We start from the raw sequence: 99,353 nt of genomic DNA, 5'->3' as shown, positions 1-99,353 counted from the left end.
AACAAATATAAGTATTTTCACTCATCCTTAACGAATTATCAGTTTATCAGCAGACCCTATTTATTGTTTAGAGGGCAATTGGAATAAGAATCCACGAAGCAATCAAAGTGTAAAATCGATGCTTGAATAACTTCGTACTTTTTCGGGGATTAAATATATCTACTATAAATGTAATACCGAAGAAGAATTCTTTTATCGCATACAACAATTTACAAAGGGAACTTATAAAAACTATACTGTACTTTATTTAGCGTTTCACGGTCGTACTAATCGCATTGAAGTAGAACACCGACTAATAACACTAAAGGAAATAGCAACGGCTGTAGGGGGCAAATTAGCCCGTAAAATCGTACTCCACTCTTTGTATTCATTGTATATTTTGCAAATTAATATTTTTAGTTTAGCTAAGAACTTCTATGTTAATTGATTACGCGTTATCTTTTCTCCATTGGGCAGGTGTTGTTCCGTAAAATGCTTTGAAACATCTGCTAAAGTATTTTGTAGAAGAAAAGCCCAGTTCGATTCCTATCTCGGAAATATTTAAATGAAGATAATTTTGGAGTAGGTGGATAGATTCCCGCATTTTTATATTTAGGGCAAATTCATTAGGGGATAAGTTTGTTATTTCTTTCATTTTAGTATATAACTTATTTCGTCCCATTCCTAATTCAGATGCCAGCACATTCATATCAAATCCCGGATTGTCAAAGTTCTTCTTTATTATCTCCGTTACTTTATTAATGAACTTTTCTTCCTGTTCGGATTGTACATCGAATATTATTGCAGATCCCTCGTTTTTTACCATATTCCTGTATAGTAACTGCCTGTTTTTGACAATGCTGTTGCAGCGTGCTTTTAGTATTTCTATGTTAAAGGGCTTTGCTACATAATCATCGGCACCGAACATATAGCCTTCAATCGTCTGATCGGTGGAATCCTGGGACGTAAGCATTACTACCGGAATATGTGACAGGTTTATATTATTTTTAATTCTGTAGCACATTTCTTTACCTGACATTACAGGCATCATTACATCACTGAGTATGATATCCGGAATAATCTCCGTTCCTATTTCCAATCCTATTTTTCCATTCAGGGCTGTGTACACTTTATATTTATCTGAAAAGGCATCCCGGAGCAATTCCAGAAGTTCTTCGTTATCTTCCACAATAAGAATAGAGTATGGAGAATTTTCATTACCACCGGAATTAACGTCAAGATCAGTTTCTACATTTTCTTCCGATACTTTGTTCCTGTTTTCATATTGTTCTGACTTATAAGGGAGTATCATGCTAGAGAGGGAATCTGCCTTTAATTCCGTTTCGTTGAAATGAGAATAGCCTTTTAATAATTTTATTTCAAAAATACTGCCTTCGTTTATAGTACTAACCACACTTATTTCACCACGGTGGCTTTCCACTATCTCTTTTGTCAGGGCAAGGCCGATACCGGTGCCGAGGCTAAATCCGGAAGTTCTGTATTCCACCTGATAGAATCGTTCGAAGATATTTGATAGTACATCGGACGGTATCCCGATTCCATTATCTTCGATCAGGATATGTATGTATTCATCGTCACGGATCCGGATAGTGATGCTCCCTGAGTCAGATGTGTATTTAAAGGCATTTGATAGTAGGTTATAAATGGCCTTTTTGAATTGAGCCCTGTCAATATAAGCAGTAATATTTCTATCCTCTGAAAAATCATAAATATAGGTAATATGATGTTTACCGGCGTATTCGGTAAAAGACTCATAGATGCCTTTAATATATTCGACCAAATCAACTTTTTCAATCTTCAATCTGTAAAATCCTTGTTCCTGTTTTCTGAAATCCAGCAATTCGGATATAAGATCTCGCATATGGGTTGCATTATTAAGCACTTTGGAGATTTTTTGTTTTAATTTGTGTTCCGGGTTTTTAGATAGCATGGATTCAGTCTGTGCTATTATCAGGGTTAATGGAGTTCTGAGTTCATGAGAGATATTAGTGAAAAATTTTAGTTTCATCTGGTTTAATTTCTCATTTTGCTCTTTTTCTTTTCTTTCAATTTTTAAAGCCGAATTTATCTGGGAACGCCACACAAAGAAACGTATGATTCCTGTAATAATTGATATAAGCAAAATCAGATATATTGCATAAGCGAACGTGGTTTTATAAAAAGGGGGACTAATCCTGACAGTAAGCGATTTAGATTTAATTTCCCCTATATCCTTCGAAGGATTGATTTCTCTCAGCAGGAGTTTATATTCACCAGGACTGATATTTGTATATACAATTGTATTGGACGAGGCTTGATTCCAATTTTCGTCAAAATTTTCAAGCTTATATTCATAATTCAATACAGCATCTTGTGAGTAATTTGAAGTTGCAAATTCAATAGATAAATTATTCTGATTGTATCTGAGGTCTATTTCATCGCAGAGGAAGAGGGCTTTATTTAGAATTTTTGAGTCGTCTCCTGGCGATATATGCTTATTATTGATGAATAATTTGTCAAAATACAAAGAATAATTCACAGGCGAAAAATGTATGAGTTGAGATTCTTGTACAGACGCCAAACCGTTAGTCCCTCCAATAAATACTTCTTTATCCCGGGTTATGTATGAACTGCTGCCTTCGAAGAATCCGGTAATGGGAAAATTACGCCGGGAACGATACAGGGTATTGCCGTTTTTGGGGTTGAATATTGTTAAAGCATTGTTGTGCAACAAGAGGAGATAACCTTCGCTTGTCTCGGAAATATGATAACAGAAATTACTGAACTGTTTCTCATTCTCTTGTGTATAATTTTCGAAGTCATCCGTCCGGGGGCAATAACGAAATAATCCGGAACCTATAGTGCCGAAAAATAATTCTCCGCTTTTCGTTTCCAGTATTGAGGTTACTTCGAATTTACCGATAGAACGGGGTTCGTTTTTATTATACGAGTATTGCTTTACTTCCTTTGTATTCAGGTCTATACATTTAAGGTCCGGGGTTGATAACCATAACCTGTCCTTGCTATCTATGAAAAATGTATAAATGAAATTGCTGTTTATCAGATTATTTAGTTCAGTATCATCACTGAACGGTTTTATTTCGTCTTCGCCAATATTTATTCTGAATAAACCTCCTCTTATCTGCACTATAATGGAATTTTTATATCTGCTTATGTCCTTGATGGAATTACCGGATAAGGCATTATTGGTTATGATTGATTGATTCAATAATTTATGGCTTTTCGTTTTGAGATCAAAAACGCATAAGCCGAGGTTATGGATGCCTATGAAAAGTCTATCCCCTGTTTCATCATAATAAATACTTTTAAGATTATATCTTATTGCCGAATCAGGATCATATCCGTCATAGAGGTATCGTGTAAACTTCCGCGTTGCCAGATTAAGGCAGTTAAGGCCGCCGCCTTCGGTACATATCCATAGATTACCGGATCGGTCTTCCGCCATTTTCCCCACAAAGGGGAAACTCAGGTTATTTTTTCCGACCGAACTGGCGTTGTAGAAGTTAAAAAGGTCAAATTTAGGATTGAAATAATTAGCCCCGCCAAAGTAGGTCCCGATCCAGAGAGTTCCCTGCTCATCTTCGTAAATCGAAAATATCGACGAATGGCTCAAACTGTGGGGTTGGGTATCGTCATGGATATAATTTGTCCAGTTCTTACTATTCTTGTTGAAACTGTTTAATCCGAAAAATGTGCCTATCCATACAGTACCCAGATTATCCTCAAAGATGGTCCGTACCTGGTCGTTCGACAGAGAGTTTTTTCCGGCAATATGGAAATAGTGATGTTTTAGATTTCCTTCTCCGTCAAATATATATACGCCTTTGTCTTTAGTCCCGGCCCATACCCAGCCATCTTTGTCTATATATATGGAATTTACATAAATATTTTCTAACAGATTATCCCTTTTTGAATTAGGGCTACCCGCTTTTAATACAGTCAGCCCGCTCCGGCCTCCCACCCAGATATCATTTTCACGGGATACGCATAATGCATATACTCTTCCAATATTCTCTCTCACAGTCGCATATAGTGATATCTTGTCAGTTTCTTCAGAATATGTATATACCTGATCATCGGTAATAAACCATAATTTACCGTTTTTATAGAATATTTCGTTTACATTTTCTTTCAATCGCCGGAACTTTTCTCCAACAATATCGTATTTTATGAGATCATAATTAGCCTTTATGTAAATGGCCCCTTTTTTATTCCCGGTTATTGATAAAATATTATTGTGAGTAAGCTCGGGAAATTCTGCAGAAGACCTGAATATCTGTATTGCATTGCCATTATATCTGCATATACCTTCTACAGTGCCGAACCACATTGCTCCTGTCTCATCCTGATAGATGGACATGACGTTTATTTGTGGCAGTCCTTGAGTACTTCCCAGATGATTGAAGTATATATTATCTGATAATCCTGGTAATGTGATTAAGAATAAGTTTATGTAGATAATTATGGCTTTCATTATTATATATTAAGGTTTATCGAGTTCGGTTTTTATAAAAAATAATAATGCCAATCAGTAGTATTAAAAGGTAACAAAAGTAACACATGTTTCAGTTAACAGTAAACAATCAGTAATAAACAGAAATACAGATTTTTGGCTCTGCCAGTCTTGACTCACCGGCGCTTCATCTATTTTTAATTGACTAACGTCGAATGCTGCCCCGCTTCGCTTAAAAACTACTACTTGTTAAAAAGTAACAAAGGTAACAGAAAATCAGTAAACAGTTATCAGTTAACAATCCTTTCTTGCAAACCGCATTTCTCCCGGTGTATCTGCGTGTCTTTCCTGCGAGCTTCAGAGTCCTCGTTTTTTTATTTCTGCTTCTCATATTCTTTCGTTGATTATCTGTATAATGTTAAAAAGTAACAAAGGTAACAGATATATCAGTTATCAGTTAACAGTAAACAGTTAGCAGTAAACAGTATTTCACGCAGAGACGCTAAGGCGCAAAAGGTAACAAAGGTAACAGTTTTTTAGCCTTTGTGCCCTTTGTGATTCCCATCGTGTACTTAGTGGTTAAAACTCTTTACCACAAGGGACACAAAGGTTTACACAAAGAACACTATATAAAAGGTAACAAAGGTAACACATATATCAGTAAACAGTAAACAGTCAACAGTTATCAATTAACAACTTGTATGTCGTATCTTGTTTACTCGTATCTTGTTTACTTGTAACTCGTAACTGCCCGAAGGGCGAAGTAACTCGTAACTGCTTTAATCAATACGTCAAAGAACTATCATCCAAATGCTTTCGGCTCTGTCTATATAGATAAAGTTATATATATAAGATAACACTTGATTTTTTCCCACGACTCACATTAACTATCCATTAATAATAAATATATGTCAGTCTATCTTAAAATAGCCCAATAGAGGCTGGCAAAGGTGTTTTTACTTTATTGCTTTTATTCCGTTATAACTCAAACAGCTTCTTAAATTAATTACCGTTTACCCCACTTTTTTTGTGCGGTACAAAATTATCCCATAATCGGTACAAAAAGTACCCTTTTTGAAATTCAAGTGCAATATTTTTGTCGGGTTAATCCTAATATCTAAACGATTTGTAATTCACTCTTAATATTAATTTATGATGTTCTGCTCAAAAAAAGTAATACTTTTCCAGTCTGTTTTTCGTCTGAAAATATGGAACTTAACTCCGTTTTGTCAGAGAGGAAAAGAAAGCATACAATATCCATACCCCTCAGGATTTTTTTCCATATTCATAATATAAATCCCAATCTTAAAAATGAGACGATATGTTAATTAAAACTTAAAGCCGGGCCAGTCCAATTTTAATAAAGAAGGTCCTTTGAGATTGAATCTTGAAAACCGATTGTTAACTTAAAATGAATTCTCTGATGAAAATTACTAAAAAATGCAAAAGAAATAGAAAGCTGCTGAAAAGCTTTCTGTTAACGGCTCTTTACCTGTTTCCATTGATAGCAATGGCACAAACTCGTATTGTTGGAGGCGTAGTCACGGATCAGGGCAACGAGCCTCTGATCGGAGTGAGTGTTGTTATAAAAGGTACGACTACAGGAACACTCACAGATACTGATGGAAAATATACTATTAATGTACCGGATAAGGAATCCGTCCTTGTGCTTTCATATATCGGATATGTCATACAGGAACAGAAAGTGGGAGAACGCACTGCAATAGATGTTGTCCTGCAAGAAAACAACAAACTGTTGGATGAAGTCGTCGTTGTCGGTTATGGCGTACAAAAGAAAATAAACCTGACAGGAGCGGTTTCTGCAGTAGATTCAAGGAAGCTGGAAAACCGTGCCACAACCAACCTTTCGAGTTCGCTTTCCGGTCTGGCTTCCGGTGTCACAGTGAAGCAGTCGAGCGGTAAGCCGGGCAGCGACGAGGCGGACATCCGCATCCGTGGTATCGGTACGTTTAACAAAGATTACCTGTCACCGCTTATTATCGTGGATGGCTCGGAGGCAAGCATCAGCTCGGTCAACCCGGATGATGTGGAAAGTATCTCATTCCTCAAAGATGCGGCTTCGGCAAGTATCTACGGCTCGAGAGGCGCCAATGGCGTCGTTCTCATCACCACCAAAAGAGGCAAAAAGGGCGAAGCGCCGCGCATCACTTACTCAGGTATTATCACCCGGGAGAAGATGAGCGGCCAGAAGTTTAATTTTGGTAGTAGTTTTGCCGATTACATGGAGCTCTATAACCTCAAGGAACGCCTTACGATGACCAGTGTGGACAATCTGACGAACGGCACGGGTGTATCCTTCCCGCAAGAGCTGATAAATGAATGGAGGGCTGCCGAAGCCAATCCCAACGGCATCTACACTGATCCGGAGACAGGCAATCAAGCCCCTAACTGGTTGGCATACCCTACTACCAACTGGGTAGACTATCTTTTTCAGTCTGCTACCACACAGAAGCACAACATCTCTGTGGCCGGCGGTGGCGATAAGAGCAATTATCTGCTTTCGTTCAACTATCTCGACAACCCCGGAACACTCGAAAATACAGGACTGAAGCGCTATCAGGGGCGTATTAACCTTGAAACCAGGATTACCGACTTCCTGCGTGTGGGCACACAGACTTACGCTACTTTCCAAAAGCGCGATCCGGGCAACACCAACCTTACTTATCTTTTCCAGACCTATCCGAGCATTATGCCGAAATACAACGGACAGTATGGCGGCAGCGATTATGCTCCGGAAACGAACAACCTCCTGAAGGAAGTGGCCGGAACGGGCGGATACTACGATCAGACGAGGCTCAATACCACCTGGTTTGCCGGCGTTGACTTCGGCAAGGGCCTGACGGGTGAAGTACGCTTCAATTACCAGACCCTGTTTGATGAACAGGCTACCTATGGCAGGCACATCGACCTTATCTCATTCCGTTCGGGTAAGGTGCTGCAGGCAGGCAGTACAGTGGAACAGGCGACTACCACCCGTGCTACCACCCGCTATCAGAACAATACCACTACTGCGACGCTGAACTATATGAAGAGTTTCGGTAGTCACGACATTACCGCGCTACTCGGCTTCGAGCGTTATCAGTGGAATAAGAAAGGCTTCACGGCTACGCGTACAGGACTGCTGGATTTTGACCTGCCCGACTTCAACGCGGCCACTGATAAAATAAAATCCCCGACCGTAGGCAGCTCGGATGACTGGAAGAATCTGGCCGAACAGGACTACGGAGTAGTATCGTATTTCGGGCGTATCAACTATGCCTATAAGAATCGTTATCTGATGGAGGCGAATTTCCGTCGCGATGGCAGTTCACGCTTTGGCCCCGACTACCGTTGGGGAACATTCCCTTCTTTTTCGCTTGGCTGGCGCCCGCTGGAAGAAGATTTCATGGAGTCTGCACGCAACATCTTCAGTAACCTGAAGCTCCGCGGCTCGTGGGGAAGGTTGGGTAATACTACTTCGGGCTACTACGAGTGGCAGGCCACTTACAGTGCGCAGAACTATGCTTTTGGTGACGCAATCTATAAAGGTCTGGCGAAGAGCAAGCTTGCCAATCCCCTGCTGCACTGGGAAGCCGTGACCTCTACAGATATCGGCCTCGACCTTGGCTTCCTGGACAATCGACTGACAGCCGAAGCCGACTACTACGTGCGCAAAACGAAAGGTATCCTTGCCAGTCCCAGCATGTACCTGACAATGGGTACAGTGAGCGCCCCCACTACCAACACATCCGATATGGCGAACAAGGGGTTTGAAATCACCTTGGGCTGGAAAGACAAAATCAAGGACTTCAGCTACGCTGTCAGCGCTAACTTCTCTTATAACCGGAACGAAGTGACCAAGTACAAGGGCGTTTATAAAGAAGGCTGGGAAACGGATGCTAACGGCAACAAAGTATGGGTGACCAATCGCGGGGAAACTGCCAGTATTGACGGCAATAATATCGTGACGGAAGGGCATCCCTACAACGAATACTATATCTACTCCACCCACAAAGGTAACGGAGACTACTTCCTTGCCGATGGAAAACCAGATCCTAACGGTGGTCCCCGTGATGGTATGATACGGACAAAGGCCGACCTGGACTGGGTACGCGCCATGATTGATAATGGCTATAGCTTCAACGGACAGACTGTAGGACAGGGCAAAGGCTTGTGGTACGGCGAACGTATCTATGCCGACCTGAACGGTGACGGCAAGTATGGCACTGCCGACGACCGTTACTTCTCCGGCAAGAACAGTGTGCCTAAGTACAGCTTTGGATTTAACCTATCTGCCGAATGGAAAGGCTTCGACCTGAGTATGACATGGGCAGGTAACGCCGGCTTCAGTTATGTCATCTACAGCCGGGGCTTCAATATAGCAGCCGGACAGAAAGGCGATGTGATGCCAATGGACGCATACACGAACTTCTACCGTTACGACCCTCTGGCTGCTCTGACAGATGCAAATTATGACCCGGCTCAGGACCCCAAAGCCAATGTAAATGCTATCTACCCGCGACTGGGGGCCGTTGCACACCTGAGTAACGAAACCGAGGTGTACAATGCCAGCTACATCAAACTGAAGACCCTCCAGATCGGCTACACTATACCCAAGAAGTGGGCGCAGAAAGTGTACGTCAACAATTTACGCGTTTTCTTCTCCGGTGAGAATCTGTTGACAATTACCGACTTCCCCGGCGTAGACCCCGAATACGGCGGCAGCGGATACCAGACCTATCCCATCCCGCGCATGCTTTCGGCTGGTATAAACATAACATTTTAAACTAAAAGGAAGACTATGAACATGAAAAAAATAACCTATCTGACAGTAGCTGCCACCCTCGCTTTTGCAATAGCAGCCTGCACCGATGTACTCGACACTGTTCCTTCAAACGCCGTGGCGAGCGGAACCATGTGGACTAACGAAGCTCTTACCGACCAGGGAGTGGCGGGTGTGTATGCGCCCATGCGTAACTGGGGATTCTATTCCAACAATGCAGGTGACTACAGCGCATCCGACTGTGTCCCTTTCGAGATACTGGGCGTGTCGGGTGAAATTCGCTTCGAAGTGAAATACCTCACAGGGGTGGCCGACGCCAACTACGGATTGTTCAGCACTATGTGGAAGAAGTTATATGAAGGCGTACACCGTGCTAACGACGCCATTGCCAATCTGCCGACTGCCGGTGGCATCACAGCAGAAAAGCGCGGACGCCTGACAGCCGAAGCCAAGTTCATGCGGGCTTACTATTATATGCGCCTGAATGAGTTGTACGGACGGAACGGTCTGGGCGTGCCCGTCTACACCGAACCTGTGGCTGCCGAAGAATGCAACAGGGGACAGAGTCCCGAAAACGAAGTGTGGGCTCTTGTGGAACAAGACCTCACCGATGCCATCAACGAACCTAACTTTCCCGGCAAGTATCTCGAAAAGGGACGTTCCAGTAAGGGCGCGGCATACGCTTTCCGCGGAAGGGCGCGGCTACTCCAACAGAAGTATGCCGAAGCGGCCGATGACTTCTCGAAGGTAAAAGCATGTGGCTTCGGACTGTTCCAGGGAGGCTATAAGCAGCTCTTTACGCAGGCTAACGAGGGTTGTGAAGAGATGATCTTCTCTCTTACCAATATCGAAGAGAACGGCTTCGGTTCCATTATCCAGAAATACGCCGGCACACGTTCGGCAGGTGGTAAGGCAGGCGGTAACGGCTGGGCCGACTACATGGTGAATCCCGCCGTGGTGGATCTATATGAGAAAACTAACGGTTCACCGTTCGACTGGGATGAAGCCATCCCGGGCTACAGTGCCATGACCCCTTCAGAGCGGGAAGTCTACTTCGTGCGCGACACGAAGAGTGATGACCCTAGCTGGGTGGCGACAAATACCATCTTTAAGAATAACTCTGCCAAGCCAGCCTACCTGCCCGAAGGTAATGAAGCACGCATCAAGTTGGTATATGCCGACCGTGACCCGCGTCTGGGATTCAACGTCATTACGCCTTACAGCGAGTTCTTCGGGCTGGACGCGAACGGAGGCAATGTGGCGGTGAACACCGTCTACCGCTATCCTGTGAAAGGCGGAAACCAGCACCTCAGCCAGACCGGTGTTAATGACCTTTCGCTGAACGATGCGAACGCCACAGGATTCATGTACTACCACCGCAAGTTTATCATTGAGGGGGCCAACCTTGAGAGCCGCGACTATAATCCTATAGACGAACCTATCATGCGCTATGCACAGGTGCTGCTGATGTGGGCTGAGGCTATAGTACAGCAGAATGGGAGTCTCACGGATGCAGCCTCTAAAGTCAATGAAGTGCGTGGCCGTTCGTCGGTGAATATGCCCGGCTATACTTTTACTTCAAAAGAAGACGCCATGGAGAAAATCCGGAACGAGGTACGACGCGAGTTCGTGGGCGAAGGCGTGGACTTTTATGAAGAATTGCGATGGGGTACTCTGAAGAAAGTGAAATACGAAGGTAAGGCTGGCGGCTTCTCTATCTACGATGGAGGTGCGCACAACATTCTCGGCGGACGCTCCAACCGGCCCGCAGCAACCAATCTGTGGAGTACGTACAATGACTACAGCATCTGGCCTGTACCCCGCACCGAAATAGAGAAAAATCCGAATTTAACCCCGACTCCGGGATGGCAATACTAATGTAAATGACAATAAGGGTTGCCTCATCTTTTTGGGGTAACCCTTATTATGATGGAATACAATTATTTCTTTTGTAGCGAAATATGTATAAAATAAATAACCAAGACTGTTGTATTCAGATAATTATTTGTTAACTTGTGTACATCATATAGGATTAGAAATAAACCGTCTTTTAAATAATGAATAAATAATATAAATGTATCATCTATGATTAAGAAAAACTATTTATTTCTGTTATATCTGTCCCTGTTTTTTTCATTAGCCTTACAATCCCAGGAGCACAGCTTTGGAATCAAAGGCGGGGATTTTGTGTACGACGGGAAACCGGTGAGAATTATATCCGGTGAAATGCATTATGCCCGCATTCCTCATCAATATTGGCGTCACCGTATGCAAATGCTGAAAGCAATGGGGCTTAATGCCGTGGCTACATATGTATTCTGGAATGCGCATGAACCGGAACCTGGAAAATGGGATTTCGCCGGGGATAAGGACCTTGCCGGATATATAAAGACAGCCGGCGAAGAAGGCCTGATGGTGATACTTCGCCCCGGACCGTATGTATGTGCCGAGTGGGAATTCGGAGGGTATCCATGGTGGCTCCAGAATGTCGAAGGTCTGGAACTAAGAAGGGATAATGAACAGTTTCTGAAATATACCCGGCTGTATATGGATCGCTTATATAAGGAAGTCGGAAACCTCCAGATCACAAAGGGGGGGCCGATTGTTATGGTTCAGGCCGAAAATGAATTCGGCTCTTATGTATCTCAACGGAAAGATATTCCCTTGGAAGAGCACAGGGCTTACAATGCTAAGATCGTTCAGCAACTGAAAGATGCCGGCTTTGACGTACCTATGTTCACATCCGACGGCAGTTGGCTTTTCGAAGGAGGCGCTACACCCGGAGCTTTACCTACGGCTAATGGCGAGAGCAACATTGAGAATCTGAAAAAGGTGGTGAACGAGTATAATGGGGGGAAAGGCCCCTATATGGTTGCCGAGTTTTATCCGGGATGGCTTGCTCACTGGGTGGAACCGCATCCGCAAGTGAGCGCTGCAAGTATTGCCCGTCAGACGGAAAAATATCTGCAGAATGAGGTATCCATCAATTACTATATGGTGCATGGCGGAACGAACTTCGGATTTACCAGTGGAGCGAACTATGATAAAAAGCATGATATACAGCCGGATCTGACCAGCTATGACTATGATGCTCCTGTCAGCGAAGCCGGATGGGTCACACCTAAATTCGACTCGGTACGCAATGTTATCCGGAAATATGTGACGTATGAACTTCCTCCTGCCCCGGCCGCAATACCATTGATCGAGATACCTTCTATCAAACTGACTAAGGTTGCCGATATGATGGAAGTGATCGGAGCCCGGAAACCCGTACAAAGCGATAAGCCGATGACTTTTGAACAATTGAAGCAGGGATACGGCTATATTCTGTATTCCCGTCATTTCAATCAGCCGATAAGCGGCAAGCTTGAGATAGAAGGCCTTCGCGATTATGCGCTGGTATACGTGAACGGGGAAAAGGTAGGCGAGTTGAACAGGTATTTTAAGAACTATTCGATGGATATTGATATTCCTTTTAATTCCAATCTGGAAATATTTGTAGAGAATATGGGCCGTATCAATTACGGGTCGGAGATCATACACAATACGAAAGGGATTATCAGTCCCGTTATAATCAACGGGAATATTATAGAAGGTGAATGGGAGATGTACCAGGTGCCGATGAATGAAGCTCCGGCTGTGGATAAAATGGATAGATCACATGTATATGAGTTGGGTGCCGCCGGAAAAATAAAGGGCCGGCCGGCTCTTTATACTGGTACCTTCAATCTGGATGAAACGGGCGATACCTTTATCGACATGGAAGACTGGGGCAAAGGCATTATTTTTATCAACGGTATAAATATCGGTCGCTACTGGAAAGTCGGACCTCAGCAAACACTTTACATTCCAGGCGTATGGCTCAGGAAAGGACAGAATGAAATAGCTATCTTCGAGCAGCAGAACGATAAGGTACATTCGGAAGTGAAAACGGTAAAAGTGCCGGTGCTGACAAAACTGAATGTAAATTAGTATAACCGTAAAAATATTCCTACGTGGTATTCCCCTTTGTTGCGCAGACATTTTTCTAAACGGTCAAGTCTTTAAATAGAGTTATTCCGGTATGATGAGTACGGAAAGTTTCTTCAGTGACAGTGAGGATAGGGACGTTATAACCGTAAGTCTTGATTATAACTGAAATATCAGTAATTACGATAAGATTATCAAATAATGAGAACTAATATACAAAGATTCATACTCCTGATCTTATGTTTAAGTTTGGGTGTAAATACATTTCCTCAGAAGAACAATAACAATGAGCAGAAGCAGGTAAGCGACAGGGCTTACTGGGTAGATTTGCTTTATAAGATGTCAGAACCTGTCCTTAGCAATATGAGTAAAGGGGAACTGAAAAAGAACATGATAGTGGAATATAGCCCTAGCTGGGACGGACGGAACAAAAACGTAGCTTACATGGAAGCATTCGGCCGTTTAATTGCCGGTGTTGCCCCCTGGCTTAATCTCCCGGATGATAACACTCCTGAAGGCAGGCAACGAAAACAAATGCGGGAATGGGCCTTGCTGAGTTATGCAAACGCTGTCGATCCGGAAAATCCCGATTACCTGCTATGGAGCGGTTCAAATCAGATACTTGTAGATGCTGCTTACATAGCCAATAGCTTTATCCGTGCTCCAAAGGCTTTATGGAATCCGCTGGATCAGATAACCAAGGACCGGTATATCAAAGAATTTAAGAGCCTTCGTAAAATCAGACCGGCGTACAACAACTGGTTATTATTCAGAGCCATGATAGAAGCTTTTCTGGCATCGGTTGATGAAGAATATGACGGTTATGTACTCGATGTTGCTATTCGCAAAATAAATGAATGGTATCTTGGAGACGGATGGTACGCCGACGGGCCGGAATATTCCCTCGATTATTACAACGGATACGTAATGCATCCTATGTATGTTGAAATCATAGAAGTAATGGAAAGCAAGAAAATATACAGTCCGGTGAAATTCGATCTGGCCCTCAGACGTATGCAACGGTATAACCAGTTAGTAGAACGCCTGATCTCACCGGAAGCATCCTTTCCGGCCGTAGGGCGCTCTATGACATACCGTATGGGTGCTTTTCAGGCATTATCCCTTTCTGCCTGGAAATACGGCCTGCCTGAAACGATGACTAACGGACAGGTAAGGAATGCACTTACATGTGTTATGAAAAGGATGTTTTCCGTAGGAGGCAATTTTAACAAAGAGGGTTATCTGCAACTCGGTTTTGTCGGGCATCAACCTGATCTGGCCGATTATTACACCAATGCAGGCAGCCTGTATATAACATCCCTGGTATTCCTGCCGTTAGGTCTACCTGCCGGCCATGCATTCTGGACTTCACCTGCCGAAGAATGGACCTCACAAAAAGCATGGAGTGGAAAACCGTTTCTAAAAGATTATCATGAATCTATAAAACAATAGGAAGTATGAAAAGAGTATTGACTATTTGTTTACTTCTGATATGTCTATCCGCCAATGCATATAAAGACCGGGATTTGTTGCAGAAAGCAGCCGGTCAGGAAAAACTGGGAAGTATGCTTGTTACAGATCAAAAATGGGTACGTTATCCGAACTATTCGGATCGGGATAACTGGGATCAGTTTTTTGGTGAAAACAAAACTTATCTGATAGAACAAGGGGAAAAATATCTTAACTATGAATGGAAAGTAGTTAAGGCGACCGATTACCTCGAATATACCAGAAGCGGTGACCGGAGCATTATGGAAAGAATATACAATGGTAACCTGAATGCTGTTTCATCCCTTTTTATAGCTGAAATGGCCGAAGGCAAAGGCAGGTTCATGGATCAATTGACAAATGGAATCTTTCAAGCATGTGAAATGACATCATGGTCTATTTCCGCACACCTGGCTCTACAACGTGTACGAGGTTCATTTCCAAATCTTAATGACCATGTCATAGATCTGGTGTCAGGCGATGTAGGGGCAACGTTTTCCTGGATATATTACTTCTTGAATAAGGAATTTGATAAAATAAATCCGCTCATCTCGGAACGTTTGCACTACGAAATCGAAAACCGTATTCTGACCCCGTATCTGAACGAAACCCGTTTCTGGTGGATGGCGACAAATGCTACATCAGAAAGCGCTTTTGTAAACAACTGGAACCCATGGTGTAACGCCAATGTTATACAATGTTTTCTTTTGGTAGAAAAAGACAAGGACCGTTTGCTGAAAGGAGTTTACAAATCAATGGTATCCGTCGACAAATTCATCAACTATAACCACGATGACGGCGCCTGTGAAGAAGGCCCTTCATACTGGGGGCACGCTGCCGGGAAAATGTATGATTATCTGCAAATACTGTATGATGCGACTAATGGAGGAATATCTATATTCTCAGACCCTATGATAAGGAATATGGGCGAATATATTGCACGCTCATATATAGGTAACGGCTGGGTCGTAAATTTTGCCGACGCTTCGGCTAAAAGCAGCTTGGACTACCGCCTGATTTACCGATACGGCAACATGGTGAAAAGTACGGAAATGGAACAATTCGCTTCTTATCTGAAAAAAGAAAAACCTGAAAAAATATCCACATCCCGTGACACATACAGGCTTTTGGCTGATCTGTCATCCGATAAGGAAATAGATAAATTCAGTCCTGTCCATATTGCCACTCCTTTTACATGGTATCCGGATACAGAATTCTGCTATATGAGCGAAGGGAAACTGTTCTTTGCGGCAAAGGGTGGATATAATGATGAAAGCCATAACCACAACGATACCGGGACATTTTCTTTATATGCCGGTAACGAACCTGTTTTCATAGATGTAGGAGTGGGGACATATACAAGGCAAACATTCAGCAGCGAGCGTTATACGATATGGACCATGCAGAGCGACTATCACAATATACCGCGAATCAACGGCTTTTCTCAAAACTTTGGTAAAAAATATAAGGCTAAAGATTTGAAAGCCGATAAAAATAACAAAACTTTCGTTCTGGACGTTTCGCAATCGTATCCTGCCGAAGCCGGAATAAACAAATGGATACGAAGCTATAAATTATCGAAAAACAGCCTTGTAATAGAAGATAATTATGATATAATGAATGCTCGGACAGCAAACCAATTGAATTTCATGACCTCCGGAAAAGTAGATGCTTCGCAGCCGGGCATTGTAAAAATTACAATAAAAAACAAAACATATCAGCTGATATATGATAAAAATATCTTTGATCCGGTATCAGAAAATATAAAACTAGATGATATCAGGCTATCCGGAGTATGGGGAGATGAAATAGTCAGAATATCATTAAATGCAAAAAAAATAAATAACAGGGGGATCTATAAAATTTTTATTAAAGCTTAAAAAATGAATTTGAGAAATTTTAAACTGCTTTTTCTTACGTTTGCCATGATATCGCTGGTTGCAGCATGTCAGAATAAGCAAAGAGAAAAAGAGGACTTTATAAAAGGTAATGTGAAATTTGCCACAGCCCAGACGGATATAATGTTGCAGGTTGTGGGAGAACCTACAGGTAATAATTATCCCCGGACAATGAAAAGGAACGGGGAACTGGCTGTCACAAGTATGTATGACTGGACTCCCGGATTTTTTCCGGGATCATTATGGTATTTGTACGAACTTACAGGTGAAACAAAATGGAGAGACATGGCAGAAAAATGGACCACATCGCTGGAGCCGCTAAAAACATTTACAGGACACCACGATCTGGGCTTTATGATGTATTGCAGCTATGGCAATGCCGAAAGGCTGGACCCAAAACCGGAGTATAAGGAAATCCTGATAGAAAGTGCGAATTCCCTTTCTTCGCGTTTCAGCGAGAAGACACAGACAATCAAGTCATGGAATTACCGCAAAAACTGGAATGATACAACAGAATGGTTTTATCCTGTAATCATAGACAATATGATGAACCTGGAAATGCTTTTTTATGCATCAAAGGTAAGTGGTGATAAAAAATATTATGACATTGCTGTAAAACATTCCGAATCGACATTGAAAAACCATTTCAGGAAGGATTTCAGCACATACCATGTTGTTGATTATGATACAATAACCGGAAATGTACTGGATCAGGCAACCTGTCAGGGATTTAGTGACAACTCCACATGGTCGCGCGGACAAGCTTGGGCTATATACGGCTTCACCATGGTCTATCGTGAAACAAAAGATCCAAAATTCCTCGATGCAGCTATTAAAGCGACTGAAATGTACCTGAAGAATCTGCCCGAAGACATGGTTCCTTTATGGGATTTCAATGCAGGTGAAGCCGGATATGCGGCAGAAGGGAAATCATATGCCGTAGAATTCCCGGGGAAAGAACTGAGAGATGCTTCCGCAGCTGCCATAGTATGTTCTGCATTATTCGAACTGAGCGGGTATGCTAATAAACCAGAGTATCTGGATTACGCTATAAAAATGCTCTATAGTCTGGCATCTCCGGCATATAGGGCTCCATTAGGTGAAAATGCCGGTTTTCTATTGATGCATAGTGTGGGAAGTATACCTCACAAATCTGAAATAGACAAGCCACTGGTTTATGCTGACTATTATTTTCTGGAAGCGTTGATCAGATACAGGAATATGAATAGTCAAAATAATACTCTCTACCAAGACTAATTTATAAGTATTTGATTATGAGGATAAATTTTATATATTCCGGATTGGCTTTCAGTCTAGCGGTGTTTCTGTTTACGGGGCTTCTTCATGCACAACAGATAGTTACTCCACGGGGTATAGACTGGGCTACATTCCTGCAACAGCATGATTTGGTTTGGACCGGAATAGTTCCGGATTATTATTCGGGAGCCATAATGGGAAACGGACTTCTGGGAAATAATATCTATAAAGAAGGAGAAGCCTATAAATTTCATATAGGAAGGGTCGATGTTACCGAAGGTAGGATGCCGGCAGATAAATCACAATACAGGAACCTGTATCACGGAGCAAGGCTTCCTATCGGATATTTCCTGATGAAGCCTGTTGGTGCGCCGCTTTCCGAAAATATGAGACTCAACCTGTGGGATGCAACTACAACGGGAAATATAATAACAGATAAAGGAAAAATCTCTTTTAAGAGTTATGTGCATGCAACCAGAGATATTATCGTATTGGAAACAGACACAGAAGGGGAAGAAAATGGTTTCCAATGGGACTGGAATGCCTTAAAAGCCATAAGTCCGCGCTATACGTTCGGAAATAAAGATTATCCACAGGAATATATAGACAATCCGAATCCTGATGTAAAAATATATACGGATGGAGAGTACAAGCTGTCTGTACAAAATTTACTGGGCGGGAAAAGTTACATTGTGGCATGGCACGAAATAAAAGAGGGAAATTCCCGTCGTATCTTTATAACCATCTCGCAGGAGCAAACAGAAAAACAGGCTATTGACAAAGCTAAAAAAACAATAAGGGATGCTATCAAGGAAAGTCCAGTAGCCTTGGAAAGCAGCCATAAACAATGGTGGCACGCATATTATCCATCTAGTTTTGTTTCTTTCGGGAACTCTAAAATGGAAAGCTTTTATTGGATACAACAATACAAGTTAGGTTGTATAACCCGCCCCGATAAATATATTATAGACCTTCAGGGGCCATGGGCAATGGAGAAAACACCATGGCCTGCAATTTGGATGAACCTTAATGTTCAATTAACTTATTCTCCCTTATTCACTGCCAATCGTGCAGAAATGTCCGAACCTTTGTGGAAATCGTTAAATGACAATTTGCAAAATCTGGCAGAGAACACATCTGTTAACGAGTGGCAAGAAGATGCTATAGTAATGGGGCGTAGTACCAGTTATCATTTGCTCTCTCCCCTGAAGGCGGATATGGAGGATAAAATGCTCTATGAGACAGGTAATCTGACCTGGATATTATACTACTATTATGAATATTGCGTGTATTTACAGGATGAGAACGAATTATTGGAAAAATTTTATCCTTTGTTGAAGAAAAGCATAGCATATTATACGCATATAAAAGAAAAAAGAGAAGATGGAAAATATCATCTACCGGAAACTGCATCTCCCGAGTACAAGTCTGCCAGAGATTGCAACTATGATTTGTCCCTGCTCCGGTGGGGCTTGAATACCTTACTGAAGATAAATACAACATATAAATTGGGCGATGTAAAAGTTCCTGAATGGAAGGATTTTATAGATAATCTGGTCGATTATCCGGTCGATCCGGAGAAAGGATATATGATAGGTGAAAATGTTAATCTGACCGGTTCTCACAGGCATTATTCTCATCTACTGATGGTTTATCCGCTTCATATGGTTAATTGGGAACAACCGGAAAACAGGGAGCTTATTTCTAAAAGTATATCTCACTGGCAAAGTATGCCTGACTATCTGCAAGGATATTCGTTTACGGGTTCATCATCCATGTATTCAATGATGGGCGACGGACAAAAGGCTGTAGCCCAGTTGCAGAAATTAATAGATAAGTATATCCGTCCTAATACTTTATACAGGGAGACTGGTCCGGTTATAGAGACTCCATTGGCAGGAGCCGCTTCCCTGCAAGAGCTGTTCTTGCAATCATGGGGTGGAAAAATAAGGGTTTTCCCGGCGGTTCCGGAGAATTGGGCGCAGGCTTCTTTTATCAATTTCAGGGCTGAAGGTGCATTTTTGGTAAGTGCTTCCCGTTATAAAGGGAAAACCGTATTTATACAGATAGAAAGTGAAAAAGGTGGAGAATGCCGGGTACAGACATACATGAATACGGATAATCTGAGAGTACAGCAGGCTAAAGGGGCAAAAACAGACTTTTCTGTCATCGACAAGGCTAAAGGGCTGATCAGTATAAGTACCCGGAAGGGAGATATTATACAGTTGACGGACGAAACTTTGGATACTATAATCCCAAAACCAGTAAAACATCCAAAGGAGGAATGTAACCCTTACGGTTATAAACGATAATTTTGAGTGATTTTTCTTTATATTGAAAGATTATTTTACTGATACAACAAAACTATGCATAAATAATAAAATAGAACTAAGACGGCTGATTGTCAATAATATTGATAATCAGTCATCTCAATTCTATTTATATAATAAAAAAGTAGTGTGTATCTAATTTAAAATGGTTATATACTTTTAGTTCTCTAAACCGGGATTAGCTTGAATAGCCTCTTTAGGTATCTGAATCGTATAACGGGGATCATCTTGCTGTAAGGTATATGTTTGCCCATTTATTTCTTTGATAATCTGAGGGCGTGTTGTACGGCGAAGGTCATACCAGCGGTGTCCTTCGAAAGCCAATTCACGGGCTCTTTCAGTTAATATTTCTTCAATCAACTCCGATTTAGACATTGCATTTACGGCTGTTTCCTTCACGCTATAGCCTGCCGGATTATACCGCTTTTTCATAAGTTCCAGCAAACGTTTACGGGCTTGCGACAGATCATCTTTGTTGGCTGCCGCTTCGGCAGATGTGAGATAAAACTCCCCTGTCCTGAATGTTTGCCGGTATTGCGTGTATCCTGTCTTTTTACTTGAGTAATAGCCATTATAATTCGGGCCTTCAAAATAGAACCCAAAACGCAGGTCATTGGCATCATACATATCAATGAATGTTTGAGTCAGGAAAGCTGACCTCGTAACCTGCTGACTAGGAGTCAATTCCATTGCTGTAATAACTTCTCCACATGTGTACAAAGTAGGGACAACGGCATCGGCCGCATTTAAGTCTTCCAGATATGCCTGATTTGCAATAACCTCTTCAGCTTTGTTATACGCACTTTCCCAATTACCCATATAGAGAGCTATTCTGGCATCGAAAGCAGAGACCGAAGTTGTATTGAACCGGTATAGATATTTATTCTCATCCCACGTTTTCACATTGATAAGCCAGCGGGCCACAGTCATATCATCCAGTATAGATTTGTAGACTTCTTCAACAGTGTTTCTTGTCAGTACAGCCTCTAGATCATTATTTAATTTTAGGGGAACGGCTTTTGTTGTCAGAGCTCCGGGTTTAGTATATGGCTGACCATAGAAGTTGACAAGTATGAAATGGCAATAAGCACGCATCATATAAGCTTCTCCCGCTAGCTGATTTACCTCTTCCTGTGAACCATTTTTTATTGTTTTGTCATTATATGCATTTATTATTTCATTAGCTATAAATATTGTATAGTAATAATAAAGCCACCCGGTTCTGAATGACGCATCACTCGACGGCCGGTCGATCCATATCTGTATATCACCATAGTTAGCCATATCATACTCGTCAGCCTCATTGACCAGCATCTCATCTGCACGGAATCCGGCAGCTCCCCTGTCGCTGGGAAAACCGTTGTATGCACCGGTAAGTAGAGCGCGGTACTCGTCCAATGTCTCCGGAATGACACTACCGGTAGGTTTTATATCGAGGTAATCACCGCAGGATGATAATGTCAATATGCCGCTAAAGAGTAGTAATTGTATTATATATTTCATAACAGTCATTGATTTGGGTTATTAAAAATTGAAGTTCAAACTAAAAACAAATGATCGCGGAATAGGTGTTGCAAATTTATTCCCCATAGTTTCAGGATCTAAATAATTCTTGTAACTGGAACCCCATACCAGCAGGTTGCGGGTTTCCAAGGCAACTGTCGCGTTATTTATTGTCAGTTTCCGGGTTAATGCCTGTGGTATATTATATGCTAACCTGACATTCTGCAGACGGAAATAGTTTTGTTTCTTAACCCATATATCCAGATTGTAATAGATATCATTCCGTGAGTTATACCAGTCATACTCAAGACTGCGCGTAACACCATCCCAGATAGCCGGGAATTTTCCGTCAGGATTTTCGGGAGTCCATCTATCCAGTATGGAAGTATCGGTATTTTGTCCTATATGGGTAGAACTGTTGCTGTAAGGCGGCCTGATTTGGACATGCGCCCCCAGATAATATGCTATATTGCATGACAACTCCCAGTTCTTATATGAGAATGTGTTCAGTATTCCACCTGTATATGGAGCATCTTTAGTTCCCATATATGAGTAAAATCCGCGTTCCTGAAGCGGTGTTACATCCGAGGAGGCCAGGCCTATTCCCCAAACATCCTGTAACTTATATAGTTCTTCTAAAGAGACCCTATTCCCCTGTTTGTCTACAAACAATGGAAGGCCATCTTCATCCAGCCCGTCTGTTTTCAGGGCGAATATTGCCCCTGCAGGATACCCTTCCCTACTTGGAAGGACATTTTGGTCGCCCACCTTTTCTTTCAGGACTTTGTTTTTATTATATGCGAAGTTAAGGTTTGTATACCATGAGAAATCTTTGGTTGTAATATTCTCAGTCCTTAGAGCAATCTCAATACCTTTATTAGTCATACTTGCCCAGTTAATGCTTGTAGAATAGAATCCTGTTTCGAGCGGCAGCATCTGGAACCCTATAAGGTCTGTACCTTTGCGGTAATAATAATCGACACTAAGATTTACTCTTTGTTTCAATACAGAAAGATCTACACCGAGATTAACTGATGTTGTTTTCTCCCAACGCAACTTGTCATTCGGCGCACTGGCTATACTTATAATTTGCTCCGATCCGTCAGGTAATAGGCTTCTAACCTCATATTTACCCAATAAATATGGCGATGTTTTTTTATCAATATTACCCTGAATACCATAAGAAGCTCTGATAGCCAGGTTATCCAGCCAGTTTTTCTGGTCTTTCATAAATGGTTCTTCCATTATTCTCCACGACCCGCTTACGGAATAAAGAGGTAAATAGCGGTATTTTGGGTCTACCCCAAAAAGATCCGAACCATCGAAACGAATACTACCTCCCAGTATATAACGTTGTAATAAAGAGTAAGATGCAGTGGCAAAGAAAGAGGCATAGGCATTGACCTGCCTGATTCTTTGATACTGTCTGTATCTGGATAATTGTGCACTGGATGCATCCGGAAAAACAATTGGTTGAGTCGTTTCTGCTGAAGGGCTATATCCGAATCCGGCGCTATACAAAGTAGTATACCATGTTTTCCTGATTTCGCTACCGCCCATCACTTCTAATTCGTGTATGCCGTTGTAAGTATCCCTGTATTCGGCCATACCTTTCCATGCAACTTGTGAGTTATCGTTTTCATTATTTCTGATAACACCTCCATCAGGCAGAAAAGATTTACCTCCTTTGAAGCTATCCTGACGAAGTTCCCGCATTGTGAAAGATTCTTCTTCCGCTATCTGTTTTACCGATGTCTTGTCTGACTGTATGCCAAGTTGGGATGTCAGTTTCAACCGGTCACTCAATAGCCGGAATTCCAAATCCCAGATAATGTTTGACGAGGTAATATCTGTCTTATTGCTCGTGTTTTCATATTCTTCGAATATATTAAACTTAAGACCTCTGTCGCTATCCTGTACGTTGTAATCATATGAGTAATTTCCATTAGCATCATAAGGCTGTTGGTAAGGATTTGCTTTACGGGAATACGACAACGGATTTGCATTGCCGTATGTATCAGATAAATATGAACTGTTAGTCCGGCGATTGAGATGGATTGTTAAGCCCGTTTTTACATGATTATTAAATTTATAATTCGTTTTACTCATTAAGCTGAAACGATCGGACGAAACTTTTTCCACATTACCATTCTGGGAAGAATAGCTGAACGAGTTGTAATACTGCATATTGTCACTTCCTCCCGATACACTTATATTATATTCCTGGTCGAATGTATCCCTGAAAAGAATATCGTTCCAGTCAGTATTGATCGTCCTCAGGCTATTGATTTCCTGTTGTACCTGCGAAGGAAGAGCATTCCAGCCATTATTAAGGTAATTGTTTACCAGATTATTATTTTGTAATATTTGGTGGACACCTCCCATTTTTTGCAGATACATATTATCATATCTTAGTAAGTCCAGTTCAAGCCCTACTTTTTGATCGGCATTCATCAGATTCAGGCGGTCGATATTTCTTTTAGGAGAATAGGTTAATTTAGTAGATACATTTACTCTGGGTTTTCCTATCTTCCCTTTTTTTGTGGTAATAACGATTACGCCGTTTGCAGCACGGGTTCCATAAATGGCAGTGGCTGCCACATCTTTAAGTATTGTTATGCTTTCTATATCGGACGGGCTTAGTCCTGCAATAGATGATTGGCGGATATTATCAAGGTCGTTGTCATTCTCCAGTGCCGGTATATCGGTACCTTCGAGAGGCATACCATCGAGAACCCATAAAGGGTCTTGTGTACCGTTTAACGATGCAGTACCACGGATACGTAATTTTACAGGGGCTGTGGGCGAACCCGAAGTCAGCACGGAAGACAATCCGGCCACTTGTCCGGCCAGTGCCTGATCTATACTGTTTACAGTACCGACACTTTCGTCCGAAATAGACACGGTGGTAATAGCAGCCGTCAGCTTTCTGCGTTCTATGGTCTGATAACCGGTAACTACTACAGCATCCAGCGCGTTTCCAGACTCTTTCATTGTAATAGTAACAACCGCTTTACCGCGAATATCCACTTGCTGCGTTTCGAAACCTATAAAAGCGCAGGTTAAATGTGTAATACCTTTGGGGACAGATAAAGTAAATTCACCTTCAGCATCGGCAATAGTTCCCATGTTATAGTTCGTAATCATTCCTTCTACACCGGTTTTCTCTCCGATTGTGCTTTTATCGATATATACCGATGCGCCCGGAAGCGGGGTTCCATCTTCGGCAAATACCTTACCTTTGATAAGGATGGTGTTTTGGGCCGAAAGGGTGATGGTGGAAATAATAAGAAGCAATAGAGTTAATAATCTCATTATTTTACAGTTTTTAGTTTTTACAACAATTAATTTACTTAACGTAAAGACTTGTCGATGCGTAGCAACATGTCTTCATAGTGATAGCGGGTAGCTTCGTCTGTACTGGTTAACCTTGACTTCATCAAACGTTCGATCCGGAGTAATGTCCCTCTTTTTATTGAAACTGATTCTGAAACCCGTTTTAGTCCGGAATAAACCTTGGTAGAGTTGAAGTTTTCATTTTCATTGTTCAGGCTTTTCTTCTCTTTACTGACTTCATTACGGTCAGCAGCTATAATAAGAGCGTCGATAAATCCTTTTTGTGTCGCTTTTTCAATTACATTTAACGGGCGGCCTTGTATTGTCGTTGAAAAAATAGCCTTGTACAGGTCTCCCAGCAGTTCGGTTGCGGTATAAGCCATTTTTCCATTTTGAGCCTCATTATTAATCATCCTGTCGAGCCGTTCATCGTTTAATAAATCCCACAGGACAAATGATTGCGCGCTTGTATAGCTTACAAAGGGATCATATTCTCTGTACCCTTCAGGAGATTCCTTTATGGGGTACACATAGTTATAAAGATCGTCTCCGAACAACCATTCGGGATATGAAATAACGTTGTCAATCAAATATTGAACCGATTTCTTTTGTATATCGCGGGGAACATGTACATAGCTTTTGTTTCCATCGCCATAGACTGTACGGTTGACATACATACCTCCGACATTGGTCAATACATGATATGAGTACAGATGCCATTGCCCGATAATATCATTCATCAGTTTCCCGGCTTTGAGATAATCGTCCCCTTCTTTTGTCGTCCATTTCAGAATTTCAGGAACGATATGTTTTAAATTCTTCAATCCATATTCACTGGCTTTTACAGCATCATCGCCCAAATCTTCGCTCTGGGCCCTTGGATCGACAGCTTCACGCATATCCTGTTGCGGAAGATAGTGATACTGAGAATTCTTATAGGCCTCCGCTACCATTGTTTTTAATCCGGGCAGTTCCTTATGTGCGTCGTTTTCCGGATAAAGACGGTATGCCCACTCAATGGCAAATTTGTCGTACACTCCTATCTTGGGTGTAATGGAGGTCACATTGTCTTCGGGTTGGGCAATATAATTAAAACGGGCATAATCCATAATAGAACTTGCCGTAGCCATTCTGGAGCAGAAAGATTCGCTGCGCAAAGAATCGACCGGATAAGAAAATGATGCGCCCATGTTATGTTTTAAACCTAAAGTATGTCCGATTTCATGAGAGGATATAAAACGAATAGCTTCTCCCATATGTTCATCATCGAACTTGTTAAGTCTCGATTTTTCATCTATGACGCCGGTTTGTACACGCATCCAGGAATGTACGGCTGTCATTACATTATGCCACCAAATAACATCGGACTCTATAATCTCGCCCGAACGCGGATCGAATACCGATGGTCCCATTGCATTGGCCCTGTCCGATGCTGCATATGTTACTGCCGAATAACGGACATCGTCTATGTCAAAATCCGTTTCGCCGGTTACTTCTTTTGCAATGATTGCATTTTTGAATCCTGCGGCTTCAAATGCTTTCTGCCAATCGTAAACGCCCTGTATTATATGTTTTCGCCATTGTGCAGGCGTCGCCGGATCAATATAGAAAACGATTGGCTTGACAGGATCAGATAATTCTCCGCGAAAATAAGCTTCTTTATCTTTAGGCTCGAGACGCCAGCGTGTCACTACTTCTCTTTTTTCAAGTTCATGTTGTTCATCGCTAAAGTACCAGCGGGGGGTAGTAAAATATCCCACACGTGTATCTTCGAAACGCGGAGTCATTGGTGTTTCAGGCAATAATACAAGGTTGGATGTAACCTCTACGGTAAGATTGGCTTCTGTCCGGGCTCCCGGTATTTTAGTTGTCTGCATAGATTTAACAACAATGTTTTGCGGAAAGCTTTTCATCGTAGAGATATAAGAATAATCGCTTATCGGGGTGGTACCGATTCCTGTCATTCCGAACACATTATTAAAGCTGGTTTTTGTTCCGTCATAGACCTTATTGACCTTGATCAATACAGCTGTACTATCCTGATTATATGCTTCTATATTGAATGATTCTAAAATAGACATACCAAAGTTGCTGGCAACGCTTTCACTGATTTTAGTCAGGCCCGATACTTCAATAAATGGCTTATATTGTAAGGTATATACCTTTTTCTGATCTTTGTTTATTTCGAACTGGATGACTATGCTTTCGAAATTCATGCCTTTATTGATTCCGGCATCATTAAAATTGGACGGTACCTGTGATATTTTATTTACAATAAGGAAATCGCGTCTGGTTAGGCTGTCCGGAATAAGAAAATAAAAATCATTTTGCTTTTTATAGATAGGGAAAAGACCTGTGTCGCACGTCGCGCTATCTGTAATTTGTTTGAATTTATCCGTTTTTTCAACTTTTTCGGCAGGTTTTTCTTTCTCCTTCTTTTTCTTAAATACTCCAACGTTAGCTTCTACTGTAAATGGTAAAAATAAAATAATAAAAAATAATAAAATTCTCATAAGACATAACTTTGGCTTAAAAGTAAGGAAGTAATATCTTCTGAGGAAAAAAAATGTAATGAACAACCGAAAATAGGTAGTGAATGGTGATTAATTACGAATATAATGCTAAGAAAGAAGAGGGATTTTAGCAAAATAATATCCATCTTGTATTTTGAATGTGCATTTTGTTTTTGTTAAAATTGAATATCTTTTAATAAGATTATCGATACCTTTCCCGGAATAATCATCATCCTGTTCCCGCGGATTATAATTATTTGCAACGACGATAAATTCTCCTTCCGCATAAATACGAATATAAAGCGGTTCGCTATCCGATATCTTGGTATGCTTAATACAGTTTTCAACCAATAATTGCAATGAAATAGGTAAGATCCTGTAAGCCAGTATTTCTTCAGATAATGTTATTTCCGTTACAATTTTATTCGCAAACCGGATTTTCTGCAAGTTGATATAATTCTCGGTAAACTCCAGTTCTTCTACTAATGTAACAATGTTTTGATTTTCCTGTTTCAACATGTATCTATAGAGATTGGATAATGTAATCGCAAAATATTTGGCAACTTCCGCGTCTTTACTTATGAGTACGCGCAGGCTGCCGAGAGAGTTAAACAGGAAATGAGGATTCAGCCCGCTTTTCAATCTCTCTAATTCCGTAGATATCATAGTTTGCTTATGTTGTTCACTTTTAAGCAGGAGATTCATATTTTCCTGTTCAATTTGCCGACGGCGAACCGCTTCTTTTCGCCACCGATAAATTCCTAACCCAAAAACCATTAGAAATGAGAAGATTGCAAGTAAAGAAACGACCAGAAAATCATTTGCAGTCTTTTGTATCGATTCACTTATACTTAAATCAGGAAGATGAGCGGTAAATAGCCATTGTTCATTATCTGAACTATGTAGTTTGTAATAGCTATATACAGGAAGGTCGAGATAATCCGATTTTGTATTGATTATCGTGTCTTTCGGGTTTGATAAAAGGTGCTTTTCATATTCCATATCCTGCGTCCGTATGGCAGAGCCTATTTTTTTTTCGTTAGGATGGTAAAGATATATACCTTTGTTTATGATGGTAATATATGCAGAGCTTGGAATCGGGGATTCGGACACCCGTTTATGAAAATCTAACAAGTTGACCAGTAAACAAAGCCTTTCGTTTTGGTTGACTGCAAGAGAAAATTTGAAAAACAACTGATTATCCTTATCATATATCTCGCGCCAAACGCCCGAAGAATATTTCTGTCCTTTGCTTAGAGGCTCTAAAGTAATATCACTAATACTGGGATCGAGGGCCCTGATTTTTTCGATAATTTTTTGTAAAGCATCTTTTTCATCGTTGTCTTCTAACAGGACTTTGATAAGAGAGAGATTCTTATCATAATCATCAAGCATATCGACTATTATCTGGATACTACCCAATGCAACGTTTGTCGTCATAACATCAGCCCGGACAGCAGCTTCTTTTTTTACACTGTTATTTACATACCAGGCCGCCATAAAAAAGCATAAAAGAATAAATACACTTACCCAGAAGTATATACTGGAAAAAAGGCCATCCGTTATCTTTCTAACCATTGCTTGAATTCTTTTATCTTTTCGGAACTAACAATAATCTCCTCTCCGGGTTCAGGGAATAATTTTACTTTTATCCGGTTCTTAGAATAAGGTGTAAAAGAAACGATGCTGTTGAAATTTATGATATAACGGCGGTTCAGCCTGAAAAACTCACGATTATCAAGAATTTCTTCCAACTTATATAATGTGTTTTCGTAAAAGTATTTTTTTCCTGACTTTGTCATAGCAAACAGGTAACGTCCTTCAGCCATAAAATAAGCTACATCTTCTACATTTACCGGGATTTGAGTTTTACCCAGATTAAGCATGATGCGGTTCAGATATTTTTTCTGAGGCAAAGATGTCTTATCTAAATAATCTAACAGATTGTCTAATCCGGTCATAAAATTGCCTCTTGTTTCTTTGTATTTATTCAGGGCTTGTCCAAGATCCTTATCGTCGACAGGCTTTAATAAGTATCCGATACTGTTTACCTGAAAAGCCCGGATAGCATACTGATCGTAAGCTGTAGTAAAAATGACCGGACTTTTTACTTCTACCTTGTCGAATATAGCGAAAGAACTGCCGTCACTTAAGTGAATGTCCAGAAAGATCAGGTCACACTCGTTTTGTTGCAGCCACTCTATTGTAGAAGCAACACTCTGCATCTGCCCTACTATCCTGATATTACTGTCCATATCAAGTAGTTTCTCGGCCAGCTCCAGCGCCAGAAGATGCTCATCTTCTACAATTAGTACATTCATTGGTGTTTATGTTGTTACTTACAAATGACAAAAGTAATAAAAAATGAACCGGAGGCATTTTTATTTTACATATTTAAACATCTTGCTTAGAGTATAGTAGGAATATCTTTGGTGTTTGAAACGGGATCAAATGGGGGAACACGTGAGATTTTGTTTTTCTGTAAAAGTTTATCTATCGTATTTTGAAGTGTACTGGCTTTTAGTGTACTGGTTTGCAAAAAGGGAGTTCTTTGCAGTATTGTTGATTTATCTCCATTCTGCTTCAGTTTATTCATTTATTTGATAATGAGATTTTTACTTGTTGTGTTCTTTCTGCCTATACCATTGCTTTATAATCCCAAGCAACATTTTTGATAGCTTTTGACCATTTTTTTATGGCTCCGATGCTTTAATAAAAAGTTCTTTGTATGCAGATTGATTTATAATAGTAATAATTAACCAATTTTCTAAATTCATACCATGATGAAAAAAATAAGGAAAATCTTCAAGTTGTTTCTTTTCTCATATTATGGGGCTATCTACATCTGGAATCAGAGGTAGAAGGGATGTTAAAGCCAAAGACAAACATGATCTCCTTGATAGAGGTTGATCAAACATAACTATTTGAAACATTAATATAACAGAATCTAAGAATGGAAGGCATGAAAAAATCACTTCTATGTGCACTCTTCCTTTTAATGTGCACGATTGTTCAGGCACAAAGCCTGACAGTACAAGGAAAAGTGGTTTCCAAAACTGATGGAGAACCAATTATTGGTGCTACAGTACTGGATACTAATAAAAAAACAAATGGAACTATTACCGATACTGAAGGCAACTTTACACTATCAGTTGAGGATGGGACAGAACTTCTGATTTCTTATGTCGGATTTAAGGCTGTTCAGGTAAAGGCGGAGGCTATATTGAATATTGTTTTGGAAGAAGATCAGGAAATGTTAAAAGAAGTGGTTGTAACGGGATATACCACTCAGCGCAAAGCCGATCTGACAGGTGCTGTCTCTGTAGTCAGCATAGATGAAATTGCAAAGCAGAATGAGAACAATCCGATGAAGGCTTTGCAAGGACGAGTTCCCGGAATGAATATTACAGCTGATGGTAATCCGAGTGGTAATACTACTATCCGTATCCGGGGTATAGGAACATTGAACAACAACGACCCTCTTTATATTATAGATGGTGTACCTACTAAATCAGGAATGCACGAGTTGAATGGTAATGACATCGAGTCCATTCAGGTATTGAAAGATGGGGCTTCCGCTTCTATCTATGGATCTCGTGCTGCAAATGGCGTTATCATCATTACAACTAAAAAAGGCCGAAACGGGCAGTTGAAAATTAATTTTGATGCTTCTGTTGCTGCTTCCATGTATACCAATAAGATGAAAGTGTTGAATGCCGAAGGATATGGACGCGCCATGTGGCAGGCTTATGTAAATGAGGGGCAAGACCCTAATACCAATGCTTTGGGTTATAAATACAATTGGGGATACGATACAAACGGGTATCCGCAGCTAAACAGTATCAGTATGTCTAAGTATCTTGATTCCGGTAACACAGTTCCGGCAGCAGATACAGATTGGTTTGATGAAACAACCCGTACCGGTTTTATACAGCAATATAATGTATCAGTAAGCAACGGCTCGGAAAAAGGGAGTTCTTTCTTCTCTTTGGGTTATTATAAGAATCTGGGTATCATAAAAAATACTGATTTTGAACGCTTTTCAGCTCGTATGAATACCGAATATAACCTGATCGATAAAATGTTAACTGTCGGAGAGCATTTCACATTGAACCGGACTTCGGAAGTACAGGCTCCGGGAGGATTCTTACAGAATGTATTACAGTTTAACCCTTCTCTCCCTGTTTATGATATCAATGGAGGATATGCAGGCCCTGTAGGCGGTTATCCAGACCGTGAAAATCCGGTTGCAAGATTAGACCGTAACTCAGATAACCGTTATACATACTGGCGCATGTTTGGTGATGCTTATGTAAACCTCAATCCGTTTAAGGGATTTAATCTGCGTTCTACATTCGGATTGGATTATTCTCAGAAATCACAACGGCTCTTTACCTATCCGATCACTGAAGGGAATGTTGCCAATAACAAGAACGCCGTGGAAGCCAAGCAAGAACACTGGACCAAATGGATGTGGAATGCTATTGCCACTTATAACGTAGAAGTAGGCAAACATCGGGGTGATGCGATGGTGGGTACGGAACTTAACCGTGAAGATGATAGCTATTTCTCTGGTTATAAAGAAGATTTTTCTATTTTAAATCCCGATTATATGTGGCCAAATGCCGGTTCGGGCACGGCACAGGCTTACGGTTCGGGAGAAGGTTTCTCTTTGGTTTCATTCTTTGGAAAGTTGAATTATACTTATGATGATAAGTATTTGGCTTCATTGACTTTACGTCATGATGGCTCTTCCCGTTTCGGAAAGAATAACCGATATGCAACTTTCCCTTCTTTTTCGTTGGGATGGCGTATAAGCAGTGAAAACTTTATGAAAGACCTCACTTGGATCGATGATTTGAAAATCCGTGGTTCATGGGGGCAGACAGGTAATCAGGAAATATCCAACATTGCCCGCTATACTATTTATGTTCCTAATTATGGTGTAACAGAATCGGGAGGACAAAGCTATGGTACTTCTTATGATATTGCCGGAACCAACGGAGGAAGTATTCTACAGTCAGGGTTCAAGCGTAACCAAATAGGCAATGATGATATAAAATGGGAAACAACGACCCAAACCAATCTCGGGCTTGACTTTTCGGTTCTTAAACAGAGTTTGTATGGATCATTCGATATGTTCTATAAGAAAACAACAGATATTTTGGTGCAAATGGCAGGTATTGCGGCAATGGGGGAAGGCAGTACCCAATGGATTAATGCCGGTGAAATGGAGAATACCGGCTTTGAGTTCAATCTCGGCTATCGCAATAAAACTTCTTTTGGTCTGAAGTACGACTTAAATGCAAATATATCTTCTTATCGGAATGAAATTACAGCATTGCCGGGTACCGTTGCAGCAAATGGAACTTTTGGAGGTAATGGTGTTCGGAGCGTGATTGGGCATGCCAATGGTTCTCAGGTAGGCTATGTAGCCGACGGTATTTTCAAATCTCAGGAAGAAGTCGATAATCATGCAACACAGGAAGGCGCTGGTTTAGGACGTATCCGCTGGCGCGATCTGGATAATAATGGTGTGATTGATGAAAGAGATCAACAATGGATTTATGATCCTACTCCATCTTTCAGCTATGGACTTAATATCTATCTGGAGTATAAAAACTTTGATTTTACTATGTTCTGGCAAGGTGTACAAGGTGTAGATGTAATTAGTGATTTGAAGAAAGAAACTGATCTGTGGAGCGGTCTTAATATCGGTTTCTTGAATAAAGGTGACCGTGTACTTGGCGCCTGGTCTCCAACTAATCCCAATTCGGATATTCCTGCACTGTCGCGCAGTGATTTAAATAATGAGAAACGCGTCTCTACTTACTTTGTAGAGAATGGCTCTTTCTTGAAGCTACGCAATGCACAGCTCGGTTATAATGTCCCTGAAAATTTTGCGAAGAAATTGAAAATGAGTCGCCTCCGTTTCTATTTTAGTGCACAGAACGCATTGACTATTAAAAGTAAGACTTTTACAGGTGTCGACCCTGAAAATGCAAACTATGGTTATCCTATTCCGATGAATTTGACTTTTGGGTTTAATGTCGGTTTTTAATAAAATAAATCAGTCTCTTATGAAAAAAATAATATATACAGCAATTCTAGGACTTTCACTTATATATAGCGGTTGCTCCGGTTTTCTGGAGGATCAGGTGCCTCAGGGAACTATCAGTGATGAACAACTTAAGGACCCCGCGTATATTGATAACCTGGTTATATCAGCTTATGCGGTATGGATTACCGCCGAAGATATCAATTCTTCTTTCTCTATGTGGAACTATGATGTACGTTCCGACGATGCCTATAAAGGAGGTAACGGAACGGAAGATGGCGATGTATTTCATGCATTGGATGTTTCGCAGGGAATCATGACTACTGCCTGGAATATCAGTGATATGTGGCAACGTTTGTACAATTGCATATCACGTGTAAATACAGCCCTACAGTTGCTCGAGCAAGTTGATGGAAACACTTATTCACTGAAACAGCAACGTATTGCCGAAATGCGTTTTTTACGGGGGCATGGTCATTTCTTGCTGAAACGCCTATACAAAAATATTGTGTTTGCTAACGATGCCGGTTTGTCGCCGGAAGAATATAACTTTCTTTCTAATACGGCTTATACAAATGATGAAGGTTGGCAGGTGATTGCTGATGATTTCCAATTTGCTTATGATAACCTTCCTGTCAAACAATCTGATAAGGGACGTCCTACTAAAGCTGCGGCAGCTGCATATCTGGCAAAGACTTATTTATATAAGGCATACCATCAGGACACCGCTAAAAGTCACGAAGTGACAGGCATCAGAACAGAAGATCTGTTGCAGGTAGTAAAATATACAGAAAACAGTATTATGTCGGCAGGTGGTTATGCGCTGGCTTCGGATTTCCACAACAATTTCCGTCCCGAACCCCAATACGAAAATGGCCCGGAATCCCTATGGGCAATGCAATATTCAATGAATGACGGTACTAACAATGGTAATTGTAATTGGTCTTATGGTTTGATTGTTCCCAATATTCCGGGAGTAACTGACGGAGGCTGTGACTTTTACAAACCAAGCCAGAACTTGGTAAACGCATTCAGAACAGATAATAATGGTTACCCTTTATTTGATTCATTCAACAATAAGGATTACGATCCTCAATCAGATTATGCAGATCCCCGTTTGTTCCTGACTGTGGGTATGCCGGGATTCCCTTACGAGTTCAACAAAAATTATATGATGGATGAGTCTACCACATGGAGTCGTAGTAACGGGCTTTATGGCTACTATGTGACATTGAAACATAACGTTGATCCTGATGGCGATTATTTGATTAAGGGCTCATGGTGGGGTTCGCCTATGAATCGTATCGTGTTGCGCTATGCTGATGTATTATTGATGCGTGCCGAAGCTTTGATCCAGCTAAACGATGGCCGTATAAATGAAGCCATCAGCCTGATAAATCAGATCCGCAGCCGTGCCAAACAGAGTACTGCGATGGTTTCAGATTATGAAACGGAATATGGTGTCCATTTCAATATTCAAACTTATACGGGATCTTATTCACAACAGGAAGCTCTTAATTTATTGAAGTTCGAACGCCGTGTAGAGATGGCTCTCGAATCAGAGCGTTTCTTCGATTTAGTTAGATGGGGAGAAGCGGCTGAAGTGTTGAACAAGTTTTTTGCGCAAGAGGCTAATGACTGTACTATCTATTCCAACGCTTCATTTACAAAGAATAAAAATGAATATCTCCCTATCCCATTTGCTCAAATGAGTGCCAGTAATGGAAAATATACTCAGAACATAGGTGGATGGTAATAGTAATCTTTTTATAATCGCGAATATATGAAAACGATAATAGATAAAATAAGTTTGTTTATTCTGGCAAGTGCAATCGTATTTGTTGCTTCAGGATGTAGTGATGATAATAAATCGGATCTTCAGTTGGATGGAGATACATGGATTTCTTCTTTTACTCTGGATGACAATTATTCGGGAGTAATAGACCGTACTGCGAAAACGATAACAGTGGGGGTTCCCGAAGTATATGATACGGATGCCATGACTGTTACTGCTATCGAATTCTCCGATGGTGCAAAAGCATCTGTAAAGATAGGCGATGTCCTGAATTTCTCTTTTCCTCAGGTTATAAAAATCACCAATAGCGATGTTTTTATGGACTATACTGTGAATATTAAGCATGATGAGGCGAAGATTCTTACATTCAAGTTGAATGATGTATATGCCGGAGTTATCGACCATACAAAACGCAGTATTACAGTACGTGTTCCTGGCTCGGTTGATGTAAAGAATTTAGTCCCGGTAATAACTACTTCTGACGGAGCTGTTGTAACACCGGCATCAGGACTGGCTGCTGATTTTACCGATCCTGTTGATTTTACCGTAACATATAATACAGCATCAGCAGTTTATACCGTAACAGTCATCCCTACGGATGCACCAAGTGCTGTATATGTCGGTTTAGCTGCATCAATCGATTTGCTGAATGCTGAAGAAAAAGAGGCAGCTACCTGGATGCTCAATAATATTGCAAATTCGCAATATATCTCTTTTGAAGATGTACAAGCCGGTAGAGTGGACTTGAGCGAATGTAAGATAATGTGGTGGCATCTGCATATTGATGGAGGAATTGATACAATGACCAAATTTGATGCGGCAGCTCCTGCTGCGGTCAACGCTTTGGTTAAGATGAAAGAATTATATAATAATGGGATGAACTTATTACTCACCCGCTATGCAACTTTCTATGGTGCAAAAATAGGAGCGACTCTGGATGGCAATAATCCTAACAACTGCTGGGGACAGTCGGAAGAAACGGGGGAAATTACTGGTGGCCCATGGAGTTTCTCGATGAAAGGACATGAAGACCATCCGCTTTATCAGAATCTGGTAATGGTGAACGGTGAAACAAGTAATGTATATACATGCGATACCGGATACAGAATTACGAATAGTACAGCACAATGGCATATAGGTTCTGACTGGGGAGGCTATGCTAATAACGAGATATGGAGACAAAAAACCGGTGGAGTTGACTTAGGTTATGGTGGCGATGGTGCTGTCGTAGCATGGGAATACTTACCGGCAGATACCAAGGGAGGTATTGTCTGTATCGGTTCGGGATGTTATGACTGGTATGCTTTTGGGGTAGATGTTTCGGCGGATAAATACCATGGAAACGTAGCCCGGATGACTGAGAATGCAATTAACTATTTAATGAGTAAATAAAAGATATAATCTATGAAAACAATGATATATTCACTTACTTTGGCTGCCTTGCTGACTTCTTTTGCAGGCTGTAGTGACAACAATGATCCTGTATTGACCCAGAAAGACTGGAATGGAACAGCTACTTATTTTAAATCTACTGATGCGAAAAGTTTTGATACTTATTATAAGCCTTATGCAGGTTATGTAGGAGACCCGATGCCGTTCTATGATCCGGTTGCAAAGGATTTTAAGATAATGTATTTACAAGAATTCCGTCCTAATCAGGCAGGGACTTACCATCCGATTTGGGCATTAAGTACTAAAGATGCAGGTAATTACATTGCTTTAGGTGAACTAATTTCTTGTGGTGGATTGGCTAAACAGGATGCTGCGATTGGCACAGGCAGCACTATTTATAATGCTGCGGATAAATTGTACTACACTTTCTATACAGGCAATAAATATAGGCCTACTTCTTCGGAAAATGGTCAGGTCGTAATGGTAGCGACCTCCAGTGACTTTACGACCTGGACAAAAGACCGTAATTTCTATTTGAAAGGTGATACCGATGGTTATAGCAAGAACGATTTTCGTGACCCGTTTGTATTTGAAGGGGAAGACGGAAAATACCATATGCTGGTATCCACCACCAAAGATGGAAGAGGCGTATTGGCCGAGTACACATCCACTGATATGAAAGACTGGAAGCATGCAGATATATTTATGCCTATGCACTGGGATCGTTTTTATGAGTGTCCCGATGTATTTAAAATGGGTGACTGGTGGTATCTCATTTATTCGGATATGTCCAAATGGTCCCGTAAAGTTCAGTATTTTAAAGGGCGCACATTGGATGAGTTGAGAAAATCGTCAGATCCTCTTGCCTTCCCTGACAGCAAAGAAGGAGTTTTAGATTCTCGGGCTTTCTATGCCGGAAAAACAGCCTCGGACGGAACAAACCGTTATATCTGGGGATGGTGTCCGACACGTCCGGGCAATGACAATACGGATGTTGGCGCCGATAATGAACCGGAATGGGCAGGAAATTTAGTTGCCCATAAAATTGTTCAACATCAAGATGGTACAATATCTTTTGGGCTGGTAGAAGGTATTAGCCGGAAATATAATGTCGAATCCGTTGTGAAAGTAATGGAAAAGAGTGAAGGTGTATCTGAAAACAGCGGAAGTTATACTCTGACCGGCAATTCGTATGCGCTTTTCAACCGGTTGAATGTGCATAATAAAATTTCATTTACAGTGAAAACGGCAAGTAATGCTGACAAATTCGGTCTTTCTTTTGTTCGTGGTACAGATTCAGAAAAATACTATACAATTGTCGTGAATCCGGAAGATAATAACAATAAGAGAAAAATAAACTTTGAAGAGGAAGGTGTGGCAGGGAAAGGTTTCATTGCCGGGATAGACGGTTACCTGTTTGATACTCCCGCTGATAATGTGTATAATGTGACTATCTGTACAGATAATTCGGTTTGTGTAGTATATATCAATGATAATGTTGCTTATACAAATCGTATTTATGGGATACAAAAGAATCTATGGTCTATAAACAGTTATTCAGGAACTGTCGAAGTGAGCGATCTTAAAGTCAGTTATTATTAATTGAACATGAAACTTTGTTTGAAGTAAAACCTTTCAAAATAGGATATAAATGAATAATAAATTAAAAATTTGTGGTGGTCTTTTAGCCCTCAGTCTTGTTGGTTGTGCCACAAAATCAGATATTATTATAGAAGATTTTGAATCCGGCACTTATAATAAGTGGACAGTCGAAGGCGATGCTTTCGGTGCAACACCTGCCACAGGAAATTATGCCGGGCAACAGAATGTAGAAGGCTTTAAAGGGAAGTTCCTGGCTAATAGTTTTAACGGAGGAGACGATTCCCGCGGAACTCTTATTTCACAAGAATTCACTATTGAGCGTGATTATATCAATTTCCTGCTAGGTGGAGGAATGAATCAGGACACTTATATCGAATTAGTTATAAATAATAAAAGTATTCATAGATCGCGTTCTGTTGTAGAAACCGAAACATTGCAATGGATGACATGGAATGTGAAAGAATATACCGGACAAAAAGCGATTATCCGCATTGTTGATAATCAGCGCGGTGGATGGGGACATATACTGGTAGACCAAATAGAACAAAGCAATACGGAAAAAAGTGTATTTATGGTCGATTATGAATTAACCTTTGATGCCGACAAGAAATATATCCTTGTCCCTATCGACGACGACAGTCCCGAGTCTCTGATAACACTTGGGGTCGAGGGTACAACCATAGGCGTACCAATGTACATAAGAGTTGCCCAGACAGAGAAAATAAGTTATTGGGTTCCCATAGATATTGAGAAATATAAAGGGAAAAAAGTAACATTGACTTTTGCCCATGCGAAAAAGACAGATAAGCATTTGAATGATATTAAGCAATCTGATTCTTTTAATTTTAATTATGATGAAACATATCGTCCATTATATCATCATACTCCACTGTACGGGTGGATGAACGACCCTAATGGCATGGTTTATTTCGATGGCGAATATCATCTGTTTTTCCAGTATAACCCATATGGATCGAAGTGGGCAAATATGCACTGGGGACATAGCGTGAGTAAAGATCTTAAAAAGTGGGAATACCTGCCGGTTGCTTTAGCTCCCGATTCGCTCGGTTCAATCTTTTCAGGCAGCGCTGTTATTGATAAGGATAATACAGCAGGTTTCGGTAAAGACGCAATGGTGGCTATATATACTTCAGCCGGAAAGTCCCAGACACAATCTATAGCATATAGTACGGATAAGGGGCGTACATTCACCAAATATGGTCATAATCCTGTATTGGCCGATCCTGATATTGCAGATTTTCGCGATCCGAAAGTTTTTTGGCATGATGCTTCGGGGCAGTGGGTAATGTCTTTAGCCACATCGCAAACGATAACATTTTATGGTTCGAAAAATCTCAAAGAATGGAATAAACTGAGCGAATTTGGAGAAGGTACAGGTTCGCATGCAGGGGTGTGGGAATGCCCTGATCTGCTCCCTTTGACATATAATGGACAAACGAAATGGGTATTGTTTGTAAGCATCAACCCCGGAGGGCCTAATGGAGGCAGCGCTACCCAGTATTTCATAGGCAGCTTCGATGGTAAAACATTCAGGGCCGATAATCTCAGCTATCCTTTATGGCTCGATTATGGACGGGACAATTACGCAGGAGTAACATGGAATAATGTTCCGGCAAAAGATGGACGTCACTTGTTTATAGGGTGGATGAACAACTGGGATTATGCAAATTCTGTTCCTTCGCTAAACTTTTCGAGCGCTAACACATTAGTACGTGAATTGAAACTGGTACACAACGGTAAGCATTTAGTGGTGGCTAGTCCTCCTATTGCAGAAATGGCAGACCTAAGAAGAAACGGTGAAAAGATTGGAAAGAAACAAGTGAACAAGACATATACCCTTGAGAAATTATTGAAAGACAACCAAGGAGCTTATGAGATTGAATTTTCAGTAAAACCGAAAGGAGTGGATCGTTTTGAGTTTAAATTGGTAAATATAAAAGGAGAAAACATTCGTTTCATATTCGACCTGAAGAAAAATACCCTTTCTGTTGACCGGGCGAAAAGCGGCCTGATTGATTTCTCCAATAATTTTGCTACGGCCCTTATTAATGCACCGTTGGTTGCCAAAGATTATTATAAAATAAGACTGTTTGTTGATAAAGCTTCTACCGAATTATTTGTTAATGACGGAGAGTTGGTGCAAACGAATCTTGTTTTTCCTACCGAGCCGTACAACTCACTGGTATTCGCAACTGATGGGGAAACAATTGAGATAGAAGATATGAATATCTATAATTTAAAATAATAATAATCTGAAATGAAACAAAAAAGTATATACGTAAGCCTATTGCCTGTGATGCTGGCTTTCTTCTGTATGGGCTTTGTAGATCTGGTAGGTGCTGCATCTAATTATGTAAAGGCAGACCTGGTGCTGACCGATACCGAAGCGAATATTTTTCCATCGATGGTTTTTTTCTGGTTTTTGCTTTTTTCGGTACCTACCGGAGTATTAATGGGTAAAATAGGCCGGCGTAGAACTGTAATTCTGAGTCTCATTATAACAGCAACATCATTACTTATACCTGTTATCAGTTATTCATACATCTCTATGCTCATATCTTTCTCCTTATTGGGGATTGGTAATACATTGATGCAGGTTTCATTAAATCCATTGCTGTCGAGCATCGTAAAGGGAGATAAACTGGCAAGTTCCCTTACTTTCGGACAATTCATAAAGGCGATTGCTTCTTTTATAGCACCTATCATAATGGCCCGGGCTGCACTTATGTTCGAGAATTGGCGCTTACTATTCCCTTTATTCATGGTAATAGCTGTTATTGCGATCCTTTGGCTCGGATTCACGTCTATATATGAAGAAAAGGAAGATAGTAAGAATGCATCATTTAAGGAGTGTTTTGCCTTGCTGGGTAATAAATTTATATTACTTTGTTTTCTGGGAATAATGTGCCATGTGGGTATTGATGTAGGTATTAATGTAACAGCTCCTAAGATATTAATGGAACGTCTGGGAATAACTCTTCAGGATGCAACTTACTCGACGAGTGTCTATTTTCTGTTCCGTACAATAGGGTGCTTTAGTGGAGCATTTATATTAGCCCGTTTTTCACCTAAAAAATTCTTTGGGATAAGTGTCATTTGTATGATCTTGTCAATGCTGGTATTTTTTACTTTCGATAATAAGATTGCATTATATATTGCGATAGCTTTGATCGGCTTCGGTAATTCAAACATTTTCCCTATAATCTTCTCTCAAGCCTTACTCCAAAATCCTGATAAGAAAAATGAGGCATCGGGACTTATGATTATGGGACTTTTCGGAGGAACTGTTTTCCCGTTCTTCATGGGGTTGGCTACCGACATGCTGTCATCACAGATAGGGGCGTTGGCTGTAATGAGTATAGGTGTTGTTTACCTGTTGTTTATATCGTTTAAGCTAAAAGGGAGTATAACAGTTGCATAATGTGAAATTGAAAAAATAATAGACAAAATGAAAAATATTGTAGTAGGATTAGGTGAAATCCTTTGGGATGTATTCCCTGAACGTAAAGTTTTGGGAGGAGCACCCGCTAATTTTGCTTATCATGTATCTCAGTTCGGATTTAATGGATATGCGGTCAGTGCTATTGGTGAAGATCTTCTGGGCAAAGAGATTTTATCAAGTTTGGAAGAGAAAAAACTCAACTATCTGGTAGAAAAAACCGACTATCCAACCGGAACGGTACAAGTTACGCTTAATAAATCGGGCGTACCGCAATATGAGATTTGTGAAAACGTAGCTTGGGATAATATTCCATTTACGGCCCGTACCGAGAATCTGGCAAAAAATACGCAGACTGTATGTTTTGGCTCCTTAGCCCAACGAAGTGCTGTTTCACGTGAGACTATCCGCAAGTTTCTGGCTGCTATGCCCGAAGACAGTCTGAAGATATTCGATATCAACTTACGCTTAGATTATTACACCAGAGAGATCATAGAAGAATCATTGCAAATGGCTAACATGATGAAGATTAATGATGAAGAGGTTATTAAAATCGCGGCCCTTTTCGGTTGGAATGAAGAGGAACAGGATATCTGTAAAAGGCTTCTCGATGAGTATAATCTTAATATTCTTATCTTGACAAAAGGAACTGAAGGCAGCTTCGTATTTACTGCCCGCCAGACATCATATCAGCCTACACCAAAAGTCCATGTAGCGGATACTGTTGGTGCCGGAGACTCTTTTACGGCGGCTTTTGTTGCGGCATATTTGCATGGAGAGCGGATCGAGGATGCCCATCAATTAGCAGTAGAAGTCTCGGCCTACGTCTGTTTACAACATGGAGCAATGCCGAAACTGGCCGATGCTTATTTAGACCTGTTCCACAACAGAGGCTGATCTCTTATCATATATTGTTGAAAAAGCACCATTTAAACATAATAGTGCTTTTTGTACTTTTATTACTTTGTTCTAAATTTGATGCCATGAAAATTAAAGTTTTGCTTTGTTTTATCGCTTTGTTGTTCTTTCTGTCCTGTAAGCAAGACAAGGATGTACGTTATACCATAGGTATATCGCAGTGTAGCGATGATCTGTGGCGTGAAACGATGAATAATGAGATGCAACGCGAAATCGGATTTCATAAGGATGCAAATATCATCATCCGGAGCGTAAAAGATGACACACAAAAGCAGATAGAAGATATTGAATGGTTAATAGAACAAAGTGTAAATCTCCTGATTATATCACCGAATGAATCGAAAGCCCTGATGCCGGTAATACAAAAAGCCTATAAAAGCGGTATCCCTGTTATATTAGTCGATCGAAGAATAGATACAGAGGATTATACAGCTTATGTAGGTGCCGATAATTATCAGATTGGCAAAGAAGTCGGGCTTTATGCTGCAGGTATACTCAATGGAAGAGGAAACGTAGTTGAGATGAGAGGATGGAATGGCTCTACTTCCGACGCTGAGCGTCATGCAGGATTTGTTGATGGACTAAAGAATTACCCTGAAATACAGATTATTGCCGAGGCTCGTGGGAATTTTCTGAAAGAGGAAGCTAAACTTCAGATGAGCTATATATTGCGCGAATATGAACATATAGACCTCGTGTTTGCTATGAATGATCCGATGGCTGCAGGTGTATACGAAGCATCCCGGAAATATACCGGTAAGACTCCATTTATTATTGGGGTTGATGCCCTATCCGGTGAAGGCGGAGGAATACAGAATATCCAGAATAATGTTCAGGACGCATCTTTCATTTATCCTACGGGAGGAGATAAGGTTATTGATCTGGCAATGAAGATATTGAAAAATCAACCATTTGACAGGGAAAATACATTGTACACTACTGTTGTTGATAAGAGCAACGTGCGGGTATTGCAGTTGCAGACCGAACAAATAGCCGAACAGCAGTTGAAGATAGATTCTATAAATTCTTCATTAAACGATAGCTTGGTAAGGTATACCAATCAGAAAACGTTATTTTATATTTCTATTATAGCCATTGTTCTTATTTCCTTCTTTTTGCTCGTTTCATTTAAAGCTTACCGGGCGAAAAGTAAAGCGAACCGGCTGCTTGCTCATCAAAATGAAGAAATAAAACGTCAGGCAGAAGAACTCAGGGAGCAGAAAGAGCAGTTGCTGGCTATATCGAAACAGTTGGAAGAAGCGACGCATGCCAAATTAGTTTTTTTTACTAATATTTCACATGAATTCAAGACACCTTTGTCTCTCATACTGGGACCTGTAGAATCTTTGCTTACCGACGGATATCTGACGAAGGAGCAACATGAACTACTTACCCTGGTTAAGAAAAATAGCAACCGTCTATTGTATCTCATTTCTGAAATTATTGAGTTTAGGAGCTATGAAAATGGCAAAATGAATATGCATTTTTCGGAAGGGAACCTGAAAGAATTTATAGAAGATGTAAATCCATTATTCAGTGAATGGATTAAGCGTAAACGAGTGAACTTCTCTTTTTCGACAGATGGTACTTCATTCGATATGGTTTTTGATAAAGAAAAAGTAGAAAAAATATACTTTAATCTTATATCAAATGCATTGAAGTTTGTAAATATATCAGGAGAAGTTAAGGTCAAGTTAAAAAAGAAGAATCTGGAAAGAGGGGATTTTGCCGAATTATCAGTATTTAATAGTGGATCATATATACCGCCCGAAATATTGAAAAATGTCTTCGATCGTTTTTATAAGGTAGATCAGGGTAGCGAGGGTACAGGTATAGGACTTTCATTGACTGCTGCGCTTGTAGAGGCACATAAAGGGAAAATAGATGTATGGAGCGACGAAAATACGGGGACTGCATTTTGTGTCTTGTTGCCTCTTGTTTCGGACAATCCGGTGATGTCCGATTCATATGTTTCGGGATATACAGAATCCAGGCTCGAGTCAGAGACCGATGAGATTGGGACGGAATTACAACTAACAGCTTCTGAAAATGAAGATAAGCCTGTGGTGCTGGTTGTAGAGGATAATTACGATATGTGTAAATTCATTCAGCACATACTCAACAAAGAATATACTATCATAACGGCAGATAACGGAGTCGATGGGCTTAGTAAAGCAAAGAAATTTATTCCTGATATTATTATCAGTGATGTAATGATGCCCGGAAAAGATGGATTTGAGCTATGTAGTTTGTTAAAAGAGAATGTATCGACCAACCACATACCTATTATCTTGTTGACTGCCTGTTCGCTAGATGAACAAAAATTGATAGGCTTCGAAAGTGGCGCGGATGCTTATATACCCAAACCGTTCAATGCACATCTGTTGAAAATACGGGTGCGTAAATTGATAGAGAACCGTCAGAAAATAAAGGAGGCTTTTGGTAACAGCCTGATAAACGACACAAAGAAAGAATCGTTGGGAGAGATGGAACAAAACTTTATCAATGATTTTCAGGCTTATGTTGAAGAATATATTTCCAATCCGGAATTAAATGTAGACGAACTGGCTGATCATCTCAAGCTTTCCCGTTCGCAACTCTATCGGAAGATAAAATCTTTAACAAACTATTCCCCTAACGAGTTAATCAGAATAGTAAGGCTTAAATACGCAAAACGGTTGCTGAACAGTAAAGTTAAATCGATATCCGAAGTGGCATATGAGGCCGGATTCTCTTCACCATCCTATTTTGCCAAATGTTTTAAAGATATTTATGGTGAAAGCCCGACCGAATATCTCGAACAGATGTAATAGATGAGTTCAGGTTTCATCGAGGTGTGGAAATAGAATTATCCTAAAAATCAGTCAATGGATACTCATAACCTTCATTCCTTTCGGCCGAACGATATAAGTATAATCCTCCATACGACCAATTATATCCTCCATTACCCTTCCCCCTGTCGAATGTAAGCCAGAGATATTTAGTGCCGATGCCGTCAGGAAACGGAACTACTGTTCCCCAGCCGCGGTAGCCTCCATCTTCAAAATCCACATTAAACTTACCCAGGAACTCTAATTTCGGAAATGAAAATATCAGATAGCCTTTGTCACTGCCACATAAGACATATCTTTTTCCTCCGATTTTCTGTATATTAATCCCGGTGACATTAAAGGGCTCATTCCCTGTATTTGCTATTTCTTCATATTTGCCACTTACCGATCCGGATTTACACAATGAAATACTGTAATGCCCATTGATAAGTTTGGCATACGCGGCATACCACATATCAGCATCTTTATCATAGAATACACTTATATCTTCGTCTCCTTTTACCTCATTATAGTCTAACATAGATAATCTGACATGCGTCAATCCAAAGAGGGGATTCTTATTAGATTCACCATAATAAATGACGTGTTCGCCGCCATGAGCCGGAGTGAACAGGCTCCATATGCGCTTATCCCGCTGATAAATAATGGTAGATGCGATATAATTACATATCTTCCCATCTAATTCATATAGAACAATACCCTCGCATTTCCATTCCATAGTGTTTATATTCAGGCTTAATATACCTAATATATCGGCACTGCGAAAGGATACGGAAAAAAACAGCTTGCCGTCTTTAATAACCGGACTTCCGTCTTCAAAATTAACCGGATGGGGATCTGCTTGCCCGAAGCCATTGCCATACCAACATTTAGCTTTGTTGATACCGATCTCCTGTCCGGTTTTTGTTTCTGCCCCGACATGCCATTTATAGTTTTCTATCTCTGCTATATGGGTCGTATTTATTGATAGGGGAACACTATATTTATAAGTCGTATGTCCATTATAATAAGTAGATATATATATCTGATAATCATGGCCGAATGCACCCGAGAATTGCAGGCGGATATTGAAACTATCGTCCGTTATATCTGTGATTGCGGTTAGGTGGATTTCTTGTCCTTCTTTTTTGTTGAGCGTTTCTACCTTGCTGATATTCAATGTTTTTCCGCTAATGGAAAAGATAAGTTTCAGTGAATTTTTGTCATCACCGAATTTATAGATAAATTTTCCGGATTTTCCATTAAATTCCAAATCGTAAGTTGCATAAGGATAGAAATTACCAATTTGGATATAGTCTTCCGAAACCTGGGCTGAATTATTTGTAATTTTTACTTCCTGTCCGATATGTTTTAACGAGGCATTTCCTCTGACAGCCTGTTTGGGATATAGATTCGTGTTTCCTTCAAAAATATTGTAATTCAATGAAAGTTCGTTCATTAAAAGCCCCATATTATAAACATTCCGTGTAGCTGCTATCCGTTTAAAATGTAAATCGGATATAGAATATGGCGGGTTCTCATTAATTTTTTCTTCCTTTGAGGCTTCAGGATATTCTCTTATTCCCGAATTTTCTTCTCCATATATTTTCGATGGAATTATAATTAAATAGACGGTAGCTATTATTACAACAGCTTTAGTAAAAAAGTTTTTTTTCATCGACTTAAATTAAGGTAGATTAAAATTACAACCGGTAGCTTTTCTTTTTCCGGTTCGTAATCTAAAATTAGTATTATATTTCGTATTTCCGGTTAATTTTGATTACTATATCCCGGATGCTGTTTAAATTCGTCCGGATTGGTCGCAGTAAGCATCTGGTCTCCGGGAATTAGTGCACGTTTGCGAACTCCATTAATAAATCCCTTATCATCCGTCACAAATGCAGTTTCAGTAGCCGGTAAATAAGCATCGACCCCTTCTGTTTATACTCTTTTAATTCCCTAGGGAAAAACTGTTTGGTATTTCTTTGATTAAATAGAGAAAGTGGCTGTTTCGGTCTAAATTTCATCCTTTTTGAATGAAATCACCCTTATTAGTTTGTTGATCTTTTACGAATTTTGTGATGTATAACCCAGTTCTAATCTATATGTTTCGTAAAAACTTAAAAGAACATAAAAATCTAATATTTAAAATATAACTAATATTTAATGCATAATACACACAAAAATATAACATATTTAAATGGCACTTTTTCGGTTGAAAATTTGGTGCTTAACTCTATTTTATTAGAGAGAGAGAGAGAGAGAGAGAGAGAGAGAGAGAGAGAGAGAGAGAGAGAGAGAGAGAGAGAGAGAGAGAGAGAGAGAGAGAGAGAGAGAGAGAGAGAGAGAGAGAGAGAATTTGCAAAAATAACCAAAATTATAATACTGGCAGGGTAATATTAACTTATTACTCTTATTGTCTATTTAATCCCCTACTCCAGATGTAAAGTCTGGAGTAGGGGATTTTTTAATTCCGAAAAATCTAATCTGAAACTATGAATGAATATCCTTGCTCTTATAATATATAATTAATCATATCAGATACATACGATAAATTATTGCCTTGTTTTAATTTTCAAATAGTCTTGTCTTTTTCCATGATGACAAGATAATGCTCTCGATAAATCTAAAAATACTATAGCTATAGTAGGATGAACAGGCTGTTGATATAAACTTGCTTCATTCTAAATCAATTTCTCAATTAAAACAAATAAGTTATTATGAAAAACCTATTTTTTTGCATCTTATGTCTCACTCTGCTCATAGCTTGTGGTGATGATAATAAGTCTTCGGGGAATGTGGATTATAATCCCAATATTCCTGTAGAAGTTACGACGTTTATGCCCGATTCGGGGCGTATCCGGGAAAAAGTAATAATAAAAGGATCAAATTTTGGGAGTAATAAATCCAATGTCCAGGTCTTTTTTAAAGATGAGCTTACTGAGCGTAAAGCAACGGTTGTGGGTGTGGATAATAATACAATTTATTGTCTGGCTCCCCGCCAAAATGCAGGAGATAATTATATCAAAGTTGTGGTAAATGAGAAAGATATTACTACAAGCAAAACTTTCCATTACACAATAGCCGAAAATGTATCCACTGTTGCCGGGAGTCCTGCTATTAAAGGTAAAATAGACGGTAGTTTAACAGATGCCCGTTTCGATTATCTGCAGGGAGTAGGTGCATTAGATAATGAATCAATGCTTGTCTTTCATCGGGATGACCCTTCTGTGCGGTATGTGTCAGTTCCTGATAATACAGTAATTACTGTACAAAATGGTTTTCAGGCAGGTAAGCCCGCAGTGAATAAAAGTAAGACAAGGGTTTATGCAACCGGGCAGACACAACCTCATACAATTTATATGTATACAAAAGATTCGGGATGGAGTCCCAGCCGAATAGGCCAGTTGGGAACTATTGTTGCCGGAGAAGTGAGGGCATTGGCATTAGATGATACGGAACAGTGGTTATACTTCTGTGACGCAAATGGTAAGTTTGGAAGATTTAATATTGGTAATCAGGAATTACAGATACTCAATGAAAAAGTGAGGGATGGGAGTTCCAGTGTTAGCTACTTAATATATAGTCCGGTTGAAGATTGTTTCTATTGGTCGGCTCAGGCGGCTTATGGGATATATAAGATAAGTAAAGATGGACAAACCGTTACGGCTTTTGCAGGATTTAACGGAAATGCTGTTCTGGATGGTTATCTGGATGAATGCAAATTTGCTCAACCTAATGGGATGACGGTAGATGAAGATGGCAATATTTACGTAGTAGAAGGCCATGGTGGGCATGTGATTAGAAAAATATCAATAATCGATGGATACGTTTCCACAATAGCCGGAATTGTCAATAAAGGAGGAAATCTGGACGGTAATCCTAAAGAATCGATTTTCAATTATCCGTACGATATCGCTAATGACGGACAGGGTAATTTCTGGATTGTAGAAGGTTGGGGGATGTGTGTGCGTAAATATGCAGTTGAATAATAGATCAAAATCATGATTATGAAAAAAATATATTTAATATTAATAGCACTTTGTTTATTTTTTAATCTCTCGGCACAGAATACTATAAATGTAGCCGGTACTATAATAGACGAGGCCGGACTGGAATTAATTGGGGTTGCCATATCAGTAAAAGGTAATGCGACTATAGGAACAGCTACGGATGTAGATGGGAGGTTTCGACTGAATGGCCTTCCGGTAAATACAACTTTAGTTTATTCTTATATAGGTTACGAAACGAAGGAAATTCAATATACGTCATCTAAAGAGAGAGAACAGATCGCTCTTAAACAAAAAATAAATGAATTTGATGAAGTAGTCGTTACCGGTCGCGGTGCTCAACGAAAGATTTCGGTAGTTGGAGCCGTTACTACAGTAGATACTAAGGATTTGCAGGTGCCAGCTGTTTCGGTTAGCAATATGCTGGGCGGACGTGTACCCGGTATAATATCAGTAACAAGAAGCGGAGAACCAGGCAGTAACTTCTCCGAATTCTGGATACGTGGTATCAGTACATTTGGAGCCAGTCAATCGGCTTTAGTGCTGATCGATGGAATAGAGGGAGATATAAATACTCTTGACCCTGCGGATATAGAAAGTTTTTCCGTCTTAAAAGATGCATCTTCTACAGCCGTATACGGTACGCGTGGCGCAAATGGGGTTGTGGTTGTTACCACAAAAAGAGGTAAGGCCGGAAAATTGCAGATTAATTTCAAGACCAATGCTACTTATTCGTATTCACCCCGTATGCCGGAATATGCTGATGCATATACTTACGCGTCTATGGCAAATGAAGCTCGCGCTGTAAGAGGAAATCTTCCTATATATACTCAGACAGAGCTGGAATTATTCAGGACTCAACTCGATCCTGACTTATATCCTAATGTCAATTGGCGCGATGTAATTCTAAAAGATCATGTATGGAATAACCAGCATCATTTGAGTATTTCGGGGGGGGGCGAAAAGTCCCGTTATTATATGAGTTTGGGTATCCTGAATAGCGAGGCCGTATTTAAACAGGATAAGTCTGCCTCAACAAGAAATACGAATGTAGATTATCATAAGTATAATTTCAGAGCAAATATTGATGCGAATTTAACCAGAACAACAGAATTATCACTCAATCTGGAGACAGTATTCATATCCAGAAATGCGCCCGGAGATGGCTCTAATAATCAGGCCTTATGGTCAGCCCAGGCTAATTTACCTCCTACATTATTACCTGTAAAATACTCTAATGGACAATTGCCTGCATATGGCCAAAATCAGGATGAGATGTCTCCTTACGTTAGATTGAATTATACAGGATATGCAGCAAATGAAACATATTCTGCTAAAACGAATATCAGGCTTCAACAAGACCTGGGCATGTTGACGGAAGGTTTGTCTGTCGCTGCTATGTTCTCATTAGCAACAAATGGAGCCCATTCTATTACAAGGACTATGAATCCGGATCTATATTATGCCGATCCTAAAAATGGAAGAAATTCTGACGGTAGTTTAAGGACAGAGAGAAAAGTGACAAAGAATGACTTGAAAACGAGTCAGGGGTCGTCTTCGGATAGAATGTTCTACTTCGAAACGACAGCAAACTACAATAGGCTGTTCGATAAAAAGCATCGTATTACGGGTTTAGTGCATTTTTACAGACAGGAAGAAAAAAATACATATTGGACCCTTGATGCCCAGAACAATGGTTATAATATAGATTTAGCACCTATACCACGCCGCTATCAGGCTCTTTCGGGCCGGGCTACTTATTCATTTGTGGATACATATCTGCTGGAGGGTAACTTAGGTTATACGGGTTCTGAGAACTTTAATAAAGGGAGTCGTTATGGACTGTTCCCATCCATAGCTGTAGGCTGGGTACCTTCTCAATATGATTTGTTCAGGAAAAATGTGCCATTTATTAATTTCATGAAATTCAGGGCTTCATATGGCGAAGTCGGAAATGACAGAATTGCATCGAGACGGTTTCCTTACCTGACTCTTGTTAATAATATCGGGTCCGGAACATGGGGTGGTACCGGTATTGGAGAAACTCAGATTGGTGCTCCGGATTTGGAATGGGAAACTTCAAAGAAACTGAATATAGGTATTGATGCCAAGTTTTATAATGACCGGTTTAATCTGGTTACTGACTTTTTTAGGACGAAAACAACCGGTATATTTCAGCAGAGAGAAAATATTCCAGATGAAGCGGGGATGTCATCTGTATTGCCATTTACGAATATAGGCTCTATGAAATCCTGGGGGGTAGATGGTACCCTGGAATATACTCAGCCTATCAACCCAGATATGAGTTTCACTATGAGAGGTAACTTAACTTTTGCAAAGAATAAAGTCGAATATTGGGAGCAATCCGGCGTAAACTATCCTTATCAGTCATATACAGGTGTTCCGTATGGAGTTCAGAGAGGACTGATCGCTTTAGGCCTTTTCCAAGATGAAGATGATGTAAAGAGTAGTCCTAAGCAAACATTTATGGATAATGTGCTTCCCGGAGACATAAAATATAAAGATGTTAATGGTGATGGAGTTATCAATGACGATGATATAGTTCCTTTGTCATATTCCAATGTACCTCAGATTCAATATGGGTTAGGTTTGGAATTTAACTGGAAAAATCTTCGGGTTAGCGCTTTAATAGAAGGTGTGGGAAAAGTAGAATATTTTTATGGAGGTACAGGCTATTACCCTTTTGCCTGGGAGTCGCGGGGTAACTTACTCACAATTGCTTCGGATCAATCGAACAGATGGACTCCTGCTTCCTATTCAGGAACAAAGGATACGGAAAATCCAAATGCGCGTTTCCCTCGCTTGACGTATGGCGAGAATAAGAATAATAACAGGAATTCTACGTTTTGGTTAGCCGATGGCCGTTATGTAAGATTGAAAAATGTAGAGGTGTCATATACTGTTGCCCCTACATGGCTCAAAAGATTTGGATTGAATACTGCGACATTAAGTCTCATTGGCGATAATCTGCATGTTTGGGACAAGGTCAAGCTATGGGATCCGGGGCAAGCCTCTGCTAATGGAGGGGTATATCCTTTGCAAAGATTATATACGGTTCAGTTGTTCTTAACATTCTAATAAATAACTAAGATTATGAAAAAAATAAAATACAATATATATAAGGCTATACTGGCTTTCGTTGTCTTTATTCTTTCCTGGGGTTTCATTTCCTGTGATGACTATCTGGATGTTGATAGCTATTTTAATAATATGACCCAGTTAGATTCTATATTTCAGAGGCAGGATTTGGTCGACCAGTACATTCGTGGAGCTGCATCGTATCTGCCTAATGAGGGTAACCTATGGACCAGTTCGCCCAATCCTTTTCAAGGAGCATCAGATGAAAACTTTACTTCGTGGAATGATGACCGCCATGCAGGTATAAAATATTTACTGGATGAAATTACGCCGTTTAACTCGTATTTTAATAATTGGCCCCGGTACTATTCCGGAATACGTAAAGCAAATATTGTTTTAGAGCGGATAAATGAGGTGCCGGATATCTCTGATATAGACAGGCGTGATTATATTGGACGGTGTTATTTTCTCAGGGCATATTATTATTACTTATTGTTACTCCAATATGGTCCTGTGCCAATCGTTCCCGATCAGGCGTTCCCTGTGGATTCAGATGTTGAAGCTATGTCATTGGAACGTGCCACTTACGATCAATGTGTCGATTATATCTGCAAAAATATGGAATCGGCATATGAGTATTTACCCGAAAAAAGAGAAGCTTCAGCGGATATAAATATTCCATCTAAAGGCGCTGCCTTGGCTACAATGTCACGAGTATTGCTATACGCTGCCAGCCCGTGGTATAATGGCAATAAATTTTATGCTGATTGGACAAGAACAGATGGAAATCATTTTATAAATCAGACAGAGGATAATTCGAAGTGGGGAAAAGCGGCTGTGGCAGCAAAGCGAATTATGAATATGAATATTTATAAGCTGTATACGACTCCTAAAGAAGCAGATACACCATCTCTTCCCGCAAACGTATCTGCTGCAGATTTCCCAAATGGTGCGGGGAATATAGATCCGTTCAGATCATATTCTTATATATTTAACGGGGAGGTACCCAGATTACTAAATGATGAGTTTATATATTCATGTGTACCCAGCCGTACAGGAGATTCACCAATGTGGATCGCTGCTCCTACTTTTTTAGGAGGGGGTAATGGACTGAACCTGACCCAGGACGTGATAGATGCTTATTACATGAAAGATGGTTCTGATATATCTGAATCGACCGTCGAGTACCCTTATCCTTCTTCGGCGACTGCTTATGAAGCTATTGGGACCGGTTATGCATTTTCCGGGTATCAGCTAATGGGTAATACTGCCAAGATGTATGATAATAGGGAAGTCAGATTTTATGCATCTGTCGGATTCTGTCATACTTTATGGCCAGGAACATCGTACACGGGATCTGATAGCAGTCTGAAAAACTCTGAAGTAACATATTATGCTGACGGGAATGCGCAACCTAGTCAGAATTATCCGGACGACTATAACAGAACAGGATATACGTGTAAGAAATATATTCATTCAGAAGATAATCTTAAAGCTACAGTACGGGAAAAAGCATTTCCTATTTTCAGATATGCAGAGATATTGTTGAATTATGCAGAAGCTTTAAATGAACTTAACCAGCCATATACTGATGATGCTTCTGGTATAACCGTAAGCCGCGATGTTTCGGAGATAAGGAGCGCTTTTAATCAAATAAGGTATAGAGCCGGACTTCCGGGAATATCAATTGCGGATGCTTCCAGCCAGTCTGAAATGCGGGATTTAATTAAACGGGAGCGCCGATTGGAATTTATGTGTGAAGGCCGTCGTTATCATGATTTGAGGCGTTGGGGACAAGATGCCATGGATGCTTATAATCGCCCTATCAGAGGGATGAATGTGAAGGCAAAGAGAAGTGATAGAAAAGCATTCTATACAGTGACTACTTTATCGGATAAGCTTACCCGGCGTTCATTTGCATATAAAAATTATTTTTGTCCGATACCAAAATCTGTTCTAAATAAGAACTCGAAATTAACTCAAAATCCTGAATGGTAATTATAAATTGGAAAGCTATGAAAATAACGATAATTAATATTTTAGTTTTACTGTCTTTTTTCTCATTATTGATGTCTTCATGCGAAGATAATCCTATGGATGAAGAGCAGTATTTTAAACAAGTGTATATAGTTGGGGCTGCGCAGATTGTTTCTCAATTCGATGTATATTATAAATCGGAAGCTACTCAGGCATATGTCTCTGTTGCTACAGGAGGTTCTCTCAATATTGATAAAGATGTAGTCGTTAACTTGGAACATAATGATGAGACAATCGACTGGTACAATAAAAAATATATGATTGATGCTCCCGTTAAATATCAGAAACTGGACGCTGCACATTATAATATACCATCAATGACAACAACTATAAAAAGTGGGGAGGTATATAGCCGGCTACCATTTACAATCAATACCGGCGGATTGCATTGCGACTCATTATATGCTTTGACATTTAAGATAGTATCGGTGAGTGAATTCCAGAAAAACGGAGAAGATACAGTTCTTGTAATGAATCTCAAAATGGTGAATGATTATTCTGGTTCTTATCAAGCCGACCTGGTAAGATATACGGTTGTTACTAATGCCTCAGGCGAAGTGGAGTTGACATTGCCGACAACTATAAGCGCAACAAGAACATTGACAGCTGTAGATCAGAATACAGTTCGTTTCTTTAATGAGGCCAAAGCCGAAATCAGGTCAGGATATAGTACTAATGAAGACTATTTTAATGGTATAAACAAATATTGTGTTACTCTTAAAAAAGGGGAAGGGCAGACTTTTATTGTTGCACCCTGGAATCAACTGGATATAGTAAACCCCGGTGAATGTACATACAAAGATGGTACATTTACATATTGGTATGATTATAAAGATGGTTCCACAACATTTCGTATACAAGGTAGGTTAGTGAAATAGATAGTAATAGGTTTACTTGGTAAGATGAGAAGAGGCAGGGTAATCCTGCCTCTTCTGTTATGTCCCGTTCATATAAAGTGAAGCAAAAACGGTGTTAAAGCGAATCAGAATGGGATATGTCAAACTTCATTTTCAATATCCTCACCGCGTTCAATATAGCTAAGAGTGAGACTCCCACATCGGCAAAAACAGCTTCCCACATATTAGCCAACCCGAAACCGCCTAATACAAGCACGGTCAGCTTGATAGAAAATGCCAGCATTATATTCTGATATACTATTTTTTTTGTCGATCCGGCTATCCTGATGGCTGTTGCAACCTTGGAAGGCTGGTCGGTTTGTATGATAACGTCTGCTACTTCGATAGCGGCATCGCTGCCCATCCCGCCCATCGCAATACCCACATCACTCAGTGCAAGAGAAGGAGTATCGTTTATACCATCGCCCACAAAAGCGATAACATTGCTATTATTCGCTTTCAGTTCTTCCAGATGCCTTACTTTATCTTCAGGTAATAAGTCACCAGATGCTTTATCGATACCCAGATGAGATGCTATATTTTCTGCAATAGAAGATTTATCGCCACTTAGCATTACAACCTTACCGATACCATTTGCATGCATGTCCTTTACAGCCCGGGCCGCATCTTCCTTTACTTCGTCGGCAATAATGATGTAGCCTGCATATACATTATTTATAGCAACAATGACAGTAGTTTCAGGAATGGAATCGACTGACTTATCATAGCTTATATGGTTGTTCTGCATCATCTTCGCATTCCCGGCCATTACTTCATTCCCATTTACTTTTCCCGTCAAACCCTGACCTGATATTTCATGTACATCGGTTGCGGTATAAATATTATTTTTATCTGCATCGGAATCTACTATAGCTTTAGCTATCGGGTGATTAGACATTTTTTCCAATGCTGATACATGGCCAATAAATTCTTCTTTCGTGAATCCTGCGCCGGCTACTACATCCTGAACCTTAAAAACACCTTTTGTCAGTGTACCTGTCTTATCCATAACAACGGTATTGACTTTCGTCATCAGGTCGAGATAATTCGCGCCCTTGAAAAGGATACCTGCTTTGGATGCCGCGCCAATACCTCCGAAATAGCCCAGCGGAATAGAAATGACCAACGCACACGGACAGGATATAACAAGGAAGACCAATGCCCTGTACAGCCAATCCTGAAATATATAGCCATTAACCAAAAAGTATGGTATCACCGTGATCAATACTGCTAACAGGAATATTACCGGAGTATATACTTTGGCAAACCGGCGGATGAGAAGTTCTGTCCTGGCTTTTCTCGAAGTCGCTTCCTGTACCATCTCCAAAATACGTGATAAAGAGCTGTCTTCATATTTTTTAGTTACTTCGATACGGATTACTTTATCCATATTAAGCATCCCCGCAAGGACTGCTTCTCCTTCCCGTATTACCTTCGGTTTACTTTCTCCTGTAAGGGCAGATGTGTTGAAGATGCCTGAGCCGGAGATCATTGTTCCGTCCAACGGCACTTTTTCCCCTGCTTTTACCTGTATTGTTTCTCCTATTGTTACTTCTTCGGGTGAAACAGCTATATAATTACCGTTTCTTTCAACGTTCGCTTTATCGGGCCGCACATCGAGAAGAGCCTTTATACTTCTTTTTGCTTTGTTTACTGCCGAATTCTGAAATAATTCACCGATAGAATAAAATAACATTACTGCCACACCTTCGGGATATTCCCCTATGAAAAATGCACCTGATGTGGCAATAATCATCAGGGTAAATTCGGTGAAAACCTCCTTTTGCCTAATCGTTTCCACTGCTTCCCTAAAAACCGGATAAGCGACAGGTATATATGCCAATATATACCACGCCAGCCGGAAATATGAATTGAAAACTTCTGCCAGAAAATTATCCATCGCTATCCCTGTCAGAAGCATAAACAGGCTTATGCCTGCAGGGATATAGACTTTCCTGCTTTGGGCAGGATTTTTGTATGATTCTTCTATCTGTGAATTACAGCATGTACAAGTATATTCTTTATTTTCATCCATAGCTTTACTTTTTATATAAGGCAAAGATACGGACTAAATAATGCAACTAAGTTGCAAACTTGCTGCACTGACCGCAATAGCCTTTTATAACGAGGTTGACGCTCTCGACCTGCATAATCGGGGACAACTCGAACTTAGGTACCGATATGTTTTTCAGACAAAAAGCCTTCTTACAGTAATTGCAATAAAAATGTGCATGCAAATCCTCCATACTGCAATGGCAATCCCTACTGCAGATCGAATATTTTATTGACCCCGAGCCGTCATCGAAGCTATGGATCAACTGGTGTTCATGGAATAAATGAATAGTGCGGGATATACTCGATTTATCGACAGTATCGAGTTTGATCTCTAAATCCGGCAAATTGAAAGCTCTATTGAATTCAAACATTGCTTTTAACACCAATATCCGTATGGCTGTCGCTTTAATGTCCCGTTCTTCCAGTAATTGTATGTAAGAGTTACTCATCTTTTTGTCTTTTTATTGCAAATCTACGATGTTATTACTAATAATGTGGCGGAAATCAATCAATTAATATATTTTTCATTCATATTTGTGCCTGTAAGTAAGATGGATTTGTTTCTATGGGGTTATTTCCAAAATATTGCAAATGAAGAGAGGCATAAAAGGTAACAAAAGTAACACTTATTTCAGTAAACAGTAAACAGTCATCAGTAAACAGTATCGTGGTTTGTCATGCTGAGAGAAACGAAGCATCTCGTCAGGGAGTAGTTAACAACCTGTCTCTCGTGTCTTTCTCCAAAAAGGTAACAAAAGTAACAGATATATCAGTCAACGGTTAACAACTTGTATCTCGTATCTTGTTTACTTGTAACTCGTAACTGCCCGAAGGGCGAAGTAACTCGTAACTTTCTAAAAAGGTAACAAAGGTAACACCTTCGCTCTCTTTTCTACTTGTCACTTTCCCAGTTAACCAGTATATTAAAATTCATTTCAAAGAACTATAAGCTAAAAGCTTACTATATAGATAAACTTTTAAGGAAAAAGTGCAATTTCCCTCGGTAACCTTACTTCGTGGTAAAACGTCAGGGGTTATTGTTCTCTTTATTATGCTTTTCTCTATATACTTTTGGAGGTATGCCGTAACGTTGAGAGAATAGTTTATAGAAGCTACCCCTATTATTGAATCCCGATTGATAAATAACCTCATCGACGGAAATATTGGTTTTGATCAGCAGGCCCTCCGCAATTTTCAGCTTATAATCTCTTATCAGGCTTCCGGGGCCGTTTTTATATACCACATCTATTTTTCTGTATAGCTGGCGCACACTTACGTTCAGCAAAGATGCGAGTTCTTCGGTCGAAAATGCCGGATTCTTTATATTCTCTTCTATCACTTTCAGGGCACGTTCATAGAACTCTTTATCTTCACGGTGCAAAATTTGCCCCTCTGTGATTTCAAAGGCACTTACTGCTGAATTGTAATATTCTTTAGTCTCCTCCTCCCGTTTCAACAGGCGTCTGACAGCTTTTTTGAGGTATTGTACATCGAATGGCTTCGATATATACATATCCACGCCTGCATCAAGACCCTCCAGCTGGTCTTCGGTATAGGTCTTACCGGATAAGATTATAATAGGGATATGCGAGGTTACCCGGGATTCTTTTAACATGCGTACCAGGCCGAAGCCATTCTGTTCCGGCATCATTACATCCGATATAAGGAGGTTTATCCTCGTTTTGGACAGTATCTCCTCTATTGTAGAGGGATCTTTTACAGGGATAACATTGTATTGATCTTTCAGTATTTCGCATACAAACCATAATATCTCAATTTCATCGTCTACAACTAGAATTGTCGGGCGCGATTTTACGATATTGAATTCCGGCAGGGCAACCTGTTTTTTCTCCGGTATTTGTATCCGGATGCCGGATGCGACCCTGGATGATTCAAGAGCCTTGTCGGTAAGTTCATGCATAGGAAGTTTGACTGTAAAACGCGTTGTTTTCCCGGGTATGCTCTTTACCTGCATATCTCCGTTAAGCAGTTTTACGGTGCTGTGGCAAATAGAAAGTCCCAGCCCGTTGCGGGAAAAGAGGCGGCTGTTGTGCCTGCTTTCAAGATTATCCAACACACGGTAACGGTCGAAAATAAACGGCAGGTCCTCGGGACTGAAACCTTTCCCCGTATTGGATACAGAAGTGACAAGCATTTGCCCTTCGGTGAAAATCTCTACATCGATATTGCCACCATCCGGTGTGTATTTGAATGCGTTTGAAACCAGGTTTGTCAATATTTTTGAATAACATCTGGGATCTGTTTGCCATGTGAGTTTCTTTTCGATATTTACAATGTAATTTGTTTGTTTATTATCAGACAACAACCTGAATGATGATAATATATTACCTGCAAACTCTTCTATCGCGACTTTTTCAATGACTACCTGTGTATGTCCGGTGTCTATCCTGCGGAATTCGATAAGTTCCTGTATCAGCCCGTTCAGCCTTTCCGCGTTGCGGCGGATAAGCGATGCATAATTATATAGCGGGGAGGTCTTTTCGACGGAGGAAAGTATGCGGTCGCACGGACCATAGATAAGGGTCAGCGGAGTACTGAATTCATGTGTTATATTGGTAAAGAAGCGCAATTTCGATTCATAGATCTCTTCCGTTTTCTTTTGTTCCATCTTCTCAAAGACCCTTTGTTCCCTGCGTTTGACTTTATGCCTGTATGATAATAGGAAGAATACGCCTATCGAGCCTATTACCAAGGCGTAGGCAATGTAGGCCGCGGTAGTCATATACCATGGCGGAAGAATTCGTATATATTGGGTGTAGACAGGCTGGTTCTCGAAAATGTTGTTGGCCGAAAAGCGCACTTTCAGTGAATATTCGCCGGGAGCCATATTTGTAAATGTAACACTGTTCGAGCTCCCGTTATCGATCCATTTGTCGCTATGTCCGCTCAGCAAATACTGATAAGTATATTTATGCCCGTTAACATAATCTGGAGCAACGAACGATACAGTAAAGAAGTTCTGGTTGTGTGGCAGTTCTATTATATCTTTTTTGTCACGTGTTTTAATATAATCTGCTATTGTAACCTCCTTACCATATATACTAAGGGAGTTAAAGTAAAAATTAGGGGTAAAAACAGGCGTTTTCGTCTTATTGGTGCGTATGGATACAAATCCGTCGATACCTCCGAAAAACATTATTTGCTTCCGGGGGCAGATATAATAGGCATTGTCACTGAACTCCTGCACAGGCAGGTTGTTAGGATTACTGTAGTTCGTAAATACTTTTGTCTGCGGGTCGAATCTGGCCAGCCCCTTGTTGGTACTCAGCCAGAGATAGCCCTGCGGATCTTCCACTATACCATGTATAGTGTTGTTAGGGAGTCCCGATTCGGTATTAAAATTAATATATTCCAGTTTGTCCTTTCCTACCTTTGTTATCCGGCAAAGGCCGAAGCTTGTACCCAGCCACAAAATGTTACGGCTATCACGGTATATGACCAGTATATCATTGACCAACTGATTTTCTCCATTAGTTAGTTTATAGAAAGTTTTTTCCTCCGTTTTCAGGTTAAATCTGACCAGGCCTTCACCTCTGCTTCCGATCCATAAAATAGAATCATTCTCTATCTCAGTATCATAAATAACATTTTCTGTTTCGAAAAACCTGAAATGGTCCATCTTTTCTATCCGTGGAACACCATTTGTGAATGCCAATTTTATGCGGTGCAGGCCATCTCCGGAAGTTGTTACCCATAAAGTACTCGGATCCTGCTCTGTGGCGGAACAGAGAAAATGCAATGCCTTGCTTCCGGGGGGTTGCGACAGGGTGTGTACACGTTTATCGGAATAGGAATAATAATTGATACCCGGTCCTCCGCTTATGATCCACAGCAGGTTATGCCTGCTTTCGACAATATTGAAAATGGAATTGTTGGCAAGAGCAGAATTTTGTATATGAAAATGATTTACCTTTTTGTAGGGAAGAGGTTCATCGGGATTGTAACCGGGGAAGCAAAAGAGTCCGTCGCCTTTTGTCCCGATCCACAGATTATTTTCAGCGTCCAGTGTTACAGACCTCACCGGAACTTTTGTCTGCGGATAAAATTCGTGCAACATAGAAGAGCGTATCGTGTAATCTTCTTCCGAATATATATATACTCCGTAGCCATCGGTTCCTATCAGGACAATTTGCTGTACGGGATCGTAAGCCATAGAGAAAACACCATAGTTGAGCGTTGTGCGCTCTATATACGGTTTGTCGGCGGAGTGAGGATCACGCCTTATCACTTTAAGCCCATCGTTTATGAAAGCAATAAAAATATCATCACCTGCAATCAGGGCGTCCCTCATGCTCTCTTTCGGCGGAATTTCCGAACCTATATTCATCACAAATTCTTTGGTTCCTGTGTTGATATCAAGGGTATAGAGGTCGAAACGGGTATCTACAAAAACTACATCGGTCCCTTTTTCGAACGCCCATCTGACAGGGGTCTCAAGTTCGTAATCCATCAGCCTGTAAGTGCCGGTTATGATCCCGTTTTCCTTTATTATCTTATAGCGCATTATCTGTCCCGTATAGTTAAATACCCAGATGATATTATCCTTACATATTGAAAAACATTGCGTTCTGTACGACATTACTCCCGGAGTATGTATCTTGTGAAATCGGCCGTCGGATTTATTATATACGGCAATTGAATCATTCTCGGAAAGGACAAAAAAAGTTCCGTCCGGACTTTTTGCCTGCCAGAATATGGTTCTCATATAAGGATGATTTTCGAATGTGCCCGATTGGGAATCGAATAAGCATAATCCTTGATTTGTCTTCAGCCAAAGCATGCCCGGGGAGGTTTCGGTGATATGCCTTATTACGTTTCCCGGCAATGAATTGTTACTGCTGGTAGGCAAATAGCTTTTTACCGATGACCCGTCGTAGCGGTTGAGTCCATCATAAGTGGCAAACCACATAAATCCGTAACTATCCATTGTAACAAACCTTACAGCGCTCGAAGAAAGGCCGTTGCGGGAAGATATATGCTGAATATTGTACGCATATGCCGCCATATTGTACCATATGGCAAGAATTGCGATTATTATGAACGAGAATCTCTTCATGACCGGGTAATAGATATATTAAATAAGGTTTGTACAAATATAGCTTTTTATGACAAGCTTTGACCCGTTCTTCAAATATATTGTATGTGGCTGCATTGCGCATTCTTTGCATAAAGAACGGTGGGTATGGCTTTAATGTATTGATTTTCAGAATGCTTTATCTATATATATGTACCTGTTTGGTATAGTTGGTGCATGTGTATGTATTTGCCATTTTAGTCCGCTTTTCTGCCATGCCTCTTTATGGACAATTATTACAGGAATGCGTACCGAAGGCTACGGCAGCTTATCTAATTTTGTATATATTAACATTTGATCTAATATGCACTCAAACCTTTGAAAAAAGTATTTAGTATTATGAAAAACCATTATTATCTATGAAAAAGAGCAAGCTAAGAAGCAGATTTAGACGGTTTCTGTCATTAAGTATGGCTGTCACTCTATTTCTGACAGCAAGTGTGGTGGCCGCACAAACAACCGGTCAGCAGTCAAAAGTTACTGTTTCCGGAACTGTTACTGCAGGCGGTGAACCGGTAATAGGTGCTGTAGTGGCGGTAAAAGGGACAACAACAGGAACAATAACCAGTGACAAGGGAGAATATACGATCAATGCGGCCGGTAATGATATACTGGTGTTCTCATCGATCGGGTATATTTCGCAGGAAATCCCCGTAGGCGGGAAAACAAAGATCGATGTCGTACTGGAAGATAATGTTATCAATCTTGAGAGTGTAGTGGTTGTGGGCTATGGTACACGTAAGCGTTCCGATCTCACAGGGGCGGTTAATGTTATGGGTGAGCAAACTATCCGTGCTACTCCTGCCGCAAATATCGCGATGGCTCTGCAAGGGGCCGGGGCCGGTGTGAACATACAGCGTAGCGGCGGTTCCACACATCCGGGGCATACTCCCGAAATCCGTATTCGCGGAACCCGTTCCATAGCTGCGGGTAACGATCCTCTTTTGGTTGTGGATGGTATTCCTTACGAATTAAGCATGATGAACAATATCGCGCCCGAGGACATTACCTCGGTTACTGTACTTAAAGATGCATCATCAACTGCTATTTACGGCTCGCGTGGAGCCAATGGGGTTATACTCATCTCTACTAAGCGTGGTGCGGAAGGAACCAAGGCTGTTGTAAACTATAATGGATATATAGGTTTCAGTAAACCGCTGGGCTTCTATGATGTCATGAAATCTGAGGACTATATGAAGTTGCGCAAGTGGTCTATGTATAATCGTTATAAAAATGCGGAAAATTATACGGGTATCGATGACCCGAGGGTATTACAAAAGGTTTTCGAAGGAGGCCTCGATGGAGAGATAGAAGGCTATGAAAGAGGTGTAGATACTGACTGGCAAAGGGAACTGTATGACCAAAATCCTCTGATGACCAATCATCAGATAAGCTTATCCGGCGGATCAAAAAATACACAGTATGCGGCATCGTTGGGATATTATAAATCGACAGGTGTATACGATCTGCAATCGATGGAGCGTACGACCCTCAAATTGTCTGTAGATCATACAATAAACAAATACCTGAAATTTGGACTGAATACATTGAATACCTATTATATCAGCAGGGGGGAAAGCCTGAATCCGATGGGTGACGCCCTTAGCCTCAGCCCGTTATTGTCACCATATATGGACGATGGTACGATCCGGGAAAAGGTGCATCCGAACGACCTTATGAGCAACCCTTTAATGGATCTTCGTAAGGATGCCATCCAGGATGATCGCAAAAGGTTGTCGACATTCACGACAGGTTATCTGGAAGTGGATTTTACTCACGGATTCAAATACAGGCTCAATGCCGGCGTACAACTTTCTTCTACCACGCTGCAACGTTACTATCAGAAAGGGACAAGCAAGCGCCGACAGTCATCTAACTATGGGTATAACGAATCGAATTCTCTGACCGATTATACTATTGAGAACCTGTTAACATATGACAAGAAGTTCGATAAGCACAATCTCAATCTTACGGCCATGTTTAGTGCCGAAGAAAGAGAAGCTCAGGAATTCGATCTGAACTACGAAAACGTACCGACAAATCAGGTGGGCTACTACAATCCGGGTACGGCTGAGAATCATAAGGGAAACGGAGATTATAATAAATGGAGTATGCTCTCTTATATGGGGCGTATCAATTACGACTACGACTCCCGTTATTACCTTACCGCAACGCTGCGTACCGATGGTTCATCACGTTTGGCTAAAGGAAATAAATGGCACTATTTCCCGTCTGCCGCTTTGGCATGGAATATCGGCAATGAAAAGTTTATGAGCGGGACCTCTCACATATTGTCACAGCTGAAACTGAGACTAAGTTATGGAGAAGTAGGCAATACCAATGTGAGTCCTTACGATACTATGGGCGATATGACCAGCAATAAGTATATCTTCGGATCACAGGGTGTGCTTGGATACTATCCCACTGCTGCCTCGAACAGCGAACTGAAGTGGGAGCGTACTGCCAGTTACAATGCCGGTATAGATTTAGGCTTTCTTAATAACAGGTTTTCTGGTTCAATTGAGGTTTACAAACAATTCTCCAACAACCTGATGATGAAATTTACCCCTCCGGCGACAAGCGGCGTAAGCACGCAAATCCCTTACAATGTAGGTAAAACAGAGAATGTAGGGTTTGAACTCGCAGCCCGTGTACACGTTTTCGACGGTGATGGTAAAAATAAATTCCAATGGACTTCCGATTTCAACATTTATTTCAACAGAAATAAGGTTGTTCAACTTACCGAAGGAGTAGACAAGCTGATTTCAGACAACCTTTTCGTCGGTCATCCGCTAGGATCTTTTTACGAATATGTAGGGCTCGGTATCTGGCAGGATACTCCTGAGGACAGGGCGCTTGCAGAAAGTTACGGGTTGAAGACTTCCGGCGACGACTCGGTGATAGGAACTATTAAAGTCGCGGATATCAGTGGCCCTGACGGTGTTCCGGATAATGTAATCAATGATCTTGACCGCAAAATAGTAGGTAGCCATCAGGCAAACTTCGAAGGAGGATGGACAAATAGTCTGGCATATAAGAACTTCGATTTCACTGTGGTTATGAATTTCCGTCAGGGCGGCATGCTCAGGTCTGAACTTTATGGTGGAGGACAAAACTCTCTGATGGGAGGTTATTACAACAACCTGAATGTAGATTACTGGACTCCTGAGAATACAGGCGCCCGCTGGCCGGCTCCGAATAACAAGGTACAGAGTATACCGTACAAAGGCACGCTTACGCTGTTTGATGCCTCTTATCTCAAGATACGGACGCTTACTTTGGGATATTCCTTACCGGATAAACTTCTTAAGACAGTAGGGGTGAGCAAGGCCCGTGTTTATTCCACAGCGACAAATCCATTTACATTCTTTTCCGAATATGTAAACAAATATAAGGGGCTTGATCCTGAAACCAACCGGGTGATGGGTACGGTAATACCTCCATCATGGCAAATGTTATTCGGTATTAATATAACCTTTTAAGGTCGCAGACCTTTTTATTACATGGCTGAGTAAATAAAATAAAATTGCTATAACTCAAAAATGTATTATAAAACATATTCATTTACTTAATTGTGAGACAACAATGAAAAAAATAATATATTTATTAGCCTGCCTTCCGCTATTTATTATGATGGCATGCGGTGATTTTCTGGACGAAGAAAATCACTCGAAGATGACACCCGAGTCATTCAGTACGCCACAAGGTTTCGAACTTGGACTAAACGGCGTATATGGTGGAATGAGAGCCTTTTATGGACCTATCAGTGCCATCCATATGATAACTGTGCCCGGAACCGACGAATTTTATAGCCGTTCTTCGGGCGACATCTATAATTTTGGTAATTATACAACGAATTACAAGCCTAATTCCGACTATATCTATTCTTATTGGAGAAGTTCATATACCCTGATTAATACCTGTAATGGCCTTGTTCACTTCGGCGAAAGTATGACTGATATTCCCGAAGCCAAAAAGATAACCATGCTGGCCGAGGCCAGGTTTTTCCGGGCATTGCTTTATTTCCGTTTGGTGCAGTTTTTCGGCGATGTGACATTGAATCGCACATACAACGACGTTGTTGTGAAAACAGCTAAACGCGACCCTATGGCTGATGTTTACGACTTTGTGGTCGAAGACCTGCTCTATTGTACAACTCCCGGCAATCTGCCTGCCGGTCCTAAAGATACCCAGCCCGGACGTATTACCCAGGCATTAGCCCGCCATCTTCTGGCAAAAGTATATCTCACACGTGGATGGAGCAGCGCGGCTAAAGCCACCGATTTCCAGAATGCATATGATGTCGCAACAAGGTTGATACAGGATGGGGATCAGACCGGAGTTAAACTGATGGGAAAATATGAAGATATTCATAAACCCGGAAATGAAAACAATCAGGAAATACTCTTTAATGTGCAGATGACCGACGACCCTATTTACGGTGTTCCGGAAAAGGATTCGGGGATGAATAACCTTGCTCATATCTTTGTTGCAGGCTACTTCAACTTTAATGGTAGCGGCAATGTCCAGCAGATAGAGGATGGGCGTGTTTACGCGCGTTATCACGGTACTACCTGGCTTTATAATCAGGCTTTCGGCGATATCGATAAAGACTCGCGCTATCATGGTACCTTCCAAAGCAAATGGACTGCTCCGATTGATTTCAGTAATAAAAAGCAGGAATTCTATGTCGGTGAGAACAAGTACTCTGCAATCAGAAGCGGCGCAAAAGGTGAGCTTGCAGGCTATCTCCCGGGTAAGAATATGACCAAAGAGGAGATAGAGTCGGCAAATTACTATATACTTACTCCGGAGAACTATACCGATCCTAACTTCCCTACAATGAAGAAATATTTGGACCCTAACCGGACAAGCCTTTCATTCGACTCCCGCCGTACGATTATCGTGTACCGTCTGGCAGAAACGTATCTTATTGCCGCCGAAGCCGCTTTCAAGCTCGGAAATAATTCTACTACCGACGGAGCCGCATATTATATCAACGAACTTCGTAAAAGGGCTGCCTCAAAGACCGAATATATCAACGACCTGATGATTACCGCAGCGGATGTAACCATCGATTATATTCTGGACGAAAGGACACGTGAGCTTTGCGGCGAACAGTTGCGTTGGCTCGACCTCGTGCGCACAAAGAAACTGGTTGAACGGGTACGGAAGTATGGTTTCTTCACCACAAAATGGACGAATCATACCTTACCTAAAGATAACATACAGGATTTCCATGTATTACGTCCGATCCCCCAGAAACAGATCGAGTCTGTTATTGTGGGCGATCCTTATCCGCAACAACCTAACGGATGGGATAAAATGTAGATCCTTTCTGTGAGTCATACAGGCGTACCCGGTCTGGTGTGCGCCTGTAACTATACTAAAACAGAGGCAATATAAATGCCCTGAAGATTGACATCAATAAATAAAAAAATAATGAGAGTTTGTTATAAGCATTTAGTTTTTACGTTTTTAATTCTGATATTTTGTGAATCGGCGTTTTCTCAGGGGCGCGAGTATCTCCTTTCTTTAAAATCTGATATGGGCCATGGTGGAAAAGCGCTATGGTTGATGAAAAAGGCAGGTGATGTGACCGGTAGGGCAGAAGATGTTTCCAGTATCGGATATGGTACTAAGGGATGGATGGAAGCGATTGTCCCCGGTACTGTACTCAATTCGTTGGTTGCCCAGGGAGTCTATCCCGAACCCTATTTTGGCCTGAATAACAAAATAACAAGTGGATTAATCCCCGATTTGAGTACCGCAGGGCGTGACTTTTATACCTATTGGTTTCGTACCGAGTTTGACGGGCTTGAATGTACGAAGGGCGAGCGTATATGGATGCAGGTGGATGGAATAAATTACCGGGCCGAACTTTGGCTCAATGGTAAAATGGTCGGCAATATAGCCGGAATGTTCCGTAAGGAATTCATCGATGTAACAGACTATATCAATTCGGGCAGCAAGAATGTGCTTGCAGTAAAAGTATATCCTGTAGATGAACCGGGCGGCCCGCGTGAAGGTGTTTCCAAATCGTGGGGGGCAATAGGAGAGTTCCGCAATGGGGGTAACGGTGAAATTGGCAAAAATGTAACAATGCTCATGACCGTAGGTTGGGATTTTACTTACCTCGATGGTATCCGTGACCGTAACACGGGGATATGGAAAGATATAAGTTTCTTTAAAACAGGGGAAGTTACACTTAACCATCCGTTCGTGAAGAGTGATCTGCGAAAACCTGGTTATGACCATTCCCGCCAGACTGTAAGTGTAGAATTGCACAATCCCGGCTTCAGGACGCAAAAAGTAAAGATAAAAGGTGAAATACTGGGTGAAGGTATCACTTTCGAAAAAGAGGTTGAGATTTTACGGGGACTGACCAGAACAATAGAATTCAATGCTACGGATTTTCCTCAGTTAGCTATCGACAAACCCCGTCTCTGGTGGCCTGTCAATAAAGGTCCTCAGGAACTTTATACCCTCTCTGTAAAAGCGGAAGTACAGGGCGGGCTTTCAGATTCTGTAACGACCCGTTTCGGTATCAGGGAAATTACATCGCACACAGATACTCCGGATAAGTCGCGCACATTCAGGGTGAACGGAAAAGATATCTTTATCAAAGGGACTAACTGGTTGCCGGAAAATATGCTGCGTATGTCTGACGAGCGAACTTATGCGGAGCTACGCTATACCGCTCAGTCCGGCGTGAATCTGATTCGCTTCTGGGGTGGCGGTATCACAGAGTCTGACTACTTTTTCGATCTGTGCGACGAACTGGGAATAATGGTATGGGAGGAATTCTGGATGACAGGTGATACTAAGCACCCTATCGACAGGGCACTACATTTACAGAATGCGGAATCGACCGTTAAACGTGTACGGAATCATCCATCGCTGGCTTATTATGTATGTTCGAATGAATCGACCGAAATGTCAGGTCTCGAAGAGTTACTTCAGCGGATAGACGGCACACGCGGTTACCAGATGGAATCGGAATGCTGCGGGATTCACGATGGCAGTCCATATAAAACGGTCAACCCGATGAGGCATTATGAAAACACGGCATCCGAACGTGGCAGCCGGGTAGACGGGTTCAACCCCGAATATGGCGCGCCTTGTCTCCCTACTGTTGAATGCCTGCGTGAAATGATGCCGGAAAAAGACCTCTGGCCAATCAATACGGAGGTATGGGATTATAGCGATGGCAACGGATTTCACCAGATGTCGTCACTCTATGTAGACCTGGTGGATGAGTACGGAAAGTCGCAAAGCATAGACGAATTCGCGATGAAGGGGCAATTTGTAGGAGCAATGAGCTACAAAAGTATATGGGAGGTCTGGAACTATAATAAACTGAATTATGGAGACCGTTATACTTCCGGAGTCCTTTTCTGGTATCATAATTCTCCTGTCCGTCAGGTTTGCGGGCGTATGTGGGACTGGTCGCTCGAACCTACAGCTGCGCTCTATGCGGCGGCAAATGCATGCGAACCGCTACACCCTCAGTTCGACTATCTGAAAAATACCGTATCGGTGGTAAACGACTATTATAAGGCCTTTTCCGGTTATAAGGTTACAGCTGAAGTTTTCGATATCAACTCAAAACAAGTGTGGAAAAATCAGGCTTCGGTAGATCTTCCCGAAGATGGAGTTGTAAATGACGTATTTGCAATTGATTTTCCTGAGAATATTTCACCCGTCCATTTTATCAAACTACGCCTTTTCGATAACACGGGAAAGGAAGTGGGCAGTAACTTCTACTGGCGTTCTACAAGTGTATATGAAGGGATGAAATCTATGACAGGGCCTACCACGGCAGGTTTCCAGAGCATAAAAGACCTTGCTCCGGCTAAAGTGTCGATGAAATACAAAACCCGTGTAAGCGAAGGAAAGCATTATATAGACATCGAGCTGAAAAATACGAACCGTTCAATTGCGTTCTTCACACAATTGCAATGGCTCGACCGGGCAGGCAAACCTGTACGTCCTTCGTATTATACCGATAACTTCTTTAGCATGATGCCGGGAGAAAGCCGCAGTATAACAATAGAGACGGATAAAAAGAACCTTCCGGCAGATAATTATTCATTGATTTTGAAGGGTTTTAATATTTCTCAGGTGAAAAATACTATTTTAGTAAAATGAAAAAGTTAACCGCGTTTTTACTGTCGCTGACAATCAGTCTGTTTTCTTATTCAACCGATTATGACCTGGTTATAGTCGGTGGAACTCCGGCTGGTATAACTGCTGCCATTGCTGCTGCCCGCGAAGGTAAAAATTGCCTGATACTTGAAAGGACCGGATATATAGGAGGTTTGCCTGTTAATGGGCTGGGAGCTACGGATATAGGTACACGCGGTTCTACGACAGGACTCTTCGAAAAGTTTGTAAATCTGAATAAAGAGTACTATATAATCCGGTATGGAGAGAAATCCTCACAGGTGAGGGATTGTAGCGATGGATACCATTTCGAACCGCATGTGGCTGCCATGACATTCGGCCACATGATAGAAACAGCGGGCCCCGGGAAAATATCTATACTGACCATGCGCCAGTTCGACTCCGAACAGCGTTATGTGAAGATGAAGGAAAAGCGGATTCTATCGATACGGGTTTTGAACCGCAAAACCGGGGAAGAAGAATATTACAGCGCAAAAATGTTTATTGACGCTACATATGAGGGTGACCTCGGCGCTGCCGCAGGAGTACCGTACAGGTTGGGTCGTGAAGGAGCTGACGAATATGACGAACCTTGTGCAGGACGGATATACCGTTGGTGGAAACATGGCCCGGATGATGAAGGTACTACCTATCAGGGAGATAATGCCGTTCAGGCATATAATTACCGTCTGTGCCTTACCAACCAGCCGGAGAACAGGATGTTGGTTGCCAAACCTGCGAAGTATGACCGGGAGGAGTTTGCATCCCTTGTCGATGACGTGCTTAGCGGACGCAACACAGATATTGCTTTCCGAAAAGCAACTCCGGCAGAGATGGAGCTGAACCGTGAGAAAGTAGAATCTGGTGAACGTACATCCGCGCCGGGCGATGCGTGGGGAATGGCCAAACTTAGCAGTATGACCCGTTTGCCTAATGCAAAGACGGATGCGAATAACCAGCATCTGGCATTTATATCCACCGACCTTCCGGAAGAAAACTGGCCGTGGCCTACCTCCGGTTGGGATTGGAGAGACCGATATGCAGAACGATTAAAATCTTATACGCTCGGTTTGCTGTGGTTTGCCCAAAATGATGAGGCATTGCCCCGGCATTTCAGGGAAGCCTGCCGCGAATGGGGACTTGCAGCCAACGAATATGTGGATAATGGACATTTTCCACGTCAGGTATATGTGCGCGAGGGCAGACGGCTCGAAGGAACCTATTTCTTTACGGCAAATGATGCCTTGCCGGTTGTGAAAGATTCCCGCCCCCCTGTGCACCCTTCATCAGTTACAGCAAGTCACTATGCGCTGGATTCTCACGCAGTTCGCAAACGGGAAACGGGGCGTGTGCATCTTGATGGCTTTTTCAGTTACCCGTCGGCAGTTTATACTGTTCCTTACGGAGTGATGGTGCCAAAATCAGTTGATAATCTTCTGTTTCCTGTCCCGGTTTCGGGTAGTCATGTGGGTTTCTCCACTCTGCGCATGGAGCCGTGCTGGATGGCTTTGGGTGAGGCTGCCGGAGTAGCTGCTGTTCTGGCCATAGATAATGATGTGACGGTAAGGGATGTTTCTTACAATCTGATACAGCAAAAGCTATTGCGCTATGGAGCAACACTGATCTATTTTAAAGATTTACGCAATACCGATCCGGACTTTGCCCTGGTACAACAACTTGCATTAAAAGGTTTCTTTCCTGAGTGGGACGCAGATTTGGATAAACCTTTAGACAGCGCTACAGCTAAGCTATGGAGCGATTTATCGGGAAGAAAAATAGAGAGTGACGGGAAAACAAAACGAAGGCAGGTTCTTCCTCTTCTAAATCATGCGAATCAAAAAGGGGAAAGTACACTAAAATAATCATATGCTTTTAGAAAATACTTTATCTATATAGTAAGCGATTAGCTTATAGTTCTTTGAAATGAATTTTAATATACTGGTTAACTGGGAAAGTGACAAGTAGAAAAGAGAGCGAAGGTGTTACCTTTGTTACCTTTTTAGAAATTTTTGCAGGGGTTATCTCTTGTGCCTGGCCGCCTCCCGGGTAACGGGCAGGCACAAGAGCACCCCCCTGCAAGAATGGAAAAGTAACATTAGAATAATAATAATAAAAAAAGTGTTACATGTGTTACCTTTTTTTATAATTACAAGTTACGAGTTACAAGTAAACAAGATACGAGATACAAGTTGTTAACTGTTGACTGATATATCTGTTACTTTTGTTACCTTTTTGGAGAAAGACACGAGAGACAGGTTGTTAACTACTCCCTGACGAGATGCTTCGTTTCTCTCAGCATGACAAACCACGATACTGTTTACTGAAATAAGTGTTACTTCTGTTACCTTTTAACTATATATTGTGAATGAAGTTTAATTTAATAAGGGATTTGCTTGATCTATTGTTAAATATCAGTAGATCCGAAAACATGAAGATGTTACTTTCTGCTGGGTGACTAAATATGAAAAACAGAATCGGAATAATTAATAAATATCTATGGAACGAAGAAAATTTTTGCGTAATGCGGGTATGCTGGGGCTGGCATCGATTGCCTCTAACGGTATTTTGGCAGGAGAAACAACGCCTCCACAAACCATATCCCGTAAAGGTATAAAGGTAAACGATCAATGGGATGTTATTGTAGCCGGAGGAGGTCCTGCCGGATGTGCTGCCGCGACAGCCGCCGCACGCGAAGGAGCAAAAGTTCTACTGATCGAAGGAACCGGAGCTCTCGGAGGAATGGGGACTTCCGGCCTGTTAAATGCATGGTGTCCTTTTACGGATAAGGAAAAGATTATTTATAAAGGAATTGCAGAAAAGGTATTTCTGGAATCGAAAAAGGGGGTGCCTCATGTGAAAGGTGATGACTGGGTCCCTATCAATACGGAATACCTGAAAGTGGTGTATGACGATCTGGTAATGTCGGAGGGAGTATCCGTTCTGTTCTTTACTACTATGGCTGCCGTGGAAATGAAACAGGAGGGAGTGGTAGATGCTGTCATTGTAGGAAATAAAGCCGGTCTGACGGCATACAAAGCGAAGCTTTTTATCGACTGTACAGGTGACGGAGACCTTGCGGCATGGGCCGGGGCAAAATTTGAGACCGGCGACGGTAAGGGAGCTGTTCAGGAAGGTACACTTTGTTTTGCCCTGTCTAATGTTGACCCGTATGAATTTTCTCTGATTGGCAGTGTGCATTCCAACAGAAAAGACGGGCCTGTATATAAGATGCTTGAGTCGGGAAAATATGATATGATTAAGGACAATCATATCAATGATAAATATACGGGGCCCGGTTATCTGGCATTTAATGCAGGACATGTCACAGTAGATAGTACCGATCCTGTCTCACTGTCGTCGGCAATGATGACCGGCCGCAAAATAGCCCGGCAGTTCCGGGAAGGGTTAGCAGAGTTCGAACCGAAAGTATTCGCGGCCTCCTATCTTGCGAGCACCGGCGCGCTGATGGGTATCCGCGAAAGCCGCCGCATTAAATGCGATTATACTTTTACGGTCGAAGACTGGCTGGCCCGCAGGGAGTTTGAGGATGGCATCGGGCGTAACTCTTATTATATAGATATACATAAAAGCGATGCAAAAGAATATAAGCGTTATGGAAAGGGTGAATCGCACGGTATACCTTTCCGGAGCCTTCTTCCGGCAGGACTGAAAAATGTGTTTGTGGCCGGACGTTGTATCTCCACCGATCATTATGCACATGGCAGTCTGAGAGTAATGCCTCCTTGTTTGGTTACAGGGGAGGCTGCCGGTGTTGCTGCCGGGCAGATCTGTAAATCAAAAAGCCCTGATGTTCATAATGTTGACATTATTAAACTTAGGAGCCGTCTGAGAGAGGTAGGGCAGCTGTTATAATTGTTAATATTTATGAACGGGAAATAAACAAACCAGAAATTAACTTTAGATATATTTTATAATTAAAAAATTAATATCATGATTCGAAAATTATTTACGTTATTACTTCTTTTGCCATTCCAGTTTTTGTTCTCCCAGCAAAGTCAGCTGGCTAACTTTTCCAAAGGATTTACTCCCCAAGAAGTAGGTAAACGCTTGGCGTATCATATTGTGGACGACAGGCACGACCTTTATGCAGGGAGGTATATTCATTATGCCGAAGTGTGTACCTGGACCGGCGCTCTTGATTATGCCCTGCAGACAAAGGATCAGAAACTTATTAAACTTCTGCAGGACAGATTCGAACCTTTCTTCACAAGGGAGAAAGTCCTGTTGCCTCCTATGAATCATGTCGATTATAATATGTTTGGCGGATTAGCCCTTAAACTTTATCAGATAACAAAGGATAAACGTTATCTGGATATGGGTCTGGCTTATGCCGATAGCCAATGGGAAGTCCCAGCCAATGCAAAACCGGAGGAAAAGGCCTGGGCGGAAAAAGGCTATTCGTGGCAGACACGTTTATGGATTGACGATATGTATATGATCACTTCGGTACAGGCCGAGGCGTATAAAGTGACCGGAGACTCCAGGTATATTGACCGCGCGGCAAAGGAGATGGTCCTCTATCTGGAAGAGATACAGCGTCCTAACGGTCTGTTTTACCATGCACCGGATGTCCCTTACTATTGGGGACGCGGCGATGGCTGGATGGCTGTAGGTATGGCCGATCTGCTTACTTATCTTCCTGCGGATCATAAAGACCGTCCGCGTATTATGAAAGGTTTCCATACGATGATGGAAAGTTTGAAGAAGTATCAGACTCCAGGCGGTATGTGGAACCAGTTGATTGACGAGCCTGACTGCTGGGTCGAGACCTCAGGTTCTGCCATGTTTACCTATGCCTTTATAGTAGGGGTCAAGCAAGGCTGGTTAGATGCTGAAGTATATGCTCCTGCCGCCCGGAAAGCATGGCTGGCAATGATTCCGTATATCGACGAGCGTAATAATGTAACTGAAGTATGTATTGGTACAGGAAAGAAGAATGATAAGCAGTATTATTATGACCGTCCGCGTCTGGCGGGAGATTTTCATGGTCAGGCTCCTTATTTGTGGTGTACAGTTGCCCTTATGAAGAAATAAACAGCTGAGATTTAGCTTATGTTAACAGGAGAGGAGGTGCCGGTAAAGGTACTTCATCCCCTGTTATTTGAAATAGACCACCGTATTTATTCATCCATAGTTTATACAGAATTCATTTCTGATAATTCTGTAACAGAGGCCATATCATCGTTATCCTTAGATTCAAAGCAGCGATGCCCTCCTTTTCTTGTTCTTAACATCTATTTGATATACACTTTATCCTGAGATTCCGCCATCTTCAATTGCGTGTTAGTCCGGCAGACTATAATCTTATACCCTTTTTAGACTACTGAACGGCTTGGAGAAACACGAGTTCTTACTCCATTCCTTCTAGAGAAGGGGTAAACTGTCCTGATCGGAAGAAATGAACAGCTCAATATAACAATATCCAGGCCATAATTGCTGATTTGGGAGAATATTGTCATTTTTTATCCGGTCAATTGTTATTTTCCGGTAGGGATAATCTGTAAATATAAGGCAGATTGTAGAGGATTTTCCTTCATTCAGGTCATGTTGGATATCAAAATGACGATTGGGAAAAATGTGCTATTTAAAGCTACTTTTCTTTCATCTTTCTAACTAAAATTCCTATTCCTTTGCCTCGTTAACAAATCATAAAACTATTATACTATGAAGTGTCTAAAAAATACACCTCATCTATTGAATTTGATAAAGTAAAAAACAGAAATTTTTAACAAATACTTAATTTACGATAAACATGTATACGAGGCAGTTAGCGCTGTGTTTGGATATGATGTGAAATGTTTTAATAAACTAAATTCAGACCCTATTTTTATGAAAATGAAAAACAGAATGAAAATTCAGCATTGGTTGATGCTGCTGGTCGTTCTTTGCATATCGTGCAAAGACGATAAATCCGATATGGATTCGCAGGCCTTCGATCCTTCGAGGCCTGTCGTGGTTTCTAATTTTCTCCCGAAAGAGGGGGGAGCCAGCCAAAGGATGGTTATCTATGGCGATAATTTTGGTAATGATCCGTCCAAAGTCAACGTAACTATTGGCGGGGTAAAGTCGAGTGTAATCGGAGTAAAAGGCCAGACCTTATATTGTATCGTGCCGGCAAAAGCTTACGATGGCGATATTGAAGTGAGCATTGTCGATGAGAACGGAGAAAAAGTTGCTTCGGCAGGAGCTGGAGAAAATTTTATCTATAAGAAGAAAATGATTGTGACTTCTTTCTTAGGTCAAATGTATGAAAATAACACGAAGTTTGATATAAAGAATGGTCCGTTCAATGATTGCGGCGGATTCGACAGAATGGATTGGTTTACTTTCGATCCTCTAAACCATAACCATTTGTATGTGACCGGTTATGATAAAGCGATCAGACTGATTGATTTTGAAAAGCAATATGTAAGCACTTTCGTTTCTGGTATTCCGAGTCCCAATTCGAATGGGATTCCTTGTATAAATTTCACATTGAGTGGAGATATGATCGTGACGCATGACCAATCTAATGATCAGCGGCCGGGGAACTATTTACTTACCCGTGCATCCGGCTTTACTCAGTTAACTCCTTTGGCAAAAGGCCGTGGAACCAGAGCGGCAGCTGTACATCCGGTTAACGGAGAGTATTATTATGGATACTATAATACCGGTGCTATTTGGAGAGCTGAGATCGGGTCACCGAATGGAGTAGAGGGTAAGCAGATAACCAAGGTTCCGAATGCGTCGTCACAGATGTTCATTGTTATTCACCCCACAGGGAACTATGCATATATTACATTGATGAACAAACATTACATTATGCGTATGGATTATGATTGGGAAAATAAGGTCTTTAAGGACCCTTATCTGGTAGTTGGGAAAAGCGACACGCCCAATTATCAAGACGGGGTGGGTAGTAATGTAAGGCTTTGGGACCCTCAACAAGGGACTTTTGTTAAAAATCCGGAGTATGCGGGAACAGAAGATGAATATGATTTCTATTTCTGTGATAAAACAAATTCAATAGTCCGTATACTGACCCCTCAGGGGAAAGTCTCCACTTTTGCAGGCAGGCCTTCGGTTAAAGGATATATGGATGGGGATTTGCGTCTGGATGCCATCTTTAATGCTCCGGCCTCGATAATATATGATGAAGAGAGAAATTGCTTTTTTGTCGGAGACCTCGGCAATCATCGTATTCGCAAAATTGCCTATGAAGATTAAATAAATGAAAGACACATATTGATATGAGAAACTTTTTATTAACATGTATTTTATTACTCGGGTTTTCAGTGAGTGTTTTGGCTCAGGAAACTGTAGAAGTAACCGGTATTGTGACTGATGAGAATAACGAGCCTTTAATAGGGGCTAGTGTATCTGTAAGTAATGTAGCGGGATTGGGTGTGATTACCGATGTGGACGGGAAATATAAGATTAAAATGCCGCTTTACAATACACTGATTTTTACATATATAGGCTTCGACAAAGTAGAGGTATTAGTGAAAGACCAGCGGGTTGTCAATGTCACTATGAAAGAATCTGATAAAAGTGTACTTAACGAAGTAGTTGTCACAGGGACGGGTGTACAGAAGAAAATTGCGATCACCGGTGCTATTACAAATGTTGATGTTGAGGAATTGAAATCAAATCCGTCTTCATCTATGGCCAATGGTTTGGCCGGAGTGGTACCGGGTATTATGGCAATGCAGGCTGATGGCAGACCGGGTACTACTTCTGAATTCTGGATTCGCAGTATTTCTACATTTGGAGGCAGTAATGCGGCATTGGTATTGGTCGACGGCTTCGAACGCGACTTTAATGAAGTCAGCGTGGAGGATGTGGAATCGATATCAGTGCTGAAAGATGCTTCTGCCACTGCTATCTATGGTAGCAAAGGAGCTAATGGCGTTATTTTAGTAACCACTAAACGCGGGGATGAGGGAAAGATCAGGATTGATGCCAAGGTAGAAGGATTCTATAGCACGCTAACTAAGGCCCCGGAATTTGTAGATGGATATACATATGCTTCTATGGCAAACGAGGCTAAAGTTACGCGTAATCAAGATGCACTCTATCAGCCGGAGGAGCTGGAAATACTTCGTTTAGGTCTGGACAGAGATTTATATCCGAACGAAGATTGGATGGATATTCTGTTGCGCGACGGAGCATGGAAATCGCGCGTTTCGTTAAATATGCGAGGGGGAGGGAAGACAGCCCGTTACTTTGTTTCGGGAAGTTACCAAAACGAGCAGGGTATGTACCAAGTAGATAAGGCTTTGAAAGATTATAATACCAATTCTAACTTCCGGCAATATACTTACCGGATGAATATCGATATCGATATTACAAAGACTACATTGCTGAAGGCAAGCGTTTCTGGTTCATTGCGTAAGCAAAATGACCCCGGAGGCGGGAGTAACTCAATCTGGACATCATTGTTTGGGTATAACCCGGTTTCAGCTCCCCGGATGTATTCTAACGGATATGTTCCGGCTATTACCGAAAGAGGCAAGCCGATTACACCCGACGATCCCAATATAGACCGTTTTAATCCGTGGACACTGGCTACAATGACAGGGTATAATGAAAGCTGGACAAACAATATCCAGACCAGTTTGGTTCTGGAACAAAATCTGAATTCTATTACACAAGGCCTTTTCTTTACAGGACGCTTCGGGTACGATACTGAAAATAGTAATTATATTAACCGTATTAAATTCCCGGAGATGTACTATGCTACCAACCGTGACCCGATTACAAACGAAATCACATATACGAAGATTGCGAATAAACGGGAAATGAGGCAGGGTTCAGGTGCCGGTGGGAAGCGGAACGAATTTGTTGAAGCGGAATTACACTACGATCGCAGATTCAGCAACCATAACGTTGGTGGTGTCTTGAAATATACTCAATCGTCTACAATACAAACAGTAAACATTGGGAGTGACCTTAAAAATGGGATAGCGAGACGTAACCAAGGTATAGCCGGACGCGCTAATTATAACTGGGCTAGCCGTTATTTCATTGATTTCAATTTCGGATATACAGGCTCTGAGAACTTTGCCAAAGGAAAACGCTTTGGTTTCTTTCCCGCTATTTCCGGGGCCTGGATTATTTCAGAGGAGCCTTTCATGAAAGGATTCACCTGGATGGACATGTTCAAAGTCCGTTATTCATACGGAAAAGCAGGGAGAGATGCATTGGACGGTACCCGTTTCCCTTATCTGTATACGATTGAAACGAGATGGAAGAGAAATAGCGATGGCTCTATACAAACTAATAACAATAATAATGTTCCGGTAGATCCTTATAATTTCGGGGACTACGGCTATAACAGGACGTATAATGGTATATACTACCGGACAGTAGCATCTTCTGATGTTACCTGGGAGGTAGCGACTAAACAGGATTTAGGTGTCGATTTTTCTTTCTTCAACAACAAAGTATCGGGAACAGTCGATTATTTCCACGAAAAACGTACAGGGATCTATATGGGGCGTCAATATCTTCCATGGTCGGTGGGTATAGGAACAGACAACTTAAATATTTATCCTTCGGCAAATGTTGGCGAAGTGAAAGCTCAGGGGTTTGACGGGAACTTTGCCGTTAAAGAGAAATTGGGAAATGTCGATGTGACTCTACGCGGTAATATGACTTACAGCAAGAACGAGATTCTGGCGAAAGATGAGGAATACTCTATTTATTCATATACACAAGATAAAGGACATCGCGTGGATCAGGCCCGTGGTCTTATCGCCTTGGGCTTATTCAAAGATTATGAAGAAATACGGAACAGTCCTACACAAACTTTCGGAGAGGTGATGCCGGGAGATATCAAGTACAAGGATGTGAATGGTGACGGTATAATCGATAAATATGACAGGGTAGCCATCGGCGCGACAACAAAACCGAATCTTACTTATGGCTTTGGTGTTTCTACCCAATGGAAAGGATTTAATGTGAGCGTACATTTTCAGGGGGTAGGAAAATCCACTTTTCAGATCAAAGGCTCTACCGTTCATATGTTTAGTTTAGGTGAAGGCTGGGGAAATATATTGGATGATATGGCCAAGTTAAACCGCTGGCAATTGGGTGTAAATGAAGATCCGAATGCGGAATATCCCCGCCTTACTTATGGGGCGAATAGCAATAACTATCAGGAATCGACATTCTGGCTCAGGGATGCTTCTTATTTGCGTCTGAAAACACTGGATATAGGCTATACGCTTCCTACATCTTTGGTAAATAAATTGTACCTGAGTAATGTACGTATTTTCTTTATCGGTACCAACCTGCTTACATTCTCTAAATTTAAGCTGTGGGACCCGGAAATGGGATCTTCGGACGGGAAAAAATATCCGCTCAGCAAAACTTTTTCATTAGGAGTATCAGTTTCACTATAAACATAAATGTATATGAAGAAAATAATTATAATTTTATCTATTGTAGTTGGATTGAGCCTTACCCTTGGCGGATGTTCGGACTACCTGGATTCGGACTATCTGTTTGATGAACGCCGGTCTATAGAAGATGTTTTCCAAAACAGGGATTATGCAAATCAATGGCTGGCGGATGCTTATTACTTTATGAGTATTGGGCAGATACAGGATGTGAGCAGTAAAAAAAGTGTTCCTTACAATTTTGCTGACGACATGTATTTTGGTGATGAATCAGAAGGGTATGCCAGATGGAAAAGCGGCCAGTATAATGAAAATGGTAGCCGTGGCGAAACCGAACCTATCTGGAAAAATGCTTACAGGGGAATCCGTCAGGCCTCTATCTTCATGCAGAACATCGATAAAAGTAAGGTTTTTAATGTTTCGGAAATTCGTGACCTGAAAGGACAGGCTTACTTCTTAAGAGCTTATTTCTATTGGTATATGCTACGTTTATTCGGCCCTATACCTATTATAGAAGACGGTACGGTTGATTATATGCAAAGTTATGACGAGATAGCGCAAGCCAGAAATACATATGATGAATGTGTGGACTTTATCGTTGGAGACCTGATAAAAGCGGCAGAACTGCTTCCTGCCGATATTCGTCCGGTGCAGGATATTGCCCGCCCCAATCGGGGAGCAGCATTGGCGCTCCGCGCCAAAGTTCTGCTATTTGCCGCCAGTCCGTTATATAATGGTAAGACTCCTGTTGAAATTGCTTCAGTTTTAGTAAACAAAGATGGTACGCGCCTGCTTCCTGAGGCTTACGATGAGTCTAAATGGGCTAAGGCTGCAGCTGCTGCCCTGGATGTGATGAATATGGGCATTTATAGTTTACATTATGTGAAAGTCAAGAATGAGGGTGATATCGCTTATCCGAAGACTCTTCCTCCATTCGATGATAATGATTTTGTCAACGGAAGCTGGCCGAATGGCTATAATGACATAGATCCTTTCGAATCATACCGTTCATTATTCAATGGCGATACGCCAGCCAACGAACTGATGCAGACTGAACTTATTTTCACCCGTGGTCAGAATGGTTCGGGGGAAGACGTAGCCACTATGGTGCTCCACCAGTTACCGCGTCAACATGGTAAGGGATACAACTCGCACGGTATGACACTAAAGCAATGTGATGCTTATTATATGGCTGACGGAACGGACTGCCCCGGCATGAATTCTATGTATGCGGCTATACCCGGCTATACCGGTCGTTATAATACTAATCCGCGTGAAACAGGTTTTGTTACAGCATCGGAGCTGGCGAATTATCCGGAATTAGGTGAAAAAGGCGTAGGAGTATCTAAACAGTTTGCAAGACGCGAACCCCGTTTTTATGCGTCAGTAGCTTATAATGGAAGCACATGGAATTTCCTGAATTATAACCAGGCGACAGACGAGAAACCCAATCTGCCGATATTTTATTATCGTGGAGGTGATAACGGTTATACGAATGCCACTTACTGGCTGCGTACCGGTATCGGTATTAAAAAATATGTAAGTCCGCAGGATATAAGCAACACATTGGTTACTTCCTATGATAAAAGCAGATTCACAAAAAAAGTAGATCCGGCGATTCGTTATGCAGAAATATTGTTAATCTATGCCGAAGCGGTGAATGAACTGAATGGACAATATACTATACCTACATGGAACGGGAACGGAGAACATACAATCAAACGCACTCCCGATGAATTAAAGAGGGCTATCCGGCCTATCCGTATGCGTGCAGGAGTTCCGGACTATTCGCAAGATGTATATGGCAATTCTGATTTATTCAGAATCAAATTGAAACGTGAACGTCAAATTGAATTGTTCGCAGAAGGACACCGTTATTTCGATCTCCGTCGTTGGTGTGATGCTCCATTTGAAGAAGCAGCTCAGGTTTACGGATACAATGCGTATGCAACTCAAGATCTGGCCGTAGAATTCCATATCCCTACGCTGGTGCCTTCATTGCCATCGATATTTGCCACCAGAATGTGGTTGTTACCTATTAATCATAAAGAATTGAGAAATAACCCTAAACTGGTACAAAATCCAGGGTGGACTACTCCTGAATAATTTTTATAATCCGAAAAATATGAAATATATATATTATCTCTTTTTTGCCATGTTTGCAGCGATATGCTGTACATCATGCAACAATGAATGGGAAGATGAGCAATATGAAAATTTTGTCTCTTTCAAAGCGAATCCTAATACTCTTGGAGTAACACCTATTTATGTACGTTATAAAGCAGAGGGGAAAGTGACATATCAGCTTCCGCTGATTATGAGCGGTTCGAAAATGAACAATATGAGTTGGACTATAAACATAGGCTTAGACCCGGATACACTCGTCTTAGTAAATAAAGAAGCATTTGGACACCGTGAAGAGCTTTATTTTAGGCAATTGGAAACTAAACATTACGAAATGCCGGGATCGGTAGGTATTCCTGCCGGCTCATATACTTCTACTATTCCTATCGATTTTGAGTTAGCCGGGCTGGACCAGACGTATAAATGGCTGTTGCCTTTGAAAATACTGGAAGATCCTTCTTATCAGGTTAATTATCATAAGTACTATCAGAGGGCTATGCTACAGGTCAATCCGTTCAATGATTACTCGGGTACTTATAGCGGTACTTTATATCAGATATATCTGCTGCCTGATAAAACCCGCCCTTTGAACTTGTCAGAGGTTAAGACTTATGTCGTGGATGATGAGACCATTTTCTTCTATGCCGGTCTCAGGACCGAAGACTTTTTGGATCGTAAACTGTATAAAATATATGCCAGGTTTACGGATGAAAGAGTTGATCTCCGGAAAAGGAAATTGGAGCTTTATACCGATAATCCGCTTATCAATCTGAAAGTAGAAGGTGTGCCATATTATACAGTAGACGAGTCGATGGACCCGGTGAAAACCTACTTGAAATTAATAGATATTAATCTTGGCGACTTAAACTATTCATTTGATGATTATACAACCATCCCTGGTACCCCGATCAGATATTCAATGAGTGGGATATTATCGATGCAACGCAGGTTGAATACATTGATACCAGATGAGGATCAGCAGATTCAATGGTAAAGAGATAGCTTACTTTTAGTTATATGGGGTTGTCGGATTATTTGCAGATAGCCCCATATATAGTTTTGTAGATTTGGTTTTGTGGAATGACGCCTGTGAAGGTGTAAACGCATAAACGATTATCAGTCTTATTTCGTCTTCGGATAGACTAAAGACAATCATACAGGTGACAATTTGCTCAACCCGATTTAAATAAACTGCCCTTAATTGAAAAATTTATGAAAAGAATATTTATATATCAGCTGTTTCTGATTATTATCATATCATATCTATGTTCGTGTAAAGATTCGGAAAATAAGATTTCTGAAGGAAAAATTACTTATTTCTCAGTATGGGATCAAAAGTCAGTTAATCATGTGCTTCATGTCGACAATGTGAATAATACAATCAGCAATAAAGAAGAACTCCCGGCATATGTCAATCTAAAAGAATTACTTGTCGAATTTAAAGTAAATAACGGAGATGTGATTCTCAAAGTCAACGGTAAGGTACAACTAAGCGGAAATAATATAAACGACTTTTCGACGGAATGTGTCTATGATCTCTATTTAGGCGATACCAGGCAAAAGTCATATACAGTCAAAATAACTAAACCGGACTTATCGAATACCTTTAAGACATTTACTTTTCCAGAAAAACGGATGGAACAGTATCAACCCGTAATAAATGCTGAAACCGGGGAGATCTCGAATGAAAATGTAATACCGTCAAACATAGATATTACCTCTTTGCAGCCGGAATTTACTACATCTGAAAAAAACTCGATCGTTAAAGTAAACAAAGTAGTGCAAAAGAGCGGAACTGCCAGGCACGATTTCACTAAACCCATCGTATACAGCATAGAAGGAGAGGATGGCACATCAAAAGAATATACAGTTACATTAAAGCAAGGTAACGAGGCCTTTTTGACAAATCCGGTCATAGTAGGCAGTTACGCTGACCCGACGGTTATCCGTGTCGGAAAAGAATTTTATCTATATGTGACATCCGGTATTGTGAGGGGCTATAGATCTACTGATCTCATAAATTGGCCCCGCATTGGAGGTAGTAAGAGCGAGGTATTTAATAAACGGCCCGATTTCACTGATGATAATGTGAATGATACCGGGATGTGGGCCCCGGACATTAATTTTTATGATGGAAAATATGTGATGTATTACGCTATATCCAAATGGGGCGGAGGTGCTACATGCGGTATAGGAGTGGGAGTCTCTGATAAGCCTGAAGGGCCTTTTGTGCCGTCGGCAGGCAATTCTGATGGAAAACTGTTTGTTAGTGCAGAAATAGGGGTTCATAATTCCATCGATCCTTGTTTCATTGAAGAAAATGGCAAGCGTTATTTATTCTGGGGAAGCTTCTATGGTATATATATGACAGAATTGACGTCAGATGGCATGGCTGTGAAAGATTTAACGAAGAAAACATTGATTGCCGGTAAATCCTTCGAGGCACCTTATGTTCATAAAAGAGGTAGATATTACTATTTATTCGTATCTACCGGAGCGTGCTGCGAAGGTATGACCAGTTCATATAAAGTAATGGTTGGAAGATCTGAAAGCCTTACGGGCCCATATCTGAACAGGGCGGGAACAGATATGAAAACATTTGATGCATGGAATCCGTCTAATTACCAACCAATTGTTGTAAAAGGAGATGGTACATTTGCCGGGCCGGGGCATAATTCGAGAATCGTAACCGATGACAATGGAGTAGACTGGATGCTCTATCATGCCTATATAGATAATGGCAGCAGTCAACGCAACCTTATGCTGGATAGGGTAAAGTGGGATAATGACGAATGGCCGATAGTCGGTAACGGTACTCCATCATATTCAATGAACCTTATCCCGTTTTTTGAATAAACGCCTGAATATGAGCCGTTCTTAAAATGGGTATTATATGAATAGAGTTGTCCGCCTGAATGTTAGGACGACTCTATACTCTTTTTCACAAAACCGGGAGGGAATCCTTTTTTTTCAATACTTCAAAGAACGGTATGTCGATAGCTATATATAGATAAAGTATTTTGAAAACATACAATTATTTTTAGTATAATTTTATCCTGCTATCGAGCTTTGCGCGCCAGAGGCATAAACAATAATAATTCACCATTTATGTATAGTATTTTTTGTCTTATATTTATATCCTTATTAAAAATTATTGGGAGACGGTTCAGTTAATAATATCCCGTAAATACGAATTCGTATTATTTATTAGTCCTCAATTTTGAAGAGTTGATGGTTTTGGATTGGCATGGGATGAAAATTTCATTATATGAGATGAAATTTTCATTTTGGGATGATATATAGCAATACATTTGCGTATAGGTCGTTTGCGCCATATTGTTAACCAAATAAATTTCCTTGCCTTATTTTTTATATCGGACAGTGAAGACTAAAAAGACTGGCGATGAATAGAAATGTGGAAAATGTAATAATCAAATAACTCTTTTAGAAAAGTCTGCATTTAAAATGCAAAAATATCCGGACTATCTTACTGGAAAATCTCTTATCAATCTGGATGGATCTGGATAAAATAAACGTAAATAGCTAATATACAATCTATATCAGGTTATGAGATTGGATACTCTGAAGTTTTTACTCTTGTTGTCACTGTGTTCTTTTTTTACATATCTTTCCTCCCAATCGACGCAATATTATTTTAGCCATTACGGGATACAGGAAGGATTGTCGCAGAACACAGTCAATGCTATATTGCAGGACCGTACAGGCTTTCTCTGGGTAGGAACTAAGGATGGACTGAACCGGTTCGATGGCTTTTCTTTCCGCACATTTAAGCGTGATATTCTCGATAAGAACAGTATTGGCAATAATTATATAAAGGTACTACATGAAGATAATAGGGGTAAAATATGGGTGGGGACGGATGCCGGCATATATGTGTATAATCCATATACAGAGCAGTTTAACCAGTTTTTATTACAGGCCGATAACAAAGTGGTTATTAATAAGACTATATCGGCTATAGAAGGGAATGGATCATATATTTGGATCGCTGTCGAATCTCAGGGGATTTTCTGTTATGATGTACAATCTGGTTTACTCAAGAACTATGATCTCAAAAAACATAATATCTCATCCAATATTGAATGCCTTAAAGAAGATAGAAATGGAGTTTTATGGCTGGGAAGCTACAGGGAAGGGCTCTTCTATTCGAAAGATAATCTGAAAACCATTAATGAATTTATTAGCGACGAGGGAGAAAAAGTATTTAGAAATGATGTCATCCTTAAAATCATTCAGGGAGCATATAACTGCTTATATATCGGTTCGGTAAAAGGAGGCCTTAAAGAACTTAGTATTTCTTCGGGAAAAGTACGTGATTTACTGTTAATAGATAATAGCCATGAGAAGATCTTCATTCGCGACATAATGGCAAATTCGGATAATGAACTTTGGCTGGGAACCGAATCGGGTATATATATTTATAATCTCCGGACCAATAATTACTTGCATCTGGAAAGTTCCTTTTACGATCCTTATTCTTTGTCGGACAATGCTATCTACAGTTTATGCAAGGATAGGGAAGAAGGCATCTGGATAGGCTCATATTTCGGCGGATTGAATTATTATCCTAAGCAATATACACGTTTCAACAAATATTATCCTACAGATTCCTCGAATGGCCTGAGGGGGAAAAGAGTCAGGGAGTTTTGTGCCGACTCTTCGGGGCTTATCTGGATCAGTACGGAAGACGGGGGACTTAGTTACTATAATCCACAAACAAATAAGATCTCGTTTTTTGAGGCCAGTAGAGCTTTTTCCAATGTTCAATGTCTTTTGCCCGATGGCGATAACCTGTGGGTAGGCACATTTTCGAAAGGAGTGAAGGTGATAAACCGAAAAACAGGACATATAAAATCCTATAATAAAGGGAGTTCGCCTAATTCGTTAAACGATGATAATATTTTTGCCATGCTGCGTACATCCGACGGAACTATATACCTGGGCACTTTATTTGGGTTGCTTAAGTACAATGGTGCCTCTGACGATTTTTCCGAAATTTGGGAGTTGAATGATAAATTCATATACGATATCAAGGAAGATATACATGGCAACCTTTGGTTGGCGACTTATTCTGATGGGGTTTTCTGCTATGATATAAATAAAAAGAAATGGAAAAACTATCTGCATGACGAAACAGATGAGCAGAGCTTGCCTTACAATAAGGTGACAAGTATATTTGAAGACAGCCGGCACCAAATATGGATTACCACCCAAGGCCGTGGTTTTTGCAGATTTGACCCGGCAACAGAAACCTTTATAAGATATGACGAACGGCATGGTTTGCCTAACGATGTCATATATCAGATTGTGGAAGATAATAAAGGCCTTTTCTGGATCACCTCCAACAGGGGACTTATATGTTTTAATCCAATAGATAGCTTTATAAAAAACTATACGGTGGTAGATGGAATCCTGAGTAACCAATTCAATTACAGGTCTGGCTTTAAATCTGAGGATGGAAGCCTTTTTATGGGGAGTATAGATGGTTTTATAAAATTCGATCCTAAAGATTTTTCTGAAAGTAAATATAAACCGACTCCGGTTATAACCGATTTTTTAATATATAATAAAAGAGTTATTGTAGGGGAGGAGAAATCACCTTTATATAAAAGTATTATATATACAGATAGTCTTATTCTCAATTCGAAACAAAATTCGTTCAGTTTCAGGGTGGCTGCCCTGAGTTACCTGTCACCCCATACAAATATTCTAAAATATAAGTTGGAAGGATTCGATAAGGATTGGCTGTCTATGACCGAAAGCCCGCTGATCAATTACTCAAATCTCAGATACGGAGATTATATATTCCGGCTGAAAATTTCCGATTCCTCAAGTCCTTCATTAGAAAATGAGAAAGTTCTTTTTATCAGGATTTTACCTCCTTTCTATTTATCGCAATGGGCTTATATCTTGTATGTTTTGATATTTGTCACCCTTGTTTATTATACTGTTTATAATCTAAAGAAGCGCACAGCAATGAGGAAGCGGAGAGAGATGGAAAAATTTGAACAGCAGAAAGCCCTGGAGATTTATGATGCTAAAATCGGATTTTTTACAGATGTTGCACATGAAATACGAACTCCTCTGACTTTAATTAAGGGGCCTTTGGAAAACATTCTTCTTGCCGGTTGTATAGATGATGCCATAAGGGAAGATTTAAATATAATGAATCACAATACAGAACGTTTGTTGAATCTGACAAATCAGCTACTCGATTTCCGGAAAGTGGAGAGCAAAGGTCTTCAACTCAATTTTATCGAATGCAATGTCTCTGAAATAATGCGGGGCTGTTACCTGCAATTCAAGCTGTCGGCCCAACAAAAGAATCTGAGTTTTGTTCTCCATCTACCGGATGAAGATTTGTATGCTCATATAGACAAAGAGGCATTTACCAAAATTATCAGTAACCTGTTCAGTAATGCCGTAAAGTACGCGCATACATATATAGAAGTAAAATTAGATCTTAATGACGAAAAAAGAGACCTGCGGGTAGTTATAAAAAATGATGGTAATATTATTTCGCCGGATATGCGGGAAGAAGTCTTCAAACCTTTTGTCAGGCTCAACGACCTCACCTCTTCGAAACCATTGCCTGGTACAGGAATCGGCTTGGCTTTATCCCGTTCGCTGACACAACTTCATCAAGGTCGTTTATATATCGAAGACTGTACCGGATGCAACAGCTTCTGTTTATTATTGCCTGTTAGGGCCGACGATGATGATAAAATATCTTTGTCTCCCGCTATAGTCCAACCGGAAGACCCTTCTTCAAAATCGGCGATTCTGATTGTCGAAGATGACCCGGAATTGTTGACCTTTATTGTAAGGCAACTCTCGGCATATACTGTATTCACCGCCGTAGATGGAAAAGAAGCGTTGGATGTGCTTGACTACAATATTGTAAATCTGATCATAACAGACATTATGATGCCTCATATGGATGGGTTTGAGTTGTGCCGGATACTGAAGTCAAATATAGATTATAGCCATATACCGGTTATTCTTCTTACCGCGAAGACGACTCTCCAGTCCAAGATAGAGGGATTGGAAGCAGGGGCAGATATGTATATTGAAAAACCATTCTCGGTAGAATACCTGAAAGCCTGTGCATCGAATCTGATACATAATCGGACAAAGCTGAAAGAAGCCTTTGCCAATTCTCCTCTTGTAGCGGCCAATTCTATGGCATTTACCAAGGCTGATGAAGAATTCCTTAAGAAGATGAATGAAATTATATTGGACAATATTGATAACCCCGAATTTAATATGGATGATATGGTAGAGACTTTACATATGAGCAGGTCTGTTTTTTACAGAAAGATTAAAGGGATTCTGAATATGAACCCGAATGAATATTTACGTCTCGAACGGCTAAAAAAAGCAGCTGAATTATTACTTGCCGGAAACAGCCGTATTAATGAGGTCTGTTATTTGGTCGGATTCAATTCACCTTCATATTTTGCCAAATGTTTTCATAAGCAATTTGGTATATTACCCAAAGATTTTGCTAATACCAGGAAGCAAATATATGGAGATTGAATCCATGAAACAAAAGTTGTATCAATTGGCATAATTATGTCGTATTGCCTGTCTCATATTTTCCATCTTTACAGGGTAATTTATTCGCTAAACATTTTGAAAAACATCTATTTCGATTCCGACTATTAAAAGAGTACAACTGATTGATAATATTACTTTATACGGGATTCGATCGCTTTTTGTGAAAGCAAGTTTGCAAAAGGCCTGTCAGATAATAAAATCCGGGAATTTAACTTCATAACTGATATATTTATGTCGACAAGATTATTTACTTTCCGCAAGAGCCTATGGGCCGTATATACGGGCTATACCACGCGCGAAACATACCCCCATCACGACCTCCCCGGATTTCTGTTCTTAAAAAAGAGAAAAATTAATAGCTCCTTCGAAAAACATCGGAGGATTCAAACCTTATAATTGATATATGTTAACAAGATTATTTATTTTTTGCATCAGCCTGTTGGCTGTATGTACGAGTTATGCCGTCGGGCATCCCATCAGATTGGACGCAAGCCTATCCGTAAAAGTTCCGGGTAACCCTGCAGTCAGCTATAAGTTAAGAAAAAATGAAACCGGTAACGGAAGATATAGTATGGAACCCGGCAAACCATTGCCTCTGCATATATCCGGACAAGTAAATGAAACGGATAATAAAATCCGGATCAAAGTATCTGTCACAGCCGATGAAGATACATACTTTAAGTATTCACAGAATATATCCACAGGATATATACATTCCAATTGCCAGTTTCTGATGCCCGGGTTCTGGTATCGCCGCAATTTACTGTCTCCGAAGGAAGCTCCTTCGTTTCACACATCGTCCGGCTGGACGGTGAGGGAAGACCGCCTGAGTACTCCGCTCACGGGTATCTATAATGAGAAAAGCGGGATGTATATGACTGTAGCACGTATCGATCTTCCTGAGTATGATGCTCTGACAACCCATAAAGAAGGTGAGGTCATTGTTTCGGGGAGAACCTCTCTGGGCTACACCGGATTTGAGGAAATAAACGGCAATGCAAACCTTTCGTTCGGTTATCCTTTTCAGGAAACACCTAAAAGCTATATCCGGAAACTGACATTAGCTCCGGCTATAGAAGCTTTTCAGGAAATAAAGAAGGGAGAAACGATCAATTTGGAATGGGAAGTGTTTATGGGGCAAGCTGCCGATTATTCAGATTTTATGAAGCAGGTGTGGGAGTATAGCTACGATACTTACCAGCCAAAGCCGCTCGACCCTCAATACTCTTTTACTCCCGAAAAGATGAAACAAACAATAGTTTCGTATTTTGCCGACAGTTTTGTTAGCGATAAAGAATTGAAATTCTCTTCCGGAGCACATCTTATGGTTGCCACTTGTAAAAAGAACGGAATTGCAGAGGTCGGATTTATCGGGCGGGTATTGCTCAATGCATTCAATGCCTATGAATATGGAGAGATGAATGGGCGGTCTGATCTGGTGAATAATAGCAATTCAGTATTTGCAAGCTATTTAGAATATGGTTTTACTAAAAATGGTTTTTTCCGGGAATATGTCGATCAGGATGCAGGAAAAGAAACCGATGTGTTCAGCATACGCAGGCAGTCGGAGGGTATATACGCGATGTTTCATTATCTGCAATACGAGAAGGACAAAGGGCGAAAGCATCCGGAATGGGAAGCCCGCATAAAAACTATTTTGGATAGGGTACTTCGTTTACAAAATGAAGATGGAAGTTTTCCCCGTAAATTTAAGGATGATTTTAGTATTGTCGATAAGAGCGGGGGTAGCACTCCGTCAGCAACTCTGCCTCTGGTGATGGCATATAAATATTTCGGTGACGCCAACTATCTGAAGAGTGCGAAGAAGACAGCCGAGTATCTGAAAACAGAATTGATAGATAAGGCAGATTATTTTTCATCTACTCTCGATGCCAATTGTGAAGATAAAGAAGCTTCTTTGTATGCCGCTTCTGCAACCTATTATTTAGCGCTTATCTCGAAAGGTGAGGAAAGACAATATTACGCCGGTCTGTGCAGGAAGGCCGCATATTTTACCCTGTCGTGGTACTACATGTGGGATGTTCCCTTTGCCAAAGGTCAAATGCTGGGAGATATCGGGTTAAAGACCCGCGGATGGGGTAATGTATCTGTTGAGAACAATCATATCGATGTATTCATTTTTGAGTTCGGTTCAGTATTAGACTGGCTCTCAATAGAATTTAAGGAACCTCGTTTCGAAAACTTTATCAAGGTTATACGTTCGTCTATGGGGCAGTTACTACCGTATGAAGGTCATATGTGTGGTGTTGCTAAAACCGGTTATTATCCTGAAGTAGTGCAGCATACGAATTGGGATTATGGTAAAAATGGTAAAGGCTTTTATAATGACATCTTTGCTCCGGGATGGGTTGTAGCTTCATTGTGGGAGCTGATGAGTCCCGAAAGAGCCGAAGAGTTTCTTCTGAAAGGAAAATAGAGCGGTATATTAATGAAATAGTTTAGCCCATCTTGTATGTTGAATATACAAGATGGGCTGGTTATTTATTTGTACATATACGTAGTATTGAAAAATATGCTATTAATTTTTATTGATTGGTTAATACCTTACCTTTGCATAATGAAAACAAAAGATCAAACAAACAGCATATTATCTAATCTGGGAATTGAAGCTCTGAATCAAATGCAGATTGCTGCCCGGGATACGATCATTAATAAACAAAATACGATCCTGTTGTCTCCTACAGGTTCAGGAAAAACACTTGCTTATTTAATGCCTGTTCTCCGGTTATTAAAGGAAGATGTAAAAAGCGTGCAATGCCTCGTTATTGTCCCTTCCCGTGAATTAGCCCTCCAGATAGAACAGGTCTGGAAGAAAATGGGAACAAGATTTAAAGTGAATGTTTGTTATGGAGGGCATTTCATTGAGACGGAACTTAATAATTTGAGTAATCCTCCGGCTATACTTATAGGAACACCGGGCAGACTGAAAGATCATTTGGAGCGGAAATCCTTTAATCCCGGTTCTGTGAAAACATTAGTATTGGATGAGTTCGATAAATCCCTGCAACTGGGCTTCCAGGATGATATGAATACGATTATCAGCCAATTCCCAAACTTGCAGAAGAGGGTTTTACTTTCCGCAACATCCGATGTGGAGATACCTGATTTTGTAAAGATGGAATCACCTGTGATTCTTGATTATACACAAGAAGAAAAGAACGATACTCTTTCTATTAAACTTGTACTGTCGCCGGAAAAGGACAAGATAGAATCATTGTTTCAGCTTATATGTTCCCTCGATTCCGAGCCGGCGCTTATCTTCTGTAACCACCGGGAAGTAGCGGAACGCATCAGTGATTTATTGAATAAGAAAGGAATACAGGCCGGATATTATCACGGAGGGATGGATCAGGACGACAGGGAAAAAATACTTGTTCAATTCAGGAATGGCAGCCTGAATTATTTGGTTACAACTGACTTAGCCGCCAGAGGACTGGATATTCCGGAGATGAAACATGTAATTCATTACCATCTTCCATCCAAAGAAAGTGAATTTGTTCATCGCAATGGTCGTACAGCTCGTATGCATGCTTCCGGTACAGCATATATTGTATTGTATAAAGAAGATAAAACTCCGAACTACATCCCTGAAAATACGGATATATTAGAACTAAAAGCAGGAAAACCTTTACCGAAGAAGCCCGGATACAAAACAATCTATGTGAGTGGGGGAAAGAAGAATAAGTTGAATAAAAGTGATATTGTCGGCTTCTTTTTGCAGAAGGGAAAGCTGGATAAAGCCGATCTGGGGCTGATAGAAGTGAAAGACTTTATCTCTTTTGTAGCTGTCCGTTTTCCGGCTGTGAAAACACTTTTGTCTAATATTAAGGATGAAAAAATGAAAGGTAAGAGATATAAGATAGAGTTGGCGAGGAATGTTATAAAGAATATTGACTGATTGGCACTAATCATAAGAATAAAAAGCAGGCATTTACTTTATAAAGTAAATGCCTGTTATCTTAATATATTGAAGATCATTTTTCTCTTGAGTACAGGTACCAATAGACACATCCGACTAAAACAGCCCCTCCGATAAGATTGCCCAGTGTGGCAGGAATTAAATTATGGAGAATAAAATCACGCCAAAGAATATCCGCACCCGAATAAATTGCAGCAGGAATAAAGAACATATTGGCTATGGAGTGTTCATAACCCAGAGTGACAAAGAGCATGACAGGAATCCATATACCTATACATTTTCCTATAATATCTTTTGCCGCATATCCCATCCACATTCCCAGACAAACCAGCCAGTTGGCTCCGATTCCTTTGATAAGGACGGTCATAAAGTCTTGGTTTACCTTTACTTCTGCATAGTGATGCAGGTAATGTTGCCAGGGGTCCTTGTCAAATAATCCGACTCCTGACGAGAGCAGATAAGCGACTACCTGGGAGCCAATAAAGTTAAATAGATAAGAGAGGATAAGAAGCTTAATGAGAGTAAAAGTCTTTAGCCTTCTCTCCAATAGGGGAAGTGTAAACGCTGTACAGTCACTGGTAAATAAATCTGCTCCGGTGATGGATACTATAATAAGCCCGACAGGGAAAAGCGCTCCGGCGATAAACTTAATCAGTCCGGGATTTTCTGCACCTGCTCCGGGTATTCCCCCTGCAACCATAACCGAGAGCAATCCGCCGAAGGCAATAAATACTCCTCCGAGTATGGCTATCACACTGAATTTGGATAATGGCAAATCGCTTTTATAAATGCCTGAATTGGCAAACTCCGCGGTGATTTCTTTCGGAGTGTTGTAGTTTTTCATTATTTGTCTCTTAAATTAAGAATAGAGATTATACATTGAGTCCATAGCTTTTGAAAATAACCTCCGCCTTGTTCAATTCCTGATTTGATGGAGGGTTTATATCTTTCAACTTGTATTCTTGTCCGATCTGCTCCCATTTATGTATTCCCATCTGATGAAAAGGCAGGATATCAACGCGTTCCACATTTTTGAACTGACTTACGTACCGGGCCCACTCATGCAAATCTTCCTCATTATCTGTGAAATGAGGGACAAGTACATACCTTAACCAGACCGGTTTATTTATTTCGGCGAGGTACTCTATAAAGTTGAGGGTAGGCTCAAGAGGTCTGGCAGTTAGCTCTTTGTATTTATCGGGATTTATATGCTTGATATCTAATAACACAAGATCGGTATAGGACAAAACTTCCTTTGTCTTGTCATTAAACAGAAAGCCTGAAGTATCTATGGCGGTATGTATCCCTGCGGTTTTACATAGTTTGAATAACTCCAATACAAATTCCGGCTGCAACATCGGCTCCCCACCGGAAACAGTGACACCTCCTTTAACAAATGCTTTTACTTTTATTACTTCATCTAAAGCCTGTTGAGGTGTCAGTTCATATTTGGCCTCATTTGGCCTCCATGTATCAGGGTTGTGGCAGTAGAGACAGCGCAATGGGCAGCCTTGCATAAAGAATACAAAGCGGATACCCGGCCCGTCCTTGGTGCCGAATGTTTCAAACGAGTGAATACGACCTTTCATATTGAAGAAAATCAGGCAGAAAATTTCTAACTGCCTGATTTATTAGCTTTATGTGAGATTAGAACGTAGTTGTAATTGTTCTGTTTATAACATCCAGCTGCTGCTCTTTAGTCAGCTTGATGAAGTTCACAGCATAACCGGATACACGGATTGTGAGTTGAGGGTATTTCTCGGGGTGCTCCATCGCATCAACCAATAGTTGACGGTCGAACACATTCACATTCAGGTGATGACCCGTTTGCAAGAAATATCCATCCATCAGTCCTGCAAGGTTCTGAGCCTCTTCCTCACGGTTCTTACCCAGTGTATTAGGAGTGATGGCGAATGTATAAGATATACCGTCGTTTGCATGTTCGAACGGAAGTTTAGCTACCGATGACAATGATGCTACGGCTCCTCTGGTATCGCGTCCGTGCATCGGATTAGCACCCGGTGCAAAAGGAGTTCCGTCGCGGCGTCCGTCTGGAGTATTTCCCGTTTTCTTGCCATAAACGACATTAGATGTGATAGTCAATACCGACTGGGTCGGGATCGCGTCTTTATACATTTTGCGCTTACGGATTTTTTGCATGAACGTCTCCACTATATCTATGGCAAACTGGTCTGTATTATCGTCATTGTTTCCGAAAGGAACATAATCTTTTTCCTGTATATAGTCTACCGCATCTCCGTCAGCATCCCTTACAATACGTACTCTTCCGTATTTTATGGCGGCAAACGAGTCCGCGATGATAGAAAGGCCGGATACGCCAAAGGCTTGTGTGCGTACGATATCTACATCATGCAGAGCCATTTCGAGGGCCTCATATGAGTATTTATCATGCATATAATGGATAATATTCAGTGCTTTCACATAAGTCTCGGCAACCCAGTCGAGGGTACGGTCAAACTTTTCCCATACTTCGTCAAATTCGAGATAATCGCCCGAAATCTTTTCTACCCAGTGTTTAGGCAATACCTGAGCCTTTGTTTTCTCATCTTTACCTCCATTGATAGTATAAAGCAATGCTTTCGGCAGGTTGGCACGGGCTCCGAAAAATTGCATCTGGTGCCCGATACGCATTGGCGATACACAGCATGCAATACCATAATCATCTCCCAGTTGCGGACGCATAAGATCGTCATTTTCGTATTGGAGAGAAGATGTATCGATAGATACCTTCGCACAGTATTTCTTCCATGCCTCAGGTAATCGGTCGCTCCACAGGATTGTAAGATTCGGTTCCGGTGCCGGGCCTAAATTATAGAGGGTGTGCAGCATACGGTAACTGTTTTTGGTTACCATCGTACGCCCGTTATTGGTCATTCCGCCGATCGACTCGGTAACCCAGACAGGGTCTCCCGAGAATAGTTCATTATATTCGTTTGTACGGAGGAAGCGAACAATACGGAGTTTCATTACAAAATGGTCGATCATCTCCTGAGCTTCTTTCTCTGTGATAATGCCATCTTTTAAGTCCCGTTCGATGTAAATATCGAGGAAGGTGGTCACACGTCCCAGGCTCATTGCTGCGCCATTCTGGTCTTTAATAGCTCCCAGATAACCAAAATACGTCCACTGGATAGCTTCCTGAGCATTGGTCGCGGGATTTGAAATGTCGAATCCATAATCAGCAGCCATGCGTTTCAGGGCTTTCAGTGCCTGTATCTGTGAATTCAGTTCTTCCCGAAGACGGATCAGATCATCTGTCATAACGATAGGGTCACATTCCTTGTAACGCTTTTCACGCTCGGCAATCAACCTGTCTACACCATAAAGAGCAATACGGCGATAGTCTCCGATAATACGACCACGTCCGTATGCATCGGGCAGGCCTGTTAATAAGCCGTTGCTTCTGGCGCGGCGGATACTGTCGGTATATGCCGAAAATACACCTTCGTTATGAGTTTTACGATATTTGGAAAATATTTCTGTTGTAACCGGATCGAGTTTGTAGCCGTATTCTTCAAGGCTTTGCTGTACCATGCGAAGCCCGCCGTTAGGGAAGATAGCTCTCTTGAGAGGTTTGTCTGTCTGTACACCTACTATTTTTTCCAGATCCTTGTCTATATACCCTGCGCCATAAGCATCGATCTGAGAAGGAATTCTGGTTTCAGCGTCATAAACACCTTTTTCTTTTTCAACCTTAAACATCTCGCTTAGCTTATTCCATAGCTTTGTAGTGGCATCTGTTGCGCCTTCCAGGAAAGATTCATCTCCTGTATATTCTGTATAATTTTTTAAGATAAAATCATTTATATCGATTTTTTCTTTCCACTTGGTCCCTTTAAAATCTTTATATGCTTCCATTTGTTATTATTTAAATTCAACTTGGCGTTTCAATAATTAAAAACCGGACATATAGATATATCACAAAAAGCATGCCCAATTTCTTCTAAAAAAGAATAAACATGGCTCTCGGAACTTAAGGAAACAGAAAAAATAATAATGAATCCTCACCTTGTAGTGAGAGAATCTTTTTATGGTTCTCAAGCCTTATTTCCCGAAAGCTTTTTAATTGATCAATTCTGGCAGGTCTTCTGACAATAGAAGTCAAAGATATAACTATCTGAATATAAGCAATTATTTGTATCGTATAGTACTATTTCATACATGAGACCATACTTAGGCATGGTTTAATACTATGAACATACAATAATAAGCGTATACAGCTTTATCTTCATAAAACCTCTTTAGACAATCCTTTTTTGTATTCCGGATACATAGACTTTACCAGAGTAATTTCCACGTATAAAAAAGTAGGACACAAAAAAGACCTGACAAAATTTGCTCTGGCAGGTTTTCTGACTCGT

General features: G+C 40.9%; 51 protein-coding genes. 35 read left to right on the top strand and 16 right to left on the bottom strand.

The features are described from left to right. Nucleotides 1-148: 148 nt before the first annotated feature. On the top strand, nucleotides 149-427 hold the full coding sequence (locus ACFO6W_RS00710) for a DUF6642 family protein (protein WP_379993386.1): 279 nt from the start codon (nucleotides 149-151) through the stop codon (nucleotides 425-427). On the opposite strand, the gene ACFO6W_RS00705 is transcribed toward ACFO6W_RS00710, so the two are convergent. Further along, nucleotides 428-4,474 carry a hybrid sensor histidine kinase/response regulator transcription factor gene (locus ACFO6W_RS00705; RefSeq protein WP_379993384.1) on the bottom strand — a complete coding sequence of 1,349 codons (4,047 nt, stop codon included), beginning with the start codon at nucleotides 4,472-4,474 and terminating at the stop codon, nucleotides 428-430. 1,402 nt (nucleotides 4,475-5,876) lie between these two features. On the opposite strand from ACFO6W_RS00705, the gene ACFO6W_RS00700 reads away from it, so the two are divergent. The 7 genes from ACFO6W_RS00700 to ACFO6W_RS00670 all read left to right on the top strand — a co-directional run bounded on the left by ACFO6W_RS00700 (nucleotide 5,877) and on the right by ACFO6W_RS00670 (nucleotide 20,160). Further along, complete coding sequence (locus ACFO6W_RS00700) at nucleotides 5,877-9,239, top strand: SusC/RagA family TonB-linked outer membrane protein (RefSeq protein WP_379993383.1); 3,363 nt, start codon at nucleotides 5,877-5,879, stop codon at nucleotides 9,237-9,239. A 15-nt stretch (nucleotides 9,240-9,254) separates the two neighbouring features. Continuing rightward, nucleotides 9,255-11,114, top strand: a complete 1,860-nt coding sequence (locus tag ACFO6W_RS00695; RefSeq protein ID WP_379993382.1) for a RagB/SusD family nutrient uptake outer membrane protein — start codon at nucleotides 9,255-9,257, stop codon at nucleotides 11,112-11,114. A 207-nt stretch (nucleotides 11,115-11,321) separates the two neighbouring features. Further along, entirely contained in the window at nucleotides 11,322-13,208 is a 1,887-nt protein-coding gene (locus ACFO6W_RS00690) for a glycoside hydrolase family 35 protein (protein ID WP_379993381.1), read from the top strand. A 198-nt stretch (nucleotides 13,209-13,406) separates the two neighbouring features. Beyond that, entirely contained in the window at nucleotides 13,407-14,657 is a 1,251-nt protein-coding gene (locus ACFO6W_RS00685) for a DUF2264 domain-containing protein (RefSeq protein WP_379993380.1), read from the top strand. Nucleotides 14,658-14,662: 5 nt separating this feature from the next. Then, nucleotides 14,663-16,573: a heparinase II/III family protein gene (locus ACFO6W_RS00680; protein WP_379993379.1), complete on the top strand. Its 1,911-nt coding sequence runs from the start codon at nucleotides 14,663-14,665 to the stop codon at nucleotides 16,571-16,573. 3 nt (nucleotides 16,574-16,576) lie between these two features. Further along, a complete protein-coding gene (locus ACFO6W_RS00675; protein ID WP_379993378.1) occupies nucleotides 16,577-17,848 on the top strand; it encodes a glycoside hydrolase family 88 protein in 1,272 nt (423 codons plus the stop codon). A gap of 17 nt (nucleotides 17,849-17,865) precedes the next feature. Continuing rightward, entirely contained in the window at nucleotides 17,866-20,160 is a 2,295-nt protein-coding gene (locus ACFO6W_RS00670; protein WP_379993377.1) for a glycosyl hydrolase family 95 catalytic domain-containing protein, read from the top strand. A 177-nt stretch (nucleotides 20,161-20,337) separates the two neighbouring features. On the opposite strand, the gene ACFO6W_RS00665 is transcribed toward ACFO6W_RS00670, so the two are convergent. From ACFO6W_RS00665 to ACFO6W_RS00640, 6 genes are all read right to left on the bottom strand, one after another. Then, nucleotides 20,338-21,681, bottom strand: a complete 1,344-nt coding sequence (locus ACFO6W_RS00665; RefSeq protein WP_379993376.1) for a RagB/SusD family nutrient uptake outer membrane protein — start codon at nucleotides 21,679-21,681, stop codon at nucleotides 20,338-20,340. 21 nt (nucleotides 21,682-21,702) lie between these two features. Beyond that, nucleotides 21,703-24,996, bottom strand: a complete 3,294-nt coding sequence (locus ACFO6W_RS00660; RefSeq protein ID WP_379993375.1) for a SusC/RagA family TonB-linked outer membrane protein — start codon at nucleotides 24,994-24,996, stop codon at nucleotides 21,703-21,705. 38 nt (nucleotides 24,997-25,034) lie between these two features. Beyond that, nucleotides 25,035-27,530, bottom strand: a complete 2,496-nt coding sequence (locus tag ACFO6W_RS00655; protein WP_379993374.1) for a zinc-dependent metalloprotease — start codon at nucleotides 27,528-27,530, stop codon at nucleotides 25,035-25,037. 108 nt (nucleotides 27,531-27,638) lie between these two features. Continuing rightward, nucleotides 27,639-29,108 carry a sensor histidine kinase gene (locus ACFO6W_RS00650; RefSeq protein WP_379993373.1) on the bottom strand — a complete coding sequence of 490 codons (1,470 nt, stop codon included), beginning with the start codon at nucleotides 29,106-29,108 and terminating at the stop codon, nucleotides 27,639-27,641. Next, a complete protein-coding gene (locus tag ACFO6W_RS00645; RefSeq protein ID WP_379993372.1) occupies nucleotides 29,093-29,851 on the bottom strand; it encodes a LytR/AlgR family response regulator transcription factor in 759 nt (252 codons plus the stop codon). The genes ACFO6W_RS00650 and ACFO6W_RS00645 overlap by 16 nt, the downstream gene beginning before the upstream one ends. A gap of 86 nt (nucleotides 29,852-29,937) precedes the next feature. After that, complete coding sequence (locus tag ACFO6W_RS00640; RefSeq protein WP_379993371.1) at nucleotides 29,938-30,126, bottom strand: hypothetical protein; 189 nt, start codon at nucleotides 30,124-30,126, stop codon at nucleotides 29,938-29,940. Nucleotides 30,127-30,492: 366 nt separating this feature from the next. Here ACFO6W_RS00640 and ACFO6W_RS00635 point away from each other — a divergent pair, with 366 nt between their 5' ends. The 8 genes from ACFO6W_RS00635 (at nucleotide 30,493) to ACFO6W_RS00600 (ending at nucleotide 45,565) form a co-directional block, all read left to right on the top strand. Continuing rightward, on the top strand, nucleotides 30,493-33,591 hold the full coding sequence (locus tag ACFO6W_RS00635; protein ID WP_379993370.1) for a SusC/RagA family TonB-linked outer membrane protein: 3,099 nt from the start codon (nucleotides 30,493-30,495) through the stop codon (nucleotides 33,589-33,591). 19 nt (nucleotides 33,592-33,610) lie between these two features. Next, nucleotides 33,611-35,344 carry a RagB/SusD family nutrient uptake outer membrane protein gene (locus ACFO6W_RS00630; protein ID WP_379993369.1) on the top strand — a complete coding sequence of 578 codons (1,734 nt, stop codon included), beginning with the start codon at nucleotides 33,611-33,613 and terminating at the stop codon, nucleotides 35,342-35,344. Between the two features lie 27 nt (nucleotides 35,345-35,371). Then, complete coding sequence (locus ACFO6W_RS00625) at nucleotides 35,372-36,775, top strand: DUF4960 domain-containing protein (protein WP_379993368.1); 1,404 nt, start codon at nucleotides 35,372-35,374, stop codon at nucleotides 36,773-36,775. A gap of 12 nt (nucleotides 36,776-36,787) precedes the next feature. After that, complete coding sequence (locus tag ACFO6W_RS00620) at nucleotides 36,788-38,377, top strand: glycoside hydrolase domain-containing protein (protein WP_379993367.1); 1,590 nt, start codon at nucleotides 36,788-36,790, stop codon at nucleotides 38,375-38,377. 49 nt (nucleotides 38,378-38,426) lie between these two features. After that, entirely contained in the window at nucleotides 38,427-40,643 is a 2,217-nt protein-coding gene (locus tag ACFO6W_RS00615) for a glycoside hydrolase family 32 protein (protein WP_379993366.1), read from the top strand. Between the two features lie 12 nt (nucleotides 40,644-40,655). Next, nucleotides 40,656-41,819 carry an MFS transporter gene (locus ACFO6W_RS00610; protein WP_291112036.1) on the top strand — a complete coding sequence of 388 codons (1,164 nt, stop codon included), beginning with the start codon at nucleotides 40,656-40,658 and terminating at the stop codon, nucleotides 41,817-41,819. A gap of 27 nt (nucleotides 41,820-41,846) precedes the next feature. After that, nucleotides 41,847-42,734 (top strand): carbohydrate kinase family protein, encoded by an 888-nt coding sequence (locus tag ACFO6W_RS00605; RefSeq protein WP_379993365.1) that lies wholly within the window; start codon nucleotides 41,847-41,849, stop codon nucleotides 42,732-42,734. A gap of 86 nt (nucleotides 42,735-42,820) precedes the next feature. Next, nucleotides 42,821-45,565, top strand: coding sequence for a hybrid sensor histidine kinase/response regulator transcription factor (locus ACFO6W_RS00600; protein ID WP_379993364.1), 2,745 nt, complete (start codon nucleotides 42,821-42,823; stop codon nucleotides 45,563-45,565). 43 nt (nucleotides 45,566-45,608) lie between these two features. Here ACFO6W_RS00600 and ACFO6W_RS00595 read toward each other — a convergent pair whose 3' ends face one another. Continuing rightward, complete coding sequence (locus ACFO6W_RS00595) at nucleotides 45,609-47,243, bottom strand: hypothetical protein (protein ID WP_379993363.1); 1,635 nt, start codon at nucleotides 47,241-47,243, stop codon at nucleotides 45,609-45,611. Between the two features lie 92 nt (nucleotides 47,244-47,335). Further along, the gene (locus tag ACFO6W_RS00590) at nucleotides 47,336-47,461 is read right to left on the bottom strand and encodes a hypothetical protein (protein WP_379993362.1); all 126 of its coding nucleotides are present in this window, start codon (nucleotides 47,459-47,461) and stop codon (nucleotides 47,336-47,338) included. A gap of 270 nt (nucleotides 47,462-47,731) precedes the next feature. Between ACFO6W_RS00590 and ACFO6W_RS00585 the strand changes: the two genes are divergently transcribed. The 5 genes from ACFO6W_RS00585 to ACFO6W_RS00565 all read left to right on the top strand — a co-directional run bounded on the left by ACFO6W_RS00585 (nucleotide 47,732) and on the right by ACFO6W_RS00565 (nucleotide 55,589). Next, nucleotides 47,732-47,962 (top strand): hypothetical protein, encoded by a 231-nt coding sequence (locus ACFO6W_RS00585; protein ID WP_379993361.1) that lies wholly within the window; start codon nucleotides 47,732-47,734, stop codon nucleotides 47,960-47,962. Between the two features lie 323 nt (nucleotides 47,963-48,285). Then, nucleotides 48,286-49,557, top strand: coding sequence for an IPT/TIG domain-containing protein (locus ACFO6W_RS00580; protein ID WP_379993360.1), 1,272 nt, complete (start codon nucleotides 48,286-48,288; stop codon nucleotides 49,555-49,557). 18 nt (nucleotides 49,558-49,575) lie between these two features. Continuing rightward, nucleotides 49,576-52,674 carry a SusC/RagA family TonB-linked outer membrane protein gene (locus tag ACFO6W_RS00575; protein ID WP_379993359.1) on the top strand — a complete coding sequence of 1,033 codons (3,099 nt, stop codon included), beginning with the start codon at nucleotides 49,576-49,578 and terminating at the stop codon, nucleotides 52,672-52,674. Nucleotides 52,675-52,689: 15 nt separating this feature from the next. Then, complete coding sequence (locus ACFO6W_RS00570; protein ID WP_379993358.1) at nucleotides 52,690-54,672, top strand: RagB/SusD family nutrient uptake outer membrane protein; 1,983 nt, start codon at nucleotides 52,690-52,692, stop codon at nucleotides 54,670-54,672. A 17-nt stretch (nucleotides 54,673-54,689) separates the two neighbouring features. Then, complete coding sequence (locus ACFO6W_RS00565; protein WP_379993357.1) at nucleotides 54,690-55,589, top strand: BT_3987 domain-containing protein; 900 nt, start codon at nucleotides 54,690-54,692, stop codon at nucleotides 55,587-55,589. A gap of 94 nt (nucleotides 55,590-55,683) precedes the next feature. Here ACFO6W_RS00565 and ACFO6W_RS00560 read toward each other — a convergent pair whose 3' ends face one another. The 3 genes from ACFO6W_RS00560 to ACFO6W_RS00550 all read right to left on the bottom strand — a co-directional run bounded on the left by ACFO6W_RS00560 (nucleotide 55,684) and on the right by ACFO6W_RS00550 (nucleotide 62,739). Beyond that, nucleotides 55,684-57,642, bottom strand: a complete 1,959-nt coding sequence (locus tag ACFO6W_RS00560; protein ID WP_379993356.1) for a heavy metal translocating P-type ATPase — start codon at nucleotides 57,640-57,642, stop codon at nucleotides 55,684-55,686. Between the two features lie 46 nt (nucleotides 57,643-57,688). Further along, nucleotides 57,689-58,111, bottom strand: a complete 423-nt coding sequence (locus ACFO6W_RS00555) for a Fur family transcriptional regulator (protein ID WP_379993355.1) — start codon at nucleotides 58,109-58,111, stop codon at nucleotides 57,689-57,691. A 578-nt stretch (nucleotides 58,112-58,689) separates the two neighbouring features. Continuing rightward, entirely contained in the window at nucleotides 58,690-62,739 is a 4,050-nt protein-coding gene (locus tag ACFO6W_RS00550; RefSeq protein ID WP_379993354.1) for a hybrid sensor histidine kinase/response regulator transcription factor, read from the bottom strand. A gap of 377 nt (nucleotides 62,740-63,116) precedes the next feature. Here ACFO6W_RS00550 and ACFO6W_RS00545 point away from each other — a divergent pair, with 377 nt between their 5' ends. The 10 genes from ACFO6W_RS00545 (at nucleotide 63,117) to ACFO6W_RS00500 (ending at nucleotide 84,444) form a co-directional block, all read left to right on the top strand. After that, complete coding sequence (locus ACFO6W_RS00545) at nucleotides 63,117-66,239, top strand: SusC/RagA family TonB-linked outer membrane protein (protein ID WP_379993353.1); 3,123 nt, start codon at nucleotides 63,117-63,119, stop codon at nucleotides 66,237-66,239. Nucleotides 66,240-66,342: 103 nt separating this feature from the next. Then, nucleotides 66,343-68,088 (top strand): RagB/SusD family nutrient uptake outer membrane protein, encoded by a 1,746-nt coding sequence (locus ACFO6W_RS00540; RefSeq protein WP_379993352.1) that lies wholly within the window; start codon nucleotides 66,343-66,345, stop codon nucleotides 68,086-68,088. Nucleotides 68,089-68,199: 111 nt separating this feature from the next. Further along, nucleotides 68,200-70,908 (top strand): glycoside hydrolase family 2 protein, encoded by a 2,709-nt coding sequence (locus tag ACFO6W_RS00535; RefSeq protein WP_379993351.1) that lies wholly within the window; start codon nucleotides 68,200-68,202, stop codon nucleotides 70,906-70,908. Next, nucleotides 70,905-72,785: an FAD-dependent oxidoreductase gene (locus tag ACFO6W_RS00530; RefSeq protein ID WP_379993350.1), complete on the top strand. Its 1,881-nt coding sequence runs from the start codon at nucleotides 70,905-70,907 to the stop codon at nucleotides 72,783-72,785. Before ACFO6W_RS00535 ends, ACFO6W_RS00530 begins: the two co-directional genes overlap by 4 nt. A gap of 634 nt (nucleotides 72,786-73,419) precedes the next feature. Further along, complete coding sequence (locus ACFO6W_RS00525) at nucleotides 73,420-74,796, top strand: FAD-dependent oxidoreductase (protein WP_379993349.1); 1,377 nt, start codon at nucleotides 73,420-73,422, stop codon at nucleotides 74,794-74,796. 78 nt (nucleotides 74,797-74,874) lie between these two features. Then, entirely contained in the window at nucleotides 74,875-75,978 is a 1,104-nt protein-coding gene (locus ACFO6W_RS00520; RefSeq protein WP_379993348.1) for a glycoside hydrolase family 88/105 protein, read from the top strand. An 813-nt stretch (nucleotides 75,979-76,791) separates the two neighbouring features. Then, nucleotides 76,792-78,150, top strand: a complete 1,359-nt coding sequence (locus tag ACFO6W_RS00515; RefSeq protein ID WP_379993347.1) for an IPT/TIG domain-containing protein — start codon at nucleotides 76,792-76,794, stop codon at nucleotides 78,148-78,150. A gap of 23 nt (nucleotides 78,151-78,173) precedes the next feature. Then, nucleotides 78,174-81,329: a SusC/RagA family TonB-linked outer membrane protein gene (locus tag ACFO6W_RS00510; protein ID WP_379993346.1), complete on the top strand. Its 3,156-nt coding sequence runs from the start codon at nucleotides 78,174-78,176 to the stop codon at nucleotides 81,327-81,329. Nucleotides 81,330-81,341: 12 nt separating this feature from the next. Next, nucleotides 81,342-83,432, top strand: coding sequence for a RagB/SusD family nutrient uptake outer membrane protein (locus ACFO6W_RS00505; protein ID WP_379993345.1), 2,091 nt, complete (start codon nucleotides 81,342-81,344; stop codon nucleotides 83,430-83,432). Nucleotides 83,433-83,451: 19 nt separating this feature from the next. Further along, entirely contained in the window at nucleotides 83,452-84,444 is a 993-nt protein-coding gene (locus tag ACFO6W_RS00500) for a DUF4973 domain-containing protein (RefSeq protein WP_379993344.1), read from the top strand. A 15-nt stretch (nucleotides 84,445-84,459) separates the two neighbouring features. On the opposite strand, the gene ACFO6W_RS00495 is transcribed toward ACFO6W_RS00500, so the two are convergent. Continuing rightward, nucleotides 84,460-84,606, bottom strand: coding sequence for a hypothetical protein (locus tag ACFO6W_RS00495; protein ID WP_379993343.1), 147 nt, complete (start codon nucleotides 84,604-84,606; stop codon nucleotides 84,460-84,462). A 56-nt stretch (nucleotides 84,607-84,662) separates the two neighbouring features. Here ACFO6W_RS00495 and ACFO6W_RS00490 point away from each other — a divergent pair, with 56 nt between their 5' ends. From ACFO6W_RS00490 to ACFO6W_RS00475, 4 genes are all read left to right on the top strand, one after another. Further along, on the top strand, nucleotides 84,663-86,306 hold the full coding sequence (locus tag ACFO6W_RS00490) for a family 43 glycosylhydrolase (RefSeq protein ID WP_379993342.1): 1,644 nt from the start codon (nucleotides 84,663-84,665) through the stop codon (nucleotides 86,304-86,306). 711 nt (nucleotides 86,307-87,017) lie between these two features. Continuing rightward, nucleotides 87,018-91,010, top strand: coding sequence for a hybrid sensor histidine kinase/response regulator transcription factor (locus tag ACFO6W_RS00485; protein WP_379993341.1), 3,993 nt, complete (start codon nucleotides 87,018-87,020; stop codon nucleotides 91,008-91,010). 424 nt (nucleotides 91,011-91,434) lie between these two features. Beyond that, complete coding sequence (locus ACFO6W_RS00480; protein ID WP_379993340.1) at nucleotides 91,435-93,468, top strand: hypothetical protein; 2,034 nt, start codon at nucleotides 91,435-91,437, stop codon at nucleotides 93,466-93,468. Between the two features lie 138 nt (nucleotides 93,469-93,606). Continuing rightward, nucleotides 93,607-94,950 carry a DEAD/DEAH box helicase gene (locus ACFO6W_RS00475; protein ID WP_379993385.1) on the top strand — a complete coding sequence of 448 codons (1,344 nt, stop codon included), beginning with the start codon at nucleotides 93,607-93,609 and terminating at the stop codon, nucleotides 94,948-94,950. A gap of 76 nt (nucleotides 94,951-95,026) precedes the next feature. Here the strand turns inward: ACFO6W_RS00475 and ACFO6W_RS00470 are convergent, their stop codons facing one another. From ACFO6W_RS00470 to pflB, 3 genes are read right to left on the bottom strand one after another with little or no spacing between them, the layout of a single operon-like run. Continuing rightward, nucleotides 95,027-95,815, bottom strand: a complete 789-nt coding sequence (locus ACFO6W_RS00470) for a formate/nitrite transporter family protein (RefSeq protein WP_379993339.1) — start codon at nucleotides 95,813-95,815, stop codon at nucleotides 95,027-95,029. 28 nt (nucleotides 95,816-95,843) lie between these two features. After that, nucleotides 95,844-96,560 carry a pyruvate formate-lyase-activating protein gene (gene pflA / locus ACFO6W_RS00465; protein ID WP_379993338.1) on the bottom strand — a complete coding sequence of 239 codons (717 nt, stop codon included), beginning with the start codon at nucleotides 96,558-96,560 and terminating at the stop codon, nucleotides 95,844-95,846. Nucleotides 96,561-96,618: 58 nt separating this feature from the next. Further along, nucleotides 96,619-98,850 carry a formate C-acetyltransferase gene (pflB, locus tag ACFO6W_RS00460; protein ID WP_379993337.1) on the bottom strand — a complete coding sequence of 744 codons (2,232 nt, stop codon included), beginning with the start codon at nucleotides 98,848-98,850 and terminating at the stop codon, nucleotides 96,619-96,621. Between the last annotated feature and the right edge of the window lie 503 nt (nucleotides 98,851-99,353).

Origin of the sequence: Dysgonomonas termitidis (assembly GCF_042654545.1) — a bacterium.
Taxonomy (GTDB): Bacteria; Bacteroidota; Bacteroidia; order Bacteroidales; family Dysgonomonadaceae; genus Dysgonomonas; species Dysgonomonas termitidis.
The sequence above is the reverse complement of the archived record's forward strand: the minus strand, read 5'-3'. Positions and strand labels throughout refer to the sequence as shown.

Excerpts from the sequence above, each read along its gene's own strand:
- ACFO6W_RS00675 (WP_379993378.1), top strand. The coding sequence starts at position 16,577 with ATGAATTTGAGAAATTTTAAACTGCTTTTTCTTACGTTTGCCATGATA.
- ACFO6W_RS00505 (WP_379993345.1), top strand. The coding sequence starts at position 81,342 with ATGAAGAAAATAATTATAATTTTATCTATTGTAGTTGGATTGAGCCTT.
- ACFO6W_RS00630 (WP_379993369.1), top strand. The coding sequence starts at position 33,611 with ATGAAAAAAATAATATATACAGCAATTCTAGGACTTTCACTTATATAT.
- ACFO6W_RS00690 (WP_379993381.1), top strand. The coding sequence starts at position 11,322 with ATGATTAAGAAAAACTATTTATTTCTGTTATATCTGTCCCTGTTTTTT.
- ACFO6W_RS00665 (WP_379993376.1), bottom strand. The coding sequence starts at position 21,681 with ATGAAATATATAATACAATTACTACTCTTTAGCGGCATATTGACATTA.
- ACFO6W_RS00565 (WP_379993357.1), top strand. The coding sequence starts at position 54,690 with ATGAAAATAACGATAATTAATATTTTAGTTTTACTGTCTTTTTTCTCA.
- ACFO6W_RS00635 (WP_379993370.1), top strand. The coding sequence starts at position 30,493 with ATGAAAAAATCACTTCTATGTGCACTCTTCCTTTTAATGTGCACGATT.
- ACFO6W_RS00670 (WP_379993377.1), top strand. The coding sequence starts at position 17,866 with ATGAGGATAAATTTTATATATTCCGGATTGGCTTTCAGTCTAGCGGTG.
- ACFO6W_RS00535 (WP_379993351.1), top strand. The coding sequence starts at position 68,200 with ATGAGAGTTTGTTATAAGCATTTAGTTTTTACGTTTTTAATTCTGATA.
- ACFO6W_RS00575 (WP_379993359.1), top strand. The coding sequence starts at position 49,576 with ATGAAAAAAATATATTTAATATTAATAGCACTTTGTTTATTTTTTAAT.
- ACFO6W_RS00600 (WP_379993364.1), top strand. The coding sequence starts at position 42,821 with ATGAAAATTAAAGTTTTGCTTTGTTTTATCGCTTTGTTGTTCTTTCTG.
- ACFO6W_RS00530 (WP_379993350.1), top strand. The coding sequence starts at position 70,905 with ATGAAAAAGTTAACCGCGTTTTTACTGTCGCTGACAATCAGTCTGTTT.
- ACFO6W_RS00625 (WP_379993368.1), top strand. The coding sequence starts at position 35,372 with ATGAAAACGATAATAGATAAAATAAGTTTGTTTATTCTGGCAAGTGCA.
- ACFO6W_RS00470 (WP_379993339.1), bottom strand. The coding sequence starts at position 95,815 with ATGAAAAACTACAACACTCCGAAAGAAATCACCGCGGAGTTTGCCAAT.
- ACFO6W_RS00655 (WP_379993374.1), bottom strand. The coding sequence starts at position 27,530 with ATGAGAATTTTATTATTTTTTATTATTTTATTTTTACCATTTACAGTA.
- ACFO6W_RS00570 (WP_379993358.1), top strand. The coding sequence starts at position 52,690 with ATGAAAAAAATAAAATACAATATATATAAGGCTATACTGGCTTTCGTT.
- ACFO6W_RS00520 (WP_379993348.1), top strand. The coding sequence starts at position 74,875 with ATGATTCGAAAATTATTTACGTTATTACTTCTTTTGCCATTCCAGTTT.
- ACFO6W_RS00650 (WP_379993373.1), bottom strand. The coding sequence starts at position 29,108 with ATGGTTAGAAAGATAACGGATGGCCTTTTTTCCAGTATATACTTCTGG.
- ACFO6W_RS00490 (WP_379993342.1), top strand. The coding sequence starts at position 84,663 with ATGAAAAGAATATTTATATATCAGCTGTTTCTGATTATTATCATATCA.
- ACFO6W_RS00685 (WP_379993380.1), top strand. The coding sequence starts at position 13,407 with ATGAGAACTAATATACAAAGATTCATACTCCTGATCTTATGTTTAAGT.
- ACFO6W_RS00545 (WP_379993353.1), top strand. The coding sequence starts at position 63,117 with ATGAAAAAGAGCAAGCTAAGAAGCAGATTTAGACGGTTTCTGTCATTA.
- pflB (WP_379993337.1), bottom strand. The coding sequence starts at position 98,850 with ATGGAAGCATATAAAGATTTTAAAGGGACCAAGTGGAAAGAAAAAATC.
- ACFO6W_RS00560 (WP_379993356.1), bottom strand. The coding sequence starts at position 57,642 with ATGGATGAAAATAAAGAATATACTTGTACATGCTGTAATTCACAGATA.
- ACFO6W_RS00615 (WP_379993366.1), top strand. The coding sequence starts at position 38,427 with ATGAATAATAAATTAAAAATTTGTGGTGGTCTTTTAGCCCTCAGTCTT.
- ACFO6W_RS00500 (WP_379993344.1), top strand. The coding sequence starts at position 83,452 with ATGAAATATATATATTATCTCTTTTTTGCCATGTTTGCAGCGATATGC.
- ACFO6W_RS00480 (WP_379993340.1), top strand. The coding sequence starts at position 91,435 with ATGTTAACAAGATTATTTATTTTTTGCATCAGCCTGTTGGCTGTATGT.
- ACFO6W_RS00610 (WP_291112036.1), top strand. The coding sequence starts at position 40,656 with ATGAAACAAAAAAGTATATACGTAAGCCTATTGCCTGTGATGCTGGCT.
- ACFO6W_RS00515 (WP_379993347.1), top strand. The coding sequence starts at position 76,792 with ATGAAAATTCAGCATTGGTTGATGCTGCTGGTCGTTCTTTGCATATCG.
- ACFO6W_RS00595 (WP_379993363.1), bottom strand. The coding sequence starts at position 47,243 with ATGAAAAAAAACTTTTTTACTAAAGCTGTTGTAATAATAGCTACCGTC.
- ACFO6W_RS00620 (WP_379993367.1), top strand. The coding sequence starts at position 36,788 with ATGAAAACAATGATATATTCACTTACTTTGGCTGCCTTGCTGACTTCT.
- ACFO6W_RS00495 (WP_379993343.1), bottom strand. The coding sequence starts at position 84,606 with ATGATTGTCTTTAGTCTATCCGAAGACGAAATAAGACTGATAATCGTT.
- ACFO6W_RS00510 (WP_379993346.1), top strand. The coding sequence starts at position 78,174 with ATGAGAAACTTTTTATTAACATGTATTTTATTACTCGGGTTTTCAGTG.
- ACFO6W_RS00680 (WP_379993379.1), top strand. The coding sequence starts at position 14,663 with ATGAAAAGAGTATTGACTATTTGTTTACTTCTGATATGTCTATCCGCC.
- ACFO6W_RS00695 (WP_379993382.1), top strand. The coding sequence starts at position 9,255 with ATGAACATGAAAAAAATAACCTATCTGACAGTAGCTGCCACCCTCGCT.
- pflA (WP_379993338.1), bottom strand. The coding sequence starts at position 96,560 with ATGAAAGGTCGTATTCACTCGTTTGAAACATTCGGCACCAAGGACGGG.
- ACFO6W_RS00585 (WP_379993361.1), top strand. The coding sequence starts at position 47,732 with ATGCATAATACACACAAAAATATAACATATTTAAATGGCACTTTTTCG.
- ACFO6W_RS00700 (WP_379993383.1), top strand. The coding sequence starts at position 5,877 with ATGAAAATTACTAAAAAATGCAAAAGAAATAGAAAGCTGCTGAAAAGC.
- ACFO6W_RS00660 (WP_379993375.1), bottom strand. The coding sequence starts at position 24,996 with ATGAGATTATTAACTCTATTGCTTCTTATTATTTCCACCATCACCCTT.
- ACFO6W_RS00540 (WP_379993352.1), top strand. The coding sequence starts at position 66,343 with ATGAAAAAAATAATATATTTATTAGCCTGCCTTCCGCTATTTATTATG.
- ACFO6W_RS00485 (WP_379993341.1), top strand. The coding sequence starts at position 87,018 with ATGAGATTGGATACTCTGAAGTTTTTACTCTTGTTGTCACTGTGTTCT.
- ACFO6W_RS00645 (WP_379993372.1), bottom strand. The coding sequence starts at position 29,851 with ATGAATGTACTAATTGTAGAAGATGAGCATCTTCTGGCGCTGGAGCTG.
- ACFO6W_RS00580 (WP_379993360.1), top strand. The coding sequence starts at position 48,286 with ATGAAAAACCTATTTTTTTGCATCTTATGTCTCACTCTGCTCATAGCT.
- ACFO6W_RS00555 (WP_379993355.1), bottom strand. The coding sequence starts at position 58,111 with ATGAGTAACTCTTACATACAATTACTGGAAGAACGGGACATTAAAGCG.
- ACFO6W_RS00550 (WP_379993354.1), bottom strand. The coding sequence starts at position 62,739 with ATGAAGAGATTCTCGTTCATAATAATCGCAATTCTTGCCATATGGTAC.
- ACFO6W_RS00605 (WP_379993365.1), top strand. The coding sequence starts at position 41,847 with ATGAAAAATATTGTAGTAGGATTAGGTGAAATCCTTTGGGATGTATTC.
- ACFO6W_RS00705 (WP_379993384.1), bottom strand. The coding sequence starts at position 4,474 with ATGAAAGCCATAATTATCTACATAAACTTATTCTTAATCACATTACCA.
- ACFO6W_RS00525 (WP_379993349.1), top strand. The coding sequence starts at position 73,420 with ATGGAACGAAGAAAATTTTTGCGTAATGCGGGTATGCTGGGGCTGGCA.
- ACFO6W_RS00640 (WP_379993371.1), bottom strand. The coding sequence starts at position 30,126 with ATGAATAAACTGAAGCAGAATGGAGATAAATCAACAATACTGCAAAGA.